This window comes from Burkholderia sp. MSMB1826 (assembly GCF_001526325.1).
Taxonomy (GTDB): Bacteria; Pseudomonadota; Gammaproteobacteria; order Burkholderiales; family Burkholderiaceae; genus Burkholderia.
Genome location: NZ_LOYN01000043.1, coordinates 57,309 through 171,712, shown reverse-complemented (window position 1 = coordinate 171,712; position 114,404 = coordinate 57,309). Strand labels below are relative to the sequence as shown.

The 114,404-nt window shown below is 66.5% G+C and carries 107 protein-coding genes, 5 tRNA genes and 1 pseudogene (2 of these 113 cut by a window edge); 41 read left to right on the top strand and 72 right to left on the bottom strand.

Annotation, left to right across the window (positions count from 1 at the left end; translation table 11 throughout):
• Positions 1-1,289, bottom strand: partial view of a multidrug efflux RND transporter permease subunit gene (locus WS95_RS24525; protein WP_059785658.1) — the start only. It extends 1,852 nt beyond the left edge of the window; 1,289 of the gene's 3,141 nt are visible here — the first part of the coding sequence; its start codon is at positions 1,287-1,289; the stop codon falls past the left edge of the window.
• 15 nt (positions 1,290-1,304) lie between these two features.
• Complete coding sequence (locus tag WS95_RS24520; RefSeq protein WP_059826605.1) at positions 1,305-2,507, bottom strand: MexX/AxyX family multidrug efflux RND transporter periplasmic adaptor subunit; 1,203 nt, start codon at positions 2,505-2,507, stop codon at positions 1,305-1,307.
• 151 nt (positions 2,508-2,658) lie between these two features.
• On the opposite strand from WS95_RS24520, the gene WS95_RS24515 reads away from it, so the two are divergent.
• Both WS95_RS24515 and WS95_RS24510 read left to right on the top strand, forming a co-directional pair.
• Positions 2,659-3,321: a TetR family transcriptional regulator gene (locus WS95_RS24515; RefSeq protein WP_059826604.1), complete on the top strand. Its 663-nt coding sequence runs from the start codon at positions 2,659-2,661 to the stop codon at positions 3,319-3,321.
• A 322-nt stretch (positions 3,322-3,643) separates the two neighbouring features.
• Positions 3,644-4,909 carry a M23 family metallopeptidase gene (locus WS95_RS24510; protein WP_059826602.1) on the top strand — a complete coding sequence of 422 codons (1,266 nt, stop codon included), beginning with the start codon at positions 3,644-3,646 and terminating at the stop codon, positions 4,907-4,909.
• Between the two features lie 140 nt (positions 4,910-5,049).
• On the opposite strand, the gene WS95_RS24505 is transcribed toward WS95_RS24510, so the two are convergent.
• From WS95_RS24505 to WS95_RS24445, 13 genes are all read right to left on the bottom strand, one after another.
• Positions 5,050-5,772 carry an amino acid ABC transporter permease gene (locus WS95_RS24505; protein WP_034207264.1) on the bottom strand — a complete coding sequence of 241 codons (723 nt, stop codon included), beginning with the start codon at positions 5,770-5,772 and terminating at the stop codon, positions 5,050-5,052.
• A gap of 2 nt (positions 5,773-5,774) precedes the next feature.
• On the bottom strand, positions 5,775-6,497 hold the full coding sequence (locus WS95_RS24500) for an amino acid ABC transporter permease (protein ID WP_059826600.1): 723 nt from the start codon (positions 6,495-6,497) through the stop codon (positions 5,775-5,777).
• 94 nt (positions 6,498-6,591) lie between these two features.
• A complete protein-coding gene (locus WS95_RS24495; protein ID WP_059498964.1) occupies positions 6,592-7,407 on the bottom strand; it encodes an ABC transporter substrate-binding protein in 816 nt (271 codons plus the stop codon).
• A gap of 447 nt (positions 7,408-7,854) precedes the next feature.
• Complete coding sequence (locus WS95_RS24490; RefSeq protein WP_034207261.1) at positions 7,855-9,159, bottom strand: MFS family transporter; 1,305 nt, start codon at positions 9,157-9,159, stop codon at positions 7,855-7,857.
• A gap of 233 nt (positions 9,160-9,392) precedes the next feature.
• A complete protein-coding gene (locus tag WS95_RS24485) occupies positions 9,393-11,072 on the bottom strand; it encodes a SpoVR family protein (protein ID WP_034207260.1) in 1,680 nt (559 codons plus the stop codon).
• The gene (locus WS95_RS24480; RefSeq protein WP_034207259.1) at positions 11,069-12,337 is read right to left on the bottom strand and encodes a YeaH/YhbH family protein; all 1,269 of its coding nucleotides are present in this window, start codon (positions 12,335-12,337) and stop codon (positions 11,069-11,071) included. Before WS95_RS24480 ends, WS95_RS24485 begins: the two co-directional genes overlap by 4 nt.
• Before the next feature lie 125 nt (positions 12,338-12,462).
• Entirely contained in the window at positions 12,463-14,385 is a 1,923-nt protein-coding gene (locus tag WS95_RS24475) for a PrkA family serine protein kinase (protein ID WP_027784391.1), read from the bottom strand.
• Between the two features lie 557 nt (positions 14,386-14,942).
• Positions 14,943-16,712, bottom strand: a complete 1,770-nt coding sequence (locus WS95_RS24470) for a methyl-accepting chemotaxis protein (protein ID WP_059826599.1) — start codon at positions 16,710-16,712, stop codon at positions 14,943-14,945.
• A gap of 268 nt (positions 16,713-16,980) precedes the next feature.
• Complete coding sequence (gene rbsK / locus WS95_RS24465) at positions 16,981-17,910, bottom strand: ribokinase (RefSeq protein ID WP_059785642.1); 930 nt, start codon at positions 17,908-17,910, stop codon at positions 16,981-16,983.
• The gene (locus WS95_RS24460) at positions 17,907-18,938 is read right to left on the bottom strand and encodes a LacI family DNA-binding transcriptional regulator (RefSeq protein ID WP_034207256.1); all 1,032 of its coding nucleotides are present in this window, start codon (positions 18,936-18,938) and stop codon (positions 17,907-17,909) included. The genes rbsK and WS95_RS24460 overlap by 4 nt, the downstream gene beginning before the upstream one ends.
• A gap of 35 nt (positions 18,939-18,973) precedes the next feature.
• Entirely contained in the window at positions 18,974-19,993 is a 1,020-nt protein-coding gene (locus WS95_RS24455; RefSeq protein WP_034207255.1) for an ABC transporter permease, read from the bottom strand.
• Complete coding sequence (locus tag WS95_RS24450; protein WP_059826597.1) at positions 19,990-21,603, bottom strand: sugar ABC transporter ATP-binding protein; 1,614 nt, start codon at positions 21,601-21,603, stop codon at positions 19,990-19,992. Before WS95_RS24450 ends, WS95_RS24455 begins: the two co-directional genes overlap by 4 nt.
• Before the next feature lie 145 nt (positions 21,604-21,748).
• Complete coding sequence (locus WS95_RS24445; RefSeq protein ID WP_059498976.1) at positions 21,749-22,699, bottom strand: sugar ABC transporter substrate-binding protein; 951 nt, start codon at positions 22,697-22,699, stop codon at positions 21,749-21,751.
• A 332-nt stretch (positions 22,700-23,031) separates the two neighbouring features.
• Between WS95_RS24445 and WS95_RS35140 the strand changes: the two genes are divergently transcribed.
• Complete coding sequence (locus tag WS95_RS35140; RefSeq protein ID WP_156444573.1) at positions 23,032-23,301, top strand: hypothetical protein; 270 nt, start codon at positions 23,032-23,034, stop codon at positions 23,299-23,301.
• A 121-nt stretch (positions 23,302-23,422) separates the two neighbouring features.
• Here the strand turns inward: WS95_RS35140 and WS95_RS24440 are convergent, their stop codons facing one another.
• The 5 genes from WS95_RS24440 to WS95_RS24420 form a co-directional block, all read right to left on the bottom strand.
• Complete coding sequence (locus WS95_RS24440; RefSeq protein ID WP_034207252.1) at positions 23,423-24,349, bottom strand: CysB family HTH-type transcriptional regulator; 927 nt, start codon at positions 24,347-24,349, stop codon at positions 23,423-23,425.
• Positions 24,350-24,424: 75 nt separating this feature from the next.
• Positions 24,425-25,483: a sulfate/molybdate ABC transporter ATP-binding protein gene (locus WS95_RS24435; RefSeq protein WP_059785629.1), complete on the bottom strand. Its 1,059-nt coding sequence runs from the start codon at positions 25,481-25,483 to the stop codon at positions 24,425-24,427.
• A gap of 13 nt (positions 25,484-25,496) precedes the next feature.
• Entirely contained in the window at positions 25,497-26,441 is a 945-nt protein-coding gene (cysW, locus tag WS95_RS24430; protein ID WP_059785626.1) for a sulfate ABC transporter permease subunit CysW, read from the bottom strand.
• On the bottom strand, positions 26,438-27,331 hold the full coding sequence (cysT, locus tag WS95_RS24425; RefSeq protein ID WP_059826596.1) for a sulfate ABC transporter permease subunit CysT: 894 nt from the start codon (positions 27,329-27,331) through the stop codon (positions 26,438-26,440). Before cysT ends, cysW begins: the two co-directional genes overlap by 4 nt.
• Before the next feature lie 123 nt (positions 27,332-27,454).
• Complete coding sequence (locus tag WS95_RS24420; RefSeq protein WP_059785625.1) at positions 27,455-28,492, bottom strand: sulfate ABC transporter substrate-binding protein; 1,038 nt, start codon at positions 28,490-28,492, stop codon at positions 27,455-27,457.
• A 264-nt stretch (positions 28,493-28,756) separates the two neighbouring features.
• Between WS95_RS24420 and lexA the strand changes: the two genes are divergently transcribed.
• The 3 genes from lexA to WS95_RS24405 are packed head-to-tail and all read left to right on the top strand — an operon-like array spanning position 28,757 to position 30,514.
• Positions 28,757-29,404, top strand: a complete 648-nt coding sequence (lexA, locus tag WS95_RS24415) for a transcriptional repressor LexA (RefSeq protein WP_006476077.1) — start codon at positions 28,757-28,759, stop codon at positions 29,402-29,404.
• Between the two features lie 25 nt (positions 29,405-29,429).
• A complete protein-coding gene (locus WS95_RS24410; RefSeq protein ID WP_034207247.1) occupies positions 29,430-29,765 on the top strand; it encodes a hypothetical protein in 336 nt (111 codons plus the stop codon).
• Positions 29,766-29,794: 29 nt separating this feature from the next.
• Positions 29,795-30,514 (top strand): DUF2939 domain-containing protein, encoded by a 720-nt coding sequence (locus tag WS95_RS24405; protein WP_059826595.1) that lies wholly within the window; start codon positions 29,795-29,797, stop codon positions 30,512-30,514.
• A gap of 87 nt (positions 30,515-30,601) precedes the next feature.
• Here WS95_RS24405 and WS95_RS24400 read toward each other — a convergent pair whose 3' ends face one another.
• The gene (locus WS95_RS24400; RefSeq protein ID WP_059498982.1) at positions 30,602-31,099 is read right to left on the bottom strand and encodes a universal stress protein; all 498 of its coding nucleotides are present in this window, start codon (positions 31,097-31,099) and stop codon (positions 30,602-30,604) included.
• 330 nt (positions 31,100-31,429) lie between these two features.
• On the opposite strand from WS95_RS24400, the gene nodI reads away from it, so the two are divergent.
• A complete protein-coding gene (nodI, locus tag WS95_RS24395) occupies positions 31,430-32,344 on the top strand; it encodes a nodulation factor ABC transporter ATP-binding protein NodI (protein WP_059826592.1) in 915 nt (304 codons plus the stop codon).
• 6 nt (positions 32,345-32,350) lie between these two features.
• Complete coding sequence (locus WS95_RS24390) at positions 32,351-33,184, top strand: ABC transporter permease (RefSeq protein WP_034207243.1); 834 nt, start codon at positions 32,351-32,353, stop codon at positions 33,182-33,184.
• Between the two features lie 37 nt (positions 33,185-33,221).
• On the opposite strand, the gene WS95_RS24385 is transcribed toward WS95_RS24390, so the two are convergent.
• The 4 genes from WS95_RS24385 to WS95_RS24370 form a co-directional block, all read right to left on the bottom strand.
• The gene (locus WS95_RS24385; protein ID WP_034207242.1) at positions 33,222-33,644 is read right to left on the bottom strand and encodes a hypothetical protein; all 423 of its coding nucleotides are present in this window, start codon (positions 33,642-33,644) and stop codon (positions 33,222-33,224) included.
• 101 nt (positions 33,645-33,745) lie between these two features.
• The gene (locus WS95_RS24380; RefSeq protein WP_059826591.1) at positions 33,746-34,804 is read right to left on the bottom strand and encodes a permease; all 1,059 of its coding nucleotides are present in this window, start codon (positions 34,802-34,804) and stop codon (positions 33,746-33,748) included.
• Positions 34,801-35,931, bottom strand: coding sequence for a tRNA 2-selenouridine(34) synthase MnmH (mnmH, locus tag WS95_RS24375; RefSeq protein ID WP_034207240.1), 1,131 nt, complete (start codon positions 35,929-35,931; stop codon positions 34,801-34,803). The genes WS95_RS24380 and mnmH overlap by 4 nt, the downstream gene beginning before the upstream one ends.
• Before the next feature lie 63 nt (positions 35,932-35,994).
• Complete coding sequence (locus tag WS95_RS24370) at positions 35,995-36,948, bottom strand: LysR substrate-binding domain-containing protein (RefSeq protein ID WP_059826772.1); 954 nt, start codon at positions 36,946-36,948, stop codon at positions 35,995-35,997.
• A 163-nt stretch (positions 36,949-37,111) separates the two neighbouring features.
• On the opposite strand from WS95_RS24370, the gene WS95_RS24365 reads away from it, so the two are divergent.
• Together WS95_RS24365 and WS95_RS24360 are read left to right on the top strand one after the other, a co-directional pair.
• Entirely contained in the window at positions 37,112-38,533 is a 1,422-nt protein-coding gene (locus WS95_RS24365) for a M20 family metallopeptidase (protein WP_059826590.1), read from the top strand.
• 34 nt (positions 38,534-38,567) lie between these two features.
• Positions 38,568-39,854: an MFS transporter gene (locus tag WS95_RS24360; RefSeq protein WP_059785604.1), complete on the top strand. Its 1,287-nt coding sequence runs from the start codon at positions 38,568-38,570 to the stop codon at positions 39,852-39,854.
• Positions 39,855-39,931: 77 nt separating this feature from the next.
• On the opposite strand, the gene WS95_RS24355 is transcribed toward WS95_RS24360, so the two are convergent.
• Both WS95_RS24355 and WS95_RS24350 read right to left on the bottom strand, forming a co-directional pair.
• Complete coding sequence (locus WS95_RS24355) at positions 39,932-40,984, bottom strand: NADP(H)-dependent aldo-keto reductase (protein WP_059785601.1); 1,053 nt, start codon at positions 40,982-40,984, stop codon at positions 39,932-39,934.
• A gap of 149 nt (positions 40,985-41,133) precedes the next feature.
• The gene (locus tag WS95_RS24350; protein WP_006484216.1) at positions 41,134-41,571 is read right to left on the bottom strand and encodes a PaaI family thioesterase; all 438 of its coding nucleotides are present in this window, start codon (positions 41,569-41,571) and stop codon (positions 41,134-41,136) included.
• A 187-nt stretch (positions 41,572-41,758) separates the two neighbouring features.
• On the opposite strand from WS95_RS24350, the gene WS95_RS24345 reads away from it, so the two are divergent.
• Positions 41,759-42,247 carry a winged helix-turn-helix transcriptional regulator gene (locus tag WS95_RS24345; RefSeq protein ID WP_034207235.1) on the top strand — a complete coding sequence of 163 codons (489 nt, stop codon included), beginning with the start codon at positions 41,759-41,761 and terminating at the stop codon, positions 42,245-42,247.
• A gap of 349 nt (positions 42,248-42,596) precedes the next feature.
• Positions 42,597-43,220 carry a phospholipase D family nuclease gene (locus WS95_RS24340; RefSeq protein ID WP_027784365.1) on the top strand — a complete coding sequence of 208 codons (624 nt, stop codon included), beginning with the start codon at positions 42,597-42,599 and terminating at the stop codon, positions 43,218-43,220.
• Between the two features lie 150 nt (positions 43,221-43,370).
• Here WS95_RS24340 and WS95_RS24335 read toward each other — a convergent pair whose 3' ends face one another.
• Positions 43,371-43,598 carry a hypothetical protein gene (locus WS95_RS24335; RefSeq protein ID WP_059785598.1) on the bottom strand — a complete coding sequence of 76 codons (228 nt, stop codon included), beginning with the start codon at positions 43,596-43,598 and terminating at the stop codon, positions 43,371-43,373.
• A gap of 264 nt (positions 43,599-43,862) precedes the next feature.
• Between WS95_RS24335 and WS95_RS24330 the strand changes: the two genes are divergently transcribed.
• Positions 43,863-44,834 (top strand): GGDEF domain-containing protein, encoded by a 972-nt coding sequence (locus WS95_RS24330; protein ID WP_059785594.1) that lies wholly within the window; start codon positions 43,863-43,865, stop codon positions 44,832-44,834.
• 78 nt (positions 44,835-44,912) lie between these two features.
• Here WS95_RS24330 and WS95_RS24325 read toward each other — a convergent pair whose 3' ends face one another.
• The 4 genes from WS95_RS24325 to WS95_RS24315 form a co-directional block, all read right to left on the bottom strand.
• Positions 44,913-45,386 (bottom strand): VOC family protein, encoded by a 474-nt coding sequence (locus WS95_RS24325; protein WP_034207232.1) that lies wholly within the window; start codon positions 45,384-45,386, stop codon positions 44,913-44,915.
• 158 nt (positions 45,387-45,544) lie between these two features.
• Positions 45,545-46,081: a hypothetical protein gene (locus WS95_RS24320; RefSeq protein WP_034207231.1), complete on the bottom strand. Its 537-nt coding sequence runs from the start codon at positions 46,079-46,081 to the stop codon at positions 45,545-45,547.
• 103 nt (positions 46,082-46,184) lie between these two features.
• The gene (locus tag WS95_RS36055; protein ID WP_082747008.1) at positions 46,185-46,433 is read right to left on the bottom strand and encodes a hypothetical protein; all 249 of its coding nucleotides are present in this window, start codon (positions 46,431-46,433) and stop codon (positions 46,185-46,187) included.
• 40 nt (positions 46,434-46,473) lie between these two features.
• A complete protein-coding gene (locus tag WS95_RS24315) occupies positions 46,474-46,782 on the bottom strand; it encodes a hypothetical protein (RefSeq protein ID WP_034207896.1) in 309 nt (102 codons plus the stop codon).
• Positions 46,783-46,965: 183 nt separating this feature from the next.
• On the opposite strand from WS95_RS24315, the gene WS95_RS24310 reads away from it, so the two are divergent.
• A complete protein-coding gene (locus tag WS95_RS24310) occupies positions 46,966-47,709 on the top strand; it encodes a DUF695 domain-containing protein (protein WP_034207230.1) in 744 nt (247 codons plus the stop codon).
• 665 nt (positions 47,710-48,374) lie between these two features.
• On the opposite strand, the gene WS95_RS24305 is transcribed toward WS95_RS24310, so the two are convergent.
• Positions 48,375-48,770: a hypothetical protein gene (locus WS95_RS24305; protein WP_059826588.1), complete on the bottom strand. Its 396-nt coding sequence runs from the start codon at positions 48,768-48,770 to the stop codon at positions 48,375-48,377.
• Positions 48,771-49,057: 287 nt separating this feature from the next.
• Here WS95_RS24305 and WS95_RS24300 point away from each other — a divergent pair, with 287 nt between their 5' ends.
• Positions 49,058-49,522, top strand: a complete 465-nt coding sequence (locus WS95_RS24300; protein ID WP_059785576.1) for a plasmid fertility inhibition factor family protein — start codon at positions 49,058-49,060, stop codon at positions 49,520-49,522.
• A 95-nt stretch (positions 49,523-49,617) separates the two neighbouring features.
• Here the strand turns inward: WS95_RS24300 and WS95_RS24295 are convergent, their stop codons facing one another.
• The 9 genes from WS95_RS24295 to ssuD all read right to left on the bottom strand — a co-directional run bounded on the left by WS95_RS24295 (position 49,618) and on the right by ssuD (position 56,215).
• The gene (locus WS95_RS24295) at positions 49,618-50,133 is read right to left on the bottom strand and encodes a GNAT family N-acetyltransferase (RefSeq protein ID WP_034207228.1); all 516 of its coding nucleotides are present in this window, start codon (positions 50,131-50,133) and stop codon (positions 49,618-49,620) included.
• 973 nt (positions 50,134-51,106) lie between these two features.
• Positions 51,107-51,182: transfer RNA gene (locus WS95_RS24290), tRNA-His, on the bottom strand.
• 54 nt (positions 51,183-51,236) lie between these two features.
• Positions 51,237-52,223, bottom strand: coding sequence for a tRNA dihydrouridine(20/20a) synthase DusA (dusA, locus tag WS95_RS24285; RefSeq protein WP_034207178.1), 987 nt, complete (start codon positions 52,221-52,223; stop codon positions 51,237-51,239).
• A 128-nt stretch (positions 52,224-52,351) separates the two neighbouring features.
• Complete coding sequence (locus WS95_RS24280; protein ID WP_059826585.1) at positions 52,352-52,597, bottom strand: hypothetical protein; 246 nt, start codon at positions 52,595-52,597, stop codon at positions 52,352-52,354.
• Between the two features lie 55 nt (positions 52,598-52,652).
• Positions 52,653-52,850: a hypothetical protein gene (locus WS95_RS24275; protein ID WP_034207176.1), complete on the bottom strand. Its 198-nt coding sequence runs from the start codon at positions 52,848-52,850 to the stop codon at positions 52,653-52,655.
• A gap of 148 nt (positions 52,851-52,998) precedes the next feature.
• Complete coding sequence (locus WS95_RS24270; RefSeq protein WP_006476104.1) at positions 52,999-53,214, bottom strand: TOBE domain-containing protein; 216 nt, start codon at positions 53,212-53,214, stop codon at positions 52,999-53,001.
• Positions 53,215-53,271: 57 nt separating this feature from the next.
• Positions 53,272-54,231 carry an ATP-binding cassette domain-containing protein gene (locus tag WS95_RS24265; protein ID WP_059826584.1) on the bottom strand — a complete coding sequence of 320 codons (960 nt, stop codon included), beginning with the start codon at positions 54,229-54,231 and terminating at the stop codon, positions 53,272-53,274.
• On the bottom strand, positions 54,228-55,040 hold the full coding sequence (gene ssuC, locus WS95_RS24260) for an aliphatic sulfonate ABC transporter permease SsuC (RefSeq protein ID WP_059785563.1): 813 nt from the start codon (positions 55,038-55,040) through the stop codon (positions 54,228-54,230). Before ssuC ends, WS95_RS24265 begins: the two co-directional genes overlap by 4 nt.
• A 17-nt stretch (positions 55,041-55,057) precedes the next feature.
• Positions 55,058-56,215 (bottom strand): FMNH2-dependent alkanesulfonate monooxygenase, encoded by a 1,158-nt coding sequence (ssuD, locus tag WS95_RS24255; RefSeq protein WP_059826770.1) that lies wholly within the window; start codon positions 56,213-56,215, stop codon positions 55,058-55,060.
• 340 nt (positions 56,216-56,555) lie between these two features.
• Between ssuD and WS95_RS24250 the strand changes: the two genes are divergently transcribed.
• Positions 56,556-56,984 (top strand): hypothetical protein, encoded by a 429-nt coding sequence (locus WS95_RS24250; RefSeq protein ID WP_034207173.1) that lies wholly within the window; start codon positions 56,556-56,558, stop codon positions 56,982-56,984.
• 132 nt (positions 56,985-57,116) lie between these two features.
• Here WS95_RS24250 and WS95_RS24245 read toward each other — a convergent pair whose 3' ends face one another.
• From WS95_RS24245 to WS95_RS24235, 3 genes are read right to left on the bottom strand one after another with little or no spacing between them, the layout of a single operon-like run.
• Positions 57,117-58,271, bottom strand: a complete 1,155-nt coding sequence (locus WS95_RS24245; protein ID WP_059826769.1) for an enoyl-CoA hydratase/isomerase family protein — start codon at positions 58,269-58,271, stop codon at positions 57,117-57,119.
• A 31-nt stretch (positions 58,272-58,302) separates the two neighbouring features.
• Positions 58,303-58,635: a DMT family transporter gene (locus WS95_RS24240; protein ID WP_373557168.1), complete on the bottom strand. Its 333-nt coding sequence runs from the start codon at positions 58,633-58,635 to the stop codon at positions 58,303-58,305.
• Positions 58,636-58,644: 9 nt separating this feature from the next.
• Positions 58,645-59,142, bottom strand: a complete 498-nt coding sequence (locus WS95_RS24235) for a heme-degrading domain-containing protein (RefSeq protein WP_059826581.1) — start codon at positions 59,140-59,142, stop codon at positions 58,645-58,647.
• Between the two features lie 197 nt (positions 59,143-59,339).
• On the opposite strand from WS95_RS24235, the gene WS95_RS24230 reads away from it, so the two are divergent.
• From WS95_RS24230 to WS95_RS24200, 7 genes are all read left to right on the top strand, one after another.
• A tRNA-Met gene (locus WS95_RS24230) sits at positions 59,340-59,416 on the top strand.
• Between the two features lie 172 nt (positions 59,417-59,588).
• Positions 59,589-60,134 (top strand): NUDIX hydrolase, encoded by a 546-nt coding sequence (locus tag WS95_RS24225; RefSeq protein ID WP_006476111.1) that lies wholly within the window; start codon positions 59,589-59,591, stop codon positions 60,132-60,134.
• Between the two features lie 11 nt (positions 60,135-60,145).
• On the top strand, positions 60,146-60,910 hold the full coding sequence (gene aat / locus WS95_RS24220; protein ID WP_059785558.1) for a leucyl/phenylalanyl-tRNA--protein transferase: 765 nt from the start codon (positions 60,146-60,148) through the stop codon (positions 60,908-60,910).
• Between the two features lie 33 nt (positions 60,911-60,943).
• Positions 60,944-61,774, top strand: a complete 831-nt coding sequence (locus WS95_RS24215; RefSeq protein ID WP_034207170.1) for an arginyltransferase — start codon at positions 60,944-60,946, stop codon at positions 61,772-61,774.
• A gap of 98 nt (positions 61,775-61,872) precedes the next feature.
• Entirely contained in the window at positions 61,873-62,910 is a 1,038-nt protein-coding gene (locus WS95_RS24210) for a quinone-dependent dihydroorotate dehydrogenase (RefSeq protein ID WP_027807358.1), read from the top strand.
• A 100-nt stretch (positions 62,911-63,010) separates the two neighbouring features.
• Positions 63,011-63,805, top strand: coding sequence for a cystine ABC transporter substrate-binding protein (locus WS95_RS24205; protein WP_059826579.1), 795 nt, complete (start codon positions 63,011-63,013; stop codon positions 63,803-63,805).
• Positions 63,806-63,927: 122 nt separating this feature from the next.
• Positions 63,928-64,620 (top strand): amino acid ABC transporter permease, encoded by a 693-nt coding sequence (locus WS95_RS24200; protein ID WP_006484207.1) that lies wholly within the window; start codon positions 63,928-63,930, stop codon positions 64,618-64,620.
• 52 nt (positions 64,621-64,672) lie between these two features.
• Here WS95_RS24200 and WS95_RS24195 read toward each other — a convergent pair whose 3' ends face one another.
• The 6 genes from WS95_RS24195 to rnr all read right to left on the bottom strand — a co-directional run bounded on the left by WS95_RS24195 (position 64,673) and on the right by rnr (position 71,897).
• Complete coding sequence (locus WS95_RS24195) at positions 64,673-65,659, bottom strand: Gfo/Idh/MocA family protein (protein ID WP_059826576.1); 987 nt, start codon at positions 65,657-65,659, stop codon at positions 64,673-64,675.
• 98 nt (positions 65,660-65,757) lie between these two features.
• Positions 65,758-66,474, bottom strand: a complete 717-nt coding sequence (locus WS95_RS24190; protein WP_006476118.1) for a FadR/GntR family transcriptional regulator — start codon at positions 66,472-66,474, stop codon at positions 65,758-65,760.
• A 280-nt stretch (positions 66,475-66,754) separates the two neighbouring features.
• Positions 66,755-67,450, bottom strand: a complete 696-nt coding sequence (gene rpiA / locus WS95_RS24185; protein WP_059826574.1) for a ribose-5-phosphate isomerase RpiA — start codon at positions 67,448-67,450, stop codon at positions 66,755-66,757.
• Positions 67,451-67,542: 92 nt separating this feature from the next.
• Positions 67,543-68,415: an N-acetylmuramoyl-L-alanine amidase gene (locus WS95_RS24180; protein WP_059826570.1), complete on the bottom strand. Its 873-nt coding sequence runs from the start codon at positions 68,413-68,415 to the stop codon at positions 67,543-67,545.
• 118 nt (positions 68,416-68,533) lie between these two features.
• On the bottom strand, positions 68,534-69,277 hold the full coding sequence (gene rlmB, locus WS95_RS24175; RefSeq protein WP_034207165.1) for a 23S rRNA (guanosine(2251)-2'-O)-methyltransferase RlmB: 744 nt from the start codon (positions 69,275-69,277) through the stop codon (positions 68,534-68,536).
• Between the two features lie 148 nt (positions 69,278-69,425).
• Entirely contained in the window at positions 69,426-71,897 is a 2,472-nt protein-coding gene (gene rnr, locus WS95_RS24170; RefSeq protein WP_034207164.1) for a ribonuclease R, read from the bottom strand.
• A gap of 251 nt (positions 71,898-72,148) precedes the next feature.
• On the opposite strand from rnr, the gene WS95_RS24165 reads away from it, so the two are divergent.
• Positions 72,149-72,235 (top strand) — tRNA-Leu (locus WS95_RS24165).
• Between the two features lie 228 nt (positions 72,236-72,463).
• On the opposite strand, the gene WS95_RS24160 is transcribed toward WS95_RS24165, so the two are convergent.
• Complete coding sequence (locus WS95_RS24160) at positions 72,464-73,036, bottom strand: ferritin-like domain-containing protein (RefSeq protein ID WP_034207163.1); 573 nt, start codon at positions 73,034-73,036, stop codon at positions 72,464-72,466.
• A gap of 181 nt (positions 73,037-73,217) precedes the next feature.
• On the opposite strand from WS95_RS24160, the gene WS95_RS24155 reads away from it, so the two are divergent.
• Complete coding sequence (locus WS95_RS24155; RefSeq protein ID WP_059826567.1) at positions 73,218-75,581, top strand: AsmA family protein; 2,364 nt, start codon at positions 73,218-73,220, stop codon at positions 75,579-75,581.
• A gap of 384 nt (positions 75,582-75,965) precedes the next feature.
• Here WS95_RS24155 and WS95_RS24150 read toward each other — a convergent pair whose 3' ends face one another.
• Positions 75,966-77,744 carry a SulP family inorganic anion transporter gene (locus tag WS95_RS24150; protein WP_373557167.1) on the bottom strand — a complete coding sequence of 593 codons (1,779 nt, stop codon included), beginning with the start codon at positions 77,742-77,744 and terminating at the stop codon, positions 75,966-75,968.
• A gap of 522 nt (positions 77,745-78,266) precedes the next feature.
• Between WS95_RS24150 and WS95_RS24145 the strand changes: the two genes are divergently transcribed.
• A complete protein-coding gene (locus WS95_RS24145; protein ID WP_059826563.1) occupies positions 78,267-79,799 on the top strand; it encodes a CYTH and CHAD domain-containing protein in 1,533 nt (510 codons plus the stop codon).
• Positions 79,800-79,966: 167 nt separating this feature from the next.
• Here the strand turns inward: WS95_RS24145 and WS95_RS24140 are convergent, their stop codons facing one another.
• Positions 79,967-80,488: a DUF6496 domain-containing protein gene (locus WS95_RS24140; protein WP_059826561.1), complete on the bottom strand. Its 522-nt coding sequence runs from the start codon at positions 80,486-80,488 to the stop codon at positions 79,967-79,969.
• Positions 80,489-80,777: 289 nt separating this feature from the next.
• Between WS95_RS24140 and WS95_RS24135 the strand changes: the two genes are divergently transcribed.
• The 9 genes and pseudogenes from WS95_RS24135 to WS95_RS24090 all read left to right on the top strand — a co-directional run bounded on the left by WS95_RS24135 (position 80,778) and on the right by WS95_RS24090 (position 89,766).
• Positions 80,778-81,767 (top strand): aliphatic sulfonate ABC transporter substrate-binding protein, encoded by a 990-nt coding sequence (locus WS95_RS24135; RefSeq protein ID WP_059826558.1) that lies wholly within the window; start codon positions 80,778-80,780, stop codon positions 81,765-81,767.
• Positions 81,768-81,879: 112 nt separating this feature from the next.
• A tRNA-Leu gene (locus WS95_RS24130) sits at positions 81,880-81,966 on the top strand.
• A 100-nt stretch (positions 81,967-82,066) separates the two neighbouring features.
• A pseudogene (locus WS95_RS24120) lies at positions 82,067-83,288 on the top strand (IS3 family transposase).
• Between the two features lie 180 nt (positions 83,289-83,468).
• Positions 83,469-83,555 (top strand) — tRNA-Leu (locus tag WS95_RS24115).
• A 241-nt stretch (positions 83,556-83,796) separates the two neighbouring features.
• Positions 83,797-85,044 (top strand): ROK family protein, encoded by a 1,248-nt coding sequence (locus WS95_RS24110; RefSeq protein WP_059826768.1) that lies wholly within the window; start codon positions 83,797-83,799, stop codon positions 85,042-85,044.
• Positions 85,031-86,584 carry a sugar ABC transporter ATP-binding protein gene (locus WS95_RS24105; protein ID WP_059826552.1) on the top strand — a complete coding sequence of 518 codons (1,554 nt, stop codon included), beginning with the start codon at positions 85,031-85,033 and terminating at the stop codon, positions 86,582-86,584. Before WS95_RS24110 ends, WS95_RS24105 begins: the two co-directional genes overlap by 14 nt.
• Positions 86,585-86,624: 40 nt before the next feature.
• Positions 86,625-87,662, top strand: coding sequence for an ABC transporter permease subunit (locus tag WS95_RS24100; protein ID WP_034207155.1), 1,038 nt, complete (start codon positions 86,625-86,627; stop codon positions 87,660-87,662).
• An 87-nt stretch (positions 87,663-87,749) separates the two neighbouring features.
• Positions 87,750-88,694, top strand: a complete 945-nt coding sequence (locus WS95_RS24095) for an ABC transporter substrate-binding protein (RefSeq protein WP_034207154.1) — start codon at positions 87,750-87,752, stop codon at positions 88,692-88,694.
• 133 nt (positions 88,695-88,827) lie between these two features.
• Positions 88,828-89,766, top strand: coding sequence for a carbohydrate kinase family protein (locus tag WS95_RS24090; RefSeq protein ID WP_059826767.1), 939 nt, complete (start codon positions 88,828-88,830; stop codon positions 89,764-89,766).
• Between the two features lie 22 nt (positions 89,767-89,788).
• Here WS95_RS24090 and WS95_RS24085 read toward each other — a convergent pair whose 3' ends face one another.
• The 3 genes from WS95_RS24085 to WS95_RS24075 form a co-directional block, all read right to left on the bottom strand.
• Positions 89,789-91,519 (bottom strand): SulP family inorganic anion transporter, encoded by a 1,731-nt coding sequence (locus WS95_RS24085; RefSeq protein WP_059826551.1) that lies wholly within the window; start codon positions 91,517-91,519, stop codon positions 89,789-89,791.
• Positions 91,520-91,536: 17 nt separating this feature from the next.
• On the bottom strand, positions 91,537-92,163 hold the full coding sequence (locus tag WS95_RS24080) for a ParB-like protein (protein ID WP_059826549.1): 627 nt from the start codon (positions 92,161-92,163) through the stop codon (positions 91,537-91,539).
• 126 nt (positions 92,164-92,289) lie between these two features.
• A complete protein-coding gene (locus WS95_RS24075) occupies positions 92,290-92,832 on the bottom strand; it encodes a GNAT family N-acetyltransferase (protein WP_059785521.1) in 543 nt (180 codons plus the stop codon).
• 281 nt (positions 92,833-93,113) lie between these two features.
• Here WS95_RS24075 and WS95_RS24070 point away from each other — a divergent pair, with 281 nt between their 5' ends.
• The 4 genes from WS95_RS24070 to WS95_RS24055 all read left to right on the top strand — a co-directional run bounded on the left by WS95_RS24070 (position 93,114) and on the right by WS95_RS24055 (position 98,230).
• Complete coding sequence (locus WS95_RS24070) at positions 93,114-94,334, top strand: MFS transporter (RefSeq protein ID WP_034207150.1); 1,221 nt, start codon at positions 93,114-93,116, stop codon at positions 94,332-94,334.
• 215 nt (positions 94,335-94,549) lie between these two features.
• A complete protein-coding gene (locus WS95_RS24065) occupies positions 94,550-95,371 on the top strand; it encodes a TetR/AcrR family transcriptional regulator (protein WP_059785514.1) in 822 nt (273 codons plus the stop codon).
• Positions 95,372-95,528: 157 nt separating this feature from the next.
• Complete coding sequence (locus tag WS95_RS24060) at positions 95,529-97,283, top strand: AMP-binding protein (RefSeq protein WP_034207148.1); 1,755 nt, start codon at positions 95,529-95,531, stop codon at positions 97,281-97,283.
• 29 nt (positions 97,284-97,312) lie between these two features.
• The gene (locus tag WS95_RS24055) at positions 97,313-98,230 is read left to right on the top strand and encodes a DUF1571 domain-containing protein (RefSeq protein ID WP_059826548.1); all 918 of its coding nucleotides are present in this window, start codon (positions 97,313-97,315) and stop codon (positions 98,228-98,230) included.
• A gap of 27 nt (positions 98,231-98,257) precedes the next feature.
• Here WS95_RS24055 and WS95_RS24050 read toward each other — a convergent pair whose 3' ends face one another.
• On the bottom strand, positions 98,258-98,542 hold the full coding sequence (locus WS95_RS24050) for a PXPV repeat protein (RefSeq protein WP_034207146.1): 285 nt from the start codon (positions 98,540-98,542) through the stop codon (positions 98,258-98,260).
• A gap of 295 nt (positions 98,543-98,837) precedes the next feature.
• On the opposite strand from WS95_RS24050, the gene hfq reads away from it, so the two are divergent.
• Positions 98,838-99,386, top strand: coding sequence for an RNA chaperone Hfq (hfq, locus tag WS95_RS24045; protein WP_059785501.1), 549 nt, complete (start codon positions 98,838-98,840; stop codon positions 99,384-99,386).
• A gap of 82 nt (positions 99,387-99,468) precedes the next feature.
• Here hfq and WS95_RS24040 read toward each other — a convergent pair whose 3' ends face one another.
• The 14 genes from WS95_RS24040 to WS95_RS23975 form a co-directional block, all read right to left on the bottom strand.
• Complete coding sequence (locus WS95_RS24040; protein ID WP_034207144.1) at positions 99,469-100,176, bottom strand: DUF2968 domain-containing protein; 708 nt, start codon at positions 100,174-100,176, stop codon at positions 99,469-99,471.
• 54 nt (positions 100,177-100,230) lie between these two features.
• A complete protein-coding gene (locus tag WS95_RS24035; RefSeq protein WP_034207143.1) occupies positions 100,231-101,622 on the bottom strand; it encodes a sigma 54-interacting transcriptional regulator in 1,392 nt (463 codons plus the stop codon).
• Positions 101,623-101,635: 13 nt separating this feature from the next.
• A complete protein-coding gene (locus WS95_RS24030; protein WP_059826546.1) occupies positions 101,636-103,447 on the bottom strand; it encodes a TadG family pilus assembly protein in 1,812 nt (603 codons plus the stop codon).
• Positions 103,448-103,459: 12 nt separating this feature from the next.
• A complete protein-coding gene (locus WS95_RS24025) occupies positions 103,460-103,792 on the bottom strand; it encodes a DUF3613 domain-containing protein (RefSeq protein ID WP_059826544.1) in 333 nt (110 codons plus the stop codon).
• Positions 103,793-103,815: 23 nt separating this feature from the next.
• Complete coding sequence (locus WS95_RS24020) at positions 103,816-104,643, bottom strand: hypothetical protein (RefSeq protein WP_059826542.1); 828 nt, start codon at positions 104,641-104,643, stop codon at positions 103,816-103,818.
• Between the two features lie 29 nt (positions 104,644-104,672).
• A complete protein-coding gene (locus WS95_RS24015) occupies positions 104,673-105,671 on the bottom strand; it encodes a type II secretion system F family protein (RefSeq protein WP_059826540.1) in 999 nt (332 codons plus the stop codon).
• Between the two features lie 4 nt (positions 105,672-105,675).
• Complete coding sequence (locus tag WS95_RS24010; RefSeq protein WP_034207138.1) at positions 105,676-106,656, bottom strand: type II secretion system F family protein; 981 nt, start codon at positions 106,654-106,656, stop codon at positions 105,676-105,678.
• Positions 106,649-107,995, bottom strand: a complete 1,347-nt coding sequence (locus WS95_RS24005) for a CpaF family protein (protein WP_034207137.1) — start codon at positions 107,993-107,995, stop codon at positions 106,649-106,651. The genes WS95_RS24010 and WS95_RS24005 overlap by 8 nt, the downstream gene beginning before the upstream one ends.
• A gap of 3 nt (positions 107,996-107,998) precedes the next feature.
• Complete coding sequence (locus WS95_RS24000) at positions 107,999-109,237, bottom strand: fimbrial protein (RefSeq protein WP_034207136.1); 1,239 nt, start codon at positions 109,235-109,237, stop codon at positions 107,999-108,001.
• A 75-nt stretch (positions 109,238-109,312) separates the two neighbouring features.
• Positions 109,313-110,644 carry a type II and III secretion system protein family protein gene (locus WS95_RS23995; protein WP_034207135.1) on the bottom strand — a complete coding sequence of 444 codons (1,332 nt, stop codon included), beginning with the start codon at positions 110,642-110,644 and terminating at the stop codon, positions 109,313-109,315.
• A gap of 21 nt (positions 110,645-110,665) precedes the next feature.
• Complete coding sequence (gene cpaB / locus WS95_RS23990) at positions 110,666-111,565, bottom strand: Flp pilus assembly protein CpaB (protein WP_034207134.1); 900 nt, start codon at positions 111,563-111,565, stop codon at positions 110,666-110,668.
• Between the two features lie 95 nt (positions 111,566-111,660).
• Positions 111,661-112,155, bottom strand: a complete 495-nt coding sequence (locus tag WS95_RS23985; protein ID WP_059785483.1) for a TadE/TadG family type IV pilus assembly protein — start codon at positions 112,153-112,155, stop codon at positions 111,661-111,663.
• On the bottom strand, positions 112,152-112,646 hold the full coding sequence (locus tag WS95_RS23980) for an A24 family peptidase (protein ID WP_059826538.1): 495 nt from the start codon (positions 112,644-112,646) through the stop codon (positions 112,152-112,154). Before WS95_RS23980 ends, WS95_RS23985 begins: the two co-directional genes overlap by 4 nt.
• Before the next feature lie 86 nt (positions 112,647-112,732).
• Complete coding sequence (locus WS95_RS23975; protein WP_059785476.1) at positions 112,733-112,903, bottom strand: Flp family type IVb pilin; 171 nt, start codon at positions 112,901-112,903, stop codon at positions 112,733-112,735.
• Between the two features lie 677 nt (positions 112,904-113,580).
• Between WS95_RS23975 and WS95_RS23970 the strand changes: the two genes are divergently transcribed.
• Positions 113,581-114,404, top strand: the beginning of a protein-coding gene (locus WS95_RS23970) for a collagen-like triple helix repeat-containing protein (protein WP_059826536.1). It continues 853 nt past the right edge of the window; the window shows 824 of its 1,677 coding nt (coding positions 1-824); its start codon is at positions 113,581-113,583; its stop codon lies off the right edge, out of view.

Below are 114,404 nucleotides of genomic sequence, written 5' to 3'. Positions count from 1 at the left end.
GTCGCGTCGTACGGCCCGAGCCCCTCCTCGACCATCAGCCGCTCGACGTTCTCGACGACGACGATCGCGTCGTCGACGAGGATGCCGATCGCGAGCACCATCCCGAACATCGTCAGCACGTTGATCGAGAAGCCGGCCGCGTACATCACTCCGAACGTGCCCGCGAGCGCGACCGGCACGACGAGCGTCGGGATCAGCGTCGCGCGCAGGTTCTGCATGAACAGGAACATCACGAGGAACACCAGCACGCCGGCCTCGATCAGCGTCGTGACGACCTTGTTCATCGACACGCGCACGAACGAAGACGTCTCGTACGGAATCTGGTATGTCACGCCCGGCGGGAAGTACGCGGACAGCTCGTCCATCGTCGCGCGCACCCGCTTCTCGGTGGCCACCGCGTTCGAGCCCGGTGCGAGCTTGATGCCCATCCCGGTCGCGACCTTGCCGTTCACGTACGACGGATAGTTGTAGTCGTTGCCGCCGAATTCGATGCGTGCGACGTCGCGCAGGAACAGCGCGGAGCCGTCGGCCCGCGCGCGCAACGCAATCGCGCCGAAGTCGGCCGGCGTCTTCAGCGGCGCGTCCGCGAACACGGTCGCCGCGATCGGCGCGCTGTCCGGCACCGCGCTGCGGCCGATGTCGCCGATCGTCACGCGCGCGTTGTGCGCCCGCACGGCCGACGCGATGTCCGACGCGGTGAGGCCGTGCCCGGCCAGCTTCACCGGGTCGGGCCAGATCCGCATCGCATATTCGGCGCCCCAGAACTGCACCTTGCCGACGCCCTCGACACGACGCAGCGCCTGCACGACGTTCGCCGACGCGTATTCGCCGAGCTGCACGTCGGTCATCCGGCCGTCGTCGGACGTCAGCGACACGACGAGCTGGATGTTGTCGGCGGCTTTTTCGACCTGGATGCCGTCGCGACGCACCGGCTCGGGCAGGCGCGCATCGACCGTCTTCAGCCGGTTCTGCACTTCGACGGCCGCGAGATCGGCGTTCACGCCCTGCTTGAACGTCAGGTACAGCGACGCCGCTCCGGCGCTGCTCGTCGCGGACGTATACAGCAACCCCGGCGCCCCGTTCATCTCGCGCTCGATCAGCGCGGTCACCGATTCCTCGACGACCTGCGCGGACGCGCCCGGGTACGTCGCATAGATGCTGACGACGGGCGGCGCGATGTCCGGATACTGCGCGACGGGCAGCGCGCGGATCGCGAACAGGCCGCCCAGCATGATGAAGATGGCGATCACCCACGCGAAGACGGGGCGATCGATGAAGAAACGTGCCATGTTGGTTTGAACCGGTCAGGTTTGACGGGCGGCCGCCTGCGAAGCGGCCGCTGCCGGCGCCGCCTTCGACGGCGGCGCCTTCTCGACGGGCTTGACGACCGTATCGGGCGCGAACTGCGCCGCGTCGTCGACGATCACGCGCTCGCCGCCCGCGAGGCCGCGCGTGACGCGCCAGTCGTGGCCGCTCATCTGGTCGGCCGTGACTTCGACGTCCTTGACCTTGCCGTTCGCGCCGACCACGCGCACCGACGTCCGGTCGGTCGTGCGCAACAGCGCGTCGCGCGGCACGAGGATCGCCCGCTGGTCGACCGCCGTGTCGAGCGCGATCCGCACATACGCGCCGGGCAGCAGCTCGCGCTCCGGATTCGGGAACAGCGCGCGCATCGCGACGGTGTCGGTGGTCGGATCGACCGCGAGATCGCTGAACAGCAACTTGCCCTTCAGCGGATACGCGGTGCCGTCGGCGCGCAGCAGCGTCACCGCGACGTCGTGCTGCGCAATGCCCGTCGCGCGCCCGCTCTTCACCGCGCGACGCAATGCGTCGACGTCGGCGGCCGGCTGCGAGAAGTTCACGTAGATCGGATCGAGCTGCTCGACGGTCGTGAGCGGCGTCGCCTGGTCCTGGCCGACGAGCGCGCCCTCGGTCACGAGCGCGCGCCGTGCGCGGCCCGCGATCGGCGCGGTGACGGTCGCGTAGTCGAGCTGCAGCTGAGCCCGCGCGAGTTCGGCCTTCGCGGATGCGACCTCGGCCTTCGCCTGCGTGTCGGCCGCGACGGCCTCGGTGTGGTCGCGCTCGCTCACCGCGCGATCGCGCACGAGGTCGTCGTAACGGCGGCGCTTGTCGGTCGCCGCGAGCGCGGCGGCCTGCGCCTTCGCGAGCGCGCCCTGCGCGGCATCGCGGGCGGCCTTCAGCGGCGCGGGATCGATGCGGAACAGCACCGCGCCCTGCTTCACTTCCTGGCCTTCCTCGTAGGTACGGGCGGTGACGATGCCCGCGACCCGCGCGCGCACCTCCGCCTGCCGATATGCGTCGAGCCGGCCCGGCAGTTCGACGGTCATCGGCACGGCTGTCGGGCGTACCGTCACGACGGTGGCCTGCTTCGCGGTCTCCGGCGCGGCGTTCTTGTCGCCCTTTCCGCATCCGGCCACGGCCAGCAGGGCCGCGAGCGCGAACGGCGCCAGCCGCAGGCGGCGCCACAGGGTGCGTTTGTTATTCATGTTCTGACCTCGGATCACTCGCCGCCGATACAATGCGGCGGCTCAGGGTGGCCGATTATAATCAGTCACGACTGATTAAATACAGGCCGCCTCAATCCGGCGCTCACTTTGTCTCAATAAAACGACAGCGAACTGTAAGGAATTTCACGACATGGCCCGCAAGACCCGGGAAGAATCGCTCGCCATCAAGCACCGGATCCTCGACGCCGCCGAGCTCGTGCTGCTCGAGCGCGGCGTCGCGCAAACCGCGATGGCGGACCTCGCCGAGGCCGCCGGGATGTCGCGGGGCGCCGTCTACGGCCACTACCGCAACAAGATGGAAGTGTGTCTGGCGATGTGCGACCGCGCGTTCGCACGCACCTCCGAAGGCTTCGACGCGGGCGACGGCCTGCCGCCGTTCGCGACGCTGCGGCGCGCCGCGTCGCACTACCTGCAGGAATGCGGCGAGCCGGGCCCGATGCAGCGCGTGCTGGTGATTCTCTATACGAAGTGCGAGCAGAGCGAGGAAAACGGTGCGCTGCAGCGGCGCCGCATGCTGCTCGAATTGCAGATGCTGCGCATCGCCAAGGCGCTGCTGCGTCGCGCGATCGCGGCCGGCGAAGTGGCCGCCGATCTCGACGTGCATCTGGCCGCCGTCTATCTCGTGTCGCTGCTCGAAGGCGTGTTCGCGTCGATGATCTGGACCAACCGGCTGCGCGGCAACCTGTGGAACGACGCCGAGGCGATGCTCGATGCCGGCTTCGACGCCGTCCGCACCTCCGCCGCTCTGCGCCGCCGCACGCAAAAATTGCCTGACCGACCAAAATCATCGTAACAAATGCTGATTTAACCCGATTTACCGCAGTACGAAACGAACGAACCGACCCCCTTTAAAATTTTTAACGTTTCGCGGAACATCGGTAGACTGACGCTGTCATCTTTCTTTAGCGTCTGCGTGATAACCGGGTTCGACCCGGTATGCACGCCGCCGTTCGAAGCGGGCCCGCCCCGCGCGTTGGGTCGAACGGAAACGACACAGGCCCCTGGCGGGGCCTGTTTTGTTGCACGCCCGCCGCCCGCCCCGTCGCCGTTCGACGATGTGCCGCCGGCGGCCCTCGCCCACACCCCTTTGAACCGCTTTCCTGGATGTGGACACCTTGGTCAAGTCCGTCGCAACCCCTGATGCCGCCGCGCCCGGTCGCGCGCAGCGCGCCGTGCGCGCGCTCGTGCCGGCCGCCGTGCTCGGCGCGCTCGCCGCATTCGGCCTCGCCGCCGCCCTGCCGGCCGTGTCGCAACTGCCGGGCGCCGTCGATTCGGGCACGGCCGCGCTGCCGCAGCGCGTGCTGTCCGATACGCCGTTTCCCACCGCGCAGCATTTCGTGACGAGCGAGCTCGCCCGCACGATCGGCGAGCGCAACGAACACGTCGATCGCCCCGATCGCAGCCTGCAGCCGGGCCTGTTCGCGCCGCTCAGCGCGCATCGCAACGACATGCTCGGCTACGCGAGCCTGTTCCAGTTCGCGTCGCCCGATCCCCGGCACGGGCTGCGCGCGGGCGACATCGAGCTCACGCTGTCCGATACGCTGAACCGTCTCGACGTGCCGCCCGAAGTGCGCATCCAGCTCGGCGATCTCGTCACCGGCAAGGTCGCGATGCGCGCGAGTGCGCAGCGCGGCGACTATTACCGCATCGCGTTCGACACGAACGACGGCACGCCGCGCCTCACCGCGCTCGAGCTGCGCGTCGCCGGCCGCACGTTCGGCGCGATCTGGTTCCGCGCGCCGGGCGCCGAGCATGGCGCGTACTACACGCTCGACGGTTCGCCGCTCGAAGCTGCCGCGTTCACGATGCCGGTCAAGTGGACGCGCATCAGCTCGTTCTTCGGCGAGCGCATCCATCCGCTGTCGCAGGCGATGGCGTTCCATACGGGCGTGGACCTCGCCGCGCCCAGCGGCACGCCGGTCGATGCGGCCGCCGACGGCATCGTGTCGTTCGTCGGCACCGATCCGGGCGGCTACGGCCGCTATGTGATCGTCGATCATGCGGACGGCTATTCGACCTACTACGCGCACCTGTCCGCGTTCGCGCGCGGGCTGAAGGTCGGCGAAACCGTGAAGCAAGGCCAGCGCATCGGCTCGGTCGGGATGACCGGCGCCGCGACGGGCCCGCACCTGCATTTCGAGGTGCGAGTCGCGAACGAGCCGGTCGATCCGCTCGTCACGCTCGCGAGCGCGCAGACGGCGCTGTCCGACATGCAGCTCACCGCGTTCCGCCAGGAAGCCGCGCAATGGCGCTTGCGCCTCGCGTCGATCAGTACGACGCCGTTCGCGTTCGCGCAGAACGACGGGCCGCTGTGGGGCGATTTCGCGACCGGTTCGTCGACGCTGCGCGCGGTGTTCGATACGCATTACAGCGCGTCCTGACGCGCGAACGCCGGCACGCACGCCAAGAAGCGCACCGCGACCACAGCAGCATGCTCACGCCCGTCGCCGCTCGACCAGCGGCGACGCGGCCACCTATCTTCATCACCGGAAATCCGCCGCCTGCATCGGGCGGCATGCCGTCACCGCGCGGGTTCGGTGCGCTCCGCCGCCTGCGCAATGCGCTGCGCCCTCGGACGGCGCGACAGCAACCAACGCGCCGCACCGTCGAGCGACGTGCACAGCACCAGATAGATCGCCGCGACGAACAGGAAGATCGGCGCCGGATACACCATCAGCCGGTTGTTCACCTGGGTCGCGACGAACGACAGTTCCGGCACGCCGACGATATACGCGAGCGACGTGTCCTTCACGAGCGCGACCCACTGGTTGACGAACGAAGGCGTCATGATCCGGATCGCCTGCGGCAGCAGCACGTAGCGCACCGTCTGCCAACGCGTGAGGCCGAGCGACAGCCCGGCCTGCCATTGCCCGTCGCCCGCCGCGACGATCCCCGCATGCACCGCATGCGCGAGATACGCGCCGCCGACCAGCGCCAGCGCGCACACGACCGTCGCGAGCCCCGGCACGTCCATGTGCAGCAGCACGGGCATCAGGAAATACGTCCAGAAGATCAGCATCAGCACCGGAATCGCGCGAAAGAAGCCGATGAATGCGAGCAGCAGCACGCGCGCCGGACCGCGTGCGAGCGCCATCGCGACGCCGAGCGCCACGCCGAGCCCGGCCGACGCAATCGCGGACGCGAGCGCCAGCACCAGCGACAGCGCGGCGCCGCCGAGCGGACCGTCCGGGAACGCGCCGACGAGCAGGTACGGCAAATTGGAGACGAGCAGCGAAAGATCCATCGTCAGCGCCCCGCTCCGAGCCGGTCGCGCCATTGCGTGGCCGCATACGCACCGGCCTCGATCGCGGCCACCGCCGCGACGTACAGCAACGTCGCGACGCCGAACGCGGCGAACGTCTTGAACGTTTCGGTCTCGACCTGGCGCGACGCATACGACAGCTCGGCGACGCCGATCGCCATCGCGAGCGACGAGTTCTTCACGAGATTCATGTATTGGCCGAACAGCGGCGGCAGCGCGATGCGCACGGCCTGCGGCAGCACCACGTAGCGCAGCGACTGCATCGGCGTGAGGCCGAGCGCGGCCGCCGCATCGTGTTGCGCACGTCGCACGCCGCGCAGGCCGGCCTCGCATTCCTCGGCGACGAATGCCGCGGTATAGGCGCTCAAGCCGACCCAGCCCGCGACGAATTCGAACGACGGCCACGCGAGCGTGAACGGGCCCACGCTCGCCGCATGGCGCGCGTTGAGCCACGCGATCCACGTATCGGGCAGCAACGACGCGACGCCGAAATACCAGAACAGCAACTGCACGAGCAGCGGCGTGTTGCGGAACGCGACGACGTAGGCGGCGGCGACCGCGCGCGGCGCCCTGCCGCGCGCATGCCGCATCACGGCGAGCAGTAGCCCGCCGACGGTCGCGGCGACCGCCGACGCGGCCGCGAGGCCGAGTGTCAGCAGGAAGCCCTGCCATAGCCAGGACAGATATTTGGGAGCCAACCCGAGCATGCTGTGGCGCGCGCACGAAGCGCACGTTCGGATGAAAACAAAAAGCGCCGCACGGCCGATGTTCAGGCCGGTCGCGGCGCACGTGCGAGACCGCTCAGGTCTTGTCGCCGATACGGAAAATGCGCGTGAGCGGCGTTTTCGTGGTTGGCCCGAACCATGCGTCGTAGATCTGCGTGGCGCGACCGCTCGCCTCGAGCCCCTTCAGCGTGTCGTTGACGAAGCCGAGCAGGCGCGTCTCGCCTTTCGGCACGCCGACGCCCATGTAGTCGTTCGAGATCGTGAACGCCGGGATCTCGTAGTTCTGCTTGTCGGGCACGTTCGCGAGCAGGCCGATCAGTTTCGGGCCGTCCTGCGTGATGGCCTGCACGTTGCCGGCGCGCAGCGCGGCGAACGCGAACGGCGTGTCGTCGTACGCGACGATCGTCGCCTTCGGGAATTTCTCGCGCAGCGTGATCTCGTTGGTCGTGCCCTTGTCCGCGCCGACGCGCAGGCCGTTCAACTGGTCGGCCGATTTCAGCACGCCCTTCTTCGCGAGAAACTGCTGGCCCGACGAGAAATACGGAATGCTGAAGTCGACCTGCTTCGCGCGCTCGTCGGTGATCGTGAAATTCGCGAGCACGAGATCGACCTTGCCGGACGTCAGGAACGGGATGCGGTTCGCGGGGTTGGTCGGTTGCAGTTGCAGCTTCACGCCGAGCTTGTCGGCCAACGCCTTCGCGTAATCGACGTCGAGACCGACGATGCGGTTGCTTTTCGCGTCGACATAGCCGAACGGCGGATTGCTGTCGAACGTCGCGACGCGCAGCACGCCGGCCTTCCTGATGTCGTCGAGACGGTCCGCATGCGCGACGGTGCCTGCGGTAACGAGCGCGACCCCGATGAGCCACGTAGCGAGCGTGTTGATTTTCATGAGCACGACCTGATTTGTTATGGAGGCCGCCGCGGATCGCGCGGCGGCACGGTTCGAAGAACATCGCGACGAAGTGTGTCGTCGCGAAGCCGCTAACGTATCAGCGCGCGCGGCGAATTCGAACCAACAAATGGTGCTTTGCTCTGCGGGTTTCGTGATGAGGCGCGCGGGCTGCAGGCACGCGCTGCCGCATAAAAAAACGCCCGCTGCAAGCAGCGGGCGCGAATCCCAGTCAAGGAGGTGTCACACGAACTACGCAGTCAGATTAAGGAAATCGCGCGCCGCGGACAACGAATCGATTTCCATATCGATATGACGCGGCACGCTCGTGCCGGCACGTGCCGGGTCGAACAGCGGATTTCGCCGCACGTGTCATCACACGCCGCAAAAAAACCGCAAACCGACCGGACGTTCGTCATCGTGCAAGTACGCGCGACGCGCATCCGATCACGGCTCGTGGCGCAGATACCCTTCCTTGCTCGGATCGCGCATGCGCCACGACACGATCAGCGAGATCGCGCACAGCACGGTCACGTACCAGTAGAAGGTTTCCTCGCTGCCGATCGACTTGAACCACAGCGCGACGTACTCGGCCGAGCCGCCGAAGATCGCGTTCGCGACCGCATACGACAGACCCACCCCCATCGCGCGCACTTCCGGCGGGAACATCTCGGCCTTGATGAGGCCGCTGATCGACGTGTAGAAGCTGACGATCGCCAGCGCGACCGTGATCAGCACGAACGCAGCCACGGGGCTCGTCACGTCCTTCAGCGCATGCATCAGCGGCACCGTGCCGATCACCGCGAACGCACCGAACAGGATCATCGACGTGCGGCGGCCGATCTTGTCCGACAGCGCGCCGAACACCGGCTGCATCAGCATGTAGACGAGCAGCGCGACGGTCATCACGTTGCTGGCCGTCTTCGCGTGCATGCCGGCCGTGTTCACGAGGTATTTCTGCATGTACGTCGTGAACGTGTAGAAGATCAGCGAGCCGCCGGCCGTGAAGCCGACCACCGTGAAGAACGCCCCCTTGTGCTGCCACACGCCGCGGATCGTGCCGGCGTCCTTCTTGTCGCGCGATGCGCTCGTCGACGTTTCGTCGAGCGACTTGCGCAGGTACAGCGAGATCAGCGCGGCCGCCGCGCCGACCACGAACGGAATGCGCCAGCCCCATGCTTTCAGCTCGCCGGCCGACAGCGTCTGCTGCAGGATCACGAGCACCAGCAGCGCGCACAGCTGGCCGCCGATCAGCGTCACGTACTGGAACGAGGCGAAGAAGCCGCGCCGCCCCTTCAGCGCCACTTCACTCATGTAGGTCGCGCTGGTGCCGTATTCGCCGCCGACGGAGAGCCCCTGGAACAGGCGCGCGACCAGCAGCAGTGCCGGCGCGAGCGCGCCGATCTGCGCATACGTCGGCAGCACCGCGATCACGAGCGAGCCGCCGCACATCATCAGCACCGAGATCATCATCGCCGTGCGACGGCCGTGACGGTCGGCGATGCGGCCGAACAGCCAACCGCCGATCGGACGCATCAGGAAGCCGGCCGCGAACACGCCCGCCGTGTTCAGCAGCTGGGTCGTCGTGTTGCCGCTCGGGAAGAATGCCGGCGCGAAGTACAGCGCGCAGAACGAGTAGATATAGAAGTCGAACCACTCGACGAGGTTGCCCGACGAGGCGCCGACGATGGCGAACACGCGCCGCCGGGTGTCATGCGCGGACAGCGCAGCTTGGTCGGTCTGGACGTCCATGGGTTGGTCTGTTCCTTTTAGTGCTTTCTGGGCGAGACGGCTGGGCCGCCGCGTGCGGTCGCGCGTGGCACCGGTTCCGGCGCACGGCGCTACGGGATTTTAGCGAAATGTAAAGTAACAAGCGCTCCGGGTTCGTCCGGATGTAGAAAATTTTTCTCCGGCCGCGCGTTCGTCATATGAAAACGCCAGCCCTCAGGCTGGCGTCCGATGCAAACATTTTCGCTTGGCGACGATCACACGCGCACTTCCGGCGGCACGTAGCGGCATTCGTAGCGCTTGCGCACGGTGCCGGCCTCGTCGACGCTTTCCAGATACACGTCGAACTGCCAGAGCCGCGCCATGTGCTTGAGCACCTCCTCGCTGTCGTTCGACAGGTGACGGTTGTCGGTCATGAAGTGACGCAGCGTGAGGCTACGGTCGCCGCGCGTGTTGACGGCCCATACCTGGATGTTCGGCTCGCGATGATGGATGTCGTACTGCCGCGACAACGCCTGCCGCACGTACTGATAGCCGGAATCGTCGTGGATCGCCGATACCTCGAGCGAATCGCGCATGTCGTCGTCGAGCACCGAGAAGAGCCGCATCTCGCGAATCAGGTTCGGCGACAGATACTGCGCGATGAAGCTCTCGTCCTTGAAGTTGCGCATCGCATAGTGCATCGCCGGCAGCCACGGCGTGCCCGCGATCTCGGGAAACCACTTGTAGTCCTCTTCCGTCGGGGCTTCGCAGATCCTTCGGATGTCGCTCATCATCGAGAAACCGAGCGCATACGGGTTGATCCCGCTGTAGTACGGCTTCGTGACGGGCGGCTGGTAGACCACGTTGCTGTGCGAATGCAGGAACTCCATCATGAAGCCGTCTTCCAGCTTCCCCTGGTTGTACAGCGTATTGAGCAGCGTGTAGTGCCAGAACGTCGCCCAGCCTTCGTTCATCACCTGCGTCTGCCGCTGCGGATAGAAATACTGGCCGATCTTGCGCACGATGCGGATTACTTCCCGCTCCCACGGTTCGAGCAGCGGCGCGTTCTTCTCCGCGAAATACAGCAGGTTCTCCTGCGGCTCGGGCGGATAGCGGTCTTCCTGCTCCTCCGTCAGCTCGGGCTTCTTGCCCGGCAGCGTGCGCCACAGTTCGTTGACCTGCGACTGCAGGTACGCCTCGCGCTCGCGCCGCAGGGCCGCTTCCTTCGACAGCGACGGTTTCTGCGGCCGCTTGTAACGGTCGACGCCGTAGTTCATCAGCGCATGGCACGAGTCGAGCAGTTCCTCGACGCGATCGAGGCCGTAGCGCTCCTCGCATTCCGCGACGTAGTTCTTCGCGTACACGAGATAGTCGATGATCGCGTGCGCGTCGGTCCACAGCCGGAACAGGTAGTTGCCCTTGAAGAACGAGTTGTGCCCGTACGCCGCGTGCGCGATGACGAGCGCCTGCATCGTCATCGTGTTCTCTTCCATCAGATACGCGATGCACGGGTTCGAATTGATGACGATTTCGTAGGCCAGGCCCATCTGGCCGCGGCGGTAGCTTTTTTCGGTCGCGAGGAAGTGCTTGCCGAACGACCAGTGGCGGTAGTTGACGGGCATCCCGACCGACGCGTACGCATCCATCATCTGCTCGGCGCTGATCAGCTCGAGCTGGATCGGGTAGATGTCGAGCTCGTATTGTTCGGCGACCTGCGAGATGTGCGTGTCGTATTCCTCGAGCAATTCGAACGTCCAGTCGGACGGGCACGGCAGTGGCTTGCGTTCGGCAACGTTCATACGCGCTTCCTTTTGCCCGGAACCGGGCAAGTCGGCGGCCGGCGGCGGCGGTTCGGCCTGCACGCGTTGCTGCGGTGCGGCAGGGCCGGCCGTGTCGTCGCCGGAAGAGCGCGGCTCGTAGCCGCGCGACTCGTTGTGCAGATGGCGGGTCGTCATGACATTTCCACCTGCTTTTCGAACAATTCGCGAAACACCGGGTAAATGTCCGCAGCCGATTCCACTTTTTTCATCGCGAGATGCGGTTGCGACAGGGCCAGTTGCGCGTATTCCAGCCACAGATTCTGCTCTTCCGGCGCGACCTGGATATACGCGAAGTAACGCGTCTTGGTGAGAATATCCTCTTCCAGGATTTTGCGACACTTCGGCGAATCGTCAGTCCAGTTGTCGCCGTCGGACGCTTGCGCGCCGTAGATGTTCCACTCGGTCGGCGAGTAGCGCTCGTTCATCACCTTGCGCATCAGTTCGAGCGCGCTCGACACCACCGTGCCGCCGCTTTCGGTCGAATGGAAGAAGGTATCTTCGTCGACTTCCTCGGCGCGCGTATGGTGACGAATGAACACCACTTCGATGCGCTCGTAGTTGCGCTTGAGGAACAGGTAAAGCAGGATGAAGAAGCGCTTCGCGAGATCCTTGCGCTGCTCGTCCATCGAGCCCGACACGTCCATCAGGCAGAACATCACGGCCTGGCTCGACGGTTGCGGCTGCTTCACGCGGTTGATGTAGCGCAGGTCGAACGGATCGATGAACGGAATCCGCCAGATGCGCCCTTTCAGGTGATGGATCTCGGCTTCGAGCGTCGCGATTTCCGCGCGGCGGTCTTCGGTGTCGTTCTTCAGCGCTTCGAGCCGCGCCTCGAGCTCGCGCAGCTCGTTGACGAGCGGCGAGCCGAGCGCGATGCGCCGGCCGAGCGCGCTGCGCAGCGAGCGCACGACGTCGATGTTGTTCGGCGTGCCCTCCGCCGACCAGCCCGCGCGCACGTTCTTCCAGCTCGGCACCGTCAGCAGGTGCGTCTTCACGAGGCGCGGCAGTTCGAGATCGTCGAAGAAGTACTGCATGAACTCGTCGCGCGACAGCTCGAACACGAAGTCGTCCTGCCCTTCTCCCTCGTTGCTCGCCTGACTGCCGCCGCCGCCCGAGCCGCCCTGCGGACGCGGAATCTTGTCGCCGCGCACGTAGTCCTCGTTGCCGGGGTGCACGTATTCGCGACGCCCGCCCGGCGCGTGCCGGAAATTCGGCTCCGCGATGTCCTTGCGCGGGATCGTGATGCTCTGCGTGCTCTGGATATCCTTGATGCTACGGTCGCGCACCGCGTCGGACACGGCACGACGAATGTAGTTCTTGACGCGACGCAGAAAGCGTTCGCGATTGGCGATGCTCTTGTTCTTGCCGGCCAGCCTGCGGTCGATGATTTGATGAAGCACTCCCGGTCTCCCGCTCGAAAGTCGATCTGCCGGGGCACTCGCCGCGCATGCCGTCTGCCGTCATGCGGGCGGCGCCTCTGAAAGCGCCCGGGCGGACTCGCCGTCCGGGCACGATACCGCGCGTGTCATGACGACTTGCGCACGCGCAGGTACCAGTCGCAAAGCAGCCTCACCTGCTTCGGCGTATAGCCCTTCGCGACCATCCGGTTCACAAAGTCCTCATGCTTGCGCTGCTCCTCCGCCGAACCCTTGGCGTTGAACGAAATGACCGGCAACAACTCCTCGGTGTTCGAGAACATCTTCTTCTCGATCACGACGCGCAACTTCTCGTAGCTCGTCCACACGGGGTTCTTGCCGGCGTTCGCCGCCCGTGCGCGCAACACGAAGTTCACGATCTCGTTGCGGAAATCCTTCGGATTGCTGATCCCGGCCGGCTTCTCGATCTTCTCCAGCTCCGCGTTCAGCGCGGCGCGGTCGAAGCTCTCGCCCGTGTCGTGGTCGCGGAATTCCTGATCCTGGATCCAGAAATCCGCATACGTGACGTAGCGGTCGAAGATGTTCTGCCCGTATTCCGAATACGATTCGAGATACGCCGTCTGGATCTCCTTGCCGATGAATTCCGCATAGCGCGACGCGAGCACGTCCTTCACGAACGACAGATACTTCTGCTCGGTTTCCGGCGGGAACTGCTCGCGTTCGATCTGCTGTTCGAGCACGTACATCAGGTGTACCGGGTTGGCCGCGACCTCGCTCGTATCGAAGTTGAACACGCGCGACAGGATCTTGAACGCGAAGCGCGTCGATACGCCGGTCATCCCTTCGTCGACGCCCGCGTAGTCGCGATACTCCTGGTACGACTTCGCCTTCGGATCGGTGTCCTTCAGATTCTCGCCGTCGTACACCTGCATCTTCGAAAACAGGCTCGAATTCTCAGGCTCGTGCAGCCGCGACAGCACCGAGAACTGCGACATCATCTTCAGCGTGCCCGGCGCGCATACGGCCTCGGCCAGCGACGAATTGCGGATCAGCTTCTCGTAAATCTTGATCTCTTCCGACACGCGCAGGCAGTACGGCACCTTCACGACGAAGATCCGGTCGAGCAGCGCCTCGTTGTTGCGGTTGTTGCGGAAGGCCTTCCACTCCGATTCGTTCGAGTGCGCAAGAATCACGCCGTCGAACGGAATCGCGCCGAAGCCTTCGGTGCCCTTGAAGTTGCCTTCCTGCGTGGCGGTCAGCAGCGGGTGCAGCACCTTGATCGGCGCCTTGAACATTTCGACGAATTCGAGCAGGCCCTGGTTCGCGAGGCACAGGCCGCCCGAGTAGCTGTATGCGTCGGCATCGTCCTGCGCGTACTGTTCGAGCTTGCGGATATCGACCTTGCCGACCAGCGACGAGATGTCCTGATTGTTCTCGTCGCCCGGCTCCGTCTTCGCGATGCCGACCTGCCGCAGGATCGACGGATAGCGTCGCACCACGCGGAACTGGCGGATGTCGCCGTTGTATTCGTGCAGGCGCTTGACGGCCCACGGACTCAGGATGCTTTTCAGGTAGCGGCGCGGAATGCCGTACTGTTCCTCGAGGATCGGACCATCCTCGTCGTAGTCGAACAGCCCGAGCGGCGATTCGTTGACGGGCGAGCCCTTCAGCGCATAGAACGGCACGCGCTCCATCAGTTGCTTCAGACGCTCGGCGATCGACGACTTGCCGCCGCCCACCGGGCCCAGCAGGTAGAGGATCTGCTTCTTCTCTTCGAGACCTTGCGCAGCGTGGCGGAAATACGCGACCACCTGCTCGATCACCTCCTCCATTCCGTAGAACTCACGGAATGCCGGATACACCTTGATGACCTTGTTCGCGAAGATCCGCGACAGGCGCGGGTCGTTGCGGGTATCGATCTGTTCAGGTTCCCCGATTGCTTCCAGCATGCGTTCACCCGCCGTCGCATACGCGGATGGATCGTTCTTGCAGAGCGCGAGATACTCCTCCAGCGAGAGCTCTTCCTCTCGCGTTTTTTCGAAGCGGTTCGCGAAGCTGCTGTAAATATCCATGCTACCTCCCTCGCCTGAGTCTGAAGACGTGCCTGCCTTCGTATGACTGCGCAGAAGCAAGCGCGTTCGAATTCATCCTAAACCCTTTCTTATTTTTTTTCACGAACTCTTCGTATGAAGTTCGTCATTCTCGACAACACCGCTTGGACAACGCATTTCGTCGTTTTACAATCGACTTCCCGAGCCGCAGAAACTGCATCCGCCGCGTCTCGTCGAACATCGAAACGGCTCGTGCGTTGGACGCCGCCGACGCCCCCACTTCTCCCCTTCATCCCTATACGTTCGAGCGGCCGCGTGCGATGACACGCCGCCCGCACCGTTACAACTTTTTTTGCAGTCCCTTACGGACATACCCGTACGGTGAACGCGGGAACATGACGTGCACGCAGCGCATCCGCGCGAACCCGTCGGTCCGTCACGCACGATGCGCGATGCACGTGCCTGTGCCCGATCGATCGTCCGCGTTGTCACATTCGGCCAGTCGCAGAAACGACGACGCCCGCGGAGCGCGGGCGTCGTTCGTCACCAAATGGGGATAGATACGCGGCGCACGCGGATCAGAACGTCTCCCAGTCGTCGCCGCCGGCACTCGCGGCGGCCGGCGCGGGCGCCGGCGCAGCCGATATGGCGGCAGGCTTGCGCGCCGGCATCGCGGCGGCCGCGCGCTTCGGCGCGGCATCGCGTTCGATGCGCGCGGCAGCCTGTGCCGGCGCCGCCGCTGGCGCGGACGGCGTGCGTGGTGCGTGCCGCGCCGCCGCAACGACGGTGTCCGCACGCGCCGCTTCGTCGTCGAGCTGGAATACCGCCGCCGTTTCGCGCAGGCGCGTCGCCTGTTCGTCGAGCGACTGCGCGGCGGCGGCGGCTTCCTCGACGAGCGCCGCATTCTGCTGCGTGACTTCGTCCATCTGCGCGACCGCGCGTGCCACCTGGTCGATCCCGCCGCTCTGCTCCTCGGACGCCGCCGCGATCTCGCCCATGATGTCCGTCACGCGCTGGACCGCGCCGATCACGTCGTTCATCGTGCGCCCGGCTTCGTCGACCAGCGTCGAGCCGATCCGGATACGCTCCACCGACGCGTCGATCAGCGCCTTGATTTCCTTCGCCGCGCTCGACGAACGCTGCGCGAGGCTGCGCACTTCGCCGGCGACGACCGCGAAGCCGCGGCCTTCCTCGCCCGCGCGCGCGGCTTCGACGGCCGCATTCAGCGCAAGTATGTTGGTCTGGAACGCGATTCCCTCGATGATCGTGATGATGTCCGCGATTTTCGCCGAGCTGTCGTTGATTTCGCCCATCGTGCCGACCACCTGGCCCACCACCGTATTACCCTTGTTTGCAATGTCGGACGCATTCGCGGCCAGCGAGCTTGCCTGGCGCGCATTGTCCGCATTCTGCTTCACGGTGCCGGTCAGTTGCTCCATGCTCGACGCGGTTTCCTGCAGCGCAGCGGCCTGTTCCTCGGTACGCGACGACAGGTCGATGTTACCGGCCGCGATCTGGCGAGCCGCGGTCGCGATCGACTCGCTGCCGCCGCGCACGGTCCGCACCGTGTCGACGAGCCCGCGCTGCATCCTGGCGAGGCCTTCCAGCAACTGCCCCATCTCGTCGCGCCGGTCGACGACGATCGGCCGGCGCAGGTCGCCCGCGGCGATCGCGTCGAAATGCGACAGCGCATCGGCAATCGGGCGGCCGATCGCGCGGCTCAGCGTCAGCCACGACAGCACCGCGGCACCGATGCCGGCCAGCAGCACGACGATCGACAGCACGCGCATCGTCTCGAACACCGATTCCGCCTGATCGAAGCGCGCCTGCGCATCGGTGAACTGAAAGTTGCGCAGCGCTTCGCCGGCCACGGCCAGTTCGTTATAGCGCGCCTGCAGCTGCTTCGCGCCGTCGCCGATCCGGTCGCGATCGCCCGTGCCGATCGCGCTCGCGAACGCGTCGCAGGCATCCTGCAGCACCTTGCGCCGGGCGGCGACGTCCTGGGCGAGGCGATCCTCCTCGGCGCCGCGCGGCAGCGCGAGGTACTTCTGCCACCATGCGTCGGATTGCGTGCGCATCGCGCGGCTGCGCTCGATGGCAGCCGCGGAATCGGGCGTCCCGGCCAGCAGTGCCGCCCGGTCGAGGGCGAGGCGCTCGCGCGCGGCGAACATTTCCGCGACCGACACGTCGACCGCGCTCGGCATCTGGTTCGTGAAAATCTCGCGCGTCGAATCGTTCGAACGCGTCATGCCGTACAGACCGAGTACGCCGGTGACACCCAGCAGTACCGCCAGAAACGCCATCGTCAAACCGATGCGCGCACGAATCGTCAGATTCCTGAACACCATCTTCCATCCTGTATTGCGTCGTCATGAACGGGCTCGGCCCGTTGGCTCGAAGCATTGCTTCACTCGGTGCAATTACGACCGTGTGGCGCATAACTTGATGGTTTTGGCGTCATTATTTCGAATTATTCGTCTGTTTATTACAAATAGCTGAATTATTGACGCAATTCGGGTCGGAATGACGAACAGGATAAAGGCGCGCCGGTACGCGGCCGGCCGTCTCGTGCGACGGGCGGGCCGCGTAGCGGAACCGGAAAACGGTGATCCGGCCCTAGTCGGCCAGTTCGATGCGGCTCGGAATCGACGGTTGTGCGCCCGCGCGCGTGACCGACAGCGCCGCCGCGCGTTGCGCGAAGCGGATGGCCGTGTCGACGTCCGCGCCCCCCGCGAGCCGTGCGGAAAAGCCGCCGATGAAGGTGTCGCCGGCCGCCGTCGTGTCGACGGCCTGCACGACCGGCGCCGGATAGTGTCGCGCGGCGCCGTCGGCCGTCAACGCGAGCACGCCGCGCGCACCGAGCGTGACCAGCACGTTGCGCGCACCGCCGGCCTGGAGCGCCCGTGCAGCGGCCTCGGCCTCCGTCGGGTCGCGCACGGGCAGCCCGGTGAGCGCGGCCGCCTCGACCTCGTTCGGGATCAGGTAATCGACGAGCGGCAGCCAGCCGTCCGGCAGCGGCGCGACGGCCGGGGCCGGATTGAGCACCACCGTGCGGCCGAGCCGGCGCCCGGCCGACAAGGCCGCGAACACCGCGTCCGGCGGCGTCTCGAGCTGGCAGATCAGCACGTCGGCCGCGGCGAGCGCGGCCTCGTGCCGGGCGATCGTGTCGGTCGTGACCTCGCCGTTGCCGCCTGCGACGATCACGATCGCGTTCTGGCTCGCATCGTCGACGACGATCAGCGCGACGCCGGTCGACGCCGACGCGCTCGTCGCGAGCCCCGTGCAGTCGATTCCCTCGACCTCGAGGCCCGCGCGCAGTGCCGCGCCGTGCGCATCCGCGCCGACGCAGCCGATCATCGCGACCTGCGCGCCGAGCCGGGCGGCGGCGACGGCCTGATTGCCGCCCTTGCCGCCCGCTGCCTGCGCGAACGCGTGCCCGGCCAGCGTTTCGCCCGGCAGCGGCAAGCGCGGCGCCCGCACGACGAGATCCATGTTGAGGCTGCCGACCACCGTCACGCGGCCGGTGCCGATTGCGCTCGCCGTCATGCGCGGGCGCCCGGCGCGGCCGGCTCGCGGTAGACCGCCGTCGATTCGCGCAGCACGAGGCGCGGCGACACGACGCGGCGGCGGCTCGGCACGGCGCTCGAACCGCCGCCGATCCGTTCGATCAGCGTCTGCGCGGCCATTTCGCCGAGCGCGCGCACCGACTGGCCGACCGTCGACAGCGCCGGATACGTGTAGCGGGAAAATTCGATGTCGTCGAACCCGATGATCGAGCAGTCGTCGGGCACGCGCATCCCGCGCTCGGCCGCCGCGCGCAGCGCGCCGACCCCCATCAGGTCGTTGCCCGCGAAGATCGCGCTCGGCCGCACCGATTCGAACAGCCGCGACGCCGCGTGATAGCCGCCCAGGCACGAGAAATCGCTTTCGGCGATCGCGCCCGGCACGATGTCGACCCCGCGCTCGGCCATCGCACGGATGAAGCCGTGCACGCGCATCGCGCTGACGGCGGTGTCGGTCGGCCCGGTGATGCAGCCGATCTTCGCGTGCCCGAGTTCGAGCAGATGGCGCGTGGCCAGGTACGCGCCGCGCTCGTGGTCGATCTGGACGAGATCGGCTGCGAGCCCCTCGATGTTGCGATCGACGACGACGAGCGGCGCGTGGATATCGGCGAGCGTCTGCGCGAGCACCGCGTCCTCGCCCGCCGACGCGACGATCAGACCGTCGATGCGTTTCTCCTGCAGCACGCGCAGGTAATTGCGCTGCTTCACGGGATCGTCGTCCGAATTGCAGAAGAACACGCAATAGCCGTTGGCCGCGCACTGATCCTCGATGCCGCGCGCAAGCTCCGCGAAGTACGGATTCGTGCTGTTCGGCACGACGAGGCCGATGGTCGCCGTCGCCCGTGCCTTCAGCGAGCGCGCCACGGCCGACGGCACGTAATTCAGCTCGCGGATCGCGCCCTCGACCTTCGCACGCACATCCGCGGACACCGGCCGCGAATTGTTCACCACGTGCGAGACGGTCGTAAACGACACGCCCGCCATGGCCGCCACATCCTTGATCGTCGCCATTTCCCGTTTCTCTCTGGTCTGTTCTGTGTGTCTTTTTACCGCACGCGCGTACGCCGGCTGCGATACGTATCGAGCACGACCGCCACCACGATGACCGCACCCGTGATGATCCGTTTCGTCGGCTCGTTCGCACCGATCTGCGCCAGCCCCGCGGCCAGCACGGAGATGATCAACACGCCGAAGAACGTGCTGATCACCGAACCGCGCCCGCCCATCAGGCTCGTGCCGCCGATCACGACGGCGGCGATGACCTGCAGTTCGAGGCCCGCGCCCGCGTTCGGATCGGCCGCCTCGAGCCGCGAAATCTGGAACAGCGACGCGAGCCCCGCGAGCGCGCCCATCAGTGCGAATACGAGAATTTTATACGGCCGCGGGTTAACCCCCGCAAGTCGCACCGCTTCCTCGTTCGTGCCGATCCCGATCAGATAGCGCCCGAACACCGTGCGCGTGAGCACGAACTGGGCCGCGATCATCACCGCGACCGCGATCAGGAACGCCGGCGAGATGCCCAGCGCGATCGGGTTCGACAGGAAATCGAACGCGTCGCCGATATACGCGGTGCGCGAATTCGTCAGCTGGTACGCGAGGCCGCGAGCGGCCTCCAGCACGCCGAGCGACACGATGAACGACGGAATCCGCCAGCCGACCGTGACGGCGCCGGTCAGCGCGCCCGTCGCGGTCGCGACCGCGATTCCGATCAGCGCGGCCGGCAGCGGCCCCCACTGCCATTTCAGCGCGGCGACGCTGACCATCGACGCGGCCAGCGCGAGCACCGAGCCGACCGACAGGTCGATCCCGGCGATGATCAGCACGAAGGTCATCCCGACCGACATCACGACGAGATCGGGAATCTGGTTCGCGATCGTGCTGAACGTGTCGTAGGTCAGGAAATGCGCGCTCAGCGCCGAAAACAGCGCGATCATCGCGGCCAGCGCGCCGGCGAGCCCGAGATAGTTCGACAGGCCGAGCCGCGTGCCGGACAGCGTGCGCGCGCGGCGCCCCGTCACGTCCTGCTGCGCGCCTGCGTCGGTCGGGGATACGGGAGGCTGGGTCATTGCTGTGGTCCTGTCGTCGAAGTGCCCGGAGCGGCGCCGCGCGCCTGCCCCGCATCCGGATGCTGCATGGCGGCCGCTGGCGTCTCGCGGCCGAAGCCGGCGAACGCCGCGGCCAGCAGTGCATCCTGGGTCCAGTTGCCGCGCTCGAACACGGCCGTCATCCGGCCGGCCGACATCACGCCGATCCGGTCGCAGATCAGCATCAGCTCGCGCAGGTCGCTCGATACGACCACGAGCGCGCGGCCTTCGCGCGCGAGCGCGCCCATCAAAGTGTAGATCTCGAATTTGGCGCCGACGTCGATCCCGCGCGTCGGCTCGTCGAACAGCAGCACGCCCATGTCGCGCGCGAGCCAGCGGCCGATCACGACCTTCTGCTGGTTGCCGCCCGACAGTTCGCCGACCGGCTGCGTCGCCCCGTGCGTGCGGATGCGCAGCGCGTCGATCTGCTGCTCGGCGAGCGCGGTCTCGCGCGCCGCATCGACGATGCCGCCGCGCGCGAGCCGGTCGAGCTGGCCAAGCGACACGTTCGCGGTGATCGACTGCGACAGCAGCAGCCCCTCGCCCTTGCGATCCTCGGTGATCAGCGCGATGCCCTGCCGCACCGCGTCGACCGGCGACGCGATCCGCGCCGGCTTCAGCGGCTGGCCCACCGCGATCGTCCCCGCATCCGGCGTGTCGGCGCCGTAGATCAGCCGCAGCAGCTCGGTGCGGCCCGCGCCGATCAACCCCGAGATGCCGAAGATCTCGCCCGCGCGTACCTCGAGCGACACGTCGCGCACGGCCGTCCCGCGCGTGAGGCCCGACACCGCGAGCCGCGGCGCGCCGAAACGCCGTTCGCCGAGATCGATGTGTTCGCCGATCTCGCGCCCGACCATCAGCGTGACGAGCCCGTCGGACGTCGTCGCCGCCATGTCGCCCGCATGCACGAGCCGGCCGTCGCGCAGCACCGCGACGCGCTCGGCGACGCGCGCGAGCTCTTCGAGCCGGTGCGAGATGTAGACGATCGCGACGCCGCGCGCCTTCAGCCGGTCGATCTGCTCGAACAGCAGCTCGACTTCGCGCGCGGTCAGCATCGCGGTCGGCTCGTCGAGAATCAGCACGCGGCAGTCGCCGATCAGGTTGCGCGCGATCTCGACCATCTGCTGGTGGCCGATGCCGAGCGCGCCGACCGGCGTATCCGGATCGACCGCGTCGAGCCCGACCTGCGCCATCGCCGCGCGCGCGTCGTCGCGCAGCCGCACGCGATCGATGATCCCGAAGCGCCGCGGCAGGCGGTTCAGGAACAGGTTTTCGGCGACGCTCAGCGTCGGCAGCAGGTTCAGTTCCTGCATCACCATGCGCACGCCGAGCGCCTCGGCCTGCGTGCGGCTCGCCGGCGCATAGACCTGGCCGCCGAGCTGCATCGTGCCGGCGGTCGGGTCGACGAGCCCGCCGATGATCTTCGACAGCGTGCTCTTGCCGGCGCCGTTCTCGCCCGTCAGCGCGAGCGCCTGGCCCGCGTCGAGCGTCAGCGTGACGTCGGCGAGCACGGGTTCGGCATAGGTCTTGCCGATGCCGGATACGGCCAGCACGGGGTGGGCTGAACGGGAGGGTTGGAAGGTCGGTTCCATCGCGATCCTGGTTGCGGCCGCGCGCCCGGGGCGCGCGGATATGACGCTCACAAGTGCATGTGCATGCAGTGGCCGTGATCGCGCTCACACCGGATAACGGCCGCCGCGCCGGATTCTTGAGGGCGGCGGCCGGACCGGTGCGGCGTTACTTCGTCACGAGATCCACCGGCGTCTCGACCACGCCGGACATGTCGGCCTGCTTGCGATGCTCGGCGATCGCCTTGAGCGCCGTGTCGATGCCGAACACGGCCTGCTTCGCCGCGTACTGGTCGGCGGTCGCGAGCACGCGGCCGTCCTTCAGCATCGGCTTGATCGCGTTGATGTTGTCGTAGCCGACCACGAGCACCTTGCCCTGCTTGCCGGCCGCGCGCACGGCCGACACGGCGCCGATCGCCATGTTGTCGTTGCCGCACAGCAGCGCCTTCAGGTTCGGGTATTCGTTGAGCATCGCGGCCGCCACCGCATTGCCCTTGTCGATCTCCCATTCGCCCGACTGCACCGACACGACCTTCATCCCGCCCGCCTTCATCGCATCCTGGAAGCCGGCCGTGCGCTGCTGGGCGTTGGTGGTCGTCGACACGCCTTCGACGATGCCGACCTGGTCGCCCGCCTTCAGCCGCTTCGCGAGGTAATCGCCGACCTTGCGCGCGCCCTTGCGGTTGTCCGGGCCGACGAACGGCACGTTCAGGTTCTTCGACTTCAGCACGTCGGGATCGAGCCGGTTGTCGATGTTGACGACGACGATGCCGGCGTCGACGGCCTTCTTCACGACCGGTACGAGCGCCTTCGAATCGGCCGGCGCGAGCACGATCGCATCGACCTTCGAGACGATCATCTGCTCGACGATGCGAATCTGGTTCGCGGTGTCGGTCTCGTCCTTGATGCCGTTGGTGACCAGGTCGAACTGGTTCGCGTTGTGTTTCTGGTATTCCTTCGCGCCCGTTTCCATGGTCAGGAAGAACTCGTTGGCGAGCGACTTCATCACGAGCGCGACCTTCGGCTTGGCTGCGGATTGCGCGTGGACAGCCGGTGCGGCGGCCACCGCGACGGCGGCGAGCGCGGCGGTCAGGAAGCGACGGCGAAAGCGGACATTCATACACATCTCCTGGCGACTGGCCCGAAGGGCCGGATTGTTATCTGGTTGTTGTTTTAATGTGAGCAAACGTTTGCGCCACACTACCCGGGCAATGGCCATCGATGCTGCTGTCGGTACCACGGAATGGAAGCAAGGCAGACGGCCGACTGCCTGGCGCGTGCTGTCGTCGACGCGCCACCGCCGGCGGGACGCCGGCGGAGTGAAGGCTATGCTGTACCGATTCGCTTCGGCGCGCAACCTGTCTGATCAATATTTAAGGGTTTATTCGGAGCGCGCGAGCGCGCTCCGCGACGCGCAAATGCGACACTCGCGATGCCGACGGCGGCTCGCCGATGCGCGTCGCAGGCGGCGGGCCGACGATGAAGCGGTTCGGCGCGAACGACGCGATCGGCACGCGGATCGCCGGCATCCACCGGCCCGATATGCGGTCGACTGTAACGGAACCGGCGATTCGTATCGCGCTGCCTCGTGAACGAGGATGGTTGCCGATCTGGCGTTCCGCGCCGAGATTCGGCGTTGCAGACCGTTCTTGTTTTTCTGTTGGCACGGAAACGCGCGCCGATCGCCCTGACGCGACGCACTCGATCGGATGCCTCGGCTGATGATTCGGACGCGCCGGCGGCAATCCCCTCCGCCGCCCCGTGCGGTGTGCGGCAGGCTATGCGCGGCGCACGTCGCGCACCGTCCGCGGTATCTGCCCGGACGGCAGGCGACATGCACCGATCAAACGGCTTCGCGCAACAGCCCCGCGATTTCCGCTTCGTTCAGATGCGGCGCGAACATTTCGATCAGCCGGTACGCATACGCACGCAGGAACGCGCCCTTGCGCAGGCCGACCCGCGTCGTGCTCGCCTCGAACAGGTGCTGCGTGTCGAGCGCGACGAGCCCCGTGTCGCGCTGCGGATCGTAGGCCATCGCCGCGACGACGCCGATCCCCATTCCGAGCTCGACGTAGGTCTTGATCACGTCCGCGTCGATCGCGGTCAGCACGACGTCCGGCACGGCGCCCGCCTGCGCGAACGCCTGGTCGATGTGCGAGCGGCCCGTGAAGTCCTGGTCGTACGTGATGATCGGGTACTCGGCAATCTCCTCGAGCGTCAGGTTCTCGCGGCCGACGAGCGGGTGGCCCTTCGGCACGACGACCGTGTGGTGCCACGAATAGCACGGGAACGTGACGATGTCCGGATAGCGGTCGAGCGCTTCGGTCGAGATGCCGAGATCGGCCTCGCCGTTCAGGATCATCTGCGCGATCTGCTGCGGGCTGCCCTGGCGCAGCGCGAGATGCACCTTCGGGAACACGTCGGTGAACTGCCGGATCACCTTCGGCAGCGCGTAGCGCGCCTGCGTGTGCGTGGTCGCGACGACGAGGTGGCCGCTGTCCTGATCGGCGAACTGGCGCGCGACGCGGCGCAGGTTCTCGGCGTCCAGCAGCATCCGCTCGATCAGCTGGTGCACCGCCTTGCCCGGCTCCGTGAGCCCCGTCAGCCGCTTGCCGCGCCGAATGAAGATGTCGACGCCGAGCTCATCCTCCAGATCCTTGATCTGTTTCGACACGCCCGACTGCGACGTGTACAGCACGTTCGCGACTTCCGTCAGGTTCATGTTCTGGCGCACCGCTTCGCGCACGAACCGCAATTGCTGAAAATTCATGGGTATGCCTCTTAGGCTGTCGTTGTTTGATTGTCGAATCGGAGCGAATCCCGCCCTCTGCCCTGCATTGTCCCGTCACCGGGCGGGAAACACCCGCACGGCGCGCGGCACGGCCGTCGCGCCGTCGCCGACCTGCAGCGAAAGCGCCCGCCATGCGTCGCGGTCGAGTTCCGCCTCGAGCGCGCCGCCCGCGCGCGCCTCGAGCTCCACGCGCACCGAACCGCCGAGCGGAATCACGCGCCGCACGTCCACCGCGATACCGTCGCGGTGCCCTTCGCCCGCCGGCCACAGCTGCAGATCGTGCGGCCGCACGTAAGCGTTCGCGGGGCCCGCGAAATCGGCGTCGACCTCGATCGGCGCAGCCGCGCCCTCGGCGACGAAGCCACGCCCGGCGACCGTGCCCGGCAGCCGGTTCGCCGCGCCGAGGAACTCGTACACGAACGCGCTTTGCGGATGATCGTAGACGTCCTGCGGGCTGCCGACCTGCTCGACGTGGCCGCGGTTCAGCACGACGATGCGATCGGCCACTTCGAGCGCCTCTTCCTGGTCGTGCGTGACGAAGATCGTCGAGATGTGCAGGTCGTCGTGCAGCCGACGCAGCCAGCCGCGCAGTTCCTTGCGGACCTTCGCGTCGAGCGCGCCGAACGGCTCGTCGAGCAGCAGCACCTTCGGCTCGACCGCGAGCGCGCGGGCCAGCGCGATGCGCTGGCGCTGGCCGCCCGACAACTCGGACGGGTACCGCTGCGCGAGCCAGTCGAGCTGCACGAGCTTGAGCAGCTCGTGCACCTTGTCGCGAATCGCGGCTTCCGACGGCCGCTCGCGGCGCGGCTTCACGCGCAGCCCGAACGCGACGTTCTCGAACACCGTCATGTGGCGGAACAACGCGTAGTGCTGGAACACGAAGCCGACCTGGCGGTCGCGCGCGCCGACCGACGCCACATCGAGCCCCTGCAGCACGACCTGGCCGGCGTCCGCGTGCTCGAGGCCCGCGATCACGCGCAGCAGCGTGGTCTTGCCGCAGCCGGACGGCCCGAGCAGCGCGACCAGTTCGCCGGGCGGAAAGTCGAGCGACACGTCGTCGAGCGCCGTGAAATCGCCGAAGCGCTTCTGAAGATTACGGACGGTGATACCCATTCTGGTTGCCTCTTTACGATTTCGACGAAACGGCGCCGACAGGGCCGGCATGTGCGGGACCGGCGTCGTGCGCGTCGGCCAGTTCGGCCGCGAGATGACGCTCGGCGATCAGCTTGAGCGCGAGCGTGACGAGCGCGAGCAGCGCCAGCACCGACGCTACCGCGAACGCCGCCGCGAAGTTGTATTCGTTGTACAGGATCTCCACGTGCAGCGGCATCGTGTCGGTCACGCCGCGGATGTGGCCGGACACGACCGACACCGCGCCGAACTCGCCCATCGCGCGCGCATTGCACAGGATCACGCCGTACAGCAGCCCCCACCTCACGTTCGGCAGCGTCACGCGGCGGAAGATCTGCCAGCCCGACGCGCCGAGCACGCGCGCGGCTTCTTCCTCGTCGGTGCCTTGCGCCTGCATCAGCGGAATCAGCTCGCGCGCGACGAACGGGAACGTGACGAAGATCGTCGCGAGCACGATGCCCGGCACCGCGAAGATGATCTGGACGTCGTGATCCTGCAGCCACGGCCCGAACCAGCCCTGCGCGCCGAACAGCAGCACGTACACGAGGCCCGAGATCACCGGCGACACCGAGAACGGCAGGTCGATCAGCGTCGTCAGCAGCGCCTTGCCGCGGAATTCGAACTTCGCGATCGCCCACGATGCGCACACGCCGAACACAAGGTTCAGCGGCACCGCGATCGCGGCGACGGTCAGCGTCAGCTTGATCGCCGACCACGCATCGGGATCGGCCAGCGATTCGAGATAGAAGCCGACGCCCTTGCGCAGCGCCTCGACGAACACCGCGGCGAGCGGTACGACGAGGAAGAACGCGAGAAACGCCAGCGCGATGCCCGTGAGCAGCCAGCGCACGACGCGCGACTCGCTGACGGGGTCGAGCCGCTTCGCGGCGCGCGCGGCCGGCGACGGGGTTTTCAGCACGACGGTGGCCTCCTGGCTCATTGCTGGCCTCCTGCTACGACGGCGCTGACGGCGACGGGCGCCGGACCGCTCGCGCCCTTGCTCGTCCTGCGCTGCAGATACCACTGCAGCGTGTTGATCAGCAGCAGCATCAGGAACGACACGACCAGCATCACAACCGCCAGCGCGGTCGCGCCCGCGTAGTCGTACTGCTCGAGCTTCGTGATGATCAGCAGCGACGTGATCTCGGATTTCATCGGCACGTTGCCGGCGATGAAGATCACCGATCCGTATTCGCCGAGCGCGCGCGCGAACGCCAGCGCGAAACCGGTGAGCAGCGCCGGCAGCACGGCCGGCAGCACGACGCGCCGGAACGTCAGCCAACGCGACGCGCCGAGGCACGCGGCGGCTTCTTCCTGCTCGCGCTCGAAATCCTCGAGCACCGGCTGCACGGTGCGCACGACGAACGGCAGCCCGATGAAGGTCAGCGCGACCAGCACGCCGGCCGGCGTGAACGCGATCTTGATGCCGAGCGGCGCCAGATACTGGCCGACCCAGCCGTTGGTCGCGTACACGGCCGCGAGCGAGATGCCGGCCACCGACGTCGGCAGCGCGAACGGCAGATCGACGATCGCATCGACGAGGCGCTTGAACGGGAACGTGTAGCGCACCAGCACCCACGCGACGAGGAAGCCGAACACGGCATTGATCAGCGCGCCGCCGAACGCGGCCGAGAACGTCAGCCGGTACGACGCGAGCACGCGCGGCGACGTGACGGCGGTGACGAACTGGCTCCACGACAGCGTCGCGGTCTTCAGGAACGTGGCGGCGAGCGGAATCAGCACCACGAGGCTCAAATAGGCCACCGTGATGCCGAGTGTCACGCCGAAACCGGGCAGCGCGCTCGGCTTGCGAAAGGTGTACGTCGTCATCGGATGCTCTTGCTGGGTCGATGCTGCTCATGGGCCCGACGCAAACGCCGGCGCAATGAATCGCGCCGGCGGGCCGTCGGGGATGCGGCGCGCTGTCGTGGCGCGCCGCTTGTCGTTATGGCGTTACTGCGGCTTGTAGATCGAATCGAACACGCCGCCGTCCGCGAAATGCGTCTTCTGCGCATTCGTCCAGCCGCCGAACGTGTCGTCGACCGTGTACAGCTTCAGCTTCGGGAACTGCTTGGTCAGCTCCGCCGGCACGTTCTTCGAACGCGGCCGGTAATAGTTGCGCGCCGCGATTTCCTGCCCCTGCGGGCTGTACAGGAAGTTCAGGTAGGCCTCGGCCAGCTTGCGCGTGCCCTTCTTGTCGACCACCTTGTCGACCACCGCGACGGGCGGCTCGGCCAGGATGCTCACCGACGGCACGACGATCTCGAATTTGTCGGTACCGAATTCCTTGACCGACAGGAACGCCTCGTTTTCCCACGCGATCAGCACGTCGCCGATCCCGCGCTGCACGAAGCTCGTCGTCGCGCCCCGCGCGCCCGAATCGAGCACGCCGGCGTTCTTGTAGAGCTTCGTGACGAATTCCTTCGCCGTCTGCTCGTTGCCGCCCGGCTTGTGCAGCGCGTATGCCCATGCGGCCAGGTAGTTCCAGCGCGCGCCGCCCGAGGTCTTCGGATTCGGCGTGACGATCGAGATGCCCGGCTTGGTCAGGTCGTCCCAGTCCTTGATCCCCTTCGGATTGCCCTTGCGCACGAGGAACACGATCGTCGACGTGTACGGCGACGCGTTGTCGGGCAGGCGCTTCTGCCAATCCTTGCTCACCAGCCCCTTGTTCGCGAGCGCGTCGATGTCGTACGCCAGCGCCAGCGTGACGACGTCGGCCTGCAGGCCGTCGAGCACCGAGCGCGCCTGCGCGCCCGAGCCGCCGTGCGACTGCTTGAAGTTGACGGTTTCGCCCGTCTTCGCCTTCCACTCCTTGCCGAACGCCTGGTTGAAATCCTGATACAGCTCCCGCGTCGGGTCGTACGACACGTTCAGGAAAGTCGTATCGGCCTGCGCATGCGCCGCGACGCCCAGCGCCGCCGCCGCGCCCAGCGCGAGTGTCGCGATCAGGCGGCCCACGCCGCCCACCAGCCCCGTATTGCGCTTCGCCATCCTTGGTTCTCCAGTGTTGTCGGTATTGCGATGTCGGGCCAGTCTAGCGAACGGGTTACATGATTAAAAATAATCGTTCCTCATTTTTTAATACTCAAAAGTGCTAACGCATGCGGGGCGGACGGTTGCGGCGGACAAACCGGCGTCCGGGCGTCGCGAAATCGCGCCGGAATCGGCGCGATCGCGTCGAACCTCAAGTAACACTTGAAATTCACCAAGTACTGTATAAAAATACAGCTCACTGTCTATCCATACAGTTGAGCCATGACCAAACTCACCGCCCGTCAGCAGCAAGTGTTCGACTTGATCCGTCGCGCGATCGAGCGCTCCGGATTCCCGCCCACCCGCGCCGAGATCGCGGCCGAACTGGGCTTCAGCTCGCCGAATGCGGCCGAGGAGCATCTGCGCGCGCTGGCGCGCAAGGGCGTGATCGAGCTGGCCGCCGGCGCATCGCGCGGCATCCGGCTGCTCGGCATCGACGATGCCCCGCACCAATTCACGCTGCCGCACGCCGGCCTGATGCAACTGTCGCTGCCGCTCGTCGGCCGTGTCGCGGCCGGTAGCCCGATCCTCGCGCAGGAGCATATCTCGCAGCATTACGCGTGCGATCCCGCGCTGTTCACCAGCAAGCCCGACTACCTGCTGAAGGTGCGCGGCCTGTCGATGCGCGACGCCGGCATTCTCGACGGCGATCTCCTCGCCGTGCAGAAGCGCACGGAAGCGAAGGACGGCCAGATCATCGTCGCGCGTCTCGGCGACGACGTCACGGTCAAGCGCCTGATGCGCCGGCCCGGCGGCCTCGAGCTGATCGCGGAGAACCCGGATTACGAAAACATCTTCGTCAAGGCCGGCAGCGCGGATTTCGCGCTGGAAGGCATCGCCGTCGGGCTGATCCGCTCGGGCGAACTCTGACATTCCGTCTCTCCAGGAGAACATCATGGAACGCCTTGCCCGCCTGCTGCCTTTCCGTCAATTCGGTCGCCTGCGTCATCTGCGCGGCCGCACGCCCTGCGCGCCGCTGTCCGCGGCAGCGCCAGTGCAACAAGAAGTCGCAGTCGAACGGCAGGCGTCCCTGCTGCCGTCAGCGCTTCCCGCATTCGCGCGGGTATCGCTGAATGCCGGTCTGAATCACGCGGAACCCGCACGCCGCGCGCCGGTGCGCGTCTATCACGGCCGCTCGCGCCTGATCATGGTGGGTACGATCGATGCCGTGTGCCGAATGATCGATCGCTGCATTGCGGAGGAACGATCGGCCACGCCGGGCGGTCTCTGATTTCGGAACGTTCCCGCACCGGAGGCAACGTGACTGGATCGTCGCGCCGCGCACGGCGCCTCAAGCCCCTGCTGATCGTCGTGCTGATCGTCGCCGTCATTGCGACGCTCGGCTATGCGTACGCGTCGCCGTATGTCGCGCTCGGTCGCCTGAAATCGGCGATCGATGCGCGTGATGCGCAGGCGATCAGCGAATATGTCGACTTTCCGTCGCTGCGCATCAGCCTGAAGCAGCAAGTCACGGAAGAATTGATGCGCCGGATCGACGCCGTGAAGAAAAACAATCCGTTCGCGGTGCTCGGCGCGCTGATCGGGTCTGCGCTGATTGGCCCGCTGGTGGATGCGTACGCGACCCCGGAGGGTGTCGCCGCACTGATGAGCGGATTGCCGCCGCGCGGCAATCCGGGCGAGCGTCCGCCCGAGTGGTCAAACCCGCCGCCAGCAGGCAATGCACCCGGCAACACGCCTGCCGCACCGCCTGCCCATCCTGCGCCGGCAAGTGCCGGCGCACCGGGCAGCAACGCGATCGCTTCGGCGGCATCGGCACCGGCACCCGCGCCCGCCGCACCGGCCAGCCCGAGCGAAGCAACGTCTGCGCCGCATCAGCAGCAAACCAGCGCGGGCTACCGAAATATCGATGAATTCGTCGTGACGTATCAGCGCAGCACCGACGGCACGCGTTATGCGGCGATCTTCCACCGCTTCGGGCTGTTCTCGTGGAAATTGTCCGGCATCGACCTGCATGCCTAGCAGGCCGCGATCGATGCGCACGCCGCCGATGCAGTGCGCCGCCTGACCGGCATGCATCGCCGGTCAGGCGGCCATCTGGCCTTTAGATCATTTGCCGCTCGCGATGGTCGCTTCACGCTCGCGTGCGATTTCGGCCTTCTGCTCTTCCGCTGACGAACACGCCACCAGAATGCTGCAGTTCACGCGATCGAGCAGTTGCGTGTTGCCCGACCCCATCCACCATCTCGACAATCCGCTGCGGCACCGGTGGCCGACGACGACGAGATCGACCTTCAGCTCCGACGCGAGATTCGCGATTTCGTCGATCGGATAACCGAACGCGAAATGGCCCTCGGCCTGGACGCCGCGCTCGCGCAGCCAGTTCACGCCTTCCTGCAGGATTTCGCGCGCGGTTTCCTCGAAGCGCCCGCATGCGACATCGGTCAGCAAGCCTGCGCTTTGCGCAATACTCGAACGCATGTCGACGACCGACAGCAAATGCGTTTCGGCCTTCAGGTCCATTGCGAGATTGGCGCCGCAACGCAGCGCCTTGCGCCCTTCGAGCGTGCCGTCGTAACACAGCAAAATCTTGTTGTAGCTAGCCATGGAGCCTCCCTATCGCGACAACGAGCCTACGCATTCATCATGGTGCGCCGCAATTCAGGACGCAAGGGATGGAAAACGCTGATTCGCCCCGCGCGGCGCGTGCGCGATGATGCGGTGCACGATCGGTGCGCCCCTGCATCGCACCGTGCAGGCATGCGCTGAAGCGATGCAGCCGATGCACTAGAATGGCCCGTTCCATCTCGAGCGGGTCGCGTCGCACCGGCGTCGTATGCTTCGGCCATGTCCGTGTGACACGCATTCGCGCGATCCGTTCGCCCACCCGCCGCGCACCGGCAGCGGAACGCGCCCGCATACAACGACAACCCGCCCATGTCCGTCGCACCGATCGATTTCCGCAACGTCGAAAAGCACTATGGCGACAAGCTCGTCGTCGACGGTCTGTCCTTCAACGTGAAGGCCGGCGAATGCTACGGCCTGCTCGGGCCGAACGGCGCCGGCAAGACCACGACGCTGAAGATGCTGCTCGGCCTCGCGCATCCCGATGCAGGCACCATTTCGCTGTGCGGCGAACCGGTTCCATCGCGTGCGCGACATGCGCGCCGGCGGGTCGGCGTCGTCCCGCAGTTCGACAACCTCGACCCCGACTTCACGGTCCGGGAAAACCTGCTCGTGTTCAGCCGCTATTTCGGGATGTCGGCGCAGGCCGCGCGCGCACTCGTGCCGCCGCTGCTCGAATTCGCGAAGCTCGAGAACAAGGCCGATGCGAAAGTCGGCGAGCTGTCGGGCGGCATGAAGCGCCGCCTCACGCTCGCCCGCGCACTCGTCAACGATCCCGATGTGCTGGTGCTCGACGAACCGACGACGGGCCTCGACCCTCAAGCGCGGCACCTGATGTGGGAACGGCTGCGCTCGCTGCTCGCGCGCGGCAAGACGATCCTGATCACCACGCATTTCATGGAGGAAGCCGAGCGCCTGTGCGATCGGCTGTGCGTGATCGAGGAAGGCCGCAAGATCGCCGAAGGCGCGCCGCACGCGCTGATCGAATCGGAAATCGGTTGCGACGTGATCGAGATCTACGGGCCCGATCCGGCCGCGCTGCGCGACGAGTTGTCCGCCTTCGCGAAGCACACCGAGATCAGCGGCGAGACACTATTCTGCTATGTGACCGACCCCGAACCGGTCAGCGCACGACTCAAGGGCCGTCCGGGGCTGCGCTATCTGCATCGCCCGGCCAATCTGGAGGATGTGTTCCTGCGGCTCACGGGCCGCGAGATGCAGGATTGATCGACCATGGACGTCCGTCACTATTCCGCTACCACGCCATCGGCCCCGCCGCGCGAATCGCGCCTCGCGATAGCGATGCCGGCGAACGCCAGCAACTGGATCGCCGTGTGGCGGCGCAACTATCTCGTGTGGCGCAAGCTCGCGCTCGCATCGATGTTCGGCAATCTCGCCGATCCGATGATCTATCTGTTCGGGCTGGGTTTCGGGCTCGGCCTGATGCTCGGCCACGTCGACGGCGTGTCGTACATCGCGTTCCTCGCGGCCGGCACGGTCGGCTCGAGCGTGATGATGTCCGCGAGCTTCGAATCGATGTATTCGGGTTTCTCGCGGATGCACGTGCAGCGCACGTGGGAAGCGATCATGCATACGCCGCTCGCACTCGGCGACATCGTGCTCGGCGAGATCGTCTGGGCGGCCAGCAAGGCGATGTTGTCGGGCGGCGCGATCATGCTCGTCGCGGGCGGGCTCGGCTACGCGCAGTTTCCGTCGATGCTCGCGGTGCTGCCCGTGATCGCGCTGGCCGGCCTTGCGTTCGCGAGTCTCGCGATGATCGTCACGGCGCTCGCACCGTCGTACGATTTCTTCATGTTCTATCAGACGCTCGTGCTGACGCCGATGCTGCTGCTCTCGGGCGTGTTCTTCCCGATCGCGCAGCTGCCGCCGCTCGCGCAGCACGCGGCCCAGGCACTGCCGCTCGCGAACGCGGTCGAGCTGATCCGCCCTGCGATGCTCGGCCGGCCGGCGACCGACATCGCGTTGCACGTCGCGGTGCTCGCCGGCTATGCGGTCGGCGGGTTCCTGCTGTCCGCGTGGCTGTTCCGGCGGCGGATGATGCGCTGACGGCCGGCGCACCGGCCGCCGGCTTCATGCGACGACGTTACTCGTCGTCGTCGCTCCACGGAATCTCGACGTCGGTCAGGAACGCGACGGTCGCGAGCGGTCCGCCTTCCTGGCGACCGAGCTTGCCGTCCGCGCGATGCCATTCGACGCGGAACTGCGTACCGGGATCGTCGGCCAGCAGATAGACCGTGCGCAGCTCTTCCTTGTCGGCTTCGTCCACCGGGCCGTCGAACGACACCAGCATCTTCTGCGGCCAGAGGCCGTTGACGGGATCGTAAATCCGATCGCCTTGCGGAATGTCGATGCTGGCCTCGACACCGATCGTTGCGGAGGCCTCGATGATCATCGTGCCGAGTGCCTGCAGCACGGCAGTCGCCCGCGCGGAATTGGCCTGGCGGATCGCGAGATCGCCGCGCGTCAGCGCCTTTTCGAGTCGAGGATGGATCTTCGGTTGGGTCATGCGTTTTCCTGTTTGCTTCTTGTAAAAGGCGCCGCACACGTGAAGCGGCGGCGCCGGATGAATACGGCGATGGCGCGCGACGGGCGCGCCGTTTGCGTGCGTCAGAACCCGAACGCGATCGCGAGCAAGCCGCTCGCGATCCCGAACACGACGACGAGCGCCGCGACGATCGCCAGCATGTAGGGCTTGAACGACCGCGCGAGCATCGCGAGCGACGGCACGCTGATCGGCGGCAGCGTCATCAGCAGCGCGGCGGCCGGGCCGACACCCATGCCGAGCGACAGCATCGCCTGGATGATCGGCACCTCGCCGGCCGTCGGGATCACGAACAGCATGCCCGCGACCGCGAACGCGACGATCCAGCCGAGATGATTGCCGATGTCCGGGCCGATATGCGGGAACAGCCATGCGCGCGCGGCGCCGAGTAGCAGCACGAGTACGATGTATTCGGGCACGAGCCGCACGGCCATGCGCGCGAGCAGTTTCATCCAGCGGACGAACGGATTGCCGGCCGCGGCTTGCTCGGCCGCCAGCGCGGCAAGCTGCGCATCGTCGATGCCGTGGTCTTCGGGACGCGCGATGCGGTTCAGCAGATAGCCGATCCCGAACACCATCGCGATGCCGAGCACGATGCGCAGCGCGCTCCAGTGCCAGCCGAGCACGAAGCCCATGAACACCAGCGCCGCCGGGTTCAGCACCGTATTGCCGAGCCAGAACGCGACCGCGCCGCCCGGCGACGCATGGCGCGCACGCAGGCCCGCCACGACCGGCGCCGCGCAGCACGTGCACATCATCCCGGGCAGCGACAGCAGCCCGCCCGCGGCGACGCTGCCGAATCCCGTGCGGCCGAGCACGCGCGCCACCCAGTGCGCAGGCAGCAGCGCCTGCACGGCCGAGCCGAGCAGCAGGCCGAGCACCATCGCCTGCCAGATCGCCTTGCCGTACGCCCACGCATAGTCGAGCGCCGCCTTCAGCGACGGTTCGGGCGCGGCCGCGGACGTGCCCATCAGGATCGACTGCCCGATCGAATGGTGCTCGGCGGCAACGAGCGCCTTGTTGTAGTACGGGAACCATTTCACATAGAACAGGCCTGCGACCGCGATCAGCAGGAAGGTCATCCAGCCGAGCGCCGGAGTGGGTTGGGTGCGTGTGGTCGTCATCGTGCGGTGGTCGTCGATTGGTCTTTGTCGGTTTCGGATGTCGCGCCGGCAGCAAGCGCGGCCGATGCCGGCAATCCGGCTTGCGCGAGTTCGGCCAGCAGCCTGCGCGCCTGATCGCGCACGTCGGCTGCGTTGGGCCGGAACGTGAACGTCAGCGCCCGGTTCGGCTTGTTGTACGTCGCGCGGTAAGTGCGCGCATAGGCGGGATCGTAATGCTTGTCGATCAATTCGGTGAACAAATCGGCCCGCGCGCCGGCATCGATCAGCCCCTTCCAGCGCGTCACCTCTTCGCGGCTGTGCAGGCCGATCAGCCGATGTAGCTGCGCCTTGAACGCATCGGGTTCGTCGAACAGATGCGCGTAATCGTCGAGCAGGAACGCGATCCGCTCGTCGTGGGCCGCCTCGACCTGCACCCACGGCCCCGCGTGAAATGCATCGACCAGCGCGATCGGCAACTGCACGAGGCCGATCCGGCGGCTTTCCGACTCGACGAACACCGGCCATTCGGGGTCGAAACGTCCGAGCGTCTCGACGAGCCCCGAATCGAACCCCTTTTGCGCCGGCTGCGGCTTGCCCGGCAGCGCGCCGAGCAGCGAGCCGCGATGGCACGCGAGCGCTTCGAGGTCGAGGGTCTGCGCGCCCACGTCGCGCAGCGCGTTCAACAAGCGCGTCTTGCCGCAGCCGGTATGGCCGACGAGCGCGATGTAGCGAAAGCGCGTCGGCAGCGAGGCGAGCGTCGCGCATACCGACTGGCGGTACGCCTTGTACCCGCCGTCGAGCTGGCGCGCCTTCCAGCCGATCAGGTTGAACCAGGTCGTCATCGAGCCCGAACGCTTGCCGCCGCGCCAGCAATAGATCAGCGGCCGCCAGTTGCGCGGCCGGTCGGCGAACGTCGTGTCGAGATGGCGCGCGATGTTGCGCGCGACGATCGCCGCGCCGACGCGCGTCGCCTCGTACGGCGATACCTGACGGTACATCGTGCCGACGAGCACGCGCTCTTCGTTGCTGAGCACGGGCGCGTTCAGCGCGCCGGGAATATGGTCCTCGGCGAACTCGAGCGGCGTGCGCACGTCGATGATCTCGTCGAACTCGCCGGCGCGATCGAGGGTGACAATCAGATTCTTCAATTTGGCGTCGAACAGGGCGATACGGCTCGGGGAGCCGCACGGGCACGGAAGGCGGATTGACGATTATCTCACGGGCCGGCGTCCCGAGCCTCGCGCGGCGGTCGGCGGCGGCGAGGCGGCCTGCATCGCGTCGATCAGATGGTCGCGGAACGCGCGCACCGATGCGGGCAGATCGCGCCCCGCCATCGTCTGCACCTGGATGCTGCGTTCGCGCAATTGCGGGTTCGTCACGGGCACGACGACGAAGCCGTCCGCATCGGAGCGATCGCGCACCGACAACAGCCCGGTGAACATCACCGCGCCCGTGCGCCGCGCGTAGCCGTACATCGCCGCGGTGTTGTTGCTCGTCAGTTCGGGCTCGAGCAGCAACCCGTCGAGCGCGCACGCGATGTCGATCAACTGGCGCACCGTCGTGCCGGCCTCGGGCAGCACGTGCGCGTGCCGCGCGACGTCGGCGAGCGACACCGCCTCGCGCGCCGCGAGCGGATGATCGTGCCGGACCAGCGCAAAGACCGGCGCGCGCTCGGTGTGGTCGACGCGCACGCCCTTCTCCGGCGCGAGGCTGAAGGTCAATGCGATGTCCGCATCGCCGTCGCGCACGCGCCGGGTCGCGTCCGCCGGCGACACGACCCACACGATGAAATCGACGCCCGGGTGGCGCGCCTTGAAGCTCGCGAGCACGCCGGGCAGGAAATCGATCGCGAACCCCTCCGAGCACGCGATCTTCAGCAGGCTGCCGTGCAGCGCGTCGAGCCCGCCGATGTCCTTCATCACGTGCTCGGCCTCCAGCAGGCTGCGCTGCGCGAACGCCAGCAGCCGCTCGCCGGCCTCCGACAGCGCCATCCCGCGCGGTCGCCGCTCGAACAGCGGCGCGCCGAGCTCGCTCTCCAGCTTCGCGATCTGACGGCTGATCGCCGACACGGCCACGTGCAGCCGCGCGGACGCGTCGCTGATCGAGCCGGTACGCGCCACCTCGACGAAATATCGCAACGCCACACCATGCAGGAAAGCCGCCATCGTTCTGTCTCCGCGCCGCATCCGGTCGCGCTGCTTTGCCTTTTCGGCAAAGAAAGGTTCGAAATTCGATCATTGTGACAAAAAAACCGGCTTTCTAGAATCGATCGCACTTCACGTTGCGAGCACGGCCCCGCGCGCAGCGAACCCTCGGAGGAGACACGATTTGAGCCGTACCGCCGCCATCCAGCACGCACTGAACCAGTTCGAATCCGGTGCATTCTTCACGACCCTGAGCCGCCGCGTCGGCCTGCGCACCGAAAGCCAGGAAAGCGGCAGCGGCGCCGCGCTGCGCGCCTACCTGACCGACGAGATCGCGCCCGAGGCCGCCCGCCTCGGTTTCACGTCGCGAATCGTCGACAACCCGGTCGACGGCGGCGGCCCGTTCCTGCTCGCGTCGCGCCACGAAGACGACGCGCTGCCGACCGTGCTGATCTACGGCCACGGCGACGTCGTGCGCGGCTACGACGCGCAGTGGCGCGCGCCGCTGTCGCCGTGGACGCTGACGGCCGACGGCGACCGCTGGTACGGCCGCGGCAGCGCCGACAACAAGGGGCAGCACTCGATCAACCTGGCCGCGCTGGCGAGCGTGCTCGATGCGCGCGGCGGCCGGCTCGGCTTCAACGCGAAGCTGCTGATCGAGATGGGCGAGGAAACCGGGTCGCCGGGCCTCGACGCGCTGTGCCGCCGGGAACGCGACGCGCTCGCGGCCGACGTGCTGATCGCGTCCGACGGCCCGCGCATCGCCGCCGCGCGCCCGACGGTATTCCTCGGCTCGCGCGGCGCGGTCAACTTCAAGCTGAGCCTGCGCGCCCGCGACGGCGCGCATCACTCCGGCAACTGGGGCGGACTGCTGCGCAATCCGGCGATCGTGCTCGCGCATGCGCTCGCGAGCCTCGTCGACGCGCGCGGCGCGATTCGCGTCGCGGGGCTGCGCCCGCCGCCGATCCCGGCTGCCGTGCGCGACGCGCTCGCCGATCTCACCGTCGGCGGCGGCCCCGGCGACCCGGCGCTCGACGCCGACTGGGGCGAGCCCGGCCTGTCCGCCGCCGAGCGCGTATTCGGCTGGAACACGTTCGAGATTCTCGCGTTCAAGGCCGGCAACCCGGAGCATCCCGTCAACGCGATCCCGCCCGCCGCGTATGCGCACTGCCAGTTGCGCTTCGTCGTCGGCACCGACTGGGAAGCGCTGCATGCGCATCTGCGCGCGCATCTCGATGCGCACGGCTTCACCGACATCGAGATCGACGTCGACCGCGGCGCACCGGCGACGCGCGTGCCGCCGGACGATCCGTGGGTCCGCTGGGCCGTCGCGTCGCTCGCGCGCACCACCGGCAAGAAGCCCGCGATCCTGCCGAATCTCGGCGGCACGCTGCCGAACGAGGTGTTTGCCGACACGCTCGGGCTGCCGACGCTGTGGGTGCCGCACTCGTACCCGGCGTGCTCGCAGCACGCGCCCGACGAGCATCTGCTCGCGAGCGTCGTCAGCGAGGGGCTGCAGATGATGGCCGGCCTCTTCTGGGATCTCGGCGACGACGCGCCGCCCGTTCGCCGCGCGGCAGCCGCCGCAGCCGGCGCCGCCCTGTAACGCGCTTCGCCCCTTTCACGGGACTGCACACACGATGAATACGACCACCCTGACCTCGCAGGACGCCGCGCGCCCCAGCGCCGCGAAGATCCGCCGCATCATCTTCGCGGCGTCGATCGGCAACGCGCTCGAATGGTTCGACCTGATCGTCTACGGCTTCTTCGCGGTCACGATCGCCAAGCTGTTCTTCCCCGCCACGAGCGAAGCGACGTCGCTGATGCTGACGCTCGGCACGTTCGGGCTGTCCTACCTGATTCGGCCGATCGGCGGCTTCGTGCTCGGCGCGTACGCGGACCGCGCGGGCCGCAAGGCGTCGCTGCTGCTGTCGATCGCGATGATGATGGCCGGCACGCTGCTGATCGCGCTGATGCCGACCTACGCGTCGATCGGCATTCTCGCGCCGCTCGGGATCATGCTGTCGCGGCTGATGCAGGGCTTTTCCGCGGGCGGGGAATTCGCGAGTTCGACCGCGTTTCTCGTCGAGCATGCGCCGCAGCGGCGCGGCTTCATGTCGAGCTGGCAGTTCGCGAGCCAAGGCCTCGCGACGTTGCTCGCGTCGGGCTTCGGCGCGCTGCTGACGGCCACGCTGAGTTCCGCGCAACTCGAAAGCTGGGGCTGGCGCGTGCCGTTCCTGTTCGGCCTCGCGATCGGCCCGGTCGGGCTGTACATCCGCCGCTACGTCGACGAAGGCGTCGAATTCAAGACGCAGGCGCGCTCCGACGCGCCGGTGCGTGAGCTGTTCGCGCACCAGAAGTTGCGGCTGCTGTTGTCGATCGGCGCGCTCGTGATCTCGACCGCGATCAACTACATGATCCTGTACATGCCGACCTACGCGATCAAGCAGCTCGGGCTGCCGGCCTCGACGGGATTCGCGGCGACGCTCGCGACCGGCTTCGTGCTGACGCTCGTCACGCCGGTCGTCGGCCATCTGTCCGACCGCACCGGGCGGATCCGCATGATGGCGGTCGCCGCCGTGCTGATGCTCGTGACCGTGTGGCCGACGTTCGCATGGCTCACACGCCACGCGTCGTTCGCGACGATGCTCGCCGCACTGGTGTGGATCGGTGCGCTCAAGGCGATGTATTGCGGCGCGCTGCCGGCGCTGATGGCCGAACTGTTCCCGTCGCAAACCCGCGCCACCGGGCTCGCGGTCAGCTACAACACCGGCGTCACGCTGTTCGGCGGCTTCGCGCCGTTCGTCATCACCTGGCTGATCGACGCGACCGGCAACCGGCTGTCGCCGGCGCTCTATCTGATCGGGTGCGCGCTACTGAGCCTCGCCGCGCTGTTCGTCGCGCGCACGCGGCTGAAGATGCGCTGACGCGAGAAACGGCGGCGCAGCCATGCGCCGCCGACACGGCCCGTCGCGGCATCGCTGCCGCGCGGGACGCGCGCCGTTTACGGCGCCGGATTCGGCTGCCGTTCGTGCAATGCGTCGATCTCGGCGAGGATCTCGTCGGACAGCGTCACGTCGATGCTGCCGATGTTCTCCTTCAACTGTTCGAGCGACGTCGCGCCGACCAGATTGCTGCGCACGAACGGGCGGCTGTTGACGAACGCGAGCGCCAGTTGCGCGGGCGACAGCCCGTGACGCCGCGCGAGCGCGACGTAACGCGACGTCGCCTCGACGGCCTGCGGCTTGCTGTAGCGCTGGAAGCGTTCGAACAGCGTGATGCGCGCGCCGGCCGGACGCGCGCCGTTCTCGTACTTGCCGGACAGCCAGCCGAACGCGAGCGGCGAATACGCGAGCAGGCCGACGCCGTCGCGATGCGTGAATTCCGACAGCCCGTTTTCGAACGTTCGGTTCAGCAGGCTGTACGGATTCTGGATGCTCGCGATGCGCGGCAACCCGAGCCGCTCGGCCGCGCGCAGGAACTGCGCGACACCCCACGGCGTTTCGTTCGACACGCCGATCGCGCGCACCTTGCCGGCCTTCACGAATTCCGCGAGCACGCCGAGCGTTTCCTCGATCGGCACCGTGTACGCGTCGTCGACCCACGGATACGCGGGACGGCCGAACGTGGTCGTGCTGCGATCGGGCCAGTGCAGTTGGTAGAGATCGACGTAGTCGGTCTGCAGGCGCTTGAGGCTGCCATCGAGCGCTTCGGTCAGGTTCTTGCGGTCGAACTGGTTGCCCTCGCCGCGAATGTGGCGCGGATTGTGCGGCTGCCGCGCCGGCCCCGCGATCTTCGTCGCGAGCACGATGCGATCGCGCTGCGCGCGATGCTGCGCGATCCAGGTGCCGATGTATTGCTCGGTGCGGCCCTGCGTGTCGGGCTTCGGCGGCACCGGATACATCTCCGCGGCGTCGATCAGCGTCACGCCCTGCCCGAGCGCATAGTCGATCTGCTCGTGCGCGTCGCGCTCCGAATTCTGCTCGCCCCACGTCATCGTGCCGAGACCGATCAGGCTGACCTCGATGCCCGAATCGCCGAGTGTGCGGTATTCCATGCTGTTCCTGTCGCGTCGGTGGAAAGCAGGAACGCTATCACATCGAAGCGGTTGCTTCAGGCGGGCGCCGCGCACGCTTACAAGCGGCTTTTGGGCGGCCCGGCGCGCTCACGCGCCTGCTGCCCGGACGACGGTGCGGCCGCCCGCCGTCACTGCGGCCGCTGGATGAAGCAGGTCGCGGACGCATGCGCGACGATCTTGTCGTCCGGCGTCTTCAGCGTGCCCTCCGCGACGCCCAGCGAACGCGACAGGTGAATCACACGCCCTTCCGCGATCAGGTCGACGTCGCGCGGCACGGGCCGCAGCATCTTCACGTGCAGATCGACGGTACCGTAACCGACGCCCGCGTCGAGCATCGAATGCACCGCGCACCCGGTGACGGAATCGAGCACCGTCGCGGCGAACCCGCCGTGCACGCCGCCCAGCGGATTCAGGTGGCGGCCATCCGCCCGCGCCGAAAACTTCACGTAGCCGAGCTCGACGTCGAGCGGACGCATTGGGATCGTCTCCGAAATCGACGCAAGAGGCGCGTCGCCCGACACGGCGGCACGCAGCAGATCCAGGCCAGACAGGGAAAGCGGATTCATCGGGTTGTCTCCGGGTTGAAAGCGCGTCGCCGCGCGAGTAAGTTCTAAATTGGAACTCATTATTGGCAGCGACACCGGTCGTTGTCAACGCGGCTGCGCCCATTGCGACCGAAGGCGGGTTCTATAATCGAACCCGCTATGTCGCTGAACCGCCGCAAGACCGCCGCAAGAGGCAAGAGACTCGACGATGAAATGGGATGACATCGGCACGCTGAACTGTTCGGTCGCGCGCACGCTCGCCGTGCTCGGTGACCGCTGGACCATGCTGATCCTGCGCAACGCCTTCCTCGGCTGCCGCCGCTTCGATGCATTCCAGGCCCAGCTCGGCCTGACGCGCCACGTGCTGGCCGAACGGCTGGCGCGGCTCGTCGACGAAGGCGTGCTCGTCAAGCGCGCGTATCAGGAACGCCCGCCGCGCTTCGAATACCGGCTGACGGAAAAAGGCCGCGACCTCTACCCGGCGCTGCTCGCGCTGATGGCATGGGGCGATCGCTGGAAGGACGACGGCCAGGGGCCGCCGGTGCAATTGCGACACCGGACCTGCGGCCAGCTGATGCACGCGGTGACCGTATGCTCGGCCTGTGGCGAGCCGCTCGACGCGCACGACGTGCAGCCCGAGCCTGGACCAGGATGGGTCGCGCCCGACGAGGCCGACGCGTCTGCCGCCACGGATTGACGATGCATTGCGCGCGGATGTCCGTCAGACGCGCCCATTGCACGCACGCTTCGGCGACAGGCCGCATGGGGGGCGAGCCCGCCCGACCGAGGGCACGCATTGTTCGCACACGCGTATCCTGCAACGGCGAATGCAATCGCATGCCATCGCCGGCGCTGTCCGCTGTCCGTTGACCACTGTCCGTTGACCGCCCCGCTCGCATACACGAGTTGCACAACGCAACTTCGCGTCACCCTCACCGCCCCTGCCGATCACCGCGCGGCCCCTCGCTTCGCATCCGTACGTGACCGGGCCGCCACGCGTGCGTTACACTCACGGCCCGCTGTCTCGAAATTATTCGCTGTCCAAGATGTTGTCGCGCAATCGCCTCGCTGCCGCCTGTCTCGCCGCTTCCCTGCTCGCCACACCCTTCGCCGCCTTCGGCAAGACGCAAAGCGAATCGCTGCTCCAGCAAGCGATCGATCTCGTGTCGCGATGGTTGCCGGCCCCCACTCACGAAGCACCCGCGACGCAGGTCGTCGAATCGGCGTTCTCGCCCGACGGCGGCGCCGAAGCGCTCGTGCTGAAAGCGATCGGGGCGGCGCGCAGCTCGATCCGGGTCGCCGCCTACTCGTTCACGTCGCCGCCCGTCGCGCGCGCACTGCTTGCCGCCAAGCGCCGCGGCGTGAATGTCGCGGTGGTCGTCGACGACAAGGGCAACCGCGCGAAGAGCAGCAAGCAGGCGCTGAACCTGCTCGTCAACGCGGGCATCCCGACGCGCACGATCGACGCCTATGCGATCCATCACGACAAGTACCTCGTGATCGACGCCGAGCACGTCGAAACGGGTTCGTTCAACTACAGCGCGTCGGCGGCCAGCCGCAATTCCGAGAACGTCGTCGTGGTCTGGAACAATCCGCAACTCGCGTCGCGCTACCTCACGCACTGGCAAAGCCGCTTCGACCAGGGCACGCCGTACCGCTCCAGCTACTGACGCGCGACACGCGCGTTCGCCCGGCGCTCGACCGTTCGCAATTTTGCCGCCGCGTGACAGATGATCGGCGAGCATCGCGCGATGTTCAATTCGGCCAGATGGCCAGCATGCCGGCTCACGAAGCGCCCATCACGCACGACGCCGCCACGTTCAATGGATTTCGGGCAACCGCCCGGTCGCTGCGCCGGCATGCGCGCCCGACACGCAGCGGTTCGCGTGCCCGTCCGCATCGCTCGCCGAATTCGCCGGCAAGCCGTGCTCGTCCATCGGCAGCACGCTGCGCACGCATCCGGTGCTGAACATCAGCGTGTTCTGAACCAGCGGGTAAAGGAGATACAGCGCAAACGCGAGATAGCCCGCGTACAGAATTCGAACCATGGTGCGATGGGATGCGATGAACGATTGGACTCGTCCTGTTTACGGCATCGCGACGCACACCTTGAGGTATCGCTTGTGGGACTCCGTATCGGAACGAAACACGGGCCGATGACACCCGCTTCTCACGGCATCTTCGCCGGCACTCACGCGGCCGGCCGCCGCAGCCGCAAGACGGGCAGCGTGGCGATGCATCGAGGAATGCGCGATACTTGCTCGACGTATGATCCATGACCGGCCCGACGGCCGGGACAAGAGACAAGGCCCATGCAAATCGCACCGAAACCGACCGACGAGGCGGCCCGGCTCGATACGCTTCGTTCGCTCTCGATCCTCGATACACCGCCCGAAGAACGCTTCGACCGCCTGACGCGTCTCGCGCGACGGCTGTTCGACGTACCGATCGCCCTCGTCAGCCTCGTCGACGAGAATCGCCAGTGGTTCAAGAGTCATGCGGGACTCGACGCCACGCAGACGCCGCGCGACGTGTCGTTCTGCGCGCATGCGCTGCTCGCGGGCGATACGATGGTGATCCAGGATGCACTGAACGACGATCGCTTCCACGACAACCCCCTCGTCACCGGCATGCCCGGCATCCGCTTCTACGCGGGCCGGCCGCTCACCGCACCGAACGGCGCCCCCATCGGCACGCTATGCCTGATCGACACGCGGCCCCGCTCGCTCGAACCCGACGAACTCGCACTCCTCGGCGACCTCGCCCACATGACCGAGCGCGAGATCGCCGCACTGCATTTCGCGACCACCGACGAGCTCACCCAGTTGACGAACCGGCGCGGCTTCGAGATTCTCGCCCGCCATGTGCTGAGCCTGTGCGATCGCGTCGGCCGTCACGCCGTGCTGCTGTTCTTCGACCTGAACGATTTCAAGGCGATCAACGATCGCTTCGGCCATGCCGAAGGCGATCGCGCGCTGAAGGCGTTCGCCGAAACGTTGACGGACGCGCTGCGCGACAGCGACGTCATCGCGCGACTCGGCGGCGACGAGTTCGTCGCGCTGTTGAGCGCCACCGATCCGGCCGACGTCGCCGAGCCCGTCGAACGCGTGACGCAGGCGCTCGCGCAGCGCAATGCCGCCGATGCTCGCGGCTACGCGATCCGTTTCAGCGTCGGACACGTTGCCTACGATCCCGCACGCCATCGCACCGTCGCCGACCTGCTCGCATCGGCCGATCGCCGGATGTACGAACACAAGCAGCGCGGCAAGACGGCCGGCGCATGACCGCGAACGAGCCGGGCCGGCGTGGCGCAATCCGGCTGCCGCGCCGTCGCTCGGCCGCGGTCGTGCCGGGACGTCGGTTCAGCTTCCGCACGGCGGCGCACTAGCCATTGCGTCCGCGATCTGCTCGGGCGTCAGGTCGCGCTGATGCGTCGCCAGCGACCAGCGATGCCCGAACGGATCCTCGACCTGCCCGTAACGATCGCCCCAGAACATGTCGGCGGCGGGAATCGTGATCGTCGCACCGGCCTCGACCGCCTTCGCGATCGCTGCATCGGTGTCCGGCACGTACAGATGCAGACAGACGGGCGTGCCTTTCAGCGCCTTCGGGCCCAGCGCACCGTGCTCGGGCATTTCATCCACCAGCATCAGCGTCGAATCGCCGATCGCAAGGCACGCATGCGCGAGCCGGCCGTCGGGCATCGCGAGGCGAAACTGTTCGGTCGCGCCGAATGCACGCGTGTAGAAGTCGATGGCTGCGGCCGCGCCTGCACAGATCAGATGCGGGGTCAGCGTGCGCATCCCTTCCGGGATCGGCTTGACGGGCGTGGACATGGTGTCGCTCCTTCAGTCGGTTGTCGTATCGAAAATCGGGACGGACGCACGATGCGCACGCCTCCGATGCTACGACGGACGACTCCCACGGAAATCGACACGACATACGGAATTTTTTTGTTTGGCCGAGCCACCGGCGCACCGGGCGCCCGGCCTCGTCAGCCGGTTCGCGCAGCCTGCTCGTCCGGCTCGCCGAACCGGCGGCGGCAGGCCTCCAGCAACTCGGCCACCGCGTCGAGCGGAAGATCGACGAACCGGGCGATCGGCAGCATCACGCCACCCGGCACCTTCGTGCGCGACGAATGAACGGAGAACTGATAGCCGATGTAATGATGACCGGCGACGCGGACGATCCGGAATTCCGTGACGTCACGCCACCGCGTGACAGGCTTTTCGCGGGCGGAACCGATCAGCCGGAAGCCCGTCTCGTCGATCTGCAGCGCCATCTTGCGCCGCGACGAGACGAACAACGCGGCGCTGGACAGCCCCAGCAGCGCGGCCAGCGCCCCCACCGGCCAGAGCGTCGGGGCGGCCACATAACCGCACAGGCTCGCCGCAGCCAGCCCCGCGCACGCGATCGCCCTGCTTTTCAGGCTTCGGCCGTCGACTGCCAGCGTGATCGGTAACGAGCCGGTGACCGTTCCCGCGACGGGATCGACGTGCCAGCCGGAATCCGTCGTTTCGCGTATGTTCATTGCACGCTGGCCCGTGTCGACGGCCGCCGCGCCAGCGACGCGGGCGACATGCCGGGATTCCGGTCACGTTTGCGCGAATCACGCGCGATTGCGCCGACGTCGGTCAATTGCATACCTTGACCGTGCCGTTGGTCGTGCATTGACCGACGGCCCAGTGGCTCTGCCCCGCCAGATGAGGCGCGGGGCCCATGCCGCGGATCGGCGCGGCCGGCGGCGAAGACGCGGGGACGGTCGCCGACGCGGTCTCGGGCGACGGTTGCAGGGGCGACGGCCCTGACGCGGTCTGACAGGCGGCAAGCGCCGAACAAAGCGCGAATGCCAGCGAGGCGATGGCGGATCTGGGCATGGTCATGGGCGCGTTCGCGCGATTCGTTTCGGGGACCGGCTCGCAGTCAGATTTGCGGCAGATCGCGCAACGTGCGCGACTCGCTGGTTGCATCGATGTCGAGCTCGATGCCTTCGGACGCGTCGCGATACAGCACGCGCTTCAGCCTGGGCCCGATTGCAGTGGTGTCCGATGCCGAGAAGATCGCGCGGACATCGCTGCCGGACGCGAGTGCGCGCGCCACGTCCGCCACCGGGGCCTCGCTGGGCGCCGCCGCCCACGAACGATCGACCGGGTTCACGGCCGCCCAGCGCACGTGCGTCACGCGCGCGCTGCGCGGATCGATTCGGACACCATTCACCGCGAACGTCGACATCGGCATCTCCTTTGAGTTCTTGCGGCCCGCCGCATGCATGCTGCGGGCTGCGAACGGCCCGGACCTCGCCTGCGCGGCGTGCACGGCCCGCGATCATCTGCGCGGCTCCGGCCAACGCGATTTTCGATGATACATTGGGACGCTTTGCATCCGTCAACAGACAATCGTGTACGGGAGAAACACATGAGCGACGCCTGGGGAACCTTCCCTGCCAGAATGGGCGACCATCAGGCTTTCATCAGCTTCAACCACGACTTTGCGGAAATCGCGGATGGCGATCCGCGCACGTCGCTGCTCAGCGTGCGCGTTCCCTTCGCGCATCCGTCGCCCGACGGTCTGCCGACCGGCGACGAATTCGCCGATCTCGCAAAGATCGAGGACCTGCTCGACGCCGCGATCGCCGCGAAGGACGGCGTGCAAGTCGGCCGCATCACCGTCGACGGCAACCGCGATTTTCTTTTCTACGTGCCGTTCGACGAAGCGGCGGCCGCGGAGATCGTCGACTCGCTGGCCGACCAGACGACCTATGCGCTTCAGTACGCCCATCAGGACGACCCGGACAAGACGACGTACTGGCAGACGCTCTACCCGACCGACGACGACTGGCAGATCATGCGCGACATGCGCACGCTGGAGGCGCTGCGGCAGCAAGGCGACGTCCCCGACGTGAGCCGGCGCGTGATGCACTGGGCGTACTTCCCCGACCCGAGCGACGCACACCAGTTCGCGGACTGGGCCGAAGCGAAAGGCTATCCGGTCGAATCGGTCGCGCCGACCGAAGACGGCAAGTCGGCGGTGCGGTTTTCGCACGAAGGGACGATGGCCCTCGCCGATATCACGCGCCATACGATCGCGCTCAATCGCGAGGTGCGCGCACTCGGCGGCAATTACGATGGATGGGAAACCAGCGTCGAACAGGCGGGCTGAGCGGCGCGCGATGCGACGTCACGCATGCGACAAAAAACATCCCGGCAGCGTTGTTGCGCGCTGCCGGGATCAAGGCATCGCCGGCAAAAACCGGCGATGGGCCTGAGGGTTCGCTCAGGCACGAGGAAAGCAATTCGTACGGATCGGGCGAACGGATGTCGGAGTGCGAACGCGTGCCGTCGCGCAGTCCGCCGAACGCCTGTCCGGATCCGCCGACGCAACTTTCCGGCGTCGGGGGGCAAAAAGCCCCCGCTCCTGCGCGAGCGAGCGGGGAAATGGTTGACCGGGCCGGGGAAGAACGGTCAACCGGTCAAATTGTGATCTCGGGTCGCGCGGCGGTCTGTGCGGCAACTCACCCTTTAGTGACAACGCGACGACAACCGGCATGCTCGCGTGCCGGCGAATACCGTCATGATTCAAGCGCGACGCACTGCTTGCCGCCCTCGTCAACGAAAAGCCGAGAGACAACGTTTGCCTTTTCATCTCGGCGTTTTATTTTTTAATCAAGTCGCTTTTTCAGGCCCAAAGGCGCAGCTTCCAGTAAATCGCAAGTATTGTCAAAGCAGGATTATTCTATTTTTTCGCACGATGCGATTTCCGCCTCGTTTTTTCGTGCGGAATTTCTTGTGCGCAATGATCTGCGTCATGAAAATACGAGTTCGTCGCTACAACGAGCCGTTGGAAAACCAGTCGGCAACCAGATCGATCCAGTCGAGATTGCTGACGATTTCAATAGCAGCGCCGCCGACGATGTCGGCTGTCGACGAATCTGCCGCCACCGCGCCGGTTGCCACCGCGCTCATCTTCGCAATCTCGGTCGATGCGACGGGCCTCGATTCGGCAAGCCGCTCCAGCCAGTCAACGATATTGGCGCGCGCGTCCGCCTCGTCGGCGAAATCGTTTCGCTCGAGAAAACGATCGAATACGATCCACGCGAGTGTCTTGCTTCGCACCTCGGATTCGAGTTGCCTGTCGACGACGACGGTACGGCCGGACTCGGCGATTTCGAGCGTCGCCGTGAAGCAGTAATCCAGATATTCGATCTCGAGTTTCGACGACATGGCTTCTTCGCTCAATGCGCTCTCTCATTTTTCACGATGTCCGGCGTGCTTCGCGACACCGTGTGAATCTTGCGTGAATTTCGCGCAGGGTTTCATTCTCGCCGGCAGTATTGCGATATTCTCGCAACCTGTCGATATGGATCGTCAACCCATGATCGTTCCCATTCTTTTTGTCGATTGAGCCGTAAGTCGCTCCATTTTCCTATTTTTGGTATCGAACTGCTGTACAGCCGTCCGCGCTGCTAAACTCGAATCACGAGGGCCGCTTGCGCCACCAGGGGAAATCAATGACGCTCGCTCACGCACGACAAGGCGGCGTAGATGTCTGGATCGTCCAGCTTCCCGGGCACGCGCCCTATGCCTACACGCACCTCAAGCGGGTATTTTCGTCCGACGACTCTCGACATCGGGTCGTGACGGTCGACTTGAAGAAACTGCTGACCTGCGCCGACCGCGACACCACCGACTATGTGCTGCCGTCGGTTCAGTATTGGGCACCCGGCAAGGCCGCGGGCATTCGCGAATTCCTCGATCCGGACCGGGACCGGATTCCGGACATGCCGTTCATCACGTTTCGCGAGATGAGAACGCGAACGCTGCTCGGCATTCCCGGCCTGTCGAAAATCGGCGTCGCGTCGTTCCGTAACGGCCAGCATCGTGCGCGCTATCTCGCCTATGCCGGTGCGACGATCTTGCCTGTCGAAATCCACGAAACCGAAGCCGATTTGCTTGTCCGGTATTGCGGCGAATGATCGCGCAGTCCGTTCGGATTTCACCGGCCGCGATGCCGTAGCGGGCCGACCGCGGCTGCACGCGCGTGCGTGGCACGCCGACGCCGGCAACGCGTTCAAGCCTGGATCGCATAAATCCGGTCGACCACTTCCGTCCGGCCGATGCGGCTCGTTTCGACACCGGCCAATTGCCAGCCGTTGTGTTCGTAGAACCCGATCGCACGCACGTTGCCCTCCAGCACCTGCAGATGGACCTTGTCCACGCCGATCGACCGCGCCCATGCGCGAACCGCTTCGATCATGCGCTTGCCCGTGCCGCCGCCATGATGCGACGGATGAACGTGCAGGCAGTCAAGCAACACACCCAGCGCCGGATCGACGGGGCGCTCGGCACTGACGAAGCCGACCGGCTCGCCATTCGATTCGGCGATCAGCACGAAGCCCCAGTCGCGCGCGTTGCGATCGAAATACTTGCGCCAACGAATCGCATGCTCGGTCGGCGCCTCGTCGGACAGATAGGTGGCCGGAAGGATGTGGCTATAAGCGGTTTGCCAGCTCAGCGTGTGCAGGCGAGCAATGTGGTTCGCGTCGTGCGCCGTCGCGGCGCGCAGTGTGGTCCGGGTGTCCGGCATCGGTAGCAACTCCTCGTGCTCGTTCTCTCGATCGGCATGTGTCGTCGCAAAATATACCGTGCTTTGCGGGAGGCATTTCGCAGGGGCTCGTCGTCGGAAGGTCGGCACGCGGCAAAAAAAATCCCGACGCCTTCTCCGGTCGTCGGGATCGAACGGCCCTGCAAAGCATGAGGGCACGAGGAAGGTCATACATTACACGCGTGTAAGACTGTTGCGCTTTGTCGGTTTGCGCCAAGCCCCTGTTCGATTCCGCCAATCGGCGGGTTGCGAACGCCGTAAACGAAAAAAGCCTGCTCGCGTTTTACGCGAGCAGGCAAGAAAACGGATCAGCATTCGAGGCACGAGGGCTGTCCAGGCAAGATAACGGCACGGCGCGCAGGAACCTTAGGCAGAAAGGAAGCGTCGCGGGCAAACTGATACGAACCGTTGTCGGTGCAACGACACGGAAACGCGATATGAAGTACGCGCGCGGTCTCGTCGCCATGTCCGTCATCCACAACGGGGATACCAGACAAGCGGTGCGATCGGTCGATACCACGCACGATCGCACACCCGATTTCGACTCCCGCCCGCCTCGCTTCGCGCGACGGTCTGATATTCGGCATCGAAGTCATATCGCCGAGGCGACTCGATTCCGTTTGTGCGAACTCGAACGTTCGCCATCCACGTGCCGCCGACTGCCGGCTGCACGAACGCGACGATGATTTCGTAACCGTCGAATTCATCGCTACGGCATTCGATTGTCTTGCGTATAGGGCGTCCGCTTTCATGCGCCTGATGCTGCTGTCGCGCAGTGCGCTTTAGCGCTATCGGTCTTTTGAAGCGCGAGGCCGAGAGGGTATCGCGGTTGATTCATTGAATACGGCGCGCCACTTCGTTAAAGACGCCGTGACCAAAACACACCGCGGCTGTGTCCGAACGCCAGAAAGCAAAAAGCCCGGTTCAATGAACCGGGCTTTTTGCTTGAATTCGTTGGGGTGGCTGATGGGACTCGAACCCACGACGACAGGAATCACAATCCTGGACTCTACCAACTGAGCTACAGCCACCACTGATACTGCTTGCTTCGTTTCGCTGTTTTGTTTCAGCAGCGAAGAACAAGATTATACGAACACTTTTGAATCTTGCAAAGCCTTTTTTTCAAAAATTTCTTCGGCTTCGTTCAGATGCGCACGTGCCTCGTCGAACACGGCCAGATCGCCGCGCGCGAGCTTCTTGTTGTCCGACAGCACACGACGCCAGCCACGCGCGCCCGGCATGCCGCGATACAGCCCGAGTGCGTGCCGCACGATCGCGCCGAGGTAGGTGCCGCGCTTCAGCTCGGCCGCGCAATACGCGATCAGTTGCGCCTCGGCCTCTTCGCGCGTCGGCACCGCTGCGCTCGATCCGTAAAAGCGCGCATCGACCTCCGCCAGCACGTACGGGTTGTGATAGGCCTCGCGGCCGAGCATCACGCCATCGACGTGCTCGAGATGCTGCTCGACTTCATCGAGCGTCGTGATGCCGCCGTTGATCACGATCTCCAGCGACGGAAAATCGCGCTTCAACCGATACGCATAGTCGTACTTGAGCGGCGGGATCTCGCGATTCTCCTTCGGCGACAACCCCTTCAGGATCGCGTTGCGGGCATGCACGACGAACGTCTCGCAACCGGCCTCGGCCACCGTGCCGACGAAGTCGCGCACGAACGCGTAGTCCTCGACCGCATCGACACCGATCCGGTGCTTGACCGTCACCGGCACCGACACCGCATCGCACATCGCCTTCACGCAGTCGGCAACGAGTTGCGGCTCGTTCATCAGGCATGCGCCGAACGCGCCGCGCTGCACGCGCTCGGACGGACACCCGCAATTCAAGTTGATTTCGTCGTAGCCCCATTGCTCGCCGAGCTTCGCCGCACGCGCGAGATCGTCCCGCTCGCTGCCGCCCAGTTGCAGCGCGATCGGCGATTCGCTCGGCGTGAACGCAAGATGCCGCTGGGCGTCGCCGAACAACAGCGCGCCCGTCGTGATCATCTCCGTATACAGCCACGTGTTGCGCGTCAGCGTGCGGTGAAACGACCGGCAATGACGGTCGGTCCAGTCGAGCATCGGCGCGACGGATACACGGCGGGGAGGAAGCGAGGACGGAACGGACATGGAATCGGGTACAGGCCAGACGGCGCGGAAACAACCGGATATTTTACCGCAATCCTGACCGCCCCCGCCCGACGCGTGCGCTAGCCGTCGCCCAGCTCCGCATCGACCGCCCGGCGTGCCTCGTCGAGCACGCGCTCGATCACGCGCCGCTCGGTCAGCAGCATCCCGTCGACCTTGATCGGCCGCCAGTCGATCCGCACGGCCTCGCCCTGCAGCACGCGATAGTGCGCATGCTCGCCGCCCCAGACCTGCTCGGTCTTCACCTCGATCTCGAAACCGCGGTACGGCTCGCTGAAATCGCCGAGGTCGCTGCCTCTCGGTTCCATCGCACGCTCCGTGACGACGCCGCGCCAGACCGCCCGAGCGGCCGGCGCCGCGCGCTCAATCGTATTCGTCGGACAAGAAAGACCGGCCATCGGCCGTCAGATCGACCCGGTCGGCCGCCGCCAGATAGATCAGCCCGTCATTCAGCAACGCATGGACGACATCGTCGAACACGGGGGGAACCGGCCGGCTGTCGCCGAACTGGTCGATCCATTTCAGCGCCTCGATGGCTTCGGGGGAAAGGATGGGGGTCATGCGTTCGCCTCCGGCATCGGTGTCGTTCCATCCTAGCACTTCGTCCGGGAGTCGAATACCGAGGCAAACGCGCTGCGCGGATGCAAATGCGGCGCCACCGGGCACGTCGCCCACCCCGCAGCGCCGCACCGATGCGCGACGCACGCGCTCAGAGGCGCGCGATCGACACTTCCGTCGACTTCACGAGCGCGACGACTTCGGCGCCGACCTTCAGTTCGAGTTCGTCCACCGAACGGGTGGTGATCACCGACGTGACGATGCCGAACGGCGTCTCGACGTCGACTTCGGAAACCACGGACCCGCGAATGATCTCCTTGACCTTGCCCTTGAACTGGTTCCGTACGTTGATTGCAGTGATGCTCATCGGGATGATCGCTCCGAAGAAAAAAGTCTCAGAACGGGCGGCCGGAGCCGCCCGGAATTAAACGGCCCAGCGGATCTGCCCGACCGGTCGAACCTCGTCTGCTTCCTGCTCCGCATCTTGATCGGCCGTGCCGGGGCCGCCGGCGAGCACGCGCTTCAGCACGCGATCCTCCAGCGCCGCGAATGCGGCCGACGCACGGGCACGCGGCCGCTCGAGCGGCACCGACTGGTCGAGCGCCACGCGCCCCTGCTCGATCAGCAGGATGCGGTCGCCGAGCGCAACGGCCTCCTGCACGTCGTGCGTGACGAGCAGCGCGGTGAACCGGTGCTCGCGCCACAGGCGCTCGATCAGCGCATGCATTTCGATGCGGGTAAGCGCATCGAGTGCGCCGAGCGGCTCGTCGAGCAGCAGCAGTTGCGGCCGGTGCACGAGCGCGCGGGCCAGTGCGACGCGCTGCCGCTGCCCCCCCGACAATTGCGCGGGCCAGTCGTTCGCGCGTTCCAGCAGCCCGACTTCGTCGAGCACCGCGCGGGCCTGGTCGCGCGCACCGCGGCCGAGGCCCAGCATCACGTTCTGCAGCACGGTCTTCCACGGCAGCAGGCGCGCATCCTGATACATGATCCGCGTATCGAGCACGCCGCCGCCCTCGCCGCGCGTCACGAGCGCGCCGCTGCTCGGCTGCTCGAGCCCGGCGACGAGACGCAGCAGCGTCGATTTCCCGCAGCCGCTGCGGCCGACGATCGCGACGAAGCTGCCGCGCGCGATGCCGAGCTCGACGTTGTCGAGTACCGTGCGGGCGCCGAAGCGCTTGCTGACGCCCGACAGCGTGACCGCATCGTCGGGAGCCGGGCCGCCCGCGCGCCGCCGCGCGAGCGGCACGACCGATGCGCCGCCGTCACGTTCGAGGATCGCCGCATCGCGCGCGTCGCCGTCCGCGACGCGGGCCTGCGCCAGCTCGGCCTCCAGGTCTGCGCCGGCGAGCGGGCCGTAGGCGGCCGCCGAAGTCGTCGCATTCATGCCTTTGCTCCTGATTGATAAGCGGGGTGCCAGCGCAGCGTCACGCGTTCGAGCCATTTCGCCAGCACGTCGGCCAACTTGCCAAGCACCGCGTACAGCAGGATGCCGACCACCACCACGTCGGTTTGCAGGAATTCACGTGCGTTCATCGTCATGTAGCCGATGCCCGACTGCGCGGAGATCGTCTCCGCGACGATCAGCATCACCCACATCAGCCCGAGCGCGAAGCGCACGCCGACGAGGATCGACGGCAACGCGCCGGGCAGGATCACGTCGCGGTACAGCGCGAAACCGCGCACGCCGTAGCTCTTCGCCATCTCGATCAGGTTCGCGTCGACCGAACGGATCCCGTGATAGGTATTGATGTAGACGGGGAAGAACACGCCGAGCGCGACGAGGAACAGCTTCGCCTTCTCGTCGATGCCGAACCACAGGATCACGAGCGGGATCATCGCGAGCGCCGGGATGTTGCGGATCATCTGGATCGTCGAGTCGAGCGCGACCTCGGCGGCTTTCGACAGCCCGGTCGCCAGCCCCAGCGCGAGGCCGACGCCGCCGCCGATCGCGAAGCCGAACAGCGCGCGCCACGTGCTCACTTTCACGTTCGCCCACATTTCGCCCGACGTCACGAGCGACCATGCCGCGCGCACGACCGCCACCGGCTCGGGCAGCACGCGGGTCGACAGCCAGCCGGTGCGCGCACCGACTTCCCACGCCACCAGCAACGCGAGCGGCACGAGCCACGGCGCGACGCCGCGCCATGCGCGGGCGGCCACGGCGACACCCGTCGTCGACGTTTTCGTTGTCATCGCAAGCCTCCGTTCGCTCAGCTCTGGCTCGTCTTCGGCAGATAGTTGTTGCCGACGATCTCGCCGAACGGCCCCGACAGCGGGCCGGCCGCCTTCTCGACGCCCTTGCCCTTGATCAGCGGGAACACGAGCTCCGCGAAGCGATACGACTCCTCGAGGTGCGGATAGCCGGACAGGATGAACGTCTCGATGCCGAGATCCGCGTATTCGCGCATGCGTTCGGCGACCTGCTCGGGATTGCCGACGAGCGCCGTGCCGGCGCCGCCGCGCACGAGTCCCACACCGGCCCACAGGTTCGGATAGACCTCGAGCGTCTCGCGGCCGCCGCGCTTGCCGCCGTGCAGCGCGGCCATCCGGCGCTGGCCTTCCGAATCCATGTTCGCGAACGCCTTCTGCGCACGCGCGATCGTGTCGTCGTCGAGCCGGCTGATCAGCCGCTCGGCGTCACGCCACGCCTCGTCCTCGGTCTCGCGCACGATCACGTGCAGGCGGATGCCGAACTTGATCTTGCGGCCGCGCGCGTCGGCACGGGCGCGGATGTCGGCGATCTTCTTCGCGACGGCCTCGGGCGGCTCGCCCCAGGTCAGGTAGGTATCGATGTGATCGGCGGCAATCGCGTGAGCGGCCGGCGACGAGCCGCCGAACCACAGCGGCGGATGCGGGTGCTGCACGGGCGGATACAGCGCCTTGCCGCCTTTCGACTGCAGGTGCTTGCCGATGTAGTCGAATCCGTCGTTGTCGTGCGACGCGGTCAGCAGCCCGCGCCAGATGTTCAGGAAATCGTCGGTGATCTCGTAGCGCGTGTCGTGATCGGCGAAGAGACCGTCGCCTTCGAGCTCGGCCGCATCGCCGCCCGTGACGACGTTGATCAGCAGGCGGCCGCCCGACAGGCGGTCGAACGTCGCGGCCATCCGCGCGGCCAACCCCGGCGAAGCGATGCCCGGGCGCACGGCGACCAGGAACTTCAGGCGCTGCGTGGCCGGAATGAGGCTCGACGCGACGACCCACGCATCCTCGCAGGAACGACCGGTCGGCAGCAGCACGCCGTCGTAGCCGAGCGTGTCCGCCGCCACGGCGACCTGCTTGAAGTAATCGTAGTCCGCGGCACGTGCGCCTTCGGCCGTGCCGAGATAGCGGCTGTCGCCATGCGTGGGGATAAACCAGAACACATTCATCTGCTGCTCCTGCTTGACTGTCACTGCCGAAATTTGAAAAAACGTCGCCCTGCTCGCGTCGTGGATGAGCGACGCATGCATGGTGCGCATTCGAATCGGGATGGCTCGCCGGTCAGGCCGTGCAGCGGGCGAGGACGCGATCGCACGGCTGTTTCCGGGAAATCAGTCTAGGGATCGGTACAGGGCTTTGGAACGATTTTTTTGAGCTTAGGTTTTCCGCTTTCGTGATTAGCACGACGCTGGAGCGAATATCGCCGCGGCGGGGCCCTATAATGACGCACCTATCCGAATAACTCCGCGCGTCCGGCCCCCGCCGTGCGCGCCCGCGGTGCGCTCATCGATGCAGAAAGTCATCCTGCCCTTCCTGTCCGGCTTCCTGGCCGCTCTGTTCTTCCGCGAGGCCACCCTCGCCCTCCTTCACACGGCCGACCTGATCGCCGCGACCGGCTTCTCGACACAACCGTTCGCGCCGCTCGGCATTCCTGAATTTGTCGCGAATGCGCTGATCAGCGCGTGCTGTGCGATTCCGATGGCGTGGTTGTTGCGCGTCTCGCCGGAACGCGAAGCATCGTGGGTCGGCGCGCTCGTGTTCGGCGGTATCGTGCTGACGGCCGCCCGCGTGTTCGCGATCGATCCCCTGCGCGGCATCTGGCCGTCGGGCAACATGATGCCCGTGCTCGCGGCCGGCTTCGCTGCGAACGCGGTGTGGGGCTTCGGCGCGCTCGTGTTCATGCGCGCGTTCATGTCGGACGACGCGGGCGACGAATAACGCCGGCGCGAACGACACGCCCGTCTGGCCCGGACCGGCCGACGTCCATGAAAAAGGCCGCGCGCACATGCACGCGGCCTTTCCGTTTCTGCGTCGCGCGTCGATCGGCCGCACGCGCCGGCCCCATCGACGTCAGTCTTTCAGCTTGCGCAGCGGATGCGTGTCGGCCGTCCACGGGCTGTCGAACATCGCGAGCACGTCGGCACGGTCGACGTCGGCGGCCGACTTGAAACGCCACACGGGCTTGTGATCCTTGTCGACGATCAGCGCACGCACGCCTTCGATCACGTCGCCGCGCGCGAAGGTCGAGCGCGTGAGATCGAGATCGCGCCGCAGGCAATCGGCCATCGTCGCGCCGCGCGCGCGTTCGACGACTTCGAGCGACACGGCCATCGACAGCGGCGACAGCTGCTCGCGCATCGCGTGGGTCGCCTTCTCGACCCACCCGTCGACCGCCGCGCAATCCTGCTCGGCGTCGAGCGACGCGAGGATCGCGTCGAGGTCGGGCTGCGCGAAATGCCGGTCGATCCCGGCGCGCGCGTCGGCGAGCGCCGACGTGTCCGGCGTCGGCACGACCTTGTGCGCGGCGGCCGCGTCGGTCACGCAGGCGACGGCCTGCGCACCGCTGTCGAGACGCACGCTGCGCAGCGTGTCGAGCAGCGCCGGCAGCGCGGCATCGGGCAGATAGACGTCGGCGAGTTGCGCGTACAGCGCGCCGGCCGCGTCGAGCGTCGCGCCCGTCACCGCGAGATAACGGCCGATCGCGCCGGGCGTACGCGCGAGGAACCAGCTCATTCCGACGTCCGGGAACAGACCGATGCGCGTTTCGGGCATCGCCATTTTCGTCGAGTCGGTCACGACGCGCAGGCCGCCCGTATGCCGCGCCGCCTGCGAAATCCCCATGCCGCCGCCCATCACGACGCCGTGCATCAACGCGATGTACGGCTTCGGATACGTGAAGATCGCATGGTTGAGCGTGTATTCCTCGATGAAGAACGTGTCGACCGCATCGCGGTCGCCGCGCTGCCACGCGTCGTGGAAGAAGCGCACGTCGCCGCCCGCGCAGAATGCGCGCGGATGCGGGCTGTGCACGACGACCGCGATGACGTCGGGATCGTCGCGCCACGTGTCGAGCGCCTGCTGCATCAACCGGATCATGCCGACCGACAGCGCATTCAACGCCTTCGGCCGGTTCAGTTCGAGAAAGCCGATGCGGTTCGCGACATACGCACGCACGTCGGGCTGGGCGGATTCGGCGGAAACGGCGGCGGAAGTGGAATCGGTCATGAAGGTCATCCGGCAAACGGCGGGCGCACGCTCAGTGCGCCTGCATCTTCGAAAACAGGTTCAGCACCACGACGCCGGAGATGATCAGCCCGAGGCCGATCACCGCCGGCACGTCCGGCACCTGGCGATAGAGCAGCATCGCGACGAGCGTGATCAGCACGATGCCGGCGCCCGACCAGACTGCATAGATGATGCCGACGGGCATCGTGCGCAACGTGAGCGACAGGCAGTAGAACGCGACGCCGTAACCGGCGACGACGAGCACCGACGGCCACAAGCGCGTGAAACCGTCCGCCGCGCGCAGCGCGGACGTGCCGATCACTTCCGCGACGATCGCGATCGCGAGCCATGCGTAACCGGGCAGTTGCATCGCTCAGCTCCTTGCGAGGGCCAGTACCGCATAGTCGTGACCGAGCTCGGCACACAGCGCCTCGACGACGAACTCGTGGTCCGCGCGCTGCGGCAGCCCGGACGCCGTGATCGAGCCGATCACACCGGCGCCGGCGACGGTCAGCGGAAACGAACCGCCGTGCGACGCGTACTCCGCGACCGGCAACCCGTGCTTGTCCGCGAGCGTCGCGCCGGCCTGCTGCATGCGCAGGCCGATCGCGTACGAGCTGCGGCGAAAATGCGCGACGACGTTGCGCTTGCGGCGCACCCAGTCGGCGTTGTCGGGCGTCGCGCCGGCGAGCGCCGCGTAAAACAGCGGCTGGCCGAACGTGACGACGTCGATCGCGATCGCATGACCGCGCGACGTCGCGAGCGCATGCATGCGGTTGCCGAGCGCCCATGCGCGGGCCGGGTCGAAATGGGGAAACACGAGCGCCTGTTCCTGCGCGCCGATCGATTGCAGATCGTGAGCGATGTCCATGAATCCGTCGATGCAGTAGTGAGAGTCGCAACGGCGCCGATGCGATCGCGCAGGGCCGCTGCCGGGATGACGACACAAACCGCTCGATTCTAGCGCACGTGCCTCCCCGTACCGGCCCCACCGGCGCCCGCCACCCGGCCATCAGAAAACACTTGCACGCATTCTGGATAGCCCATATAATCTATTTCTTCGACGGACGCGGGGTGGAGCAGTCTGGCAGCTCGTCGGGCTCATAACCCGAAGGTCGTAGGTTCAAATCCTACCCCCGCAACCAACCGTCCAGAATTTCGCAAAAAGCCCGGCTTCGCGCCGGGCTTTTTGTTTTTGCGCGTCCGGGCGTCGCGCACGCGAGCGCCGTTTCGCGCGACACGCCGCGGCATGCGTGGGCGTTCGAGAATGCCGCGGCCCGGTGATACACTCGCATCAACTCGTCCCTTCCACTCGACATGAAATTCTGCTCCGTCTGCGGTCACGAAGTCCTTGCGCGCATTCCTCCTGGCGACAACCGCGAGCGCTTCGTCTGCGATCACTGCGGCACGATCCACTATCAGAATCCGCGCAACGTCGTCGGCACGGTCCCGGTCTGGGGCGACCAGATCCTGCTGTGCCGCCGCGCGATCGAACCGCGCTACGGATTCTGGACGCTGCCGGCGGGTTTCATGGAAATGGGCGAAACGACCGCGGAGGCCGCCGCGCGCGAAACGCTCGAGGAAGCCGGCGCGCGCGTCGAGGTGCAGAACCTGTTCACGCTGCTCAACGTGCCGCACGTGCACCAGGTCCACCTGTTCTACCTTGCGCGGCTCACCGATCCGGGTTTCGAAGCCGGCGAGGAAAGCCTCGAAGTCAAACTGTTCGACGAAGCCGACATCCCGTGGGACGAGATCGCGTTCCCGACCGTCAGCCAGACGCTGCGCTTCTTCTTCGCCGATCGCGCCGCCGGCGATTACGGCGTGCACACCGGCGATATCTTCCGCTCGCTGCGCAACGGCTGAGCCCCGCACCCATGGTTCCCTGGCTCGGTCCGGACGATCCGTTTCCGTCCATCGAACGCGCGCTCGGCCCCGCGACCGGCGCTCCCGGGCTGCTCGCCGCGAGCGCCGACCTGCTGCCGTCGCGCCTCATCGACGCCTACCTGCGCGGCATCTTCCCGTGGTATTCGGACGGCCAGCCGGTGCTGTGGTGGAGCCCGGACCCGCGCATGATCCTCGTGCCGGCCGAATTCAAGGTCGCGCCGTCGCTGCGCAAGACGCTCAAGCGCGTGCTGCGCGAGCCGGAATGGGAGGTGCGCGTCGATCACGACTTTCCCGGCGTGATGCGCGCGTGCGCGCAGGCGCCGCGCCGCGGGCAGCGCGGCACCTGGATCACCGCCGAGATCATCGACGCCTATACGTCGCTCTACCGCACCGGCAACGCGCACAGCATCGAGACGTGGCACGGCGGGCGCCGCGTCGGCGGCCTCTACGGCGTCTCGTTCGGCCGGATGTTTTTCGGCGAGTCGATGTATGCGGACGTGACCGATGCGTCGAAAATCGCGCTGGCCGCGCTCGTCGCGCACCTTCGCGAGCACGGGCTGGAAATGATAGACTGCCAGCAGAATACGTCGCATCTAGCGTCGCTCGGCGGCCGCGAGATCGCACGCAAGGCCTTTGTCGCTCACGTGCGCCGCGCGGTAGCCGAACCGCCGATTCCGTGGCAGTTCGACAAGCGCGTGCTCGCCGCGCTGACGAGCCCCGCCGAAACGGCGGCGCCCTCCGGGACCGAGCGCTAGCGCGGCACTCCTTCCCTGCATCGAGAGCTGCCCATGACTCACCCGACTGAGCTGCCGCTTTCACCGCTTTCGGCGCTGCAATTCTATGCAACGGCGCCCTATCCGTGCAGCTATCTGGACGGCCGCATCGCACGCTCGCAAGTCGCGACGCCGAGCCACCTGATCAATTCCGACATCTACACCGAACTCGTGAAGGCCGGCTTCCGCCGCTCGGGCGTCTTCACGTACCGCCCGTACTGCGACGGCTGCCGCGCATGCGTGCCGGTGCGCGTGCCGGCCGGCAAGTTCGTGCCGACGCGCACGCAGCGCAGGATGTGGAAGCGGCACCGCGCGCTGGTCGCGACGGTCTCGCCGCTGCACTACGACGAAGAGCATTACGCGCTCTACATGCGCTACCAGTCCGCGCGCCACGCGGGCGGCGGCATGGATCGCGACAGCCGCGACCAGTACGAACAGTTCCTGCTGCAAAGCCGGATCAATTCGCGCCTCGTCGAATTCCGCGACCTCGACGCACCAGGCGGCGAACCCGGCAAGCTGCGGATGGTCAGCATGATCGACATCCTCGGCGACGGGCTGTCGTCGGTGTACACGTTCTTCGAGCCCGACGAGCGGCACACGAGCTACGGCACCTACAACATCCTGTGGCAGATCGAACAGGCGAAGAGCCTCGGGCTGCCCTACGTGTACCTCGGCTACTGGATCCGCGAGAGTCCGAAGATGGCCTACAAGGCGAACTTCCATCCGCTCGAAGGCCTGATCGACGGACGCTGGAAGGCGCTCGACCCCGAACGGGTCGACCTGCCGCCCGTCGACGCGGCGCTCGCGCGCGCGCCGTTGCCGGGCGGACATTCGGGCACGGGCTGACGCGCGGCGCGGCGGCTACGGAGCGAAGCACGCCCGTACCGTGCAACTCCCGGTAAAATAGCGGGTTGTCATTCATTTCGGCTGCCCGCCCCATTCCCGTGTTCAGTTCCCTCTACCCGCTGGCCCGCGCATCCCTGTTCAAAATGGATGCGGAAGACGCTCACCACCTTACGCTGCGCGCGCTCGGCGCGGCCGGCCGCACGGGCCTCGCCTGCGCGCTGTCGGCCCGCGTGCCCGACGCGCCACGCACCGTGATGGGGCTCACGTTCCGCAATCCGGTCGGCCTCGCGGCCGGCCTCGACAAGGATGGCGCGGCCATCGACGGCCTCGCGGCGCTCGGTTTCGGCTTCATCGAGGTCGGCACGGTCACGCCGCGCCCGCAGCCCGGCAATCCGCGCCCGCGGATGTTCCGGCTGCCGCAGGCCGAAGCACTGATCAACCGGATGGGCTTCAACAACCACGGCGTCGACCAGTTCGTGAAGAACGTCCAGGCCGCCCGCTACCGCGGCATCCTCGGCCTGAACATCGGCAAGAACGCCGACACGCCGATCGAGCGCGCGGCCGAGGATTATCTGTACTGCCTCGAGCGCGTGTACCCGTTCGCGAGCTACGTGACGATCAACATCTCGTCACCGAACACCAAGAACCTGCGCCAGTTGCAGGGCGCGGGCGAACTCGATGCGCTGCTCGCCGCGCTGAAGGACAAGCAGCAGCGCCTCGCCGACCTGCACGGCAAGCTCGTGCCGCTCGCGCTGAAGATCGCGCCCGACCTCGACGACGAACAGGTCAAGGAAATCGGCGACACGCTGCTGCGCCACAAGATCGAAGCGGTCATCGCCACCAATACGACGCTGTCGCGCGCGGCCGTCCAGGGCCTGCCGCACGCGGACGAAGCCGGCGGCCTGTCGGGCCGCCCGGTGTTCGATGCGTCGAACGAAGTGATCCGCAAGCTGCACGCGGAAGTCGGCAACGACGTGCCGATCATCGGCGTCGGCGGCATTTTTTCGGGCGAGGACGCGCGTGCGAAGCTGGCGGCCGGCGCGGCGCTCGTCCAGCTCTATACCGGCTTCATCTATCGCGGCCCGGCACTCGTGTCGGAGTGCGTGAAGGCGATTGCCCGCGAACGCAGCGCGTAATATAGTCATAAGCAAACGATATTTAGATATCGATAGCGTTTTTGCTATCATCGACCTCACTATCCGACTCATTGACCCGGACAGGGCAAGGACACTCACGATGAAATTTTCGCTGCTGAAGAAGCTGCTGGTTGCCGGCGTGATCGGCACGTCGTTCGCTGCGGCAACCGCGCATGCGGCCGACCTCCTCGATCAGGTCAAGCAACGCGGCACGCTGCGGGTCGGCCTCGAAGGCACGTTCCCGCCGTTCAACTCGAAGAGCCCGCAAGGCGAGCTCGTCGGCTTCGACGTCGACATCGCGAAGGCCGTCGCGGCGAAGCTCGGCGTGAAGGCCGAATTCGTGACGACCGAATGGAGCGGCATCATCGCGGGCCTGCAGGCCGGCAAGTTCGACGTGATCGCCAACCAGGTCGGCATCACCGACAAGCGCAAGGAAACGCTCGACTTCTCGCCGGCGTACACGTACTCGTCCGCGCAACTGATCCAGCGCAAGGACGACGCGCGCCAGTTCAAGTCGCTGGAAGACCTGAAGGGCAAGAAGCTCGGCGTCGCGCTCGGCACGAACTACATGGACATGGCGAAATCGGTGCCGGGCATCGACGTGAAGACGTACCCGGGCGCGCCCGAGTACCTGCGCGATCTCGCGGCCGGCCGCCTCGACGCGGCGCTCAACGACCGCCTGATGCTCGCGTACCTGACGAAGAATTCCGATCTGCCGTTGCGCCCGGGCGCGAACGTCGGCTCGGCGAACCCGTCGGGCATCCCGTTCAAGAAGGGCAACCCGAAGTTCCAGAAGGCGATCGACGACGCGATGGCGCAACTCGAGGCCGACGGCACGTTCACGAAGATCTCCGACAAGTGGTTCGGCATCGACGTGACGAAACCGATCAAGTAAGCACGCCTGCATTTCCCGCCCGACGGCGGGCCGGAAAGGGCGGCATCCGCAACGATGCCGCCCTTTGTTTTATCGGTCCGGTTTATGATTGCGCTTTCGCGCACGCATTCGCTTCGTATTCCATGTCGACAACGTCCCTGCTCGTCCAATCGCTGCCGGTGCTCGCCCAGGGTGCCGTACTGACCGTCAAGTTCGCCGTGCTGTCGATGGTGTTCGGCCTGCTTGGCGCCGTCGTGCTCGCGATGATGGGCATCCGGCAAAGCGAAGCGCTCGACGGCTTCGAGCGCATCTGGGTCAACGCGCTCGCGTGGCTGGCGCGCGCGTACGTGAGCCTGATGCGCGGCACGCCGCTGCTCGTGCAGATCTTCGTCATCTATTACGGGCTGCCGAGCCTCGGCATCTCGCTCGACCCGACGCCGGCCGGCGTGATCGCGCTGTCCGCGAACGTCGCGGCCTACATGTCTGAAAGCATGCGCGGCGCGATCAACGGGATCGCGCGCGGCCAGTGGCTCGCCGCGTACAGCCTCGGGCTGTCGTGGGGGCAGACGCTGCGCTACGTGATCGGCCCGCAGGCGCTGCGCATCGCGGTGCCGAGCCTGTCGAACAGCCTGATCAGCCTGATCAAGGACACGTCGCTCGTGTCGGTGATCACCGTGACCGAACTGCTGCGCAGCGCGCAGGAAGTGATCGCGGCGACCTATCAGCCGCTGCCGCTCTATCTCGCCGCCGCGGCCGTGTACTGGATCCTGTGCCAGATTCTCGAATGGGTACAGCGCTGGTACGAAAAGCGCCTGTCGCTGCCGTCGCGGCACTGAGCCGCGCAATTGCACCGGGCCGCGCTCGCGGGCCCGGCACCCGCCTTGCCGCTTACTCGCCCGAATAACGCACGCCGAGCACGGCGCGCGCCGCGTCGGTCATCGCGATCATCTGCCGCGAATGGTCGTGCGTCATGATCGGGCTTTCGATCTCGCCCGCGCGCAGCAGGTCGCAGAAATGCGCGGTTTCGTAGTTCAGCCCGCCGCCGTCGACCGGCGCGTCGAGCTCGACGGTGCGCCCGTCCGCGTAGCGGATCGTCGCCCGCGCGGGGTTCCACCACTTTTCGTGAATCGTCACGTGGCCGCCCGCCGCGGCGATCAGCGCATCGCCGCGCCCCATCACGTCGAGGCCGCAAAAGAGCTGCGCGATCCCGCCGTTCGCATGCACGCTGTTCAGGCTCGCGAACAGGTCGACACCCGTCGCGCCGACGCGGCCGAGCGTCTGCACGTCGCGCGCCGCGCCGAGCCAGTCGATGGCAAGGAACGCCTCGTAGATGCCGATATCGAGCAGCGCGCCGCCCGCGCGATCGAGCCGATAGACGGAATGGTCCGCCGGCACCGACGACGATGCACAACCGGCCCGCACGAGCCGGATCTCGCCGATCGGATCGTCACGCAGATGCGCGCGCAACTGACGGTACAGCGGGAAGAATGGCGGCTTCATCGCCTCCATGAAGAGCCGCCCGGCATCGCGCGCCGCGTTCAGCACCGTGTCGAGCTGCACGGCGTTCAGCGCCGCGGGCTTCTCGCACAGCACGGCCTTGCCGGCGGCCAATGCGGCCAGCGTGTACTGCGCGTGACTGTCATGGAGCGTCGCGATGTAGACCGCGTCGATATCGCTCGCGAGGAGCGCGTCGAGGCGCGCGGCAGGTGCGCCGCCGTATGTCTCGCAGAAGGCGGCCGCTGCGTCGGCGCGGCGGGCCCAGACGCCGGCGAGCGTGGCGCCCGGCACGTGCGCGAGGCTTTGCGCGAAGCGGCGCGCAATGCTGCCCGCACCGACGATGCCGAAGCGCACCGGGCGATGGTCGTTGTCGTTCATCCTGATCTTCCGTGTCGGTCGTATGACGGTTGCCGGCACGCTGCCGGCCGGCCGTCATGATAAACGGCCCGGCACACGGATGAGCGATACGCGCGGCGTCAGGCACGCACCGGCACGTCGACCGAGAAATCGCGCGAAATCTCGTCCGCGCTGAAATCGATCAGCGCGAGCGAGGCCGCTTCGGCTTCGCGCGGGTCGCGCCGTTCGATCGCATCGACGACGCGCGCATGCGCCTTCACCGCGATGTCGTGCGCGCCTTCCTTCTGCACGACGCGCGGATTCACGAGACGCACTGCCCCGCGCACGATCGCCGCCATCTGCTGGAAGAACTGGTTGCCGCTCGCCTGCACGATCCGCGTATGCAGCAACTCGTCCGCCGTGTCGTAGCCGGGGTCGCCCGGCTGCAGCACCTTGAACGCATCGAACGCTTCGCGAATGCCCGCGATGTCGGCCGCCGTCGCGCGCACCGCCGCCTGCGCGGTCGCGCGCGGTTCGATCAGCATGCGGAATTCGATGACGTCGCGCATGAACTGCGGATCGGGCTTCGCCCGAAATCGCCAGCTCACGACGTCTTCGTCGATCATCCGCCAGTCGCGCATCGGCCGCACGCGCGTACCGACTTTCGGACGCACGTCGAGCATGTCGCGCGCAAGCAACATCGACAACGCTTCCCGCATCACCGTGCGGCTCACGTCGAACTCTTTCGACAGCACGTCCTGTGGCGGCAAGATGCCGCCGTACTTGTCTTCGACGATACCCGCGACAAGCCCATCCATCACTTTGGCGACCAGTGACCGGTCTTTGCCCTGCTCCATGACACCTCCCCGTGCGTCGATTTGCGAACACCTGCTCCGCAGTTCCGCCGGCCCTGGTTACTACTGTTCTTATGATCTATAAGTTGATGAGTTCGACGATATTTCGCTATCTGGTAAACACCTGACAGGGTTATCCCTCTTTTGAACGAGGTGATTTATACGGCTAAAAAAAAGGCCCGGGAAGCGCGCCGCGCCTGCCGGACCCCGGTTTCCACAAGATTTATATATCCAATCCATGACGGCAGATAGCGCGCCGTTACGGACTGCTTCTCATTCAGATTCAGCCAGCCGGATAAACGATCGTTTCAACGCCGTTTTCCGTGCCGAGCAAGCACAGATTCGCACCGCGCTCGGCGAACAGGCCGACCGTCACGACGCCCGGCCAGGCGTTCACCTGCGCTTCGAAACCGCGCGGATCGGCGATCTGCAGGCCCTTCACGTCGACGATCTCGTTACCGTTGTCCGTGATGTAGGGCGCGCCGTCCTTCGTCACGCGCAGCACGGGCACGCCGCCGAGCGCGGTCACGCGCCGGCCGATCGCCGTGCGCGCCATCGGCACGACCTCGATCGGCAGCGGGAATGCGCCGAGCACCGGCACGCGCTTGCTGGCGTCGGCGATACAGACGAACGTGTCGGCCACCGACGCGACGATCTTCTCGCGCGTCAGCGCGCCGCCGCCGCCCTTGATCATCGCGCCGCTCGCGTCGATCTCGTCGGCGCCGTCGACGTACACCTGAAGCGACTCGACCTCGTTCATGTCGAACACCTTGATGCCGTGCGATTTCAGGCGTTCGGTCGTGGCGACCGAGCTGGACACGGCACCGCGATAGCGCGATTTGACGGCGGCGAGCGCGTCGATGAAGCAGTTGGCGGTCGAGCCGGTGCCGACACCGATCACCGCACCTTCGGGTACGTTCTGGATCACGTAATCGGCGGCGGCTTGGCCGACGAGGCGTTTGAGTTCGTCTTGAGTCATGGCGTGGTAATGCTGCGGGATTGCGGAAAACCGCCAGTTTACCGGAGTCGGCGCACGGTCCCGCGTTTTTCCGCGGGCGATGCGCCGCGTATTCAGCGCGTGTCGGCGGCCGGCGCGGGGTCCGCCGCTTGCGTGCCGGGGAAGTACTTGTCGAGCAGCGCCTGCGCGATCGCGTCGCTTTCCGCGTCCGGGTTGCCCGCGTAATCAGACGGCCGGAAATGCATCTGGAACGCCGCGAACACGCGCCGCGTGCGCGTGTCGAGCACGCCGTCGGTCGGCACGTCGTAGCCGTAGCGCGCGAGCTTGAGCTGCAGTTCGCGCACGTCGACCGGCGCGTGCGGATCGCGGCCGCCGAGCCGTGCGGCGACGGTCGCATCGTCCGGCCATGCGCCGACGCCGGCTTGCGCGAGCGCATGCCACGGGAACAGCGGCCCGGGATCGATCTTGCGTTGCGGTGCGATGTCGCTGTGCCCGACCACGCGCGTCGGCGCAATTCCGTAGCGCGCGACGATGTCCTTCGACAGGCGGATCAGCGCGTCGACCTGTTCGGGCGGATACGGCTGCCAGGTGCGCTGCTGCGGATCGAGCGGGCCGCGGTTCACGTTCTCGATTCCGATCGACACCGCGTTCAGCTCGGTCGTGCCCTGCCACTCGCTGATACCCGCGTGCCACGCGCGCCGTGCTTCCGGAACGAGCTGGTAGACGACGGGCATCCCACGCTCGGTGCGCGGCTGCGGCGGGATGACGTAATGCACGCTGACCGACTCGCCGGTCAGCGTGCGCAGCGATTTCGCCTCGTCGCTTTCGGTGTAATGCATCACGAGAAAGCGGATCCGCGCATCGGCGCCGCGCGCATGCAGGCTCGTGTCGGCGTAGTAGGCGCCGCGATCGACGAGCGTCGGCGACGTACAGGCCGCCAGCAGGCCGAGCACGGCGCAGGAGACGCCGACACGGAACAGGGTCATCGGTCTCGGATTCCGGAGAGCTTGCATCGGCGCACGCGTCGTTCGGGTCATTCGATGCCCGCGCATCGCGCGCGGGACGGGCCGGCCCCCGGATCAGCCTCGGGGGGCAGCCTCGGGGTCAGCCCTTCACGCGCCGCTGGCGCACGGCCTCGTACAGGCACACGCCGCTCGCGACCGACACGTTCAGGCTTTCCACGCTGCCGGCCATCGGGATGCTCATCACTTCGTCGCAGGTGTCGCGCGTGAGCCGGCGCATGCCTTCGCCTTCCGCGCCCATCACGAGCGCGACCGGGCCGTCGAGCTTCGTTTCGTAGAGCGTCGCCGGCGCCTCGTCCGACGTGCCGATGATCCATACGCCGGCTTCCTTCAGCTCGCGCAGCGCGCGGGCGAGGTTCGTCACCGTGATGTACGGCACCGTATCGGCCGCGCCGCTCGCCACCTTGGCCGCGGTCGCGTTCAGGCCGACCGCCCGGTCGCGCGGCGCGATCACCGCGTGCGCGCCAGCCGAATCGGCGACCCGCAGGCACGCGCCGAGGTTGTGCGGATCGGTGACGCCGTCGAGCACGAGCAGCAGCGCGGGCCCGTTGATGCCGTCGAGCAGCTCGGACAGGTTCTGCGCGAGCGGCATGTCCTCGACGCGCGCGACGACGCCCTGGTGGCGCTCGGTATGCGCGAGGCCCCACAGGCGCGTTTCGTCGGCTGCGATCAGCCGCACGCCCGCTTCCTTCGCGGCGTGCAGGAACTCCTGCATGCGGCGGTCGCGGCGCGTCTGGTCGTACAGCACCTCCGCCACCGTCGATGCATCGTGCCGCATACGTGCGGTCACCGCATGAAAACCGTAAAGAACCTTCAGACGTGACATGACTGGAACAACCTTCGATCAAACGTGCGGCCGCGCGACGTGCGCAGCCGCGATCCATGGAAAAGGAAAGCGCCGCGTGGCCGGCCGATGACCGGTGACGCGGCGTCTCTCGATACTGCAGGGCGTGCGCTTGCGCCGCCCCGAACGCTCAATACTTCTTGCGGGCGCGGGCCTTCTTCGCGGCCGGCTTCGCCGGCGCGCCGCCGCCACCGCCCTTCTTCTTCGCGGCGCCACGCGCGGCGCGCGCTTCCTTCACCGCGACGCTCGGCGCGCTCGCGGCCGTCTTGCGGCGCGGCACGGTTTCCTCCGCCGGCGGCAGCGCACGCACGCGCGGGCCGCTGCCGTTGCGATCGACGCCGGCAGCCGGCGCGGGCGACGGCCGCGGCGCCTTCACCGGCGTATCGCGCACGAGGCGGAAATCGATCTTGCGCGCGTCGAGATCGACGCGGCTCACCTGCACGCGCACGCGATCCGACAGGCGATAGCGGATGCCCGTGCGTTCGCCGCGCAGCTCGTTCTTGATCTCGTCGTACTGGAAGTAGTCCGAGCCGAGCTCCGTCACGTGCACGAGCCCTTCGATGAACAGCGTGTCGAGCTGCACGAAGATGCCGAACGACGTCACGCCGTTCACCATCCCGCCGTACTCCTCGCCGAGCTTGTCGCGCATGAAGTAGCACTTGAGCCACGCTTCGACGTCGCGCGACGCTTCGTCCGCGCGGCGTTCGTTCGCCGAGCAGTGCAGGCCGAGCTCTTCCCAGATCGCCGTGTTCGAACGCGAGCGGCCGCGCGCTTCGTCGTCGGCCTGCTGCATCGCGCGGGCGCGCGGCGACAGCGCGGTATTCAGCTCGAAGCCTTCCGGCGCCTTCGGCGCGTACTTCTTGCCCGACAGGATCGCGTAGATCGCGCGGTGCGTGAGCAGGTCCGGATAACGGCGGATCGGGCTCGTGAAGTGCGCGTATGCCTCGTACGCGAGACCGAAGTGGCCGATGTTGTCCGGGCTGTAGACGGCCTGCTGCATCGAGCGCAGCAGCATCGGCTGCAGCATCTGCGCGTCCGGCCGGTCGCGGATCTGCGCCATCAGCGCCGCGTAGTCGCTCGCATGCGGCTTGTCGCCGCCGCCGAGCGACAGACCCATACCGCGCAGGAACGCGCGCAGGTTCTCCAGCTTCTCCGGCGTCGGTCCCGCGTGCACGCGGTACAGGCCCGGATGCTTGTTGCGCTTCAGGAAATCGGCCGCGCAGACGTTCGCGGCCAGCATGCATTCCTCGATCAGCTTGTGCGCGTCGTTGCGCTGACGCGGCACGATCTGCTCGATCTTGCCCTGCGAGTTGCAGACGATATAGGTCTCGGTCGTGTCGAAGTCGATCGCACCGCGCTTTTGTCGCGCGGCGAACAGCGACTTGTAGACGCCGTACAGATCCTGCAGGTGCGGCAGCAGATCGGCGCGGCGCGCAGCCTCCGGCCCCTTCGTGTTCGACAGCACGGCCGCGACTTCGGTGTACGTCAGGCGCGCCGCCGAATGGATCACGGCCGGATAGAACTGGTATGCCTTGATCTCGCCGCGCGCGGTGATCACCATGTCGCACGCGAGCACGCAGCGATCGACCTGCGGATTCAGCGAACAGAGGCCGTTCGACAGCTTCTCCGGCAGCATCGGGATCACGCGGCGCGGGAAGTAGACCGACGTGCTGCGCTCGAGCGCGTCGGCATCGAGCCCGCTACCCGGCTGGACGTAGTGCGACACGTCGGCGATCGCGACGATCAGGCGGTAGCCGTCGCCGCGGCCGACCTTGACCGGCTCGCAGTAGACGGCGTCGTCGAAGTCGCGGGCGTCCTCGCCGTCGATCGTCACGAGCGGCACGTCGCGCAGGTCGACGCGAAAACGCAGGTCGGCCGGCCGCACCTTGTCGGGCAGCGCGGCGGCTTCGTCGAGCGCCGGCTGGCTGAATTCGTGCGGCACGCCGTACTTGCGCACCGCGATTTCGATCTCCATGCCCGGATCGTCGATATCGCCGAGCACTTCGACGACACGGCCGAGCGGCTGCGAATGGCGGCTCGGGAAATCGGTCAGCTCGACGACGACGACCTGCCCGACCTTCGCCTTCTTCACGTTCTGCGTGATCAGGATGTCGTGGCCGATGCGCTTGTCTTCCGGCGCGACGATCAGCGCGCCGTTCTCGTTCAGCAGGCGGCCGATCACGCGCTTGTTCGCGCGCTCGGTGACTTCGACGACATGCCCTTCCGGCCGGCCGCGGCGATCGTAGCCGACGATCCGCGCGAGCACGCGGTCGTTGTGCATCACCTTCTGCATTTCGCCGTTCGGCAAAAACAGGTCGTCCTGGCCGTCGTCGCGGATCACGAACCCGTAGCCGTCGCGATGCCCCTGCACACGCCCCGCGACGAAATTCGACGGATGGGTCAACTGGTAATGGCCGCGCTTGTCGAGGCGGATCTGGCCGTCGCGCTCCATCGCGGCGACACGCCGGAAGAACCCCTCGCGCTCCTGACGCTTGATCGACAGGGCTTCGGCGATGTCGTTGGCGGCCAGCGGCGCGTCGCTCGTACGCAGCACGCCGAGAATCTCTTCACGGCTCGGAATGGGGTACGGATATTTGCTCAAGGGTTTGTCGATGATTGTTCTCGTTGCGTTGACCGATGGTGCACGGCATCAACATAGAGGTGTCCGTCCGAGACAGTTCTATATTGACGGCGGCGGGTCATTCTATCACCCGCCCGTGTCGCCAAATGACGGGAATGCCGCGGCCGCGCACGGCGGCGGCCGGTTTGCGATGCACCGCAAAAAGATGTTGACAGGAATAATTGGGGCGCTATAATTTCGCTTCTTTGCAGCAAGCAGCTACTGCAAAACGTGCCCAGGTGGCGGAATTGGTAGACGCACTAGGTTCAGGTCCTAGCGGTGGCAACATCGTGGAGGTTCGAGTCCTCTCCTGGGCACCATCTGTTTTTTAAAAAGGTCGGCTCTCAGCCGGCCTTTTTTCGTTTCGAGCTCAAGAAACACCGCACGCGCACACCTTGTGCGAAGACTCGCGGGCCCCGCGCCTCCCGGCGCGCCCGGGTGCAGAAAACATTCTCGCGGGAAGGACGGCCCGATCGGGCGCCCTTCCCGCGCCTATCGCCCAGCCCGCAGGCGTTGCCTGGGTTCCCCGGCGCGACGTCTTCAACGGACTATCCGCGCCCCTGGAGCAGATCGGCCATATCGTCGGCATGCTCTTCCTCGACCGCGAGAATCTCCTCGAACAGCCGGCGCGTCGTGACATCCTTCTCGCCGAGGTAGCGGATGATCTCCCGATACGTATCGATGGCAATCCGCTCGGCGACCAGATTCTCGCCGATCATGCTGGTCAGGTCCGTGCCTTCCCGGTACTCCGAGTGCGCACGCGTTTTCAGGCCGTCCGGCGCGAAATCGGGTTCGCCGCCGAGCTGCACGATGCGCTCGGCGATCCGGTCGGCGTGCTCCTGCTCTTCGGTCGCATGCTGCGCGAATTCCTGCGCCACGGCTTCCGAATTGATGCCCCTGGCCATGAAGTAATGCCGCTTGTAACGCAGCGTGCAGACGATCTCGGTCGCCAGCGCGTCATTGAGCAGCTTCAGCACCTTGGTGCGGTCCGCGCCGTACGTTTGCGTGACCGGGCCGTCCGACATGTGCTTGCGCGCGTCCTCGCGAATTTTCTTGAGATCCAGTACGAACGGGTCGCTGGATTCAGGTACGGCGTCATGGGTTGCAGGTGATTTCGTCATCGATCTGCTCCTTTATCCGGTAAGAAAATCTGCTGCCCGATGTGGACAGCAAAATCGATACCTGCTCGGTACTGCTCGATCGTCCCGCAACGCATGGGCCCGCTCGCGGTACGGCGATTGCTGCCTTCCTGCCGAAGGCCGGCCCGTGAGGGGCCGGACCACCAACCTCAAGACCTTCGCCATGGCTCCACTGAACGCGTCCGGAATGACGATCGCCAGAATGGCAGGCAAAGTCGTTGCGTGGCTCGTCGCAGTACTGATCATTCTGATCGCGGCGATCGCGATGTTCATTTTCACGTTCGACTGGAACTTGGCGCGGCCCATGGTCGACGACAAGGTGAGCGCCGCGATCGGTCGTACGTTCACGATCAACGGCGACCTGACCGTGAGCTGGCATCGCGCCAGCGGCGAAACCGGCTGGCGCGCGTGGGTTCTTTGGCCCACCTTTGCGGCGCGAAACATCACGATCGCGAACCCGGACTGGACGAAACAGCGGTACTTCGCCACGCTCGACGAAATCGACTTCCAGGTGAAGCTGCTTCCGCTGCTCACGCACGACATCGTCATTCCGACCATCAACCTGGTGCGTCCTTCCATCGACCTCGAACGCGTCGCCGATGGACGAAACAACTGGACCTTCAAGCTCAAGTCCTCCGCGCACCCGCTCGAGTGGAAGCTCGACCTGCACGACATTCGGCTCGACCAGGGCAACATCGCGCTGTCCGACCAGCCACAAGACGTGGCGATGCAGGCGACGGTCAATACGCTCGGTCATGCGATCCCGATCGGCGAAGTCCTGAAGCAACAGGAAAACAAGTCGCGCAGCGCGTCGGCCGACGTGGTCGGCAAGCGAGGCGCGCGAAAACTGAGCACGCAGGCGCAAGCGGCGGCATCTGCGGCGTCGGCGGCGTCGGCATCCGGCGTATCGGCAGCGCCGACCATGCCCGGAAGCCCCGCTTCGGCCGGCCAACAGCCTGCAAGCGGAACGCCTGCCGCCGTCACGCAACCGACGAGCGAGCCGCAATACGGCATCGGCTGGACAGCGACGGGCAGCTACAAGCATTCGGCGCTGTCGGGCAGCGGCAAGCTCGGCGGCGTGCTCGCGCTGCAGGACGCGTCGCGGCCCGTCCCGGTACAGGCGGACGTCAAGGCGGGCGACCTGCATGTTTCATTGGTCGGGACCGTCACCGACCCCGCCCATCTGGCTGCCGTCGATTTGCGCCTGTGGCTGCAAGGCTCGAGCCTCGATCGCCTGTATCCATTGACGGGCATCACGCTCCCCCAGACCCCGCCCTATGCCACGGAGGGTCATCTGACGGGCAACATCAAAGCCGGCGGCAGCGTGTTCCGTTATGAAAAATTTTCAAGCCGTGTGGGCGGCAGCGATCTCGACGGCACGCTGATCTATACGCAGCGCGCACCGCGACCGCTGCTCACGGGCGAGGTGGTCTCGAATCTGCTGCAGTTCAAGGATCTGGCACCGGTGGTCGGCGCGGACAGCAACGCGAGCAAGGCCAGGCGCGGCGACACCGCGCGTCAGCCGGCGAACAAGGCCCTGCCTGTCGAGGGCTTCAGGACCGAGCGCTGGAAGGCGATCGATGCCGACGTGAAATTCACGGGCCGCCGCATCGTCAAGGATCCGGCGCTGCCCATTACGGATCTGTACACGCACATCGTGATGATCGATGGCGTGCTGTCGCTGGAGCCGCTCAAGTTCGGCGTCGCGGGTGGCGCGATCGCATCGGATCTTCATCTCGACGGCCGCGAGCGGCCGCTCAAGGCGCGCGCGTCGACGCGCGTGCGCCATCTCAAGCTGAAGCAGTTGCTGCCCACCGTGAAGACGATGCAAAGCGCGCTCGGCGAAGTCAATGGCGACGCGCAGTTGTCCGCGACCGGCAACACGCCGGCGGCGCTCGCGGCCAGCGCCAACGGCGAGGTGAAGCTGCTCGTCACCGACGGCGTGCTGAGCCGACTGCTCATGGAAGCCGCCGGCCTGAACGTCGCGAATGTCGTCTACGAAAAGCTGTATGGCGATCGCACCGTGCACATCAACTGCGCGGCCGCCGATTTCGTCGTCACCGATGGCGTGCTCGATTCGCATGCGTTCGCACTCGACACGGACGACGCCGTCATCAACATCGACGGCAAGGTGAACATGAAAAACGAAACGATGGATCTCGGCGTACACCCGCACACGAAGGGCTTCCGCATTTTCACACTGCGCTCGCCGCTCTACGTCAAGGGCACATTCAAGAATCCGCACGTCGGCGTGAACCCGACCGCGCTCGCGCTACGCGGCGGCGCGATGGTCGGCCTCGGCATCGTCAATCCGTTCGCCGCGCTGATTCCGTTGATCGCGCCGAGCAACAACAAACCGCTGCCGTGCCAGCAACTGATCGCGGCGATGCAGTCGCAGCAACCGACCGCCCCGCCGCCGGGCCAACGCAAGAAGGCCAAAGGACTGCGCCTGCCGCCGGGCACGCCGGTCGGGGACGCGACTCGTTCCTCCGTCCTCGGCATGCCGTTACCCAAGACAACGCGCTGATTCCCGCTGTTGCACCGGTCGTCCTTCCGCCCGAACCCGGAACGAATGAAGACCGGCCGCCGGGCACGGCCGACCATTGCGCGTCGGGGAAATTCAATGCCGGCCATTGCCGGTTGCCGCAACGGGGCGACTGGAGTGGCGATCGCCCGGCCTGACGGCCAGACTCCGCAGCGAGTCATGAACCGGCCGACCATGCGCAGTCGGTACCGTGCATGTCGGGCCGCGGCGACCCGGACGATCTCGTCGCCACCATCGCGGTGATGCCTGCCCGCCCAGCGCGGGCTGCGTGCGAACAGTACTGGCTACGCGCACTTCGCAAGGAACGGCTTTCGCGACGCGCGTCTCGCTACCCGCACCCCGTCGTCGCCGCCCGGACGCGGCGCATCATCCTTCGCCTTCCCAATCGTGCCACTCGACCGAATGGGATTTCAGATACGCCGACACGGTTTCGCCGACCGTCGGCATGAAGTGATCCTCGCCGATCCGCTCGTACAATCCGTATCGCTTCAGGCTGTCCTTGACCGGCCCCTTGAGTTCCGCGAAGCATAGCTGCATGTCCGCATCGTCGAGTTCGTCGTCGAGCCTCGCCAGCATGTCGGCGGCGGTGACGTCGATATCCGTCACGGGCTCGGCCGCGATGGCGACCCAACGGGTACGGGTAGGCGCATCGCGCGCCGCGCTCATCACCCGCTCGTGAAAGATTTCCGCATTGGCGAAGAACAGCGGCGCATCCCAGCGCAGCAGAACCAGCCCGGGGATGCGCCGCGCGTCCGGATGACGCGCGATATCGTGATAGCCCTTCACGCCGTCGCGCCGGCCGAGCACGGCCGAATAAGGACGCCACGCCCTCCAGAGAAAGGCCAGCACGGCAAGCCCGAGTGCGATACCCACGCCAGCCACCACGCCCGACAGCACGACCCCGGCAAAGCATGCGAGCGACTGCACGAATTCCGGACGGCGCAGCCGGTAAAGCCGCCGCAGGCCGGCGATTTCGATCAACGAAAACGAGGCGGCCACGACCACGGCCCCCAGGGTGGCTTGCGGCGTGTCGCGGAGCGCCTGCGGGGCAAAAACCAGCAACGCCGCCACGATGAGCGCGGCAATCAGGCCGCAGGCCTGACTCTTCGCACCGGCCCCCTCGGCGACCGGCGTGCGCGATCCGCTGGCCGCGACCGAAAAGCCCTGGAACAGTCCCGCCGCGATATTCGCGATCCCGAGCGCGACGAATTCGCGATTGCGGTCGACACCGTCCCCGCTGCGCAGCCCGTATATCTGCGACAGCATGCTGATGTCCGTAAACGACACCAGCGCGATGGCAGCGGCACTGGCCGACAGTGCGAGCCATTCGCTCGACGCAAGCGCCGGAAAATCCGGCAACGGCAGCCCCCGAGGCAATGTGCCCACTACGCTGACACCGGCCCGGGCCGCCAGATCGAAACAGGCGGTCCCGACTGTGGCGACGGCCACGGCGACCAGCACCCCCGGCACTTTCGGCGCCCAGCGTCTGAACGCGAGAATGACGGCGAGCGACAGCACACCGATCGACAAGGCCGCGAGGTTCGTTTTGCCGGCAGCCATGGCGCTCGCTACCGCGCGCAGTTGCTGCAGAATCGACGCTTCATGCACGGTCAGGCCGAGCAGCTTCGGTAACTGGCTGACGATGATCGTGACGATGATGCCGTTCAGATAGCCGTAGCGGATCGGCGTAGACAGCAGATCGGTGATGAAGCCCAGCCGGAACAGGCCAACCGCCAGACACAGGCCGCCGGACAGCAACGCAAGCGCGCCCGCGAGCGCCGCCGCATGCGCGAGGTTGCCGTGCGCGAGCGGCACGATGCTCGCCGCGATCAGCGCAATGAGCGCGGAATCGGGCCCGAGCACGAGGATGCGGCTCGGTCCGAACACCGCGTATGTGACCAGCGCGGCAATCGACGCATAGAGCCCCGACGCGGCGGACAGGCCGGACGCGATCGCATAGGCCATGCCGGCGGGCACCAGCACGGCGCTCAGCGTCACCCCCGCGGTGGCGTCGCCCGCCAGCCAGGCCATCCGGTACGTGCCGAGCCATGCGATACCGGGCACGCGGCACGCGATTTCCTTCAATCGTCGTACGAGGCTATCGCCGGCCACACGTGTCGCCTCCGCGCGTCGTGGCCGGCTCATGAACTGCCGGATCTCGTGATTCCATGCCGAGCCCTCTCCCAATCGTCCAACGGCGCGGGCGGCGCCTTGCCGCTGTCGTGACAGCCCGGTGGAGGCTGTCTCCAGGCTGCCGCGAACGCCGGCGTTTGCGCAACGCGTTCGGATCGATCGCACTGCGCCAGTCCCGACGCGTCAGGTCGCGTAGTGGAAACGTCACGCATCGGTCCGGGTGCCCGTGTGCAGCAAGCCGCGTACCCGCCAGCAGCGCGTAACCGGTCGAACCGCTTCGATTCGAATGGCCCCTTCCCGATTACGACCAGTCGATTTGTACGTTTTACCTGGCTCGCGCACCTGTACGTGTCCGGACCTCGGCGCATGACGGGGAAGATGCAGGCGGGTATGTCGGCATGTCGGGCGCCATCGGCGGGACGGTCAAGGCCGCCGCCGAAGGGTGCAAAAAATGCTCGCCTGCGTCAGACGGCGAAGCGTCGCCACCGAACGGCGTGCGAGCTGACCGGCCGATGACGAGAGCAAGGGAGTGCAATGGAAAGGGAACTGAAGCTGCTGGTAGACCGCGAGCATGTGGGTCGAATCCGCGAGTCGTCGCTGTTCGCGAAAAGCAGGAATGCCGGGTGGTCGGACACAACGCTGGTCAGCACCTACTACGACACATCGGAACTCGCATTTCGCCGCTGCAATGCGTCGCTGCGCGTGCGCGATCACGGTGACGGGACGGTCCAGACCATCAAGCTCGATGACTCGGCGCAGGCAGGTGTGTACGAGCGCGACGAATTCGAAATACCGGTCGACGGTCACGCACCGAATCTGAGCTTGTTCACCGATTCGATCCCCGCCGACAGCGATCTGGGAAAGCTGATTCGCGACAAACGCACTGCCTCGACTCTCGAAGCGCGCTTCGTCACCAGGATTCGCCGCACGGTGCTGCCATTACGCCTGCCATCGGACGAAGAAGTCGAGTTTGCGATCGACGAGGGCACCATCGAAACCGACACGGCTTCGACTCCCATCGTCGCGGTCGAGATGGAATTGAAGCGAGGCCGGCCCGACCGTCTCTATCAGATCGCGCTCGATCTGCTCGCGACGGTCCCGTTGCGCTTCGACCACCTGAGCAAGGCCGATCGCGGCTACGAAATGCTTGTGCAACGACACCAGACACCCGTGAAAGCGAAGTCGGTGACGCTCCATAAACGGGACAGCATCGAAGACGCCTTCCGCCAGATCGCGCACAATTGCCTCGAGCATATTCACGCGAACGAACGCGGTGTCGTGTCCGGTCACGACCCGTCGAGCGTGCATCAGATGCGGGTCGGCCTGCGGCGTCTGCGCTCGGCGCTCGATCTGTTCGACAAGGTTATTCCCCCTTATCCGGGGCTTCAGGACGAACTGCGCTGGATCGCATCGGAGCTCGGAGAGGCGCGCGACTGGGAGGTACTCGTTCGCTCGACACTCGGCCAGGCACTCGAGCAAACGCAGAAGAAGCCGGAACGTCGGGCAGTGGAACGCGCGTGCCAGCGGGTGGCGACGGAAAAGCGCGCCAAGGCGGCCGCTGCCGCGGAGTCCGTCCGCTACACGCGACTGATTCTGCAACTGACGCTATGGCTAAACGGTGCACGCTGGCGTGACGGCATGTCGCCCGAGGTGTCCGAAGCCGTGCAAAAGCCGGCGAAGCGGCTTGCATCCGACATAGTGCGTCGCAGGCACAAGAAGTTGCTCAAGCGCGGCCGCGGGCTGGCCGGGCTCGACGATCGCCGCCGACATCGGGCGCGTATCGCCGCGAAGAAACTTCGGTATGCGACGGAATTCTTTGCCTCGTTGTTTTCGAAGTCGGCCGTGAAGCATTACGTGGCGACGTTGAGTACGCTGCAGGACGATCTGGGCTGGCGCAACGACGCGGTGGTCGCGGACCGTCTGCTGGATTCGCTTCCCCGCGCCCACGCCGATACCGCATCGGGCGCCGCTTTCGTGCGAGGGTTCTGGGCTTCGCGCGTGGCCGCCGATTACGCTCACATGAAAAAATTGTGGAAGCGCTTCAGGCGGCTGTCTCCGCCTCGATAGAGATCGCATGCCGGCCACGCCGTATCGAGCCCGGCATAGCCGCAACCGCTGCGGCAGCGGGTGCTCGCGCAGCGCGCCCGTTCCGCGCGAGCACGCCGGGTTCTGCCGATGCTGCCGACGTTTCGCCGGCGCCGCAATCAAGCGCGCGTGGCCGATCGGCCAACGCGTCAGTGATGATGCGAACGGGCCGCCCGCGTCTGTGCCGCCTTCTTTGCCGCTGCCGAGCGGCCCGCCGCGCCCTTGGTCTGCGCCGCCTTCCTGGCCGCCGCGGAACGGCTCGCGGCCGGACGGCGCGCGGCAGCGCGCTTCGCCTGCCCCGACATCGCGGTCGACGACGCCCCCTTCTTACTCTCGCGCTTCAACACGGCGGTCGTGGTACGCGAGCGTTTCGCTTTCGATTCGGTGCTCGGGCTCGTCCTTTTCCTGCCTTGTCCCGCAGCGGTGTCCTGTGCCGCCTTCTTGCGGGTCGCTTCGCTCGTCTTGCCCTTCGCGGGCGGCTCGAGATCGACACCTGCACGCCGCGCCTGCGACAGACCGATGGCGATTGCCTGCTTGGCGGAGCGTACGCCGTGCTTGCCGCTGCGTACGCGGTCGATCTCTTCCTTGACGAACTCGCCTGCTTGCGTGCTCGGCGACTTGCCGCTGCGCTTGTCGGCGCGCGCTCGCTGGATCGCTCTCTGTTCGGGCATGATCACTCTCCTCGATAAAGGCATACGCGCTTTTTCGAGCAACGGTCGTACCCGGCGCACCTTGAAGCGCGCGCGTGTGCGGCGACTGCTCGGCGCAATCCGGGTCACCCCGCGCGCAGCCGAAAACCGGCACGCTCCGACACCCGGCGAACGCATCCGAATCAGCGAGCGCTCCGCTTATGCCGGCTGGTTGGATCGATAGCAGAATTTATCGGTTATCGGCCGCCCTCGGCGTTGGTACGTTAGCCGGCTCGCCTCATCGCAACCCACCTACCGAGGAACCCGCTGGATGACGTCGATGAACCGCCGCGCGTTTGCGCGCACGATACTGGCCGCGGGCCTCGCCGCCACGGGTATCCGCACGCGTGCGGAAAATGCGCCTGCCGCGCTGCGCATCGGCTACCAGAAATCGTCGACGCTGATCACGCTGCTCAAGGCGCACGGCACACTCGAGCACGCGCTTGCGCCGCTCGGCCTGCGCGTGTCGTGGCATGAATTCGCCAGCGGATTGCCGCTGACCGAGGCGCTCAACGTCGGCGCCGTCGATTTCAGCGCCGACGTCGCCGATACGGTCCCGGTCTTCGCGCAGGCGGCCCACGCGCGTTTCGTGTATGTCGCGCAGGAAGCGCCGTCGCCGAAGGCACAGGCGATCATCGTGAAAAAGGACAGCGCATTGCGCACCCTCGCCGACCTGAAGGGCAAGCGCATCGCGGTCACCAAGGCCGCCGGCAGCCACTACCTGTTGCTCGTTGCGCTCGCACGCGCACGCCTCGCTGCCGCCGATACGGCGATCCACTACCTGACGCCCGCGGACGGCCGCGCGGCGTTCGAGCGCGACAGCGTGGACGCCTGGATCACGTGGGATCCCTATATCGCGTCGGTCGACCAGCGTCCCGATGTGCGGATTCTCGCCGACGGCAGCGGGCTCGCATCCTATCAGCGCTACTACCTCGCATCGAGCGGCTTCGCCGCCGCGCATCCCGATGCCGTCCGGATTCTGTTCGATCGCTTGTCGCAGACCGGCACGTGGCTGCACGATCACCAACAGGAAGCCGCGAATACGCTCGCGCCCATCTGGGGGCTCGACGCCGCGACGATCGCACGCGCGAATTCGCGACGCAGCTATCTCGTGCGGCCGGTGCTCGCCCAAAACTTCGGCGAGCAGCAGCAGATCGCCGACACGTTCCTCGCGGCCGGGGTATTGCCGACCCGAGTCGACACGCAAGAAGCGCAGCGCTGGAATTTCACGGCGAATCGCGCGGAGCCGGTCGGTGTGTGAGAAGCCGCCCCGCCAGGGCGGCAAATTTTTTTATGTGGCCGGCTGAAATTGTATTGACAGACTTTCCCGGCACGCTACAATAGCGGTCTTCGCATCGCAGCAAGCGAAACGTGCCCAGGTGGCGGAATTGGTAGACGCACTAGGTTCAGGTCCTAGCGGTGGCAACATCGTGGAGGTTCGAGTCCTCTCCTGGGCACCATCTGTTTTTGAAAAGGTCGGCTTTTAGCCGGCCTTTTTTCATTTCGATGACCCGTCCTGAAATAGGTTGACACTTTTTCGCCGAGACGAAGAGGTGGCAAGTGGAACAAGGGATCAAGCGGACGCAGCGGGACTACAGCTTGGCTTTTAAGCTGTCGGTGGTGGCCCAAGTCGAAAAAGGCGAGCTGACGTATAAAGAAGCGCAGCAGCGCTACGGCATCCAGGGACGCTCGACCGTGCTGGTATGGTTACGTAAGCACGGCTTGCAGGATTGGGCCGATCCATCCGGCCGTGCGCGATCGGGTCCTACTATGTCAAAGCAAGACGCCAAGCCGCTCACGCCGGAGCAGCGCATCAAGGAATTGGAAACGCAGTTGCGAGAGGCGCAGGAGAAAGCCGCGTTGTTCGAGGCCGTGCTCGACGTGATGCGCAAGGACTACGGGATCATCGTAAAAAAGCCTTCGGGCAGGTCGTCGCGCAAAGGCGGATCGAAAAGCTGAGCGTCGAGCGAGCCTGCCGCTACATGGGCATCAGCCGGCAAGCGTATTACAAGCGATGTCGCAGCGAGGAACGCCGCGGCACGCAAGCCGAAGCCGTAACGACGCTGGTACGGGATATACGGCTGCGCCAACCGAGACTCGGGGCACGAAACTGCACCATCTGCTCGGGCCCGTCTTGGGCGAGCGCGGCATCAAGCTCGGGCGAGATCGACTGTTCGATGTGCTGCGCGCCGCGCGCCTGTTGGTCGTGCCACACCGGGCGTACCACAAGACGACGCAGAGCCATCATCGCTTCCGGCGTCATCCGAATCTGCTCAAACCCGGGCCGGATCAGGTCGTGCCGACTGGGCCCGAACAAGTGTGGGTGGCCGACATCACGTATCTGCCCACGGCTGGCCCGTTCGTGTACCTGAGCCTGATTACCGATGCGTTCTCGCGCAAGATCGTCGGTCATCACGTTCACGACAGCCTGCAGACCGAACAGGTCAGTCAGGCGCTGAAGAAGGCGTTGCGCACGCGCCAGACCAACCAGCCCTTGATCCATCATTCCGATCGCGGGATCCAGTACTGCTCGACCTACTATCAGGACATCCATCGGCGTCACGGCTTGCGCTGTTCGATGACGGATGGCTACGACTGCTATCAGAATGCGCTGGCCGAGCGGGTCAACGGCATCCTCAAGGGTGAGTTCTTGCTGCAGCGTCCTGTTGACCTCGAGCAGGCCACCAAGATGGTCGAACAGTCCGTGCGCACCTACAACCACGAGCGGCCACATGCTGCCCTGAAATACAAAACGCCCGATGCGGTGCATCGGGCGTTCTAGTGTACGGATACTGTCAACCTATTCCAGGACTTGACACGAGCCCCCGAATCGATGCGCATGTTCGGCACGGGCTTCGCCTCCATCAAACTGCCCATTATTTTGGTTCGCGTCCCAAATTTATGTTGACAGTCCGTAAAGACACGCTACAATAGCGGTCTTCGCATCGCAGCAAGCGAACGTGCCCAGGTGGCGGAATTGGTAGACGCACTAGGTTCAGGTCCTAGCGGTGGCAACACCGTGGAGGTTCGAGTCCTCTCCTGGGCACCATCTGTTTTTTGAAAAGGCCGGCTTTTAGCCGGCCTTTTTTCATTTCCGACCCCGGAACCGTTGCAGTCCCTCCGCTATCCCTCCCCGATTTCGGGTGTCCGCACCCGCCCTCCTTCCCTCGCCCGTCACGAAACAGAAACCGGGATTTCCCTAGGCTGACAGGTCCTCGCCCACGCGGTTAAATAAATCAACGTGATTTATTTAATGCGCCGCCGAGCGGTGCGACATGGAAGGAGACGCCATGAGAAGCCCGCACTTCGGCCAGGGAAGCAATTCGGCCAACGTGCGCCGTTACAACGAGCGCCTGTTGCTGAAGACGCTGCGCCGCGCGGGCAGCGCATCGAAGGCCGATCTCGCCCGTCTCGCGAGCATGACGGGGACGGCGGTCGGCAGCATCATCGCGTCGCTCGCCGACGCAAAGCTGATCGAGTTCGCCGGCCGCACCGAAGGCCAGCGCGGCCAGCCGGCTTCGCTGATCCGGCTCGATCCGCGCGGCGCGTTCGGCATCGGCGTCCATCTCGACCGGATGCGCATCGAGACGGCGCTCGTCAATTTCGCGGGCGACGTGCTCGGCCGCCGCTCGCACGACACGCTGCTTCCCCCGCCCGCCGACGTGCTCGAGATCGTGCGTCGCGACATCGACGCGATGCAGGCCCTGCTCCCCGACCATGAACGCGCCCGTCTCACCGGTATCGGCGTCGCGCAGCCGTACAACCTCGGTGCGTGGATGCGCGAGCTCGGCCTCGCGCCCGACACGTTCCGCGCGTGGGAAGACGTCGATTTCGCGGCCGACCTCGGTCGCACGCTGTCGCTGCCCGTCTTCGGCGAAAACGACGGCAACGCAGCCGCGATCGCCGAACTGTTCTACGGATACGGCCGGCAGTGCGACGACTTCGTCTACCTGTTCATCGGGCCGGCGATCGGCGGCGGGATCGCGATCGACGGCGACTGCCTGCGCGGCGTGACGGGCAATGCGGGGGACATCGCGGTGATTCCGGTGCCGCCGAGCCGGCTGGCGTCCGCGCCGCCGCCGCGCGGCCAATGGGACATCCTGCTCGCGCGCGCATCGCTGCATGCGCTCGTGCGCCACCTGCGTCATCGCGGCGAAACGGTCGAGAACCGCGCCGATCTCGAAGCCTGCATCGCCCGCGGCCTGCCGGCCGTCGACGAATGGATCGACGATTGCGTCGACGCGCTCGCGCCGGCGTTGCGCGCGGTGTTGTGCGTGATCGACGCGCCGGTGGTCGTGATCGACGCCGACACCGACGCGGGCCTGCTCGACGCGGTCACGACCCGCCTGCGCGCGGCGCTCGTGGCCACCGCGCCGGAGGCCCGCGGTACGCCCGTGCTCGTGCGCGGCACGTTCGGCGCCGATGCCGGCGCGATCGGCGCCGCCACGCTGCCGATGTTTTTCAACTTCTCCCCGCGGGCCGGCATCCTCAAGGGCGCCCGCACCGACTCGCAGGAGGTCAACCATGTCGCGATCTGAGTCGCCCCGTCCGTTGCTCGAGATGCGCGGAATCAGCAAGACGTTCCCGGCCGTGCGCGCGCTCGACAACGTCAGCCTGACCGTCTATCCGGGCGAGATCCATTCGCTGATGGGCGAGAACGGCGCGGGCAAATCGACGCTGATGAAGATCCTGTCGGGCGCCTATCGCGCCGACGCCGGCGGCGAGATCCTGATCGACGGCCAACGCATCGACATCGACGGCCCGCTCGCCGCGCGCGATGCCGGCGTCGCGGTGATCTACCAGGAGCTGTGCCTGTCGCCGAACCTGACCGTCGCGGAAAACATCTACGTCGGCCGCGAACTGCGCCGCGGCAACCGGCGCTGGGGCACCATCGACCGCGCGGCGATGGCGCGCGGCTGCCAGGACGTGCTCGCACGCCTGGGCGCCCCGTTCGGACCGGACACGCTCGTCGACACGCTGTCGATCGCCGAACAGCAGCTCGTCGAAATCGCGCGCGCCGTGCACACCCGCGCCCGCATCCTCGTGATGGACGAGCCGACCACGCCGTTGTCGTCGCGCGAAACCGAACACCTGTTCCGTCTGATCCGCCAGCTGCGCGAGGAAGGCCTCGCGATCATCTACATCAGCCACCGGATGGCGGAGATCTACGAACTGTCCGACCGCGTGTCGGTGCTGCGCGACGGCGCGTACGTCGGCACGCTGGAGCGCGCGGCGCTGTCGGCCGAGCGGCTCGTCGCGATGATGGTCGGCCGCGACATCTCCGGCTTCTACAAGAAGGAGCACGCGCCCTACGACCCTGGCCACCTGCTGCTGTCGGTCCGCGACATCGCCGACGGCGCGCGCGTGCGCGGCTGCAGCCTCGACCTGCATGCGGGCGAGGTGCTCGGCATCGCGGGCCTCGTCGGCGCGGGCCGCACCGAGCTCGCGCGGCTGATCTTCGGCGCCGAGCCGCGCGTGCGCGGCGACGTGAAGCTCGGCGAGCGCACGTTCGGCGCGCACTCGCCGCGCGACGCGATCGACGCGGGCCTCGTCTACCTGACCGAGGACCGCAAGCGCCAGGGCCTGTTCCTCGACATGAGCGTGCGCGACAACATCAACATCTCGGTGTGCAGCCGCGATGCCCGGCTCGGCGCGCTCGATCTCGCCCGCGGCGCCGAACGCGCACGCGACGCGATCGCATCGCTGTCGATCCGCGTACCGCACGCGAACGTCAACGTCGGCGCGCTGTCGGGCGGCAACCAGCAGAAAGTGCTGCTGTCGCGCCTGCTCGAAACGAAGCCGCGCGTGCTGATCCTCGACGAGCCGACGCGCGGCGTCGACATCGGCGCGAAATCCGAGATCTACCGGATCATCAACGAACTGGCCCGTGCCGGCGTAGGCGTGATCGTGATTTCGAGCGAACTGCCGGAAATCATCGGCGTCGCCGACCGCGTGCTCGTGATGCGCGAAGGCGAGATCGCGGGCGAACTCGGCGGCCACACGCATACGCCGATCACGCAGGAAGCGATCATCGCGCTCGCCACCGGCTCGCAGGCCGAGCTGGCCGACGCGCATTGACCACGGCCCCTTCATTTCCCTCTTCTTTCAAGGTACCGAAATGATCAACCCGACCAAGCAGCGGAACCTCGCTTCCGCGACCGCCCATCCGGTCGCCAACCGCACGCCCCTGATGCGCGGCGCCGATCATCGCGCCCGCATGCAATCGCTGATCCGCACGGCCGGCATGCTGCCGGTGCTGCTGGTCCTGTGCGTCGGCTTCGGCTTCCTGACCGACGGCTTCTTCACGCTGCAGAACCTGTCGATCGTCACGCAGCAGGCGTCGATCAACATCGTGCTCGCCGCCGGCATGACCTTCGTGATCCTGACGGGCGGCATCGACCTGTCGGTCGGCTCGGTGCTCGCCGCCGCGGCCGTCGCGGCGCTGCTCGCGTCGACCATTCCCGGCTGGGGCTGGCTCGGCGTGCCGTTCGCGCTCGCCGTCGGTCTCGTGTTCGGCGCGATCAACGGCGGGCTGATCTCGTTCCTGCGCCTGCCGCCGTTCATCGTCACGCTCGGCGCGATGACGGCCGTGCGCGGCGTCGCGCGCCTGATCGGCAACGACACGACGGTGTTCAATCCGCAACTGCCGTTCGCGTTCATCGGCAACGGTTCGATCCTCGGCGTGCCGTGGCTCGTCGTGATCGCATGCGCGGTGATCGCGATCTCGTGGTTCATCCTGCGCCGCACGGTGCTCGGGATGCGGATCTATTCGGTCGGCGGCAACCCGGAAGCCGCGCGCCTGTCCGGCATCAACGTGCGGGCGATCCAGATGTTCGTGTATGCGGCGTCGGGCCTGCTCGCGGGCCTCGGCGCGGTGATGTCGGCCGCGCGCCTGTATGCGGCCAACGGCTTGCAGCTCGGCCAGTCGTACGAGCTCGACGCGATCGCCGCGGTGATCCTCGGCGGCACGAGCTTCGTCGGCGGCGTCGGTTCGATCGTCGGCACGCTGATCGGCGCGCTGATCATCGCGGTGCTGACCAACGGCCTCGTGCTGCTCGGCGTGTCCGACATCTGGCAGTACATCATCAAGGGGCTCGTGATCATCGGCGCGGTCGCGCTCGACCGCTATCGCCAGCGCGACTCGGCCCGGACCTGACATCCCTTTCCTCGTCGCTCAATCATCGAGGCGCAGGCCGGTCCTCCTGCGCCCGTTCGCCAACAGACCTCACGGAGACACAACGACATGTTCAAGCACACCGCCGCCCTGACCGCCGTCGCCTGCGCACTCGCCTTCGGCGCCGGCGCCGCCCATGCAGCCGACAAGCCGCTGAAATCGATCGGCGTCACGGTCGGGTCGCTCGGCAACCCGTACTTCGTCACGATCGTGAAAGGCGCCGAAGCGCGCGCGAAGCAGCTCAACCCGAATGCGAAGATCACGGCCGTATCGGCCGACTACGATCTGAACAAGCAGTTCACGCAGATCGACAACTTCATCTCCGCGCACGTCGACATGATCCTGCTCAACGCGACCGATCCGAAGGCGATCGAGCCGGCGGTGAAGAAGGCGCAGGCAGCCGGCATCACGGTCGTCGCGGTGGACGTCGCGGCGGCCGGCGCGAACGCGACCGTGCAGACCAACAACGTGAAGGCCGGCGAACTCGCGTGCGACTACCTCGCGAAGAAGCTGAACGGCAAGGGCAACGTGATCATCGAGAACGGCCCGCAGGTGTCGGCCGTGATCGACCGCGTGAACGGCTGCAAGGCCGTGCTCGCGAAGAATCCCGGCATCAAGCTGCTGTCGAGCGACCAGGACGGCAAGGGCTCGCGCGAAGGCGGGATGAACGCGATGCAGGGCTACCTGACGCGCTTTCCGAAGCTCGACGGCGTGTTCACGATCAACGACCCGCAGGCGATCGGCAGCGATCTCGCGGCGAAACAGCTGAACCGCCCGAACATCGTGATCACGTCGGTCGACGGCGCGCCCGACATCGAGGCGGCGCTGAAGTCGAACACGCTCGTGCAGGCGTCGTCGAGCCAGGATCCGTGGGCGATGGCGCAGCAGGCCGTCAACGTCGGCTACGGGATCATGAACGGCCAGAAGCCGGCCAACCCGATGATCCTGATCGAGCCGACGCTCGTCACGCGCGACAACGTGAAGACCTACAAGGGCTGGAGTTCCCCGCGCTGATCGCGGCGACCGCCCGCGAGGCCGGGCGGTGCCGGGCCGCGTCGCCGCGCGCGACGGCCGGCACGGCCCGCCCGTTCGGATTCAGATCAACTACCGTACGGCCGCACGCGACGCCGCGGCACGAGGTTTCAACATGACGATGATGTTTCCCCGCCTGATCGTTTTCGGCGAAGCGCTGACCGATTTCATCCGCGACGACGCACGGCACTGGCACAGCATCGCCGGCGGCTCGTGCTGGAACGTCGCGCGCGTCGCGTCGCGACTCGGCGCGCCGACGGCCTTCGCCGGCTCGGTGAGCCGCGACATCTTCGGCGACGAACTGATGCGCAAGAGCGCCGACGCCGGGCTCGACATGCGTTTCATCCGGCAGGTCGACCGCGCACCGCTGCTCGCGATGGTCGTATCGAAGCAGCCGCCCCACTATTTCTTCATCGGCGAAAACAGCGCCGATCTCGCGTTCGATCCGGACGACTTGCCCGCCGGCGCCTTCGACGCGGCCGACATCGTGCACGTCGGCTCGCTCGGCGTCGTGCGCGAGCCGCTCGCGTCGCGCCTGATCGCGCTCGCGCAGGCCGCGCGCGGGGCCGGCAAGCGAATCTCGTTCGACCCGAACTTCCGCGCGCCGATGGCCGCGCCGTCGTATCGCGACACGCTACGCCGGCTGACCGCGCTCGCCGACTGGATCAAGGTATCCGACGAGGATCTGCGCGGGCTGTTTCCGGAACTCGACGAAGCGGCCGCGCTCGCGCAACTGCGCGCGTGGGCGCCCGACGCGACGATGCTCGTCACGCGCGGCGCAGCCGGCATGCAACTGCTGCATCGCGATACCGTGCTGTTCCAGCCCGCGTTCCCGACCGAAGTTGCCGACACGGTCGGCTGCGGCGACGCGAGCATCGGCGGCTGGCTCGCGAGCCAGCTCGCGCGGCCCGACGCGTCGGCCGCCGAGCATCTGCGCTACGCGGCCGCGTGCGCGGCCGTCGCCTGTGCGCATGCGGGCGCCTATGCGCCGACGGCCGCGGAAGTGGCCGACATGATCGAGCGCACCGCCGCCGGCGTCGCGCTGTCGCGATAGGCGGCGCCGACGCGCCGCGCCGTCACGCGGCGCGCGTGCCGTCGTTGCCGTCCGGCGGACTGCCGGCCTGCAACAGTTGCAGGCTCTCGTCGACGCTCAGTTCCGACATCGCAACGTCGTGCAGCGTGTCGTCCGCCGCGCGGCGCAGCGCATGCAGCGCGTGCACCTTGAGCCGCACGAGCGCGAGCCGCAGCCCGCGCGCCGCGCATTCGGCCGCGAACGTGCGCAACGATTCGATCGTCGTGCCGTCGACATCCGGCGTTTCCTCGAGACTCAACATCACGGTCCGTGTGTCCGGTGCGGCCTTCATCAGCGCACGCACGCGATTGAGCATCCGGTCCGCATTCGCGAAGAACAACTGCGCCTCGGGCCGCACGATCAGCACGCCCGGCACCGGCTTCGCGTCGGCATGGCTCGCGACGTCGACGAAATCGTGGCTGTCGCGCAGCCGGCCGAGCACGCTGACGTTCGGTTCGGACAACTTGCGCAGCGTCAGCAGCAGGCTCACGCCGATGGCCGCGAGCAGCCCGTGCAGCACGCCGAGCACGAGCACCGCGAGCAGCGACGCGATCACGACGAGCCGGTCGCGATGCCAGGCCCAGTATGGCCGGAACACGGACGGATGCAGCGAGTGGCTGACCGCGAAGATCACGATCGCCGCGAGCACGGGCTCGGGCGTACGCGCGAGCTGCGGCAGCAGCAGCCAGACGATCAGCGCGACCACGGCAGCCGCGCACAGACCGGCCACGCGCGACTGCGCACCGGCCGCCTCGTTCGCCGAGGTCGCCGAATAGCCTGCGCCGACCGGCATCCCGTGTAGCAGGCCCGACACGAGGTTCGCACAGCCGAGCGCGACGAGGTCGCGGTTCGGCGACACGGTATCGCCGTGCTTCAGCGCGAAATTGCGGATCGATCCGTACGACTCCGCATACAGGATCAGCATCAGCGCGAATGCGAGCTCGACCGTCTGCATCCATGCGTTGCGGTCGAGATACGGCAAGCCGAATTCGAGGTGCCGGAAATCGATGTGGCCGACGACCGCGATGCCGTACCGCTGCCAGTCGATTGCATAACCCGCCGCGATCGACAGCACGATCACGACGAGCGTCGCGGGCACGCGCGAGCCGCGGCCGAGGACGAACAGCAGCGCGAGCGCCGTCGCGCCGAGCACCGCGCTCGCGAGATTCGCGTGCGGCGCGCCGGCGAGCAGGTCGAGCGCGACGTGCGGCGCATCGCCGTGCTGCACGGCAATCGCGAGAATCTTCGGGAGCTGCTTGATGACGATCGTCAGCGCGAGCCCGAACGTGAAGCCGCGCAACACGGGCCGCGCGACGAAATCCGACATGCCGCCGAGTCGCGCGGCCCCGGCCAGGATGAACAGCACGCCCGTCATCGCGACGAGTGCGGCCGCGAGCGCAAGCTGGGCGTCCAGCGCCATTCCCGATTCGGCGAGGACGGTCGCGGCGAGCACCGCGGCCGACGACGACGTCGACGACACGATCGCGAAGCGGCTGCTGCCCGTCAGCGCATAAACGACGAGCCCCGACAGCAGCGCGATCAGGCCGGCCTGCGGCGGCAGGTTGGCGAGCCCCGCATACGCGACCGCCTCGGGAATCAGCAGGCCGGCAATCGACAGGCCGGCCAGCGCATCGAGGCCGACACGCCGCATGCGCGGTGCGGGCGGCGCGTCGAGCGCCGCGAAATGGTCCGGACGCTGCGGGCCGGCGTCGGGGCGGATCGGGGCGGTCGTCATGAGGCGGTCGGCGCCGGTCAGGGTTTGACGGCAATCACGCCCGACCAGCCGGGCAAATAGCGCGCGTCCTGGTCGTGCGCGCGCTGCAGCGCGATATCGAGCGCCTTCGCGAAGTTCTTGCGGATCTGGTCGAGCGATACGTGCTGGCGCAGATAGTCGGCCCACAGGAATTCGCTGAACGGCGTCGCGTCCTTCGCATAACCGCCCGCCGTGCGCAACTCGCCGGCGAGGCTGCGGTACGGATCGTCCTCGAGCCCCGTGAGCGCCTTCGGCAAATGCGCATAATCGCGCCGCGAGCCGTCCGGGCCGAACGGATGCACCCACTGGTTGTGCTCCATCATCCGCCAGAAGATCGTGACGTCGAGCCACGACAGGTCCTTCAGCAGCATCGCGTTCACGCGCGCCTCGCCCTCCTCGATCAGCGCGAGGCCGAGATGGTGGTGATCGGTGATGTAGTGCAGCCCGTCCGGGCCGAGGACGGCCGGGAACCAGTGCGATTCGATCGCGGCCTTGCGCGCGCGCTTGTTCAGCGCCTTCCAGTGTTTGCGCTTCGCCTTGACTTCGCGATAGCCGACCGTCATCTGGGTCGGACGCAGCGCGTCGAGCCTGACGGGAATGAGATGAACGTCGTTGCCGAGTGCCATGGTCGTACCCCATGTTGCGAATTTCCGGCAACGATACTCCTGATCGCGCAAGCCGTTAATCCCTCACGAGCGCGACGTGCGTCCGGTTGACGATCTCTGACACCTGCCCACGCGTACGACGTCGCACTACGCGCGCAAATCGTTGCGTTCGAGGCGATGCCGAATGTAAGGAATGCCGTCGTGCACGACGCTCACGCGCCGCATGCCGAGCTTGCGCGCCACGTTCAGCGAGCCATGATTGGCCTGCGCGATATCGGCGATCACGCGCGGCAGGCGCACGGTGTCGAACGCATGCCGCACGACGGCCGCCGCGGCCTCGCTCGCGATGCCGCGCCCCCACGTCGCCCGCACGAGCCGCCAGCCGATCTCGACGTCGCGCGATGCGTCCTGATAGTCGGGAATCAGCAGGATCCAGCCGACGAACACGTCGGGCGCAGCCTTCTCGAAGATCGACCAGTAGCCGAGGCCCGGCGGATAGTCGCACGTGATCCGGTGCGTGACGAAGCGTCGATGCTCGTCGGGGTCGTGCCACGGGCCCGCGATGTGGCGCGTGACCTCGGGATCGCGATCCATCTCGATGCATGCCTCGAGATCGGCCAGCACGCGCGGCCGCAGCCACAGCCTCGCGGTTTCGAGCACGGGCAACGTGTCGGCGGAACGGTCATTCATCGGGACTCCTGATGCGGTGGCGTTGCGCATCGAGCGCATTACAGAACGGATACAAAAATCCTTCCGGAAGGATACAGACACCTGTCGCGTGCGTCGCGCGGTTCCGTTTCCGTTTCCGAAACAGTGCATTTCGTAGGGATTATTCCCGATTCGCGGTTATCGCGCCCCACATCGCGCGGCGCGCGAGCCTACACTCGATCAGTGCCCCCGCGCCGCGCGCGCGCCGGGCCGGCATCCGCATGCAAATCGCGAGCGCGCAAGCCAACGAGGAGACCCCGGACATGAGCTGGACCCGCGAGCAACGCAACGTCACGATCGCCGCCTACCTGGGCTGGACGCTCGATGCATTCGATTTTTTCCTGATGGTTTTCGTGCTGAAGGACATCGCCGCGGAATTCTCGTCGACGATTCCCGCCGTCGCGTTCGCGCTCACGCTGACGCTCGCGATGCGCCCGCTCGGTGCATTGATCTTCGGCCGCCTCGCCGACCGCTTCGGTCGCCGCCCGACGCTGATGGTCAACATCGCGTGCTATTCGCTGCTCGAACTGGCATCGGGTTTCGCGCCGAGCCTGACCGCGCTGCTCGTGCTGCGCGCGCTGTTCGGCATCGCGATGGGCGGCGAATGGGGCGTCGGCTCCGCGCTGACGATGGAAACCGTGCCGACCCACGCGCGCGGCTTCGTGTCGGGGCTGCTGCAGGCCGGCTATCCGAGCGGCTATCTGCTCGCATCCGTCGTGTTCGGCCTGTTCTACCAATACATCGGCTGGCGCGGGATGTTCATGGTCGGCGTGCTGCCCGCGCTGCTCGTGCTGTACGTGCGGGCGCACGTGCCCGAATCGCCGGCATGGAAACAGATGGAGAAGCGCCCGCGCCCGAGCCTCGGCGCCACGCTGAAGCAGAACTGGAAACTCACGATCTACGCGATCGTGCTGATGACCGCGTTCAACTTCTTCTCGCATGGCACGCAGGATCTCTATCCGACGTTCCTGCGCGAGCAGCATCGCTTCGATCCGCATACCGTATCGTGGATCACGATCGTGCTGAACATCGGCGCGATCGTCGGCGGCCTGTCGTTCGGCGCGATCTCGGAGCGCATCGGCCGACGCCGCGCGATCTTCATCGCCGCGCTGATCGCGCTGCCCGTGCTGCCGCTGTGGGCGTTCTCGAGCGGCGCGATCGCGCTCGCCGCCGGCGCGTTCCTGATGCAGATCTCGGTACAGGGCGCGTGGGGCGTGATACCGGTTCACCTGAACGAGATCTCGCCCGACGAGATCCGCGCGACCTTCCCCGGCGTCGTCTACCAGCTCGGCAACCTGCTCGCGTCGGGCAACGCGACGATGCAGGCGTCGCTCGCCGTGTCGAACGGCAACGATTACGGCTTCGCGCTCGCACTGGTGGCCGGCATCGTCGCCGTCGCGATCGCCGTGCTGATCCTGTTCAGCCGCGAGCGGCGCGGCATCGACATGACGCAATCGGTCAATACGCGTACCGCCGCCGGGTGAACCCGCACGTTGCGGCATCGCATCATCGCGCGCGCCCCGCCCCGCCGGGAGCGGGCGCGGCGCTTTCCGCACCTGCACATCGAACTAGAGGAATTGGTCCAGATTCCGCGCTTGCCCGGTCCGCCCGCGTTTTTTTATCTTAATGAAAACGACTGTTTGAATCAGATAATCAAATCACCTGTTCGCGGCCGGGCAACCGGCATGGGAGGCGGAACATGGCAGTAAGTCAGGAGGGGCGGCCATCTGCGGGACGGTCGTCCGGGGCGCGGTCATCCGGCACGCGGCAGACCGGCGGGACGAAGGCGCGCATCCTCGATGCGGCCGAGGATCTGTTCATCGAACACGGCTTCGAAGCGATGTCGATGCGGCAGATCACCTCGCGCGCGGCGGTCAATCTCGCCGCGGTCAACTACCACTTCGGCAGCAAGGAAGCGCTGATCCACGCGATGCTGTCGCGCCGGCTCGACCAGTTGAACCAGGAGCGCCTCGGCATCCTCGACCGCTTCGATGCGCAACTCGGCACGCACATCACCTGCGAGCACGTGCTCGGCGCGATGTTCATTCCGGCGCTGAAGGCATCGCGCGATCCCGAACGCGGTGGGCCGGGGTTCCTGCGGCTGATCGGCCGCGCCTACACCGATCCTTCGCCGTTCGTGCGCAACTTCCTGACCGCGCACTACGCGAGCGTCGCGGGCCGCTTCTTCGACGCCTTCCAGCGCGCGCTGCCGCACCTGCCGCGCACCGAGCTCGGCTGGCGGCTGCACTTCGCGATCGGCGCGCTGTCCGGCGCGCTCGCGGGCGCCGAAACGGAAAGCCTGATCGACGAATTCTCGCAAGGCCGCACGATGAACGACGTGCAGATGATCGCGCGGCTGTCGTCGCTGATCGTCGCCGCGCTGAAGGCGCCGATGCCCGACAGCGCACAACTGTCGATCTTCGCGGCAGTGCTCGACGACGCCGGTGCAAGCGAGGCATTCGGGCTGCCGCAGTCGGCTCCGGCCGCCGCCGAGACGGCGCCGCTGCATTCCACGAACTGAGCGCGCGAGGCCACGCGCGGCTTCCTGTTCACGATTTGATTGATACGCGCGGTCGTGCGCGGCGTCGAGGCGCCCGCGTCGACCGGCCGCGAAGCACGGGGCATGGGCTGGCGCTGGCGCGCCGACCCTCGCCGAGCGCCAAGACCGGAGACACGTCATGTCATCTTCCGCAGCACCCACCTCGGCTCAGATTCCGCCGAACACCGATGCCATCTGGTACGCGTCGTACCCGCCCGGCGTCCCGCACGAGATCGACGTCACGCAATACGCGTCGCTCGTGCAGTTCTTCGACGAATGCACGACCCGCTTCGCCGACCGCGTCGCCTACGTGAGCGCCGGCGCGTCGATGACCTACCGCACGCTCGCGCGGAAAGTCGACGCGTTCGCGTCGTATCTGCAAAGCCTCGGCGTGAAGCCCGGCGACCGCGTCGCGATCATGCTGCCGAACACGTTCCAGTATCCGGTCGCGCTGTTCGGCACGCTGAAGGCCGGCGCGATCGTCGTCAACGTGAATCCGCTCTACACCGTGCGCGAACTCGCGCACCAGCTGAAGGACAGCGGCGCGCAGACGATCGTCGTGTTCGAGAACTTCGCGCGCACGCTGCAGGACGCGCTGCCGGAAACGCAGGTGAAACACATCGTCGTCACCGCGCTCGGCGATCTGCTCGCCGACGGCTTCAACGCGAAAGGACGCCTGATCAATTTCGTGCTGAAGCACGTGAAGAAGCTCGTGCCGGCCTATCACCTGCCGCAGGCGGTCCGGCTGCGCTCCGCCCTCGCGCTCGGCGCGCGCGGCAAGCCGCAACCGGTGCAGACCACGCGCGACGATCTCGCGTTCCTGCAGTACACGGGCGGCACGACCGGCGTCGCGAAAGGCGCGATGCTCACGCACGGCAACCTGATCGCGAACCTGCTGCAGGCGAAGGCCTGGATCGCCGACCAGGTGTCGGGCGACGTCGAAACCGTGCTCACGCCGCTGCCGCTCTATCACATCTATTCGCTGACGGTGAACGCGTTCATCTTCATGGGGCTCGGCGGCCGCAACATCCTGATCGCGAATCCGCGCGACATGAAGATGGTGATGAAGATCATCCGCCACGAGACGTTCACGGGGATCACCGGCATCAACACGCTGTACAACGCGTTCCTCGACAACGACGAATTCCGCCAACGCGACTTCTCGAAGCTCAAGCTCGCGATGGCGGGCGGGATGGCGATGCAGCGCGCGGTCGCCGAGCGCTTCCAGCAGGTGACGGGCCGGCCGGTGGTCGAAGGCTACGGTCTCACGGAGTGTTCGCCGATCGTCACGATGAATCCCGTGGACCTGAACGACATGGCCGCGTTCAGCGGTTCGATCGGCCTGCCCGCGCCATCGACCGTCGTGCGCTTTCGTCGCGAGGACGGCACCTGGGCCGCGATCGGCGAGCCGGGCGAGCTGTGCGTGCGCGGCCCGCAGGTGATGCGCGGCTACTGGCAGCGCCCCGACGAGACGGCCAAGGTGATCGACGCCGACGGCTGGCTCGCCACCGGCGACATCGGCGTGATGGACGAACGCGGCTTCATCCGCCTCATCGATCGCAAGAAGGACATGATCCTCGTGTCGGGCTTCAACGTGTATCCGAACGAGATCGAGGAAGTGCTCGTGATGCATCCCGGCATCAGCGAAGCCGCGGCCATCGGCATTCCGGACGAAGTACAGGGCGAGCGGATCAAGGTGTTCGTCGTGCGTCGCGACCCGTCGTTGACGGCCGAGGACGTACTCGCGCACTGCCGCAAGAACCTGACTGGCTACAAGATGCCGAAATTCGTCGAGTTCCGCGACGCACTGCCGCAGACGAACGTCGGCAAGATCCTGCGCCGCGCGCTGCGCGACGAGGAACTCGCCAAAATCCAGGCCGCGAAGCAAGGCTGAACGATCCATCGCTGCGGGAGACGCTATCGATGAACGAAGGAATGAAGCGCCGCGCGCGGCATGCCGCCGCGGCAGCCGTCGCATGCGTGCTGTCGCTCGCGCAGGCGGGCTTGCATGCACAGGAACAGGCCGACGCCGCGAGCGCGGCACCGGCCGCCGCGCTCCCCGCGGATCTCGCGAAGGTCACGCACGAGCCGCTCGCGCAGCAGGCGCGCTGGCTGCGCACGGCGGCCCAGCGCGGCACGCTCGCGCAACTCGACGATGCAACGCTCACGGCGCTCTTCAAGGCGCTCGATCCGCTGGCCGTGCCGCTCTATATCCGTAACGGCCCCAACGGCTATCCGTCTTACCAGTTCACGATGGTGCGCCAGGAGCGCATCAACGGGAAATGGTCCGACACGCCCGACCGCATGCTCGTGAAGACGACCCGCGAGCCGCTGCGCGTGTATGCGAAATGGTTGCCGGGCAGCGCGCATGCCGGACAGGAGACGATCTACGACACGACGCAGCGCAAGGACGAGATGTACGGCCATCTCGGCGGCCTGCTCGGCAAGATTCCGTTATGGACGGCGATCGACGGCGCGCTCGCGCGCGCCCAGTCGAATCACCAGGTGAAGGATCTCGGCACCGAGTTCATCGCGAACCTGTACCTGACCGAAGGGAAGAAATATCTGGAAGCCGGCGTGCAGCGACCGACCGACGTGCAAGCCAGGACGATCGGCGGCGTGCGCGTCGTCGCGCTCACGTACGAAACGCCGACCGGCCGGCCGCAGTTCTATGCGAAAAAGGAAGTACTGGGGCTCGACCTGCACGCTCCCTATTTCCGGACCGTCGAGTCCTATGACAACGACGGCAGGATTTTCGAGCGGATCGTCATCGAGAAAATCGCGCCGACACCCCTCGACGACACCGCATTCGACCCGAAAAACCCCGACTACGCGTTCTGACGCGCGCCGACGGGGCCGCCACGGGGCTCAATCGTCATCGTCGTCGCCGTGGTGCCGATGCCAGTGCTTGTAATAGTGCTTGCGCCACTTGCGATAGCGATCGTCGTCGTCATCGCCGTCATAGCCGTATCCGTAGCCCGGATAGGCGACGACGGCGGGCTGCGGCGCCACATAGACCGGCGCCGGTTCGACATAGACCGGCGCGACCGGCACGCCGATGCCGACCGACAGATCCACATGCCCTGCCATTGCACTACCGGAAACGAGCAACGCCATGCTCCCGATCATCCCTGCCACTTGCCTCTTGTTCATGCTCCGGATCCCTGATGAGCCGGCCCGCCCGGCTCGCGCGATCAATGTAAGCGCGACGCATGCACCGAGGTGATACGGGGCTGCGAGAGTCGTAACGCGACGTAACGAAACGACTTTGGCCGTTCGGCCTGATCGCGAAAATGCGCGGGAACGTCTATAGTGGGTTACGGTTCGACACAATCACGACTGCGCGCTTCCCTATCGAACAAGGTAGAATTCCGCCAAACGCCTTGTGGACGAACACGCCACACACACGCACAACATATTCTCTGACGCAGGCTCCTGCCGCACCTCAATGGCCAATCCCGCAGAATCCCATCCGCAAAACGACTTCATCAATTCGGCGCGCAAGGAACGTAAGCGTGTTGAAATCTATCTCGTCAACGGCATTCGTCTGACGGGGTGTATCGAGTCGTTCGACCAGTATCTGGTGATGCTGCGCACCCCCGTGGGTCTGCAAGGCATCTACAAGCGTGCGATTTCCACGATCCAGCTCGACACCGGCGGCTCGCGCCCCGGCGGCGGCCCCCGCGGCCCGCGCACTGGCGGTCGCCCCGGCGGCCGTGAAGGCGGCGGTCACAGCCCGTACGGCTCGCACGGCGGCCCGCGCGAATCGCGCGGCGACGGCGGCTACGGCGCCCGCGAGCCGCGTGAAGGCTACGGTTCGCGCGAACCGCGCGAAGGCTACGGCGCACCGCGTGAACCTCGCGAGCCGCGTGAAAGCTACGGCGCGCCGCGCGACACCGGCGATGCATCCGGCAACGCCGCGCCGTCGGATTCCCGCGGCGGCAACGGGCCGGTCATCGTGACGCGCCGCCGGCGAATCGTGCCGGACGGCCAGTAAAAACAAAAAGGGCAAGCCAACCGGCTTGCCCTTTTCACTGGTACGGCCGATGCGGCGCGTGGCCGCACCGCCGTCACCGGGTTCAGCGGGCCGTCGTCGGCAGCCCCGCGTCGGCCTCGCGCTGCAGCGAACGCACCTGCTGCTGCAACGCCCGCAATTGCGACTGCAGCTGCGCCTGTTGCGCTTGCAGCGCCGCCGTTTCGCTCCGCACGCTCTTCTGGCGATCCGCCACCGCAGCCTGCTGCTGGCGCGCGATCGAGATGTCCGCCTGCAGCCGCCGCGCGCGCTCCTGCGTGACTTCGATCTGCTTGTCCATTTGCGCCTTCTGCGATTCCAGCTTCGCCGCTCGCAGTTCGTTGACGGCCAGCCGCTCCGCCTGATGCGAGAAATCGCGATAGATCGCTTCCGCGCGCGTTTCGTCGTAAGTCTTGATCACGCGCCAGAACGCCTTCTGCTGGAACAGCGCGACGAAATACGCACCGTCCTTGACGTTGAACAGCAGGCTGGCGCCGTAGCTGCCGTTGTAGCTCGTGCGCATTTCCGTCAGCGAATGCGCCTGGATCTGGCGTTGCAAATCGTCGACCGTGCTCGGCCCCGTCGTCTCGCCGGCCTGCGGCTGTATCGACGTCTGCGCCTGCGAATCGATCACCGGAATCGCAGCCACCGGCGCCGACGCCTGCTGCACCGCCGGCGAATCGCTGCCTGCCAGCCCCTGCGCGAACGCGCCTTGCATGCCTCCCATCATGGCGAGCAACACGCCTACCCGCCTCAACCCCGTCATATGGCTCATGAAATTTTATTCCCGCCCGAGTCGTTGTAATTCACCGCGATTTTATCTCATTAATTACTCGCTTTCGCGGGTCTCGGGCTCTTCGTCGAAGATCTGATATTTGCGCATTTTTTCCCACAATACCTTGCGGCTGATGCCGAGCTGCTGGGCCGTGTCCTGACGCCGCCAACCGTTTGCGTCGAGCGCCGCGATCACGCGGCTGCGCTCGTTCATGTCCCACTTGCTGCGATCGACGAACACCTCGGCCGCACTCTCCGCCGGCACCGGCTGGGCCGCGCTGCGTGCGTGCGCGATCAGCCGCTGCAGTCGCGCGGCATCCCAGCCGCCCGTCTGCCGCACCGTCACGCCGACGCGCTCGGCGAGGTTGCGCAATTCGCGCACGTTGCCGGGGAAATAGCTGTCCGCGACCGAATCCGTGAGCCAGTACGGCAGATCGGACAACTCGGCGAGCCGCTCCTCGCCGACCACCTGGGCGACGAACGACTTGAACAGCGCGATCTTGTCCACCGCGCCGCGCTCCTCCAGCGACGGGATGCTCAGCTCGATCACCGCGAGCCGGTAGTAGAGATCGGCGCGGAACAACCCTTCCTTGACGAGCTGCGGCAGCTTCTTGTTGCTCGCCGCGACCAGACGGAAATCGACCTTCACCGGCGCCGTCGCGCCGACCCGCAGCACCGCGCCGTCCTCGAGCACCCGCAGCAGCTTGACCTGCTGATACAGCGGCAGATCGCCGACTTCGTCGAGGAACAGCGTGCCGCCGGCCGCCTGCTCGAAATAACCTTTATGCGCAACAACCGCGCCGGTGAACGATCCTTTCGCATGGCCGAAGAACAGCGATTCGAACAGGCCGTCCGGAATCGCGCCGCAGTTGACCGGCACGAATTCGCCGTGCCGATAGCGCGAATGCTTTTCGTGCAGCAGTTGCGCGATGCGCTCCTTGCCGACGCCGGTTTCGCCGTGCAGCAGCACGTTGGTGTCGCAGTCGGCGAACGTATCGACTTCGTGCAGCAGCGCCTGCATCGATTCGGAGTGCGCGACGAGTTCGGATGGCTGCAACGTTTCGGCCGCGTGCGCACGCAGCTGCGTGACGAGCTTGCCGATCATGCCGCGCAATTCCGCGCACGTGAAATCGAGCGGCAGGATGTGCGAATACTCGGGCGGGTACTGCGATGCGTCGTGGTCGCGCGCCGCGCCGACCCAGACCACCGGCATGCCGATGTTGGCCTGCCAGTCGCGCAGGAATGCCGCGCCGCCTTCGATCATCGTCACGCTGATGATCGCCAGCGACCGCCGCATCGCGGCGCGCTCGGGCGAGACCGCCGCGTTGTCGGCGCGGATCACTTCGACGTCGAAGCTCGCCATGCATCGGGCGACGCGGTCGACGATGTCCGCCTTGCCTTCCCAGACGTACAGGTCGAGCTCTTCGATTGCGGGCGTATTTCTCATCTGATCTGCTTCTTCAGTAAACCGTTTGGGCGACCCCGCAACTGAGCGAGATCTGATGGACCGTCGCCGCGCCGACCTGGACGCCGAGCAGATTCAGCAGCGGCACGAGGACTGCGTCAAGGCTCGACAGGAGCGGGCCGAGCAGACTGGTCAAGAAACCTAGCAAAGTCGACACGAAAGTCGAGGGGATCGACAGCAGATCGGCGCCGAGCAAACTGAGCGTAGCGGTGATCTTCGCAGCCGCGAGTTGCGCGAGCGCTGAACTGAGCGACGAGCCGAGCGCGTTCGAATTGACGGTCCAGTAGTTGGCGTCGATTCCGGGCACGCCATTGAACGTGTGCTGTTGCGCCGCCCCCTGCACCTGGACCGATACGTTGGACATTGACACTTTTAGTCCGGCAAGGCCAAGGACAGTCGCGTTGATCACCTGCGCGGGTGACGTGCAGCTGTATGCCGACGACAAACTGATCTTGCCCGACGAATCAAGCGGTGGCTGGCCGATACACAGATTGGCAACGCCCGGCTGTGCGGTAATAACGACAGTGCTCGCTGCCTGTGTGGCAGCACATTGCGTCGAGTTCAGCCACGCGGTACCGGTGCCGGCTTGCAGGTAAATCGGCAGATTGACATCGACGCCCACGTTCAGCGCGCCCAGCAACGGCCCGACCAACGGCAACTGCGCCGTACCAAGATAGACATTCAGATACACGCCCACTGCCGCCGTCGACGCCTTCGTGCGCCACGTTCCCGTCGCCGGATCGATCCCGCCCTCGCCAACGCCGATCGACGGCGGGCTGATGATCTGCACCTGCAACTGCGTTCCCGTCAGCCCGCCAAGATTCACCGACGGCACATTGACCGTGACCGCCGGCTTGCCCGTTGCCGCGATCTCCGCGCCGACCATCAGCAGGTCGAGCAGATCGACCTGCGCGTTGAGGGCCGCCTGCGTATCCGCGAGCGCGACGTTCAGCAACCCGCCCGCGCCGCCGAGACCGATCGACGTCCCCGGGACGTTGGCGTTCACGATCGCCTGCAGCGCGGCCACGCTCGCCTGCAGGCTTGCGTTCACGACGGACGTCTGCGAGGCCGCCTTCACCATCAACTGGATCAGTTGCGGCAGCGTGAGCTTCAGCGCGAGCAGTTGATCGACCGTGCCGACGCCCGCCGCCACGACGAGGTCGCCGACCGTCACGTTGGTGCACGCAAGCGCTTGATACGACGCGATGTTCAGGTTCAGGTTGGCGCCGAGCAGCGCGCCGATCAGCCCGTTGACGAGCCCCGGATTGCCGGACGTCGGCGCCGATCCGCCCGAGCAGCCAACCCCGCCGAGCGCGGCAAGGGTCGCGCCCACCGAGAACGTATCGATGTTCGTCGAACGCGCGGTCGATACCGCGGACACCGTCTGCGGCGGTCCGACGAAGAAGAACGGCACCTGGCGCGTGACGACCACCTTGGCGGCGTTCAACTGCGTGGTCCCGGATGTCGCGGCGGCGTAGTAGCTGGGTGCCGGATTGGCAGACGTATCCCAGCGGCCGCATTCGATGCTGATCGTGTCGCCGTTCGACGCATTGAGCCCGTTCGACTGCGCATTGCTGGTCGCGGTGGCAGTCGGCTGCGAACAGGCATCGTCCATCCGCTGCACGGCCGCGAGCGCAGCCATGTCGGCAATTCGCTGCACGTCTCGACGCTGGTAAAAGAGATTACCGACGCCAATGGCGCCAAGCGTGGTGACGGCGATCAGCATCGCGATGATCGCCATCACCGAGAACGCGCCGCGCTGTCGTGACGCGCGGCGGATCGTGCCGCCACTGTGCCGGGTAGTCACCGTTTTGCTCCGTCAGCGCGCGAGATCGCCGCCGGACAGCCCGCCGCTGCCGCTGCCGCTGCCGCCGCTGCCGCCGCCCGACGCCGACATCGTGCCGAACCACTGCGGAATCGGCGTCTTGAACGAGTCGATATAGCGCTGATACGCATACGTCCCGGCCGTGCCGTCGATCGGTTGCGGCGTAGCGGCCGCCCGATTCGAGCGCTGCAGGTCGAGCAGCGCGCTGGTCGCGTGACCGATTTCAGACGCCGGCGTGTCGCTTTGCGCATGCGCGACGCCCGCGCCCAGCGAGCACGCGAACGCGATGCCCACGGCCCGCACGCGGATTGAGGAAAGGTGAAACATGATGGCCTCCGTGAATATCGTCGTTATCGCGCGAAACGCTGCAGCAGCGGCACGGCAAGATCGAAATTGTCGCTGCTCGCCACCGACGGCACGGACACGCTGGCCGGCGCATAGGCGATGGCGCGCTGCTTCGCGCGCATCGCCGCCGCAACCTTCGTCTCGTCGTCACGAATCTGGCCGCGCACCGCGGGCGACAGCTTCTGCTGATCCATCAGCCGCCGCGCATCTTTCGCATGGCCGGTCGCGAGCAGATACAGCACGAAGTTGCTGAGGATCTTCGGGTTCTTCTGCTCGAGTTCGGCCGCCTTCAGCAGCGGCACGCGCGCCCCCGCCAGATCGCCTTCACGCATCTTCGAATACGCGAGGTCGGACAACGTCGCCGCATCGGTCGGCGCAAGTGCCGTCGCCTGTTCGAGCTGCTGCGCGGCCAGCGCGAAATCGCCGCGGGCGCCGGCGGTCAGCCCCAGCCCGCGATAGCCGCGCGCAGCGAGCGGCGTCGTCAGCAACTTGGTATAAGCGGCCACGCCGGCGTCGTACTGGCCGGTCGCGCGCAACGCGTCGGCACGCAGCAGGATCGTGTCCGGCGATGCACCATATTGCTTCTCGTACTGATCGATGTGCGCGAGCGACGCAAAATACAGCCCCTGCCCCTGCATCCGCTCGATCAGGCCCAGATACATGCCCGGCGTATCGGGCGGCGCATTCTTGTCGGCGGCGGCCTGCATCAGTGCGCCGCGTTCGGCCTGCGCTCCGATTCCGTATCCGGACTCCTTGAACATCGCGCACCCGCTGGCAAGCAACGCGCACGCCGTCGCGCCTGCGAGCGTGCGAACCCAACCCAATCGATTCATCTCGTGTCGCTCCTTCCCCTCATGCCGCATCAATGCTGAATCGCAGCGAGCGCGGACAGCACGGTCATGATCCCCGGCCCCGCGGTCACGATCAACAGTGCCGGCAACAGCGTGACGATCATCACGCCGGTCATCTTCACCGTCAGGCGACCGATCTGTTCGCGCAGCGTCGCGCGACGCCCTTCGCGCAGACGGTCACCGAATTGTTTCAGCGGCTCTTGCACCGCGCCGCCATGCTTGTCGACCTGAATCAGCAAGCGCACGATCGCGCGCAAATCCTCGTTGTCGAAACTGTTCGTCAGGCGTTGCAGCGATTGCTCGCGCGTGCGCCCGGCCGCGAACTGCCGCTGCGCGACGCCGAGTTCCCACGACAGCACCGGCAGCATCGTCTGAAAATCGTGCGTAACGACCTGGATGCTCTGGTCGAGCGACAGGCCGACGCCCTGCAGCAGCCGCAACATGTCGACGAGCAGCGGCAGTTCGGCCGCGATGCTCTGCCGGCGCGCGGTGGCGCGCCGGCGCACATAGATCTTCGGCAGCATGTAGCCGGTCACGAGCGCGACGGATATCCACAGCGGCCAGCGCGCCTGTTGCCCGCGGCCGATCAGTACCAGCACCGCGAGCGCCGGCAGCAGGATCGCGCAGACGATGCGAGCGCCGACGAACAGCGCTCTGGCACGCACGTCGACGAAACCGCACTGTTCGAGCAGTTGGCGATCTTCGTCGGCGATCAGATATCTGCTGAAGCCGGTATCGAGCCACCGCATCCCGACGTCTTCGAAACGTTCGCGCAGCCCCGCGAAACGGACACGCGGCGCGGGCGGTGTCGCCGCCTCGCGTGCCGCTTCGGCCGAGCCGGCGCGCGCGGCAGCCGCTTCGACCGCAGCGGCCCGGCGGTCGAGCGCATGCGCCAGCGCGCGCTCGGCACGCTGTACGAGCACGACGCGGACGATCGCGAGCGCGGCAAGCAGCAGCACGCCGATCGATCCGAGCACCAGCGCCAGCGCGCCTAAACGGTTTGCATCCATCGATTCACCTCAGCCGCGCGAGCCGGAACAGCCAGAGACCGCCGATCGCCTGCAGCGCGAACGCCAGGTAAATCAGCTGACGTCCGTTATCGTCGCTCCACATCGCCGTGAAGTAGCGCGGGCTCGTCGCGATGACGAAGCTGCCGACCGCGATCGGCAACAGCGCCAGCACCCACGCCGACAGCCGGGTCTCGGCCGACATCGCCGACAGTTCGCGTTCCGCCTGCTCGAGATCGCGCATGAAGGTCGACATCCGGTCGAGCATCACGTCCGCCCGTCCGCCGTAGCGGACCGACAGACGCAGCACCGCCCCGACCAGTTCGAATTCGCGGATACGATAGGTGTGCGCGATGTGCAGCATCGCGCGGTCGATCTCGACGCCGGAGCGCAGCATCTGCGACACGTCGTCGAGGCAGCGGCGCAGCGGCATCTCGGCCGTCTGCAGCGCCGACTGGAACGCCGCCGGCACGCTGTTCCCGAGCGTCACGAGCCGCACGATCCCGTCGAGAAACGACGGCAACTGACGGACGATCTTCAGGCGGCGCCGGCTGATGCGCGACGTGACCCACAGAACGACGAGCACACTGCCCGCCACGGCCGCCGCCGCCGCGGCGAGCGCGCCGCCGGCCATGCCGGCCCACAACGCGAGCAGCACGATGACGGCAAGCACCATCACGAGCCCGGTGCGCACTTCATCGAGGCCCGCGCGGTCGGACAGCACGGTCCACGCGTCGAGCACCGACGCGCGCCAGCGCGCGAGCCCTTGTTCGACTGCTTGCGCGTTCGCCGTACCGGCCGCCGGGGCGCGTGCGGGGCGCGTATCGCCAGTCGGGGGAGCGGAACGCGCGCCCTGTCCCACGCGGCTGTCGAAGAACCGCTGCGTATGCGCACGCCCTTCACGCACCTGACTTCCGCGCCACAGCAGCAATCCGGCCGCCGCGCAGATCAGCGCGAACATCAGCGCGAGCAAGGTGGCGCTAGACATTGAAGCCTCCGCCTCGCCCGAAGTTGCCACCGAACCCGCCGCCGCCCGCGGACACCAGCGTGCTGCGGAAACGTGCCAGCTTCGGCGAATGCGGATGAATGCCGAGCGACTCCCAATGATCGATCTCTTCGCCCTCCGGCGTGACGCGCGCCTCGTAGCGATACAGCTCCTGCGTCGATACGACGTTGTCCGACATGCCGGTGACTTCGGTGATCGACAGGATGCGGCGGCGGCCGTTGGACAGCCGGCCGATCTGCACGATGAAGTCGATCGCGTTGGCGATCTGCCGCCGCAGGCTTGCTTCGGTGCCCTGAAAACCGGCGAAGCCGGCCAGCATCTCGAGCCGGTACAGGCATTCGCGCGGCGAGCTGGCGTGCACGGTACCCATCGATCCGTCGTGGCCGGTATTCATCGCCTGCAGCATTTCGAGCACTTCGCCGCCGCGCACTTCGCCGACGATGATCCGGTCCGGCCGCATCCGCAGCGTATTTCGCAGCAGGTCGCGAATCGTCACCACGCCGCTGCCGTCGAACCCGCCGGGACGGCTCTCGAGCCGCACGACGTGAGGGTGATTCAACGACAGTTCGGCCGTATCCTCGATCGTCACGACGCGTTCGGCCATCGGGATGTGAAACGCCAGCGCGTTCAGCAGCGACGTCTTGCCCGAACTGGTGCCGCCCGACACGAGGACGTTGCAGCGCGCATCGACCGCGGCTTCGAGCAGCCGGCCGATTTCCTCGTTGTAGGTGCCGTTGCCCAGCAGGTCCTCGGGCTTCAACGGGTCCTTGCGAAATTTCCGGATCGATACGACCGGCCCGTCGATCGACAGCGGTTCGATCACGACGTTGACCCGCCCGCCGTCGGGCAGCCGCGCATCGACCATCGGGTTCGATTCGTCGAGCCGCCGGCCGACCGGTGCGAGAATCCGTCGCACGATCCGCAGCAGATGCGCGTTGTCGGTAAAGCGGATCGGCAGCTTCGACAGGATCCCGTGGCGCGACACGTAGATGTCGTTGTAGCCGTTGATCAGGATGTCCTCGACGTGCGGGTCGGCCAACAGGTCTTCGATCGGCCCGAAGCCGGCGAGCTCCTTCGTCAGCGCCTCGGCCACCGCGCGCACCTCGCTCTCGTTGAGCGGAATGCGCCGCAGCCGCACGAAGCTGTCGATTTCGAGATCGACGAACTGATTGATCGCCTGTCGCGACCAACGGCCGAATTCGGCACCCAGCTCCTCGATCCGCGTGAGCAGATGCTCGTGCGCGGCATTCTTGATGTCGTGGAACTGTTGCGTTTGCGAGAACGGCGCTGCGCCGTCGGCAAATTGAATGTCGTGTGCCATCGCTTACGACCGCTTCGTTGAGGATTGAATGATGCGCCTGAGCGCCGAGAGGCCGCCGGCCGCACGCGGGGTCGCTCCGGGCGCCGGCGCGCCCGCGAGGCGCTCGACCAGCGGCCCGAGCGCACGGACGTACGGATCACGTTCCGCGACCTCTGCGATCAGCTTGCCCTGGTTCGCCGCATGCCCGATCGACACGCGCCGCGACGGCAGTGTCGCAACCAGCGACAGTTCGAGCCGTTCGGCGATCTGTGCGGGCATCAAGCCGAGCTCGGCGTCGAACTGGTTGACGACGAGCCGGATCCGGTCGGTCGCGGCACCGGCCTCGCGCAACCCGTCCAGCATCTCGACGGCAGACACGACCGACGCCACGCCCTGGTCGCAAACCAGCCATGCTTCGTCCGCCAGGTTCACGACCTGCGCGATGAATTCGCGATTCGGAAAGCCGCCGAGATCGACGATCTGGTGATCGAAGAACGCCCGCAGCCGGTTCAGCAGCGCCGCGCACGACGCCGTCGCCACGTCGCGCAGCTCGGCGAGATTCGGCGGCAGCGTCGTCAGGGCGACGCCGCTCGAGTGGCGCGCGAGCGCAGTCGTCACGAACGTGCGGTCGATCCGGCGCAGGTTGCGCACCGCCTCGACGAAATGAAATTCGCAGCGCGTGTTCAGGAACAGCGCGCCGTCGCCGGCCGGCAGCCCGAGATCGAGGAGCGCCGCCGTGTGCGCGGGTGCGGCCGGCCGGCGCTGCATCAGCACCGACAGGTTCGCGGCGAGCGTGCTCACCCCCATCCCGGCGCGCGCACCGAGCAATGCGGTGACCTTCCCATGGCGATTCGCCGGCTCGCCGACGTTGTCGAGCAACACCCGCGTGATCCGCAGCGCTTCGTCGGCCGGTGCGGAAAAATCGACGAAATCGCGCACCCCCGCGCGCAGCGCGGCGAGTGCGCCTTCGGGTTGCGCGAGCGAGCCCAGTGCGACGACCGGCACGCCCGGATGCGCCGCGCGTACCGCGGATACCACCGTGCTTGCAGCCGCGCAATCACCGGAAAAATCGATGAATACCAGCGCCGGATTCAACACGCCGATACGCTGCGACAGCGCGGCGCCGTCGAGCGGTACCCCTTCGACCGCGCCGGCGGACACCAGCGATTGCGACAGCCAATGCACATGCTCGGCAAGAGAGGATGCGCAGACGAAGTGGTCGGTGACGGCGGGCTCAGCCAAGGAATAGGTTCTCGCATTCATCTTGAATACTCCCAATGAAGCAAGGCATCGCGTCATGCGCGACGGCCTGCGCGGTCCGGTAACGATTCGGCGCGCTCATTTCGAGAACCCCGGCCCTGCGTCCGGCGATGCCATGCCGCCCAGGTACGAACGCCACACCGGACCGTCGCGCTGCTCGGACAGCTCCCCCGGCGTCGCCGGCAGCGGTGCGCCCTGCGCGATCGGTGCAACGAGATGCGGCGTCACGATGATCACGAGCTCCTTGTCGTTCTGCTGGTAGCTCAGATTCTTGAAAAACGCGCCGATGATCGGCAGATCGCCCAGGAACGGCACCTTGTTGACGTTGGACGTGGTCTCGCGGTCGATCAAGCCGCCGATCACGAAGCTTTCGCCGTCGCCGAGCTCGACCGTCGTGTCCGCACGCCGCGTCGTCAGCGCGGGCACCTGCACGCCGTTGATCGTGATCGAATGCACGAAGTCGAGCTGACTCGATTCGGGCGCGACCTTCAGCGCGATCCGCCGCGGATTCAGCACGGTCGGCGTCACCGTCAGCCCGACGCCGTAGGGTTTCCACTCGATCGAGATCGTGCCGAGCGATTGCGGCACCGGCACCGGAATTTCGCCGCCCGCGAGGAAATTCGCGCTCTGGCCGGACAACGCGACGAGCGTCGGCTGCGCGAGTACTCGGGCCAGGTTATTCGCCTCGAGAATCGACAGGTCGGCGAACAACCCGCGGGACATGGAATGGATGACGAGGTTGAACGCCGACGAAATCGGCACGTTCGTGTTGTAGGTGAGCGAGCTGTTCGGCGAGCCGGTAATCGATGTCAGCCCCGTCGGCGCGAAGGCCCCGAACGCAAAGCCGTTGCTCTGCTTGAAGAAATTGAGCCCCGCCTGCTTCAGCACCGAGCGGCTGAATTCGACGACCCGCACGTCGACCTGCACGACATTCTTGCCGGAGATCGTCGACGCATCCAGCGTCGTCCCGTCCTTGCCGCCGACCGTCTTCGCCGCATGCACGGCCCGCTGATGGCCGTCGAGCGTTCCGGACGTACCGCCGATCACCGTCGTGCCGCCGTACGTGTTCACGCTCGGCGACGCGCCGTCGAGGAGTGCCCGCGCCGCCCCGCTCGTGACGTTCACGTTATAGACGGTCGGCTCGTCGCGGCCGCGCTCCCAGATCATCACGTTCGTCGCGCCGGCATTCTTCGCCACCAGCAGCACGCCGCCGCGCCCGCCCTTGACGACGACCACGTCGGCCACCGACGGATCGCCGACCGCAACCCGCTGCAGCGCACGCCCCGTCGCAAGCTGCCGTTGCGCGCCGATTGCAAGGCTGATCGTCCCGCTCGTGTCGGCCGCGTCCGACAGCGGCGGCATCGCCAGCGCGCTCAATGCAATAGCCAAACCAATCAGTTTCTTTTTCATTGTTTGCCGTCTTCGTCCCACTCAATAAGCGACCGTTTCGGTCCGCCCACCCCGAATCACTTCGATGCCGCCACCGCTCGGACGCCGTGCGACCACCCGCGGCGCCACACGCGGAGCCGGCGCCGTCGCACTCTTCGACAACTCGCCCAGCACCATGCCGGCAGCGGCAACCGCCGACGGGCTCTTGTCGTCGCCGACGCGAACCGCGACGGTTTGCGCCGCGACATCGTCGTCGCGTGGGTTACGCAGCGCGAGCAGGAGTCGACCGCTCTGCTCGGCGAGCGTCAGCGCGTCGACCTGTGCGGTGGGCACGGCCAGCACCGCGGTCCGCGTCCCGACCACCGAGCCGTTCGAACTGTCTCGCTCGGTCGTTGCATCGCCGAACGACAGCACACGAACCTTCGACATCAGCAGCCGCGCCTGAGTATTCACGATCTCCGCCGTCGACGTCCCGCCGATCGCCACGCCGGTTCCGTCGCGCTTCAGATTCACGAACACGTCGACATAGTTGCCGGGGCGCACGCGATTGCCGACCGCGTTGGTCTCGTCGACCTTGATCGCGACGGCGCGCTCTCCCGGTGCGATCTGCTCGGCGAGACCGGACGACAATGCGCTCGCGACGACGGCCGCATGGGCGGGAATGTCGGCTGCCGGGGTGCGACCGACCAGTTGCAGCGGATCGGCGAACGCCCCCTGGGGCGCGGCGGTCGACTGCTGGACCTTCAGCGCATCGGCCGGAATCGGTTGGCCGGCTTGCAACGGCCGAGTCGTCACGACGACCGGCACGCTCTGCGTGGCGACCGTCGAGGCAACCGGCGCGACATCGGCCGGCTTGCGACCGAGCATCCATGCATAGACGCCGAGCAGAATCGCGATCGCGATCAGCAAACCCGCAATGATCTTCGTCAGATTGTTGGCCATGGTGTTGTTATGCTTCCCCGCTACTCACGATTGAATTCTCCACGCAACGTTGCCGACCGGGCGCCCTCGACCCGGCACGACGCCGCAGCTGCCGTCTATATGATGTTGACCGGGCTGATCTGGACCATCGCGGTTCCGGTGAGTGTCGATGGCACCGGCAACAGCGAACCGAGCAGCGGGAACGCCGGAATCAGGGGACTCTGCGAGTAGGGGTAGGTCAGCGTGATCTGCACGCACAGCATCGTCGGGTCGTACGAACAATTGCCTTGCTGCGTGGGCGAGCATGTCGACCCTTTCAGCCACGTGGTCAGGTTCGTCGCGGCCGTGCATGCGGCCTGGGCTCGCGCCGCCAACGCGGCTTGCTGCGCTGCCTGCACCGACGCGGCCGCACCGACCTGCTGATAGTTCAGCGCGGCGCGAGCGCCTTCCGTTGCGGCAAGCGTCAGGTTCTGCTGGGCCGCGAAGATCATCCCGTACGTGATGATCGCGTACAGGATCAGGAAGAACACGGGCAACATCAGCGCAAATTCGATCGCCGTCGCACCGCGCTCGCGACGTCGCATACCGGATACCGGACAAACGACCGTCATTGCATCCCCCCGGTCGCGATCCGGTACAGGCACCACAGCGCCGCGGGAATCACGAGAAACGCGGCATACGGCGACGCCCGGAAACCGGCGATCTGCATCGTCGGCGAACGCCGCTGCCACAACGCCGACACGGGCGTACGGGTGGCGAAGATCAGCGTACCGGCATGCGCGAATGCCAGCAGGCTCGCAGTGATCCAGAGCCACAGCAGCGCATGCGGGCCGCACCACGCGCCCAGCACCGCGAATACCTTGACATCCGCGGCACCCATTACGCGCAGCACAAAAAAGGGAAAGAGGCTCAGAAAACCGACCAGTACGCCAATGAGCGCCTGATTCACGGATATGCCGAACGGATTATGTCCGGCGAGTACAAATGCAAACGCGAATCCACCGATCACCAGTGAATTCGGTATACGCCTATGACGGATGTCCTCGAGCGCGACAAGCATCGCCCACGCGAGGAAAACCCCGACGCCAGTGAGCAGGATCATTTACACCCCGAACGGCAAAACTTACCGCGCGGATTGCCGAAGCAATCCGCGCCCCTGACAACAGGGAAATGAGCAAAGCTCGTTCGTTATGCCGCCGGCAGTTTGCTGGCGATGTAGGTGAACGCACCCGAGATGCCACCCGTCAACGTGCTCATCGCACTGACGAGAGCGACGGCGATGAGTCCGGCGATGAGTCCGTACTCGACTGCGGTAACCCCGTCTTCTTCCTTAAGGAAACGCTTGATGATTGCTTTCATTTTATTCCTCGTGCCTGTATTTACGTTTTCTGGCCTTTTATACGTATACGTCCCCGCATATCTGGCCGTTTGCCCCAGCCGTTCGCCACATCTGCTGTAACGACAACCGGGTGCGCTTTCTTTATAGGTCGCCCCGAAGGGCATTGCTCACGATTTGATGCAAGTTAACATTCGCGATAGTGCCCCTCCTCGAACGTAGTGTACCGAACCGTACATTTGCTTACATCTGCTCCCGATTCTATATCCGTTCCCATTTAAATTCCAACCTCTTTTCAACTACTCGGGCGGAAAAAATGATCAGGAGCACAACGTATTTGTACGGCGTTTCGGTACGACTTACACATAGGATTTACGATAGGTTAGATGTGCACACCTAATCCACCAGTAAAACAATTGCCTCGTCCACCAAACCTGCGTGGGCCCCACGTTACGCCGCATCCGTAACGCCAATGTTGTGACGTTACGTTACGAAACGGCCGAAACCGTTCTCATTCATCCTCTCTTAAACAGATTCAACAATCTTTCAATTTCCATAACTTCCTTCTCCGACAAGGAATTGCCTCGTTTAAAACCGGTCGTCGAACCGTCGGGCATCGAAATGGCACGACAGTTGCAGAGTAGTCCTCGCACCACTCAACACAACGCAGTTCACAACACATTTTTAATGCGAGGACGAAATGGACATTAAGGTTATCCCTCATGGCGTGTTCCGGACGACTCTGATCGCGGCCACCGTTGCAGCCATGCTTTCCCTTTCCGCTTGCGGCGGCTCCGGCTCCATCAGCCAGGGTCTCGGCGGCGGCTCGAGCTCCGGCGGCGGCGATACGATCTCCACGTCGGGCGGCAACGGCTCGAGCGGCACGTCGGGTACGAGCGGTACCTCCGGCACGAGTGGTACCTCGGGCACGAGCGGCACGTCCGGCACCAGCGGAACCTCGGGCACGAGCGGTACGTCCGGCACCAGCGGAACCTCGGGCACGAGCGGTACGTCCGGCACCTCCGGTGTGTCGGCGAACCCGGTGGGAAATGTCCTCGCAAGCGGCAGCAACATCATCACGAATGCCGGCAGCACCGTCTCCGGTCTCGGCTCCGTCATCGGTAGCCAAACGCTGCCGGGCGTCAATCCGGCCACCACGCAAGCCGCGGGCGGCATCGTGCAAAGCGTGGGCGGCGCGGTCTCTGCGCTGGGCAACGGCCTCGGCAGCGGGCTCGGCCAGCTCGGCGCGACGAAGGATCCGGTCGGCACCACGGTCGCCAGCACGGGCGGCGTGGTCAATCAGCTCGGCGGCGCAGTCACGCAAACGGGCAACCTCGTCACGAGCCTCGGCAGCGGCCCGCTGTCACCGCTCGCGCCGGTCACGGGCGCGGTCGGCGGCCTCGTCACGACGCTCGGCGGCGCCGTGTCAAACGGCGGCACCACGCTCACCAACGTGCTGTCGACCGGCCCGATCCAGCAGGTCACGCAGACGGTCAGCTCGGCCATCACGCCGATCACGACGAT

Bases quoted from the DNA above. Each gene is read 5' to 3' on its own strand.
- WS95_RS24490 (WP_034207261.1), bottom strand. From the start codon at position 9,159: ATGGACGTCCAGACCGACCAAGCTGCGCTGTCCGCGCATGACACCCGG.
- WS95_RS24280 (WP_059826585.1), bottom strand. From the start codon at position 52,597: ATGGAACCGAGAGGCAGCGACCTCGGCGATTTCAGCGAGCCGTACCGC.
- ssuC (WP_059785563.1), bottom strand. From the start codon at position 55,040: ATGACAACGAAAACGTCGACGACGGGTGTCGCCGTGGCCGCCCGCGCA.
- WS95_RS24330 (WP_059785594.1), top strand. From the start codon at position 43,863: ATGCAAATCGCACCGAAACCGACCGACGAGGCGGCCCGGCTCGATACG.
- WS95_RS24410 (WP_034207247.1), top strand. From the start codon at position 29,430: ATGGAACGCCTTGCCCGCCTGCTGCCTTTCCGTCAATTCGGTCGCCTG.
- WS95_RS24160 (WP_034207163.1), bottom strand. From the start codon at position 73,036: ATGACGAAATCACCTGCAACCCATGACGCCGTACCTGAATCCAGCGAC.
- cysW (WP_059785626.1), bottom strand. From the start codon at position 26,441: ATGAGCCAGGAGGCCACCGTCGTGCTGAAAACCCCGTCGCCGGCCGCG.
- WS95_RS24460 (WP_034207256.1), bottom strand. From the start codon at position 18,938: ATGGCGACGATCAAGGATGTGGCGGCCATGGCGGGCGTGTCGTTTACG.
- WS95_RS24300 (WP_059785576.1), top strand. From the start codon at position 49,058: ATGACGCTCGCTCACGCACGACAAGGCGGCGTAGATGTCTGGATCGTC.
- WS95_RS24445 (WP_059498976.1), bottom strand. From the start codon at position 22,699: ATGAATGTCCGCTTTCGCCGTCGCTTCCTGACCGCCGCGCTCGCCGCC.
- dusA (WP_034207178.1), bottom strand. From the start codon at position 52,223: ATGCTCGACTGGACCGACCGTCATTGCCGGTCGTTTCACCGCACGCTG.
- lexA (WP_006476077.1), top strand. From the start codon at position 28,757: ATGACCAAACTCACCGCCCGTCAGCAGCAAGTGTTCGACTTGATCCGT.
- WS95_RS24515 (WP_059826604.1), top strand. From the start codon at position 2,659: ATGGCCCGCAAGACCCGGGAAGAATCGCTCGCCATCAAGCACCGGATC.
- WS95_RS24450 (WP_059826597.1), bottom strand. From the start codon at position 21,603: ATGGAACCGACCTTCCAACCCTCCCGTTCAGCCCACCCCGTGCTGGCC.
- WS95_RS24090 (WP_059826767.1), top strand. From the start codon at position 88,828: ATGACGATGATGTTTCCCCGCCTGATCGTTTTCGGCGAAGCGCTGACC.
- aat (WP_059785558.1), top strand. From the start codon at position 60,146: ATGGTTCCCTGGCTCGGTCCGGACGATCCGTTTCCGTCCATCGAACGC.
- WS95_RS24000 (WP_034207136.1), bottom strand. From the start codon at position 109,237: ATGAATGCGAGAACCTATTCCTTGGCTGAGCCCGCCGTCACCGACCAC.
- WS95_RS23975 (WP_059785476.1), bottom strand. From the start codon at position 112,903: ATGAAAGCAATCATCAAGCGTTTCCTTAAGGAAGAAGACGGGGTTACC.
- WS95_RS24025 (WP_059826544.1), bottom strand. From the start codon at position 103,792: ATGTTTCACCTTTCCTCAATCCGCGTGCGGGCCGTGGGCATCGCGTTC.
- WS95_RS24435 (WP_059785629.1), bottom strand. From the start codon at position 25,483: ATGGGTATCACCGTCCGTAATCTTCAGAAGCGCTTCGGCGATTTCACG.
- WS95_RS24320 (WP_034207231.1), bottom strand. From the start codon at position 46,081: ATGAACATACGCGAAACGACGGATTCCGGCTGGCACGTCGATCCCGTC.
- WS95_RS24235 (WP_059826581.1), bottom strand. From the start codon at position 59,142: ATGGACATCGCTCACGATCTGCAATCGATCGGCGCGCAGGAACAGGCG.
- WS95_RS24400 (WP_059498982.1), bottom strand. From the start codon at position 31,099: ATGGCTAGCTACAACAAGATTTTGCTGTGTTACGACGGCACGCTCGAA.
- WS95_RS24505 (WP_034207264.1), bottom strand. From the start codon at position 5,772: ATGGATCTTTCGCTGCTCGTCTCCAATTTGCCGTACCTGCTCGTCGGC.
- WS95_RS24190 (WP_006476118.1), bottom strand. From the start codon at position 66,474: ATGGAGCAGGGCAAAGACCGGTCACTGGTCGCCAAAGTGATGGATGGG.
- hfq (WP_059785501.1), top strand. From the start codon at position 98,838: ATGGCCAATCCCGCAGAATCCCATCCGCAAAACGACTTCATCAATTCG.
- WS95_RS24010 (WP_034207138.1), bottom strand. From the start codon at position 106,656: ATGTCTAGCGCCACCTTGCTCGCGCTGATGTTCGCGCTGATCTGCGCG.
- WS95_RS24470 (WP_059826599.1), bottom strand. From the start codon at position 16,712: ATGGTGTTCAGGAATCTGACGATTCGTGCGCGCATCGGTTTGACGATG.
- WS95_RS24135 (WP_059826558.1), top strand. From the start codon at position 80,778: ATGACGTCGATGAACCGCCGCGCGTTTGCGCGCACGATACTGGCCGCG.
- WS95_RS24495 (WP_059498964.1), bottom strand. From the start codon at position 7,407: ATGAAAATCAACACGCTCGCTACGTGGCTCATCGGGGTCGCGCTCGTT.
- nodI (WP_059826592.1), top strand. From the start codon at position 31,430: ATGTCCGTCGCACCGATCGATTTCCGCAACGTCGAAAAGCACTATGGC.
- WS95_RS24350 (WP_006484216.1), bottom strand. From the start codon at position 41,571: ATGAATCCGCTTTCCCTGTCTGGCCTGGATCTGCTGCGTGCCGCCGTG.
- WS95_RS24200 (WP_006484207.1), top strand. From the start codon at position 63,928: ATGTCGACAACGTCCCTGCTCGTCCAATCGCTGCCGGTGCTCGCCCAG.
- WS95_RS23985 (WP_059785483.1), bottom strand. From the start codon at position 112,155: ATGACGGTCGTTTGTCCGGTATCCGGTATGCGACGTCGCGAGCGCGGT.
- WS95_RS24225 (WP_006476111.1), top strand. From the start codon at position 59,589: ATGAAATTCTGCTCCGTCTGCGGTCACGAAGTCCTTGCGCGCATTCCT.
- WS95_RS24475 (WP_027784391.1), bottom strand. From the start codon at position 14,385: ATGGATATTTACAGCAGCTTCGCGAACCGCTTCGAAAAAACGCGAGAG.
- WS95_RS24335 (WP_059785598.1), bottom strand. From the start codon at position 43,598: ATGGTTCGAATTCTGTACGCGGGCTATCTCGCGTTTGCGCTGTATCTC.
- WS95_RS23995 (WP_034207135.1), bottom strand. From the start codon at position 110,644: ATGAAAAAGAAACTGATTGGTTTGGCTATTGCATTGAGCGCGCTGGCG.
- cysT (WP_059826596.1), bottom strand. From the start codon at position 27,331: ATGACGACGTACACCTTTCGCAAGCCGAGCGCGCTGCCCGGTTTCGGC.
- WS95_RS24035 (WP_034207143.1), bottom strand. From the start codon at position 101,622: ATGAGAAATACGCCCGCAATCGAAGAGCTCGACCTGTACGTCTGGGAA.
- WS95_RS24385 (WP_034207242.1), bottom strand. From the start codon at position 33,644: ATGACCCAACCGAAGATCCATCCTCGACTCGAAAAGGCGCTGACGCGC.
- WS95_RS24215 (WP_034207170.1), top strand. From the start codon at position 60,944: ATGACTCACCCGACTGAGCTGCCGCTTTCACCGCTTTCGGCGCTGCAA.
- WS95_RS24270 (WP_006476104.1), bottom strand. From the start codon at position 53,214: ATGAGCATCACTGCAATCAACGTACGGAACCAGTTCAAGGGCAAGGTC.
- WS95_RS24310 (WP_034207230.1), top strand. From the start codon at position 46,966: ATGAGCGACGCCTGGGGAACCTTCCCTGCCAGAATGGGCGACCATCAG.
- WS95_RS24370 (WP_059826772.1), bottom strand. From the start codon at position 36,948: ATGGCGGCTTTCCTGCATGGTGTGGCGTTGCGATATTTCGTCGAGGTG.
- ssuD (WP_059826770.1), bottom strand. From the start codon at position 56,215: ATGAATGTGTTCTGGTTTATCCCCACGCATGGCGACAGCCGCTATCTC.
- WS95_RS24520 (WP_059826605.1), bottom strand. From the start codon at position 2,507: ATGAATAACAAACGCACCCTGTGGCGCCGCCTGCGGCTGGCGCCGTTC.
- WS95_RS24245 (WP_059826769.1), bottom strand. From the start codon at position 58,271: ATGACCGATTCCACTTCCGCCGCCGTTTCCGCCGAATCCGCCCAGCCC.
- WS95_RS24360 (WP_059785604.1), top strand. From the start codon at position 38,568: ATGAATACGACCACCCTGACCTCGCAGGACGCCGCGCGCCCCAGCGCC.
- WS95_RS24150 (WP_373557167.1), bottom strand. From the start codon at position 77,744: ATGAGCCGGCCACGACGCGCGGAGGCGACACGTGTGGCCGGCGATAGC.
- WS95_RS24080 (WP_059826549.1), bottom strand. From the start codon at position 92,163: ATGGCACTCGGCAACGACGTTCATCTCATTCCCGTCAGGCTCGACGCG.
- WS95_RS24075 (WP_059785521.1), bottom strand. From the start codon at position 92,832: ATGAATGACCGTTCCGCCGACACGTTGCCCGTGCTCGAAACCGCGAGG.
- WS95_RS24265 (WP_059826584.1), bottom strand. From the start codon at position 54,231: ATGAATGCGACGACTTCGGCGGCCGCCTACGGCCCGCTCGCCGGCGCA.
- WS95_RS24485 (WP_034207260.1), bottom strand. From the start codon at position 11,072: ATGACGACCCGCCATCTGCACAACGAGTCGCGCGGCTACGAGCCGCGC.
- WS95_RS24085 (WP_059826551.1), bottom strand. From the start codon at position 91,519: ATGACGACCGCCCCGATCCGCCCCGACGCCGGCCCGCAGCGTCCGGAC.
- WS95_RS24455 (WP_034207255.1), bottom strand. From the start codon at position 19,993: ATGACCCAGCCTCCCGTATCCCCGACCGACGCAGGCGCGCAGCAGGAC.
- rlmB (WP_034207165.1), bottom strand. From the start codon at position 69,277: ATGTCACGTCTGAAGGTTCTTTACGGTTTTCATGCGGTGACCGCACGT.
- cpaB (WP_034207134.1), bottom strand. From the start codon at position 111,565: ATGGCCAACAATCTGACGAAGATCATTGCGGGTTTGCTGATCGCGATC.
- WS95_RS24440 (WP_034207252.1), bottom strand. From the start codon at position 24,349: ATGAATTTTCAGCAATTGCGGTTCGTGCGCGAAGCGGTGCGCCAGAAC.
- WS95_RS24500 (WP_059826600.1), bottom strand. From the start codon at position 6,497: ATGCTCGGGTTGGCTCCCAAATATCTGTCCTGGCTATGGCAGGGCTTC.
- WS95_RS24015 (WP_059826540.1), bottom strand. From the start codon at position 105,671: ATGGATGCAAACCGTTTAGGCGCGCTGGCGCTGGTGCTCGGATCGATC.
- WS95_RS24195 (WP_059826576.1), bottom strand. From the start codon at position 65,659: ATGAACGACAACGACCATCGCCCGGTGCGCTTCGGCATCGTCGGTGCG.
- WS95_RS24180 (WP_059826570.1), bottom strand. From the start codon at position 68,415: ATGACCCTGTTCCGTGTCGGCGTCTCCTGCGCCGTGCTCGGCCTGCTG.
- WS95_RS24060 (WP_034207148.1), top strand. From the start codon at position 95,529: ATGTCATCTTCCGCAGCACCCACCTCGGCTCAGATTCCGCCGAACACC.
- WS95_RS24345 (WP_034207235.1), top strand. From the start codon at position 41,759: ATGAAATGGGATGACATCGGCACGCTGAACTGTTCGGTCGCGCGCACG.
- WS95_RS24020 (WP_059826542.1), bottom strand. From the start codon at position 104,643: ATGAATCGATTGGGTTGGGTTCGCACGCTCGCAGGCGCGACGGCGTGC.
- WS95_RS24065 (WP_059785514.1), top strand. From the start codon at position 94,550: ATGGCAGTAAGTCAGGAGGGGCGGCCATCTGCGGGACGGTCGTCCGGG.
- WS95_RS24140 (WP_059826561.1), bottom strand. From the start codon at position 80,488: ATGCCCGAACAGAGAGCGATCCAGCGAGCGCGCGCCGACAAGCGCAGC.
- WS95_RS24055 (WP_059826548.1), top strand. From the start codon at position 97,313: ATGAACGAAGGAATGAAGCGCCGCGCGCGGCATGCCGCCGCGGCAGCC.
- WS95_RS24095 (WP_034207154.1), top strand. From the start codon at position 87,750: ATGTTCAAGCACACCGCCGCCCTGACCGCCGTCGCCTGCGCACTCGCC.
- WS95_RS24250 (WP_034207173.1), top strand. From the start codon at position 56,556: ATGCAGAAAGTCATCCTGCCCTTCCTGTCCGGCTTCCTGGCCGCTCTG.
- WS95_RS24005 (WP_034207137.1), bottom strand. From the start codon at position 107,995: ATGGCACACGACATTCAATTTGCCGACGGCGCAGCGCCGTTCTCGCAA.
- WS95_RS24100 (WP_034207155.1), top strand. From the start codon at position 86,625: ATGATCAACCCGACCAAGCAGCGGAACCTCGCTTCCGCGACCGCCCAT.
- WS95_RS24355 (WP_059785601.1), bottom strand. From the start codon at position 40,984: ATGGAATACCGCACACTCGGCGATTCGGGCATCGAGGTCAGCCTGATC.
- WS95_RS24325 (WP_034207232.1), bottom strand. From the start codon at position 45,386: ATGTCCACGCCCGTCAAGCCGATCCCGGAAGGGATGCGCACGCTGACC.
- WS95_RS35140 (WP_156444573.1), top strand. From the start codon at position 23,032: ATGCGCGTCGCAGGCGGCGGGCCGACGATGAAGCGGTTCGGCGCGAAC.
- WS95_RS24105 (WP_059826552.1), top strand. From the start codon at position 85,031: ATGTCGCGATCTGAGTCGCCCCGTCCGTTGCTCGAGATGCGCGGAATC.
- WS95_RS24315 (WP_034207896.1), bottom strand. From the start codon at position 46,782: ATGTCGACGTTCGCGGTGAATGGTGTCCGAATCGATCCGCGCAGCGCG.
- WS95_RS24390 (WP_034207243.1), top strand. From the start codon at position 32,351: ATGGACGTCCGTCACTATTCCGCTACCACGCCATCGGCCCCGCCGCGC.
- WS95_RS36055 (WP_082747008.1), bottom strand. From the start codon at position 46,433: ATGACCATGCCCAGATCCGCCATCGCCTCGCTGGCATTCGCGCTTTGT.
- WS95_RS24145 (WP_059826563.1), top strand. From the start codon at position 78,267: ATGGAAAGGGAACTGAAGCTGCTGGTAGACCGCGAGCATGTGGGTCGA.
- WS95_RS23980 (WP_059826538.1), bottom strand. From the start codon at position 112,646: ATGATCCTGCTCACTGGCGTCGGGGTTTTCCTCGCGTGGGCGATGCTT.
- WS95_RS24380 (WP_059826591.1), bottom strand. From the start codon at position 34,804: ATGACGACCACACGCACCCAACCCACTCCGGCGCTCGGCTGGATGACC.
- rbsK (WP_059785642.1), bottom strand. From the start codon at position 17,910: ATGACGGCGAGCGCAATCGGCACCGGCCGCGTGACGGTGGTCGGCAGC.
- WS95_RS24305 (WP_059826588.1), bottom strand. From the start codon at position 48,770: ATGTCGTCGAAACTCGAGATCGAATATCTGGATTACTGCTTCACGGCG.
- WS95_RS24340 (WP_027784365.1), top strand. From the start codon at position 42,597: ATGTTGTCGCGCAATCGCCTCGCTGCCGCCTGTCTCGCCGCTTCCCTG.
- WS95_RS24275 (WP_034207176.1), bottom strand. From the start codon at position 52,850: ATGACCCCCATCCTTTCCCCCGAAGCCATCGAGGCGCTGAAATGGATC.
- WS95_RS24040 (WP_034207144.1), bottom strand. From the start codon at position 100,176: ATGAGCCATATGACGGGGTTGAGGCGGGTAGGCGTGTTGCTCGCCATG.
- WS95_RS24070 (WP_034207150.1), top strand. From the start codon at position 93,114: ATGAGCTGGACCCGCGAGCAACGCAACGTCACGATCGCCGCCTACCTG.
- WS95_RS24155 (WP_059826567.1), top strand. From the start codon at position 73,218: ATGGCTCCACTGAACGCGTCCGGAATGACGATCGCCAGAATGGCAGGC.
- WS95_RS24205 (WP_059826579.1), top strand. From the start codon at position 63,011: ATGAAATTTTCGCTGCTGAAGAAGCTGCTGGTTGCCGGCGTGATCGGC.
- rpiA (WP_059826574.1), bottom strand. From the start codon at position 67,450: ATGACTCAAGACGAACTCAAACGCCTCGTCGGCCAAGCCGCCGCCGAT.
- WS95_RS24110 (WP_059826768.1), top strand. From the start codon at position 83,797: ATGAGAAGCCCGCACTTCGGCCAGGGAAGCAATTCGGCCAACGTGCGC.
- WS95_RS24050 (WP_034207146.1), bottom strand. From the start codon at position 98,542: ATGAACAAGAGGCAAGTGGCAGGGATGATCGGGAGCATGGCGTTGCTC.
- WS95_RS24420 (WP_059785625.1), bottom strand. From the start codon at position 28,492: ATGGCGAAGCGCAATACGGGGCTGGTGGGCGGCGTGGGCCGCCTGATC.
- WS95_RS24295 (WP_034207228.1), bottom strand. From the start codon at position 50,133: ATGCCGGACACCCGGACCACACTGCGCGCCGCGACGGCGCACGACGCG.